The organism is Mesorhizobium sp. M1312 (assembly GCF_040318115.1).
In the GTDB taxonomy this organism is placed as follows: domain Bacteria; phylum Pseudomonadota; class Alphaproteobacteria; order Rhizobiales; family Rhizobiaceae; genus Mesorhizobium.
This window is the reverse complement of sequence record NZ_JAMYLQ010000007.1, coordinates 113,590-217,080: the sequence shown is the minus strand read 5'-3', so window position 1 is coordinate 217,080 and position 103,491 is coordinate 113,590. Positions and strand designations below refer to the sequence as shown.

General features: G+C 61.8%; 98 protein-coding genes and 2 pseudogenes (1 of these 100 only partly in view). 38 read left to right on the top strand and 62 right to left on the bottom strand.

The features are described 5' to 3' along the window. Positions 1 to 460: 460 nt before the first annotated feature. Together NKH36_RS11730 and NKH36_RS11725 are read right to left on the bottom strand one after the other, a co-directional pair. Positions 461 to 1,609, bottom strand: coding sequence for a hypothetical protein (locus NKH36_RS11730; protein ID WP_352962075.1), 1,149 nt, complete (start codon positions 1,607 to 1,609; stop codon positions 461 to 463). Positions 1,610 to 1,619: 10 nt separating this feature from the next. Further along, positions 1,620 to 4,967, bottom strand: coding sequence for an NERD domain-containing protein (locus NKH36_RS11725; protein ID WP_352962072.1), 3,348 nt, complete (start codon positions 4,965 to 4,967; stop codon positions 1,620 to 1,622). A gap of 277 nt (positions 4,968 to 5,244) precedes the next feature. Here NKH36_RS11725 and NKH36_RS11720 point away from each other — a divergent pair, with 277 nt between their 5' ends. The 5 genes from NKH36_RS11720 to NKH36_RS11700 all read left to right on the top strand — a co-directional run bounded on the left by NKH36_RS11720 (position 5,245) and on the right by NKH36_RS11700 (position 11,855). Continuing rightward, on the top strand, positions 5,245 to 6,063 hold the full coding sequence (locus NKH36_RS11720) for a Hachiman antiphage defense system protein HamA (RefSeq protein ID WP_352962069.1): 819 nt from the start codon (positions 5,245 to 5,247) through the stop codon (positions 6,061 to 6,063). 46 nt (positions 6,064 to 6,109) lie between these two features. Continuing rightward, positions 6,110 to 9,136: a DEAD/DEAH box helicase gene (locus NKH36_RS11715; RefSeq protein ID WP_352962066.1), complete on the top strand. Its 3,027-nt coding sequence runs from the start codon at positions 6,110 to 6,112 to the stop codon at positions 9,134 to 9,136. Positions 9,137 to 9,218: 82 nt separating this feature from the next. Continuing rightward, positions 9,219 to 10,355, top strand: a complete 1,137-nt coding sequence (locus NKH36_RS11710) for a DUF4238 domain-containing protein (protein WP_352962063.1) — start codon at positions 9,219 to 9,221, stop codon at positions 10,353 to 10,355. 619 nt (positions 10,356 to 10,974) lie between these two features. Next, on the top strand, positions 10,975 to 11,313 hold the full coding sequence (locus NKH36_RS11705; protein ID WP_352962060.1) for a 4a-hydroxytetrahydrobiopterin dehydratase: 339 nt from the start codon (positions 10,975 to 10,977) through the stop codon (positions 11,311 to 11,313). 170 nt (positions 11,314 to 11,483) lie between these two features. After that, positions 11,484 to 11,855, top strand: coding sequence for a hypothetical protein (locus NKH36_RS11700; RefSeq protein WP_352962058.1), 372 nt, complete (start codon positions 11,484 to 11,486; stop codon positions 11,853 to 11,855). Positions 11,856 to 12,627: 772 nt separating this feature from the next. Here the strand turns inward: NKH36_RS11700 and NKH36_RS11695 are convergent. The 3 genes and pseudogenes from NKH36_RS11695 to scpB form a co-directional block, all read right to left on the bottom strand. Next, a complete protein-coding gene (locus NKH36_RS11695; RefSeq protein WP_352962055.1) occupies positions 12,628 to 15,810 on the bottom strand; it encodes an efflux RND transporter permease subunit in 3,183 nt (1,060 codons plus the stop codon). Continuing rightward, a complete protein-coding gene (locus tag NKH36_RS11690; protein ID WP_352962053.1) occupies positions 15,807 to 17,018 on the bottom strand; it encodes an efflux RND transporter periplasmic adaptor subunit in 1,212 nt (403 codons plus the stop codon). The genes NKH36_RS11695 and NKH36_RS11690 overlap by 4 nt, the downstream gene beginning before the upstream one ends. A 365-nt stretch (positions 17,019 to 17,383) precedes the next feature. Continuing rightward, a pseudogene (scpB, locus tag NKH36_RS11685) lies at positions 17,384 to 17,722 on the bottom strand (SMC-Scp complex subunit ScpB); the annotation flags it as partial. Here scpB and NKH36_RS11680 point away from each other — a divergent pair. Beyond that, positions 17,700 to 18,002 carry a hypothetical protein gene (locus tag NKH36_RS11680; RefSeq protein WP_352962097.1) on the top strand — a complete coding sequence of 101 codons (303 nt, stop codon included), beginning with the start codon at positions 17,700 to 17,702 and terminating at the stop codon, positions 18,000 to 18,002. The pseudogene scpB and the gene NKH36_RS11680 sit on opposite strands and share 23 nt — an antisense overlap. A gap of 241 nt (positions 18,003 to 18,243) precedes the next feature. Next, positions 18,244 to 19,749: an Ig-like domain-containing protein gene (locus NKH36_RS11675; RefSeq protein WP_352962050.1), complete on the top strand. Its 1,506-nt coding sequence runs from the start codon at positions 18,244 to 18,246 to the stop codon at positions 19,747 to 19,749. 241 nt (positions 19,750 to 19,990) lie between these two features. Here NKH36_RS11675 and NKH36_RS11670 read toward each other — a convergent pair whose 3' ends face one another. Both NKH36_RS11670 and NKH36_RS11665 read right to left on the bottom strand, forming a co-directional pair. After that, on the bottom strand, positions 19,991 to 20,242 hold the full coding sequence (locus NKH36_RS11670; RefSeq protein WP_352962048.1) for a DUF6074 family protein: 252 nt from the start codon (positions 20,240 to 20,242) through the stop codon (positions 19,991 to 19,993). Between the two features lie 266 nt (positions 20,243 to 20,508). Beyond that, positions 20,509 to 21,378, bottom strand: coding sequence for a LysR family transcriptional regulator (locus NKH36_RS11665; RefSeq protein ID WP_352962045.1), 870 nt, complete (start codon positions 21,376 to 21,378; stop codon positions 20,509 to 20,511). A 221-nt stretch (positions 21,379 to 21,599) separates the two neighbouring features. On the opposite strand from NKH36_RS11665, the gene NKH36_RS11660 reads away from it, so the two are divergent. Together NKH36_RS11660 and NKH36_RS11655 are read left to right on the top strand one after the other, a co-directional pair. Beyond that, positions 21,600 to 21,755, top strand: coding sequence for a YjiS-like domain-containing protein (locus tag NKH36_RS11660; RefSeq protein WP_352962042.1), 156 nt, complete (start codon positions 21,600 to 21,602; stop codon positions 21,753 to 21,755). Positions 21,756 to 21,772: 17 nt separating this feature from the next. Next, positions 21,773 to 22,012 (top strand): hypothetical protein, encoded by a 240-nt coding sequence (locus tag NKH36_RS11655; protein WP_352962040.1) that lies wholly within the window; start codon positions 21,773 to 21,775, stop codon positions 22,010 to 22,012. A 2-nt stretch (positions 22,013 to 22,014) separates the two neighbouring features. Here NKH36_RS11655 and NKH36_RS11650 read toward each other — a convergent pair whose 3' ends face one another. The 7 genes from NKH36_RS11650 to NKH36_RS11620 all read right to left on the bottom strand — a co-directional run bounded on the left by NKH36_RS11650 (position 22,015) and on the right by NKH36_RS11620 (position 28,302). Further along, positions 22,015 to 23,064: a 3-carboxy-cis,cis-muconate cycloisomerase gene (locus NKH36_RS11650; protein ID WP_352962037.1), complete on the bottom strand. Its 1,050-nt coding sequence runs from the start codon at positions 23,062 to 23,064 to the stop codon at positions 22,015 to 22,017. Beyond that, a complete protein-coding gene (gene pcaG, locus NKH36_RS11645) occupies positions 23,061 to 23,675 on the bottom strand; it encodes a protocatechuate 3,4-dioxygenase subunit alpha (protein ID WP_352962034.1) in 615 nt (204 codons plus the stop codon). The genes NKH36_RS11650 and pcaG overlap by 4 nt, the downstream gene beginning before the upstream one ends. Further along, positions 23,675 to 24,433, bottom strand: a complete 759-nt coding sequence (gene pcaH / locus NKH36_RS11640) for a protocatechuate 3,4-dioxygenase subunit beta (protein ID WP_352962031.1) — start codon at positions 24,431 to 24,433, stop codon at positions 23,675 to 23,677. The genes pcaG and pcaH overlap by 1 nt, the downstream gene beginning before the upstream one ends. Then, positions 24,430 to 24,834: a 4-carboxymuconolactone decarboxylase gene (gene pcaC, locus NKH36_RS11635; RefSeq protein ID WP_352962029.1), complete on the bottom strand. Its 405-nt coding sequence runs from the start codon at positions 24,832 to 24,834 to the stop codon at positions 24,430 to 24,432. The genes pcaH and pcaC overlap by 4 nt, the downstream gene beginning before the upstream one ends. Continuing rightward, on the bottom strand, positions 24,831 to 25,631 hold the full coding sequence (gene pcaD / locus NKH36_RS11630; RefSeq protein ID WP_352962092.1) for a 3-oxoadipate enol-lactonase: 801 nt from the start codon (positions 25,629 to 25,631) through the stop codon (positions 24,831 to 24,833). The genes pcaC and pcaD overlap by 4 nt, the downstream gene beginning before the upstream one ends. 5 nt (positions 25,632 to 25,636) lie before the next feature. Beyond that, positions 25,637 to 27,529 (bottom strand): bifunctional sugar phosphate isomerase/epimerase/4-hydroxyphenylpyruvate dioxygenase family protein, encoded by a 1,893-nt coding sequence (locus NKH36_RS11625; RefSeq protein ID WP_352962026.1) that lies wholly within the window; start codon positions 27,527 to 27,529, stop codon positions 25,637 to 25,639. 86 nt (positions 27,530 to 27,615) lie between these two features. Next, the gene (locus NKH36_RS11620) at positions 27,616 to 28,302 is read right to left on the bottom strand and encodes a TetR/AcrR family transcriptional regulator (RefSeq protein WP_352962024.1); all 687 of its coding nucleotides are present in this window, start codon (positions 28,300 to 28,302) and stop codon (positions 27,616 to 27,618) included. A 102-nt stretch (positions 28,303 to 28,404) separates the two neighbouring features. Between NKH36_RS11620 and NKH36_RS11615 the strand changes: the two genes are divergently transcribed. The 7 genes from NKH36_RS11615 (at position 28,405) to NKH36_RS11585 (ending at position 35,904) form a co-directional block, all read left to right on the top strand. After that, a complete protein-coding gene (locus NKH36_RS11615; RefSeq protein ID WP_352962021.1) occupies positions 28,405 to 29,388 on the top strand; it encodes a shikimate dehydrogenase in 984 nt (327 codons plus the stop codon). A gap of 48 nt (positions 29,389 to 29,436) precedes the next feature. Then, positions 29,437 to 30,423 carry a TRAP transporter substrate-binding protein DctP gene (gene dctP, locus NKH36_RS11610; RefSeq protein WP_352962018.1) on the top strand — a complete coding sequence of 329 codons (987 nt, stop codon included), beginning with the start codon at positions 29,437 to 29,439 and terminating at the stop codon, positions 30,421 to 30,423. 72 nt (positions 30,424 to 30,495) lie between these two features. Further along, positions 30,496 to 31,014, top strand: a complete 519-nt coding sequence (locus tag NKH36_RS11605; RefSeq protein WP_352962016.1) for a TRAP transporter small permease — start codon at positions 30,496 to 30,498, stop codon at positions 31,012 to 31,014. After that, a complete protein-coding gene (locus NKH36_RS11600) occupies positions 31,011 to 32,312 on the top strand; it encodes a TRAP transporter large permease (protein WP_352962013.1) in 1,302 nt (433 codons plus the stop codon). The genes NKH36_RS11605 and NKH36_RS11600 overlap by 4 nt, the downstream gene beginning before the upstream one ends. Before the next feature lie 4 nt (positions 32,313 to 32,316). Then, the gene (locus NKH36_RS11595; RefSeq protein WP_352962011.1) at positions 32,317 to 32,751 is read left to right on the top strand and encodes a type II 3-dehydroquinate dehydratase; all 435 of its coding nucleotides are present in this window, start codon (positions 32,317 to 32,319) and stop codon (positions 32,749 to 32,751) included. A 9-nt stretch (positions 32,752 to 32,760) separates the two neighbouring features. After that, a complete protein-coding gene (locus NKH36_RS11590) occupies positions 32,761 to 33,597 on the top strand; it encodes a 3-oxoadipate:acetyl-CoA acetyltransferase (RefSeq protein ID WP_352962009.1) in 837 nt (278 codons plus the stop codon). A gap of 459 nt (positions 33,598 to 34,056) precedes the next feature. Then, positions 34,057 to 35,904, top strand: a complete 1,848-nt coding sequence (locus NKH36_RS11585) for an adenylate/guanylate cyclase domain-containing protein (RefSeq protein WP_352962006.1) — start codon at positions 34,057 to 34,059, stop codon at positions 35,902 to 35,904. A gap of 456 nt (positions 35,905 to 36,360) precedes the next feature. Here NKH36_RS11585 and soxR read toward each other — a convergent pair whose 3' ends face one another. Then, positions 36,361 to 36,795 carry a redox-sensitive transcriptional activator SoxR gene (gene soxR, locus NKH36_RS11580; protein ID WP_352962004.1) on the bottom strand — a complete coding sequence of 145 codons (435 nt, stop codon included), beginning with the start codon at positions 36,793 to 36,795 and terminating at the stop codon, positions 36,361 to 36,363. Positions 36,796 to 36,913: 118 nt separating this feature from the next. Between soxR and NKH36_RS11575 the strand changes: the two genes are divergently transcribed. Then, a complete protein-coding gene (locus tag NKH36_RS11575; protein ID WP_352962001.1) occupies positions 36,914 to 37,603 on the top strand; it encodes an SDR family NAD(P)-dependent oxidoreductase in 690 nt (229 codons plus the stop codon). Continuing rightward, positions 37,600 to 38,619, top strand: coding sequence for an S-adenosylmethionine:tRNA ribosyltransferase-isomerase (locus NKH36_RS11570; protein ID WP_352961998.1), 1,020 nt, complete (start codon positions 37,600 to 37,602; stop codon positions 38,617 to 38,619). The genes NKH36_RS11575 and NKH36_RS11570 overlap by 4 nt, the downstream gene beginning before the upstream one ends. Positions 38,620 to 38,864: 245 nt before the next feature. Here NKH36_RS11570 and NKH36_RS11565 read toward each other — a convergent pair whose 3' ends face one another. Both NKH36_RS11565 and NKH36_RS11560 read right to left on the bottom strand, forming a co-directional pair. Continuing rightward, positions 38,865 to 39,119: a nickel-binding protein gene (locus NKH36_RS11565; protein WP_352961995.1), complete on the bottom strand. Its 255-nt coding sequence runs from the start codon at positions 39,117 to 39,119 to the stop codon at positions 38,865 to 38,867. 25 nt (positions 39,120 to 39,144) lie between these two features. Next, positions 39,145 to 42,228 (bottom strand): ATP-binding protein, encoded by a 3,084-nt coding sequence (locus tag NKH36_RS11560; protein WP_352961993.1) that lies wholly within the window; start codon positions 42,226 to 42,228, stop codon positions 39,145 to 39,147. A 503-nt stretch (positions 42,229 to 42,731) separates the two neighbouring features. Here NKH36_RS11560 and NKH36_RS11555 point away from each other — a divergent pair. Further along, positions 42,732 to 43,670, top strand: a complete 939-nt coding sequence (locus tag NKH36_RS11555; protein WP_352961990.1) for a carbon-nitrogen hydrolase family protein — start codon at positions 42,732 to 42,734, stop codon at positions 43,668 to 43,670. A 60-nt stretch (positions 43,671 to 43,730) separates the two neighbouring features. Here the strand turns inward: NKH36_RS11555 and NKH36_RS11550 are convergent, their stop codons facing one another. Then, the gene (locus tag NKH36_RS11550; RefSeq protein ID WP_352961988.1) at positions 43,731 to 44,147 is read right to left on the bottom strand and encodes a GFA family protein; all 417 of its coding nucleotides are present in this window, start codon (positions 44,145 to 44,147) and stop codon (positions 43,731 to 43,733) included. 24 nt (positions 44,148 to 44,171) lie between these two features. After that, entirely contained in the window at positions 44,172 to 44,648 is a 477-nt protein-coding gene (locus tag NKH36_RS11545; protein ID WP_352961985.1) for an SRPBCC family protein, read from the bottom strand. Between the two features lie 210 nt (positions 44,649 to 44,858). Between NKH36_RS11545 and folP the strand changes: the two genes are divergently transcribed. Further along, entirely contained in the window at positions 44,859 to 45,692 is an 834-nt protein-coding gene (gene folP / locus NKH36_RS11540; protein ID WP_352961982.1) for a dihydropteroate synthase, read from the top strand. A 9-nt stretch (positions 45,693 to 45,701) separates the two neighbouring features. Here folP and pqqE read toward each other — a convergent pair whose 3' ends face one another. The 9 genes from pqqE to NKH36_RS11495 form a co-directional block, all read right to left on the bottom strand. Next, on the bottom strand, positions 45,702 to 46,823 hold the full coding sequence (pqqE, locus tag NKH36_RS11535) for a pyrroloquinoline quinone biosynthesis protein PqqE (RefSeq protein ID WP_352961979.1): 1,122 nt from the start codon (positions 46,821 to 46,823) through the stop codon (positions 45,702 to 45,704). After that, a complete protein-coding gene (gene pqqD / locus NKH36_RS11530; RefSeq protein ID WP_352961976.1) occupies positions 46,820 to 47,116 on the bottom strand; it encodes a pyrroloquinoline quinone biosynthesis peptide chaperone PqqD in 297 nt (98 codons plus the stop codon). The genes pqqE and pqqD overlap by 4 nt, the downstream gene beginning before the upstream one ends. After that, complete coding sequence (pqqC, locus tag NKH36_RS11525) at positions 47,113 to 47,871, bottom strand: pyrroloquinoline-quinone synthase PqqC (protein WP_352961973.1); 759 nt, start codon at positions 47,869 to 47,871, stop codon at positions 47,113 to 47,115. Before pqqC ends, pqqD begins: the two co-directional genes overlap by 4 nt. Next, a complete protein-coding gene (gene pqqB, locus NKH36_RS11520; RefSeq protein ID WP_352961970.1) occupies positions 47,868 to 48,806 on the bottom strand; it encodes a pyrroloquinoline quinone biosynthesis protein PqqB in 939 nt (312 codons plus the stop codon). Before pqqB ends, pqqC begins: the two co-directional genes overlap by 4 nt. 153 nt (positions 48,807 to 48,959) lie before the next feature. After that, entirely contained in the window at positions 48,960 to 49,055 is a 96-nt protein-coding gene (locus tag NKH36_RS11515; protein WP_101954564.1) for a pyrroloquinoline quinone precursor peptide PqqA, read from the bottom strand. A 167-nt stretch (positions 49,056 to 49,222) separates the two neighbouring features. Beyond that, entirely contained in the window at positions 49,223 to 49,780 is a 558-nt protein-coding gene (locus tag NKH36_RS11510; protein WP_352961966.1) for a PQQ-dependent catabolism-associated CXXCW motif protein, read from the bottom strand. A gap of 10 nt (positions 49,781 to 49,790) precedes the next feature. Continuing rightward, positions 49,791 to 50,654 carry a quinoprotein dehydrogenase-associated putative ABC transporter substrate-binding protein gene (locus NKH36_RS11505; protein WP_352961964.1) on the bottom strand — a complete coding sequence of 288 codons (864 nt, stop codon included), beginning with the start codon at positions 50,652 to 50,654 and terminating at the stop codon, positions 49,791 to 49,793. 1 nt (position 50,655) lies between these two features. After that, positions 50,656 to 51,180 carry a c-type cytochrome, methanol metabolism-related gene (locus NKH36_RS11500; protein ID WP_352961961.1) on the bottom strand — a complete coding sequence of 175 codons (525 nt, stop codon included), beginning with the start codon at positions 51,178 to 51,180 and terminating at the stop codon, positions 50,656 to 50,658. Between the two features lie 179 nt (positions 51,181 to 51,359). Then, on the bottom strand, positions 51,360 to 53,258 hold the full coding sequence (locus NKH36_RS11495) for a methanol/ethanol family PQQ-dependent dehydrogenase (protein ID WP_352961958.1): 1,899 nt from the start codon (positions 53,256 to 53,258) through the stop codon (positions 51,360 to 51,362). Between the two features lie 675 nt (positions 53,259 to 53,933). On the opposite strand from NKH36_RS11495, the gene NKH36_RS11490 reads away from it, so the two are divergent. Further along, positions 53,934 to 54,287, top strand: coding sequence for a hypothetical protein (locus NKH36_RS11490; RefSeq protein ID WP_352961955.1), 354 nt, complete (start codon positions 53,934 to 53,936; stop codon positions 54,285 to 54,287). Between the two features lie 61 nt (positions 54,288 to 54,348). Here NKH36_RS11490 and NKH36_RS11485 read toward each other — a convergent pair whose 3' ends face one another. The 6 genes from NKH36_RS11485 to NKH36_RS11460 all read right to left on the bottom strand — a co-directional run bounded on the left by NKH36_RS11485 (position 54,349) and on the right by NKH36_RS11460 (position 59,099). Then, a complete protein-coding gene (locus tag NKH36_RS11485) occupies positions 54,349 to 55,212 on the bottom strand; it encodes a quinoprotein dehydrogenase-associated SoxYZ-like carrier (RefSeq protein WP_352961952.1) in 864 nt (287 codons plus the stop codon). Positions 55,213 to 55,329: 117 nt separating this feature from the next. Further along, positions 55,330 to 56,301 (bottom strand): quinoprotein relay system zinc metallohydrolase 2, encoded by a 972-nt coding sequence (locus NKH36_RS11480; protein ID WP_352961949.1) that lies wholly within the window; start codon positions 56,299 to 56,301, stop codon positions 55,330 to 55,332. Between the two features lie 36 nt (positions 56,302 to 56,337). Continuing rightward, positions 56,338 to 57,078, bottom strand: a complete 741-nt coding sequence (locus NKH36_RS11475) for an ABC transporter ATP-binding protein (RefSeq protein WP_352962089.1) — start codon at positions 57,076 to 57,078, stop codon at positions 56,338 to 56,340. Next, positions 57,047 to 57,874 carry an ABC transporter permease gene (locus NKH36_RS11470; RefSeq protein WP_352961946.1) on the bottom strand — a complete coding sequence of 276 codons (828 nt, stop codon included), beginning with the start codon at positions 57,872 to 57,874 and terminating at the stop codon, positions 57,047 to 57,049. The genes NKH36_RS11475 and NKH36_RS11470 overlap by 32 nt, the downstream gene beginning before the upstream one ends. Next, positions 57,871 to 58,854, bottom strand: a complete 984-nt coding sequence (locus NKH36_RS11465) for an ABC transporter substrate-binding protein (protein WP_352961943.1) — start codon at positions 58,852 to 58,854, stop codon at positions 57,871 to 57,873. The genes NKH36_RS11470 and NKH36_RS11465 overlap by 4 nt, the downstream gene beginning before the upstream one ends. A 35-nt stretch (positions 58,855 to 58,889) precedes the next feature. Next, on the bottom strand, positions 58,890 to 59,099 hold the full coding sequence (locus tag NKH36_RS11460; protein WP_352961940.1) for a hypothetical protein: 210 nt from the start codon (positions 59,097 to 59,099) through the stop codon (positions 58,890 to 58,892). Between the two features lie 758 nt (positions 59,100 to 59,857). On the opposite strand from NKH36_RS11460, the gene NKH36_RS11455 reads away from it, so the two are divergent. Next, positions 59,858 to 60,238 carry a c-type cytochrome gene (locus NKH36_RS11455; RefSeq protein ID WP_352961937.1) on the top strand — a complete coding sequence of 127 codons (381 nt, stop codon included), beginning with the start codon at positions 59,858 to 59,860 and terminating at the stop codon, positions 60,236 to 60,238. An 84-nt stretch (positions 60,239 to 60,322) separates the two neighbouring features. Here NKH36_RS11455 and gph read toward each other — a convergent pair whose 3' ends face one another. The 10 genes from gph to NKH36_RS11405 all read right to left on the bottom strand — a co-directional run bounded on the left by gph (position 60,323) and on the right by NKH36_RS11405 (position 70,361). Continuing rightward, positions 60,323 to 61,024, bottom strand: coding sequence for a phosphoglycolate phosphatase (gene gph, locus NKH36_RS11450; RefSeq protein ID WP_352961935.1), 702 nt, complete (start codon positions 61,022 to 61,024; stop codon positions 60,323 to 60,325). Further along, the gene (locus NKH36_RS11445) at positions 61,021 to 61,578 is read right to left on the bottom strand and encodes a thioredoxin family protein (protein WP_352961931.1); all 558 of its coding nucleotides are present in this window, start codon (positions 61,576 to 61,578) and stop codon (positions 61,021 to 61,023) included. Before NKH36_RS11445 ends, gph begins: the two co-directional genes overlap by 4 nt. Before the next feature lie 40 nt (positions 61,579 to 61,618). Then, positions 61,619 to 62,305 (bottom strand): ribulose-phosphate 3-epimerase, encoded by a 687-nt coding sequence (gene rpe / locus NKH36_RS11440; protein WP_352961928.1) that lies wholly within the window; start codon positions 62,303 to 62,305, stop codon positions 61,619 to 61,621. A gap of 62 nt (positions 62,306 to 62,367) precedes the next feature. Further along, entirely contained in the window at positions 62,368 to 63,303 is a 936-nt protein-coding gene (gene cbbX, locus NKH36_RS11435) for a CbbX protein (RefSeq protein ID WP_352961926.1), read from the bottom strand. A gap of 7 nt (positions 63,304 to 63,310) precedes the next feature. Continuing rightward, a complete protein-coding gene (locus NKH36_RS11430; protein WP_065010919.1) occupies positions 63,311 to 63,745 on the bottom strand; it encodes a ribulose bisphosphate carboxylase small subunit in 435 nt (144 codons plus the stop codon). Between the two features lie 19 nt (positions 63,746 to 63,764). Continuing rightward, complete coding sequence (locus NKH36_RS11425; RefSeq protein WP_502912015.1) at positions 63,765 to 65,258, bottom strand: ribulose-bisphosphate carboxylase large subunit; 1,494 nt, start codon at positions 65,256 to 65,258, stop codon at positions 63,765 to 63,767. 21 nt (positions 65,259 to 65,279) lie between these two features. Continuing rightward, a complete protein-coding gene (fba, locus tag NKH36_RS11420) occupies positions 65,280 to 66,359 on the bottom strand; it encodes a class II fructose-bisphosphate aldolase (RefSeq protein WP_352961922.1) in 1,080 nt (359 codons plus the stop codon). A gap of 30 nt (positions 66,360 to 66,389) precedes the next feature. After that, the gene (gene tkt / locus NKH36_RS11415) at positions 66,390 to 68,426 is read right to left on the bottom strand and encodes a transketolase (protein WP_352961919.1); all 2,037 of its coding nucleotides are present in this window, start codon (positions 68,424 to 68,426) and stop codon (positions 66,390 to 66,392) included. 10 nt (positions 68,427 to 68,436) lie between these two features. Continuing rightward, positions 68,437 to 69,309 (bottom strand): phosphoribulokinase, encoded by an 873-nt coding sequence (locus tag NKH36_RS11410; RefSeq protein WP_352961916.1) that lies wholly within the window; start codon positions 69,307 to 69,309, stop codon positions 68,437 to 68,439. Positions 69,310 to 69,314: 5 nt separating this feature from the next. Next, positions 69,315 to 70,361 (bottom strand): class 1 fructose-bisphosphatase, encoded by a 1,047-nt coding sequence (locus NKH36_RS11405; protein WP_352961913.1) that lies wholly within the window; start codon positions 70,359 to 70,361, stop codon positions 69,315 to 69,317. Positions 70,362 to 70,484: 123 nt separating this feature from the next. Between NKH36_RS11405 and NKH36_RS11400 the strand changes: the two genes are divergently transcribed. After that, complete coding sequence (locus NKH36_RS11400) at positions 70,485 to 71,444, top strand: LysR family transcriptional regulator (RefSeq protein ID WP_352961910.1); 960 nt, start codon at positions 70,485 to 70,487, stop codon at positions 71,442 to 71,444. 71 nt (positions 71,445 to 71,515) lie between these two features. On the opposite strand, the gene NKH36_RS11395 is transcribed toward NKH36_RS11400, so the two are convergent. Beyond that, positions 71,516 to 71,935 (bottom strand): hypothetical protein, encoded by a 420-nt coding sequence (locus tag NKH36_RS11395; protein ID WP_352961908.1) that lies wholly within the window; start codon positions 71,933 to 71,935, stop codon positions 71,516 to 71,518. 89 nt (positions 71,936 to 72,024) lie between these two features. Here NKH36_RS11395 and NKH36_RS11390 point away from each other — a divergent pair. Further along, positions 72,025 to 72,170 (top strand): annotated as a pseudogene (locus NKH36_RS11390) (TetR/AcrR family transcriptional regulator); the annotation flags it as partial. A gap of 201 nt (positions 72,171 to 72,371) precedes the next feature. Here the strand turns inward: NKH36_RS11390 and NKH36_RS11385 are convergent. Then, positions 72,372 to 72,830 carry a nuclear transport factor 2 family protein gene (locus NKH36_RS11385; protein ID WP_352961905.1) on the bottom strand — a complete coding sequence of 153 codons (459 nt, stop codon included), beginning with the start codon at positions 72,828 to 72,830 and terminating at the stop codon, positions 72,372 to 72,374. Positions 72,831 to 72,951: 121 nt separating this feature from the next. On the opposite strand from NKH36_RS11385, the gene NKH36_RS11380 reads away from it, so the two are divergent. The 4 genes from NKH36_RS11380 to NKH36_RS11365 all read left to right on the top strand — a co-directional run bounded on the left by NKH36_RS11380 (position 72,952) and on the right by NKH36_RS11365 (position 75,566). After that, positions 72,952 to 73,530: a TetR/AcrR family transcriptional regulator gene (locus tag NKH36_RS11380; protein WP_352961902.1), complete on the top strand. Its 579-nt coding sequence runs from the start codon at positions 72,952 to 72,954 to the stop codon at positions 73,528 to 73,530. Between the two features lie 47 nt (positions 73,531 to 73,577). Continuing rightward, entirely contained in the window at positions 73,578 to 74,867 is a 1,290-nt protein-coding gene (gene fabF / locus NKH36_RS11375) for a beta-ketoacyl-ACP synthase II (protein ID WP_352961900.1), read from the top strand. Between the two features lie 107 nt (positions 74,868 to 74,974). After that, entirely contained in the window at positions 74,975 to 75,106 is a 132-nt protein-coding gene (locus tag NKH36_RS11370; RefSeq protein WP_352961897.1) for a hypothetical protein, read from the top strand. Positions 75,107 to 75,365: 259 nt separating this feature from the next. Beyond that, positions 75,366 to 75,566: a hypothetical protein gene (locus NKH36_RS11365; protein WP_077373897.1), complete on the top strand. Its 201-nt coding sequence runs from the start codon at positions 75,366 to 75,368 to the stop codon at positions 75,564 to 75,566. A gap of 27 nt (positions 75,567 to 75,593) precedes the next feature. Here the strand turns inward: NKH36_RS11365 and NKH36_RS11360 are convergent, their stop codons facing one another. The 6 genes from NKH36_RS11360 to NKH36_RS11335 all read right to left on the bottom strand — a co-directional run bounded on the left by NKH36_RS11360 (position 75,594) and on the right by NKH36_RS11335 (position 80,766). Next, positions 75,594 to 76,223, bottom strand: a complete 630-nt coding sequence (locus NKH36_RS11360; protein ID WP_352961894.1) for a hypothetical protein — start codon at positions 76,221 to 76,223, stop codon at positions 75,594 to 75,596. Then, positions 76,223 to 77,083: a lanthanide ABC transporter permease protein PedC gene (locus NKH36_RS11355; protein ID WP_352962084.1), complete on the bottom strand. Its 861-nt coding sequence runs from the start codon at positions 77,081 to 77,083 to the stop codon at positions 76,223 to 76,225. Before NKH36_RS11355 ends, NKH36_RS11360 begins: the two co-directional genes overlap by 1 nt. An 11-nt stretch (positions 77,084 to 77,094) precedes the next feature. Continuing rightward, positions 77,095 to 77,883, bottom strand: a complete 789-nt coding sequence (locus NKH36_RS11350; protein WP_502912013.1) for an ATP-binding cassette domain-containing protein — start codon at positions 77,881 to 77,883, stop codon at positions 77,095 to 77,097. A 100-nt stretch (positions 77,884 to 77,983) separates the two neighbouring features. Next, positions 77,984 to 78,484, bottom strand: coding sequence for a cupredoxin domain-containing protein (locus tag NKH36_RS11345; protein WP_352961889.1), 501 nt, complete (start codon positions 78,482 to 78,484; stop codon positions 77,984 to 77,986). Positions 78,485 to 78,522: 38 nt separating this feature from the next. Continuing rightward, entirely contained in the window at positions 78,523 to 79,449 is a 927-nt protein-coding gene (locus NKH36_RS11340) for a YVTN family beta-propeller repeat protein (RefSeq protein ID WP_352962081.1), read from the bottom strand. Positions 79,450 to 79,515: 66 nt separating this feature from the next. Continuing rightward, entirely contained in the window at positions 79,516 to 80,766 is a 1,251-nt protein-coding gene (locus NKH36_RS11335; protein WP_352961886.1) for a lanthanide ABC transporter ABC transporter substrate-binding protein PedA1, read from the bottom strand. A 222-nt stretch (positions 80,767 to 80,988) separates the two neighbouring features. On the opposite strand from NKH36_RS11335, the gene NKH36_RS11330 reads away from it, so the two are divergent. Genes NKH36_RS11330 through NKH36_RS11315 form a run of 4 tightly spaced genes read left to right on the top strand, consistent with a single transcriptional unit; the run spans position 80,989 to position 85,366 of the window. Next, entirely contained in the window at positions 80,989 to 82,830 is a 1,842-nt protein-coding gene (locus NKH36_RS11330; RefSeq protein ID WP_352961883.1) for a (5-formylfuran-3-yl)methyl phosphate synthase, read from the top strand. Between the two features lie 3 nt (positions 82,831 to 82,833). Further along, entirely contained in the window at positions 82,834 to 83,385 is a 552-nt protein-coding gene (locus tag NKH36_RS11325; RefSeq protein ID WP_077373918.1) for a flavoprotein, read from the top strand. Next, entirely contained in the window at positions 83,378 to 84,772 is a 1,395-nt protein-coding gene (locus tag NKH36_RS11320; RefSeq protein ID WP_352961879.1) for a DUF6513 domain-containing protein, read from the top strand. The genes NKH36_RS11325 and NKH36_RS11320 overlap by 8 nt, the downstream gene beginning before the upstream one ends. Positions 84,773 to 84,775: 3 nt before the next feature. Then, a complete protein-coding gene (locus NKH36_RS11315) occupies positions 84,776 to 85,366 on the top strand; it encodes a DUF447 domain-containing protein (protein ID WP_352961876.1) in 591 nt (196 codons plus the stop codon). A 237-nt stretch (positions 85,367 to 85,603) separates the two neighbouring features. On the opposite strand, the gene NKH36_RS11310 is transcribed toward NKH36_RS11315, so the two are convergent. The 3 genes from NKH36_RS11310 to NKH36_RS11300 form a co-directional block, all read right to left on the bottom strand. Further along, the gene (locus NKH36_RS11310; protein WP_352961873.1) at positions 85,604 to 87,754 is read right to left on the bottom strand and encodes a DUF8371 domain-containing protein; all 2,151 of its coding nucleotides are present in this window, start codon (positions 87,752 to 87,754) and stop codon (positions 85,604 to 85,606) included. Beyond that, positions 87,717 to 89,693: an NACHT domain-containing protein gene (locus NKH36_RS11305; protein ID WP_352961871.1), complete on the bottom strand. Its 1,977-nt coding sequence runs from the start codon at positions 89,691 to 89,693 to the stop codon at positions 87,717 to 87,719. Before NKH36_RS11305 ends, NKH36_RS11310 begins: the two co-directional genes overlap by 38 nt. Before the next feature lie 279 nt (positions 89,694 to 89,972). After that, a complete protein-coding gene (locus NKH36_RS11300) occupies positions 89,973 to 91,007 on the bottom strand; it encodes a hydantoinase/oxoprolinase family protein (protein WP_352961868.1) in 1,035 nt (344 codons plus the stop codon). A gap of 56 nt (positions 91,008 to 91,063) precedes the next feature. Here NKH36_RS11300 and NKH36_RS11295 point away from each other — a divergent pair, with 56 nt between their 5' ends. Further along, positions 91,064 to 91,759, top strand: coding sequence for a HisA/HisF-related TIM barrel protein (locus tag NKH36_RS11295; protein WP_352961866.1), 696 nt, complete (start codon positions 91,064 to 91,066; stop codon positions 91,757 to 91,759). Positions 91,760 to 92,005: 246 nt separating this feature from the next. On the opposite strand, the gene fae is transcribed toward NKH36_RS11295, so the two are convergent. From fae to NKH36_RS11260, 7 genes are all read right to left on the bottom strand, one after another. Continuing rightward, complete coding sequence (fae, locus tag NKH36_RS11290) at positions 92,006 to 92,512, bottom strand: formaldehyde-activating enzyme (RefSeq protein WP_077373969.1); 507 nt, start codon at positions 92,510 to 92,512, stop codon at positions 92,006 to 92,008. Positions 92,513 to 92,679: 167 nt separating this feature from the next. Continuing rightward, on the bottom strand, positions 92,680 to 93,522 hold the full coding sequence (locus NKH36_RS11285) for a triphosphoribosyl-dephospho-CoA synthase (protein WP_352961863.1): 843 nt from the start codon (positions 93,520 to 93,522) through the stop codon (positions 92,680 to 92,682). 12 nt (positions 93,523 to 93,534) lie between these two features. Beyond that, a complete protein-coding gene (locus NKH36_RS11280) occupies positions 93,535 to 94,482 on the bottom strand; it encodes an ATP-grasp domain-containing protein (protein ID WP_352961860.1) in 948 nt (315 codons plus the stop codon). Between the two features lie 85 nt (positions 94,483 to 94,567). Next, positions 94,568 to 95,524: a methenyltetrahydromethanopterin cyclohydrolase gene (mch, locus tag NKH36_RS11275; RefSeq protein ID WP_352961858.1), complete on the bottom strand. Its 957-nt coding sequence runs from the start codon at positions 95,522 to 95,524 to the stop codon at positions 94,568 to 94,570. Beyond that, positions 95,521 to 96,669, bottom strand: coding sequence for an ATP-grasp domain-containing protein (locus NKH36_RS11270; RefSeq protein ID WP_352961855.1), 1,149 nt, complete (start codon positions 96,667 to 96,669; stop codon positions 95,521 to 95,523). Before NKH36_RS11270 ends, mch begins: the two co-directional genes overlap by 4 nt. Beyond that, the gene (locus tag NKH36_RS11265) at positions 96,647 to 97,540 is read right to left on the bottom strand and encodes an NAD(P)-dependent methylenetetrahydromethanopterin dehydrogenase (RefSeq protein ID WP_352961852.1); all 894 of its coding nucleotides are present in this window, start codon (positions 97,538 to 97,540) and stop codon (positions 96,647 to 96,649) included. The genes NKH36_RS11270 and NKH36_RS11265 overlap by 23 nt, the downstream gene beginning before the upstream one ends. A 41-nt stretch (positions 97,541 to 97,581) precedes the next feature. Continuing rightward, positions 97,582 to 98,550 (bottom strand): beta-ribofuranosylaminobenzene 5'-phosphate synthase family protein, encoded by a 969-nt coding sequence (locus tag NKH36_RS11260; protein ID WP_352961849.1) that lies wholly within the window; start codon positions 98,548 to 98,550, stop codon positions 97,582 to 97,584. Positions 98,551 to 98,709: 159 nt separating this feature from the next. Between NKH36_RS11260 and NKH36_RS11255 the strand changes: the two genes are divergently transcribed. The 5 genes from NKH36_RS11255 to NKH36_RS11235 all read left to right on the top strand — a co-directional run. Next, on the top strand, positions 98,710 to 99,090 hold the full coding sequence (locus NKH36_RS11255) for a 4a-hydroxytetrahydrobiopterin dehydratase (protein WP_352961846.1): 381 nt from the start codon (positions 98,710 to 98,712) through the stop codon (positions 99,088 to 99,090). Positions 99,091 to 99,208: 118 nt separating this feature from the next. Next, positions 99,209 to 100,315, top strand: a complete 1,107-nt coding sequence (locus NKH36_RS11250) for a tungsten formylmethanofuran dehydrogenase (protein ID WP_352961843.1) — start codon at positions 99,209 to 99,211, stop codon at positions 100,313 to 100,315. Further along, positions 100,309 to 101,940, top strand: coding sequence for a formylmethanofuran dehydrogenase subunit A (locus NKH36_RS11245; RefSeq protein ID WP_352961840.1), 1,632 nt, complete (start codon positions 100,309 to 100,311; stop codon positions 101,938 to 101,940). The genes NKH36_RS11250 and NKH36_RS11245 overlap by 7 nt, the downstream gene beginning before the upstream one ends. Then, the gene (gene fhcD / locus NKH36_RS11240) at positions 101,928 to 102,836 is read left to right on the top strand and encodes a formylmethanofuran--tetrahydromethanopterin N-formyltransferase (protein WP_352961838.1); all 909 of its coding nucleotides are present in this window, start codon (positions 101,928 to 101,930) and stop codon (positions 102,834 to 102,836) included. The genes NKH36_RS11245 and fhcD overlap by 13 nt, the downstream gene beginning before the upstream one ends. Continuing rightward, positions 102,833 to 103,491 carry the 5' portion of a formylmethanofuran dehydrogenase subunit C gene (locus NKH36_RS11235; RefSeq protein WP_352958908.1) on the top strand. Its footprint extends 151 nt past the window's final position, so 659 of the gene's 810 nt are visible here — the first part of the coding sequence; its start codon is at positions 102,833 to 102,835; its stop codon lies off the right edge, out of view. The genes fhcD and NKH36_RS11235 overlap by 4 nt, the downstream gene beginning before the upstream one ends.

Below are 103,491 nucleotides of genomic sequence, written 5' to 3'. Positions count from 1 at the left end.
TACGCGACGTTGGCTTGACCACTCTGACCTAAACCATACTCCAGAGACGAAATAGCGTTATCCGCGTCCAACGCGCGACTACTTCGTTAGTTTCGCTGCAGGCCGTATTGAGCTTTTCGCGATCATTGCCGACCCGCTTGATTAGCGCCTCGGCCTGAGGGCCGTGCTCCTGCCTCCGGCCCTTCCATTTTCCCGATTTGCGCGCACAGCTAACTGGCAATAATCAAGAGCAGGAACGTGCCCTCAAATGCCGCCACAGCGTATCCGCTTTCTGCCATCGGCTTTAGAAGCCCGACATTCCGGTTCCGGTCCCCTAAACGGCCTGTCAGCTTTGCGCCCGATGTCGGTCATTCCAACCTCTCGTCTATCCCCAGAAGCTGACATCGCGACCTAGAGATCCCAACCTCACACCTGTTTCCGTCTCACCATTGGAGATCGCCAGTGTAAGCGTGCTCAAGGATCACTGCCCGAGTTGGTCTGCGATCTCGGCATAGGTCCGGGCTTTCTCAATATGCCGCGCGACAGAAGCGAAAGCCTGCGATTTTGACCGTGCCTGCCGCGACGCTTCATGCGTTCGCTTGTCGACGTAGGTAACATCAGCATAGGCGGAAAGACAGGCGAGATGACGGTCGGTCAATTCACTGCCATCCCATTCTCGCGTGTCGGGATGAAACCGTCGAATGGCATTGTAAATCACACCGGACGGCAACCGCTCTTCCTTTACCTTCGCAATCAGTTCCTGCCACGGCAACCTTAGCTTGCGGTTCAGCACTTCCAACTTTCTACGGAAAACAGCCAGGTCGCCCACATCGGCAAGCGTCGTGTCCGGGCCGATATCAGATAAGTCGAGCCCGCTTGCTTGCAGAATCCGCAGCCCGGGATTGTCGGGGTGTATCGCCTTTACGCCAAAGCGAAAGACCTCTTCGAAAAACTCCTTTGATGATTGTTCGGCGTCGGGAATACGTTTGTCGCCACGTTCCCGTATATCCGCCGCAAGGCGGTCATGCAGGCGCTGGAACTGCCGTTGCATATCTTGGGGTGTGCGAAGCTCGTCGTTGAGGAGATCGACCATCTTGGCATCGGAATTGTCCGCAAAATTGGATTTGGATATTGCAACCACTTCGCGGGTTCGTTCTTCGCTCTCGATAAAACCAGCGCGAAGTGCTGTCCAGCTTTCCAGGAACGGCCGAACGAGGTCAGCGCCGCTGGTGAGCCGGAACATGCTTTTTGCCGCTTCGTTGCGCACCGCCTCAACTTCCATTGCCGGATTCTGGAATGCAGCGGCAATCTCAAATGATTGCAGGTCGGTGACCGAGCCAATCAGGTCTTCCTTTCGGAACGACGCGATAGCAGCCACCATGGGCAGGGACCGAAGGTAAGCGACACGTTGCGCCGCTACATCCTCACCCTTGTGCGAAAAAAGCTCCTGGAGGTGGTCCCAACAGAGCAGCAGCACGCTGCCGCTTTCCGCGAAGGCTTGTTCAAATGCCTTGGCCCGCGCCTGCTGGGTATGGTCGGTCGATGTCTTGTCTGCTGCTACCGCGCCGAGATGCGAGGAGTCGAGCGCCACGAATTTGGGGCGGATAATTCGGAATATCTGGTCCGGCATAAATTACGTCCTAGCCAGGGACCTTAAGTCTTCTATCGTGCGGCGCTTCTTCAATCGCTTTGATGGCCCGCACCGCGGCATGGCCGAGGCTGGGATCGATCGACCAGGCCTGCAACAATTTGATGTCGCTCGCGTTGCCTAAGCGACCGAGATTTGCCAACGCTTTCTCAATTACAAACGCAATGCCGAAAAACTCGAAATACCCGGTTTGTTGTGCGGGTTGTTCAAGCGCGGCTCGATAGATGGCAGCCATTTCCTCCGGAAATTCTTGGGCGAATGAAGCGGTCGCCGGCTCCGATCCGGGAAGGCGCTGCGCGCTCTCAGAAAATGTGTGGTCAGTGCCATAGAACTCCCCGGCAACGGTCGCGGCCACGCCAAGTTCGTGGCGTGACAAGATCGCCAGAGACCCCGCGCAGTTAAGCCTTCGCTCCGCCAGCGAAAGGTCATCGCGGTTCAGCCAGTAGATAATTGCCCCACAGGCTAGGAGCGCTTGGTCGGCGGAGGAAAGGGCTTCGGTCGAAAAGTCGGGCAGCGGTGCATGCAGTCGTGCAAGTGCTGCGTAGGCCATTTCGAAAGTGCGAATGGCGTCCTGTATCATGACTTCTTTTTTCGGCGGCAGAGCCGCCCAGCGCGCGAGGATCGGCGCTGTCGCCGGGTCGGCATAGGATGCGACTTCCGCGATCAGGGCCGGCGTGAACATCCAGTGGCCTTCGGCACCCTTGGCCGCCATGATGGTCAGCGCTTTGCGATCCTCGCTCGGCAGGTCATTCCACCCCTCCCAATAGGCCGTATCATAGGGGTGGTCGAATTGCGCATTCCAAAGGCCGTCGGCAGCTTGCCACATCAAGGGATTGTCGCGATCCGCTAGCACCACTTCCATCTGTTCTTTGACGCTTGTGACATGTTCGGCTTGGGCGTCGTCCAAAGCACCGAGGAACTTCAACGCATCAATCATACCCGATGAGTCGAAACCGCCATTCGAGGGCATCAGGTCCTCGATGACAGCAATCAGGGCTCGGCGCTGGTCATCGTTGAGCGCATGGGCACTCATGCCCGCCGCATGCATAAGCGCTAACCGAAGATGATGACCCGCCTTTGGCCAGATGCGATACAGTATGTCCGGCAAGACGGTCCCTAGGGAAGGGTCGTTCCGGTCGGAATATCGGTCCAGCTCGACCAGCAACCCGACTTGACCTGGGCTGAGAGTTTCAGAACGCAATCGCTCGGCAAGATTTGCCGTGGGCGCGACTTTGGGCCCGTTGTAGAGGTGCCCACTATGAATAGGACTGCAAATCTGGCTGAGGCCGATCTCACGCCCGCCGAAACCCGTGTAGCTCACCGAATAAAGGCCGCTGCGCAAGCCCACCTTCTTCTCTTTCGCTTCGTCCCGCAGCCTGCGCTGTTCTTCATCAAGCCGCTGATCCATTTTACCGATCAGGCTCAGCACCTGATCGAGACGTCGCCCGGCTACAAGTTCGGATGGGATTGCCTCAAGCACGGCCCGGTCCTGCGGAGACCAGTCTTGAAGGGTCTCGGGCTGCGCCTGGACGCTCCAATGGAACTCTTCCGAAAGTTCAAACCGCACTGTTTCAGTTTCTTGCGCGATCCGCTCCAGCACGTCGTCACAGCGCTTGTTGGCCCAGAGTTGTGCGTCATTCCCGCATTGACCGCCAAAACATGCTTGCACGACCCATGCATCGGATATGGTGGACAGCACCTGGCGCCGAAAGCTGTCGTCATCGATGGCGCCCAGCACGAAAGGCTTCATTTCGAGATGCTGCGGCCACCGCAGGGCTGCAACCACCGCGTCGGCATCATTGCCGGAGCGCCGGATAATCGCTTCGGCGGCAAACACGTTAAGGAACATCTCGTGACTGAAGCTCACCCGGTCGCCGCGTTTGTTTAAGATGTTGGCCGCTTGAAGCGTTTGCAACAGGTCACCAGAGACCCCTTCGCGATCCGACAAACGGTCAAGCTCGCGAACCGATAGGCCGAAACTTATCCGCTCGGTCATCATCCCGGCAACGCGGGATAGAGCCCGAATGCCATCCGACGCCGAAGAGCCAAGCCGCTCGCGCACATAGGCATCAAAGAGGCCGTATTTGCTGGTGCCGGGCGGCAAGTGTTGACCGAGCTGCCCGACCATTCTGGCTTCAAGGCCGCTTCCGACGGTACCAAGCAATTCCGAAAACGCTTCCATCGAAACGCCGCTGGCGGCCTGCTGGGCAATGGCTTGCTTCATCCTTGTGTCTGGGGCGAGGATGGCATAGCTGCGCGCCGGCAGAAGATCGCCGCGCTCAAGACTTACTCTGCTCGAAACGACGGCGGTTGCGTCATACCGCTTCACAGCAGCAGCAATGCTTCGCGTAAGGCGCTGCCGCTCGGATGGCGTGCATTCGTTGTAGCCATCGACCACCAGCACCAGTCGTCGATCTAACATCCGCGCCGCCGAAATCACCGATGCGGCCGATTTTGCGTCGAGCAGTGCCGCTTCGCGGTTTGCCACCTCGCGCAGATTCCCCTCGAAATCCTTCGCGGGAATGACAATTGGCACCCGCCCAAGGCGCAGAGCCGTGAGGGCTATCTGGTACGACAGGAGGCTTTTGCCGCAGCCTGAATCCCCTGTGAGCAGCAGGTTTTCGTCTAGTGCCGCCTGTTCCAGAACTGTGTCCGAGGAAAGCGTCTCGCCATCACGAAGACATGAGGCCGCGACCATCTCGGAAGCGGGCGGGCCATAGATACGCGTAAACGCATTGCCGTAAGCAGCCAGCAGCCGTTCGGCATCAAGAACCTTTTGGCTTAAGGCTGCGTGAAGCGAGGGGACCGCTATCAGATGATGATGGACGGCGAAGGCGCGCCACCGATCCAACGACCAGCCACGACGATTCACTGACTTGATGAGTTCTGGCAACGCATCCAGGCCGCCTATCGAAACCTTGAAATCACCGGTCGGGATCGATGAACCGGTCGGGATGACAGGGGCGAATACCAGCGCCGCGTCGGGGTACGGAACGTCTGCTTGTGCGAATGCCGCCATCGAATCGCGGAGCGCCAGTTTTTCGTTGAGGGTCTGAACGTAGAGATTGGGAATTTCTCTCCATCGGCCCGACGCAAGTCTCACCTGCCAGTCGCCGTTTTCGCTGCCGCGCACGGGAGAGGTAAAACCTTTGGATTCTACCACAAGGGCAGCGTGGTCGAGGCCAATCACGAGGTCAATTTGCCGGCCACCGAAATTCAGATTGGCGAGGAGAACAGCTGGAACGCCATGGGCCGATAGAAACTCGACGGCATGCGCCAGGGTAGCCCGCTCCGATGCGTGCTTTATAAGATCGCCAATGAAAATCTCGATGGAAGCCATCGCGGCTCTTTTCTCTGTTGTTTCACTCAATTATGCACGAAAGGCGGGCACAAGACCCAGTCGAGATTTAGAGCGCCCATCTGTCCACCGAGCCTCAATGGCGGTTGAAAATTACAATGCCGAAAAGGGGTTTCGGGCTATTTGACCGACCGAATCCCAGGCTATATGCGACGACACGCATTTGATAGAAACTCTTCACTAGCTAGACTGTAAATGACCGATACAGAACTTTCATTTCCTGTAGTGCACATGTATTTTTCAAGGTTTATTTCCGACAATGCCCACGCCCTCCCATCTTGATTGGCTTGTCGATACCGGTGAGCGGCTAAAATCCGCTGACGGTGTTGAAATTGAAGTATGGGAGCTTCAGTTCGGTGACGATCCCGCCGTGCTGTCGGCCTGGGCGAAGCATTTTCGCGAGCATTATGCCGATGACGAGATGCTGAAGAAACTTGTCGACGGAACTGGCAAAAGCGCCAGCCAATATCTGCTTGAAATGAAGTTTCCTGACGAAAAGGCGGCGCCAGGGCCCAGCATCCGGTCGGGCGATTTTGCCGAAATTCTTGTCGCAGATTATATTGAATACAAGCTTGGCTATTGGTGCCCACGGCAACTTCGGTACGACCAGAAATGGAGCCGCAACGAGTCGACCAAGGGCTGCGACGTATTGGGTTTCCAGTTCGTCAATAATGGCGGCATTGATCCAAATGACGAACTTTTTGTTTTTGAGTCCAAGGCAGCGATGTCCGGTAACACGCCTGTTAACCGGCTGCAGGATGCCGTGAACGATTCTGCAAAGGACATATTGCGGGAAGCGACAACATTAAACGCGCTCAAGCAACGTTTTCTGGAGCGCGGCGAAGCGGCTCCGGCAATGAAAGTGCAGCGTTTCCAAGACATGGCCGATCGACCTTTTAAGCGGATAAGCGGCGCGGCCGCCGTGCTGAATTCTTCCTTGTATGATGGGACGCTGGTTTCTCAGACGACTACCGCGGGTCACTCCAACACAGCGAACCTAAAGCTCATTGTCATTCGTGGCGAAACGCTGATGAACCTTGTCAACGCACTGTATGCGAGGGCTGCGAATGAGGCCTGAAGCAAATGCGGAGCGCGTACTCGCCGTTACCCGGTCGAAAGCAAAAATGTACGAATTCGACGTACCGCTGGAGGCGCATATTGACCTGCCACAGCGGCCGGAACTGTTGTTCTCATTAGCCGTCGGCCTATTGGGAGATGCAGCCGCAGCCATTGCAGCCGGCGAAGCAGTCACCGGGCGCGAGCAGACGACACATCAGTCGGTCGTTTTCGTCGCAACTTATTTTGAGGCATTCAATGAAAGTCGTCTTAACGACGACGTGGAGGTCGACTTTTCCCTGCTGGGCGCAGCCGCGTATTACCTGGCGGATAACCCCGGAAGCGCGGTGGTTGTTGCGCGCGGCGCCCAGCCGCCGCCGGTTGCACACGGAGCAGGGTTGGCCTTGTTGTCATATCGCCTGCTGCGGTCCAACTACGAACCAATCGGGGACACTGCTTATGGTGATTATCCTGATCGGATTCTTTCGGCGCTAGCGTCCTATCTCGATGGTGTTGGGAGTGAGGAAGAGGCACTAGCGCTTGCATTGACCGTTCGCGACGAGGCCTATCGCTCCGGCGATGGCCGGGAACTGCTTTACGCAGATATTGCGACCGCCATTCTCCGAAAGAAGATTGGCAACTCTGCGCGGGCAATTTTGCCAACGGCTTCGGGCCTTGCCCTCGAAATCTGGCAACCCGCGCTCCAACGCGCTACGTTTCCGCGCGAATTGTGGCCTTCGCAACAGCGTATCTGTGTAGCGGGGGTGCTTCATGGCGCGTCGGCTATAATCCAGATGCCGACAAGCGCCGGAAAAACCCGGGCGACGGAGCTGATACTTCGTAGTGCCTTCCTCAGCGACCGCGCCTCACTGGCAGTCATCGTTTGCCCTTTCCGATCGCTTTGCCATGATATTCGGGGAGACATGGCGCGCGCCTTCTCGGGCGAAAATGTCGTTTTGAATGAGGCTACTGATAGCTTTCAAAAGGACCTTGCGGTTGAGGATTTCTGGGAACAGAGAACGATCCTGATTGTTACGCCAGAAAAGCTTCTCTACCTGCTGCGAAGAACGCCGGAATTAGCTCAGCATATCGGGCTCGTTATCTACGACGAAGGGCACCAGTTTGACAGCGGTGCGCGGGGCGTCACTTACGAGCTCCTGCTGACCTCGCTTAAATTGTCGTTGGCGGAAAACACCCAAATTGTGCTGATCTCGGCGGTGATCGCGAATGCCCGCAACATAGCCGGCTGGTTGATCGATGACGAAGACGCCGTTGTTGATGGCGCAGGGTTGTTGCCCACGGCAAGACGAGTTGCTTTTGCAAGCTGGCAGACACAGCTTGGCCGCCTTGAATATGTGAGCCCGCTCGACCCCGACGATGCCGAGTTCTTTGTGCCTCGCGTGATTGACCGGGTTTTGCTTCGGAAACTTAAGCCCAGGGACAACGACCAGTATTTTCCAAAAGCCGAGGATGGAGGCTCGATCGGCCTCTATCTTGGGCTGAAGCTTGTTTCCAAGGGAAGCGTTGCCGTGTTTTGCGGCCGTAAAGACAGCGCGGTAAAAATCTGTGCAAATGCCGTGGACCTGTTCGAGCGGAGCAATGCATTCAATCGGCCTGCTCAACAAGCCGATCCCGACGAGGTGCAAAAACTGACGTCGCTGTTCTCGCGCCACATCGGCGAAACGGCCTCAACGACGAAAGCCGCTGCGCTTGGCATCTTTCCGCATCATGCCAGCGTGCCGAACGGCCTCCGGCTTTCGGTTGAATTCGGGATGAAGACCGACCGGATAAAGTTTGTCGTTTGTACCTCGACCTTGGCGCAAGGCGTCAATCTGCCTATCCGATACCTGATTGTCACAGGTGTTTATCAGGGTGGCGAGCGGATGCTCGTTCGGGATTTTCACAATCTGATTGGGCGTGCTGGCCGCGCCGGCATGCATACCGAAGGCAGCATTATTTTCGCCGATACGAAGGTATTCGATAAAAAGCGTCAACTTCGCGATGGATGGCGGTGGCGGACGGCAAAAGAGTTGCTGGACCCAGCGAATTCAGAACCGTCCAGCAGCAGCATATCCGCAATTTTTCAGCCCTTCGAATTTGGGCGGCCTACCCAGAGAATAACGATAAACGTCGAACTTTTGCATAATCTATTGTTCGATGACGAAACCACCGTCGAGGCCACTGTTGCCGCATTGGTGAACCAAAATCCTGGCGTCGATGCCAAGGAGTTCCGGCGATATTTGCAAGAGCGCGTGCGGGTCGTTCATGGCATCGCCTCGTTCCTGCTGGCTCATTTGGATTTTGCCGTGGACGGGCTGGCAGAGCGTGCGTTCAACCTTGCCAAGAATACGCTTGCCCATTACCTCGCCAATGAAGGACAACAGGTACAGATCGAAACCGTCTTCCGAACGATTGCCGAGCGGATCCTTGCAGGGGCGGCGACGGAAGAGTTGCGCGCGACACTGCGACGGTCGCCGCTGACCCCAACCACGGTCAATAGTTTAAAGGCATGGCTTGCTGACAATCGAGCGTCTCTGATCCAAGCCCTTCAGGGGGGAACGCTTCTCGCGCCGATATCGGCCGTTGTCCTTCAATACAACCGCAGCAGCACAATCACATCGCTTTCCGATCAGACGATCATGCCGCTGATCATCGAAAGTTGGGTGGAAGGCGCACCCTTCGCTGCCATCTTCCAACTGATGGTAGAGAGGGGCATTCGCATTGGCGGCAACAACCGGCGCCCAACGGTCGAGGATGCCGTCGCTATCTGCGAGAGCGGATTAGGATACGAAGGAGCGATGATACTCGCCACCATTGCCGACCTTGCCGAAGGGGATGAGGGAGAATTGCCTGGTGCTCTTGCGTTTCTTCAACGGCAACTAAAATGCGGCCTGCCATCTCTTGCAGCCCTTGGGTTTTTCGAAGCAGGATTTGCCGACCGCGTTGTCGCGCAGACGCTTGCAGATGCTTTTCCAATCGTCGGTGATCGCGAAACCGCCCGGTTTGCCGCCCGCATTGCGGCACCTCGAATCCGCGAGATTCTCAACCCGTTCCCCACCTATTTCAGCTCCGTGCTGGACGAATTTGTAGCATGAGATAAGCCGAGCAGCGCAGCCATTCGTTCACGCTAAGCCTCAGGACGCCGTTGCAACACGACGTCGTGAGGCCATTCGCCAGTTGGCTTCGGTACGCGATCTTCTGGAGGCGGTGAGAAGGGTTGATTCGACGTCGATGCCTGAGCATAAGAGCCATCATTATGTGCCGCAGATGTATATGCGTCTGTTCGCGCGCGCCGGCGATAACCGGATTGGTGTCTATGTGATCGACCGTGCCAAGTTCATTCCCAACGCCCCAATACGCGGTCAGGCGTGCCGCAACTACTTCTACGGAAAGGATTCGCGCGCGGAGCGCGCCTTTGGTTATCTAGAGGGCCATGCGTCGAGAATTTTTGCCGAAGCTATCAATCACGACCGGCTACCGGTGCCTGCGAGCCAAGATCATGAATGGCTGATCTTTTATCTCGGCATGCAGCACGCCCGGACGGTAGGGGCAGCAGAGCAGCACAATGAGGGATCGGAGAAGATCTCCAAGGCGATACTCCGCCAGAAGGCTGAGTTCGAAGAAAATAGCGAAATGCTCGCCGCGCTCGACAAAGTTCGGATCAGGCGGACGAACGCGGTTTCCGAGCTAGTGAGCTACGCGACGATCGGCGCCAGCCTTCTATCCGATCTTACGTTCGTACTCATCCAGAACGGTAGTGATACAGCCTTCATCGCGTCCGATACTCCTGTCGTCTTCCATAACAGGTTGTATGAAGGTCAACACATCGGCGTTACCGGCTACGCAAACGTGGGGTTGCAGCTGTTCCTGCCATTGGGCCCACGGCTGGTCCTTTTCGGATTCGACAGCGGAGCGTACACCGTGCAGAAGAATGCGGGAGGTCTCGTCAGGGTCGACGACGACGCACAGGTTCGCCTAATTAACGACCTTCATTGGGAATCTGCTTATGCGGTATTGCTCGTGTCGCCGGATACGTCCGAGCACGCTTTGCAAGCATCGGCATTGGATTGGTCGTCATGCCGTCGCACCGAGCGAACGATATTCCGCGAAGAGATCGTATTTCAATCGGACAGCGAATTGCGAACGCGGCACGGATCGGGCGAGGCGCCTTCGACAGTGCCACTCGATCTTCCGTTCATCAACTGCAAATTGCTCAAACCGGCATTGCTTACGTCGTTGGAGGTACCGCCTTTTCGAGACCCTGACCGTGTCGCTCGTGTCGACCGGGCATTGGAACTGCAGCGGCGAACCTGACACTTCGGAATGAGACCGGCGGCTTTTCGATCTTCGCTCCCTAGAACAGTCGGACGGCTTACGGCCCCATAACAGGACGTTGATTGTCTTCGCGCTGAGCGTCAGCAGTTGGCGCGAGTTCGCCGTTTACTGACCCAATCCGGCGGCCAGGATCGGCGGCGGAAACCGCTTCTGTTCGGGCTTGAGCTTGCCGTTCACAATACCTGCACCATAACAGTTGTGTGGGAATGGATTTTCGCAACTCCGTTGATGAAGCAATCGATGGATACTTCAACGTCCGCTGGCCGGCGTGACCGGGCGATACAGACAATTCGCCGACGCTGGTGGTCAGAGAGCGTCCTCGGTTCGGGCTCGCGATCGGAACCCAGTCGAGATCGTCTCTTGAACGGAAGACGGCCCCGTTGCCGCTGGTGATCTGAGATGCACGAACACGCAAAACAGAGCCGGGGCACCGATCGACTGAGTCCACAAAAGCGCCGCGATCGGCCGAGGAAGACCCACAACAAGCGCCTTGCTGAGCAGATTCGCAAGTTTCTCCGCAAGCACTATGCGAGCAAATATCGGGTGCGGTAAACAGTGGTCGCTGCACCTGGAACCCCAATGTGCAAGGGAGATTGTCATGGCAGAGAACATTGCCCAGAAAACCTGTACGCCCTGCCGCGGCGGCATACCGCCGCTGACCGAGAAGGAAGCCGGCGGATATCTTTCTCAGACGCCCGGCTGGAATATTCTGGAGGCGGGACACCTGATACGCCGCAAATTTAAGTTTGCGGATTTTCGGGAAGCACTCACCTTCGTCGACAGGGTCGGCCGGTTGGCGGAAGAGGAAGGGCACCATCCGGACATCTGCTTCGGCTGGGGCTACGCGGAAATCTCGCTGCAGACCCATAAGATCAGGGGCCTGCACGAGAACGATTTCATCATGGCAGCGAAGATCAATCAGCTAGCTGGTCTGTAAGAGCGGCCCTTGCTCAGCGCAGGCCGAGCTGCGTGTCGCATTTTGCTAACGAAATCTGAAACCGCTGCCGATAGCCGGTTCCAGATTATCCCCATGACCCCCAGAAATCTCGTCGTCTGCTGAAACCCAGGCTCTCCCAAATCGTTGTGGTGTTAAATGGAGGACCGACTATGCGCAATTTCCTGATCAATTCCGCCCTTGCGTTGGCAATGGGCATTTCGGGCTTGCCGCTGAATACCGGCTCCAGCGCAGCACAAGAATTCGAGTTCAGCATCGGCCGCGATGGCCCGCAACTCCGCACGCGCGAACGTTGCGATCCTTACGAAGACGATGACTGCTACGAGGGTCGTTATGTCGAGCAGCGTGTCGTTCGTCGCGGCTGCACGGAAGACCGAGCGCTCGACAAGGCCGAGCGGATGGGCGTCCGGCCGGCCCGCATCGTCACGGCGGGTCGTCGCACTATCGAAGTGCGCGGTCGGTCGCGCGATGGTGAGCGCGTCTATCTGACGTTCGGCCGCGAGCGCGGCTGCCCCGTCTACTGACGCAAGTCAGTGCGAGCCGATGACCACGGCATAGGTGCCGAGTGTGCGGGCGGAGTAAAACCGTCCAGCGGCTAGGCTGTGGGACGAAAACCGCCAGAAGTTGGACTACCCCTTGGAGCGACTCCCGTTAGCGCGAACGGCCGCTTTGGAGAGGTGCCGGGAACGTCCGGTCATGGCGCTACCGCGACCTTTCTCAGGAAGGCTGCACACCGACGCGATCTTCCTTTCGCCTTGCGCAAACCTCCCTTCCGAGTGAGGCGTTCAGTGCGTCGGCTTGGTGGACTGAGGTACTTCTGAGTGGGACAACAACATCGAAAAACATTGGAAAAGATTTGAATACTCTGAAGTCCCACTGATCTCTAATCAATTGATTTTTATGGCTTTCTGAATACCCTCCGGGCCCACCATTGTCGCTCAATATCAATAATTTGTGGCCGACGTCTATCTAAAGTGGGTCACTTGAGCTCCGCTATACCCGCCGTATTCAGATTGAATGTTGTCGCCTGACCACGATCCAAGGGCAGGAGAAGCGATCTTGTGCCTGTTTCTATCTCCTGTTCGTCGGTCGGCCGACGACCCCAGCGGCGATCGGCTCGATGCGCTTTTCTGCGCGATCCAGACGGCCTGGGCGTGGACGAGGCGAAGCGAGCGATACGGCACGCCGGAACATCTCGATCCGCTCGAGGGATGGATCGCCGATCCATCCCTCCGCGAGATCCAGGAACCCGCCGGTCGGGCTCAGCCTGAACCCGGCACCTCATCGGCTCGGCGTCTACTCGGCTGCGTCGCTCTCGGAAGCCAGGGTCGGGCCGGCTTCAGGCCGCCTGCGCCGGAATGTCCTGCGCAGAGCAACGTAGAAGACCGGCGTCAGGAAGAGGCCGAACAACGTCACGCCCAGCATGCCGGAGAACACGGCCGTGCCGAGCGATTGGCGCATTTCCGCGCCAGGCCCGCTGGCGATCACTAGCGGCACCACGCCCAGGATGAAGGCGAATGCCGTCATCAGGATCGGCCGCAGCCGCAGCCGGCAGGCCTCGACAGCCGCCTCGACGGCGTCAAGGCCGCGCTCCTCACCTTGGCGCGCGAACTCGACGATCAGGATCGCGTTCTTCGCCGCCAGGCCGATGAGCACGATCAGCCCGATCTGCACGAGGATGTTGTTGTCGAGACCGCGGATGGCGACGCCCAAGAGGGCGGCCAGCACGCTGAGCGGGACGATAAGTACGATGGCGAAGGGCGTAATCCAGCTTTCGTATAGCGCGGCGAGCGCCAGAAAGACGAACAGAACCGACAGGCCGAAGATGAAGACCGCCGTGTTGCCGGTCTGCCGCTCCTGGAAGGCGAGTTCAGTCCATTCGAAGGAAGTGCCCTGCGGCAGCGATTCGGCTGCGATCCCCTCCATCAGGTCGAGCGCCGTGCCGGTGGCGACGCCCGGCGCTGCATTGCCCTGAAGCGGCACGGAGACATACATGTTGTAGCGTTGCACGAGCGAGGGACCGGTGACGTCGCGGATCTCGACCAGTGTGCCGAGCGGCACCAGGTCGCCGGCCGCCGAGCGCACCTTCAGCTTCAATATGTCGTCGCGATCGATGCGGAAAGCCTGGTCGGCTTGCGCCCGCACCTGGTAGACGCGACCGAAGGCATTGAAATCGTTGACATAGGCGGTGCCTAGATTGATTGACAGCGTCTCGAAGATGTTGGGGATCGGCACGTTCAGCATGCGCGCCTTGTCGCGGTCGATCGCCAGAAAGAATTGCGGGCTGGAGGCCGAGAAGGTGGTGAAGACGCCCATCAACCCGGGCGTCTGGTTGGCCTTGCCGGCGATTTCGTTGGCCAGCGCCAGAATCGGCCGCATGTCGGCACTGTTGCGCTCCTGGAGCATCATCTTGAAGCCGCCGGAGTTGCCGATGCCCCGCACTGGCGGCGGCGGCAGCGCGATGATGAAGGCCTCCTGGATGCTTTGCAGGCTGCCAAACAGCGTGCCGATGATCTTGTCGGAAGTATCGCCGCTCTCGAGCCGTTCCTCGAAGCTCTTGAATGGCGCGAAGATCACGCCGGAATTGCTGGCGTTGGTGAATGTCGCGCCGTTGAATCCTGCGAAGGCGACGGCGTTGGCGACACCCGGCGTCTCGCGGATGATATCCGACGCCTTCTGGATGATTGCGTCCGTTCGGGCGAGCGAAGAGCCCTCCGGCAATTGCACGACGACGATCGCATAACCCTGGTCCATGTTCGGGATGAAGCCGCGCGGCACCGTCTGCAGCATGTGATAGGTCGCGTAGAGCAGGCCTGCGAAGACGAGCAGCATGGCGGCAAGCGCCAGAGTCGTGCCGACCAGTCTGTGCACCAGCCACGCATAGCCGTCCGCCATCCTGTCGAACCCGTTGTTGAACCCGTTCGCCAGAGCGCGGCCGATCCTTGCCAGGAAGAAGTTCGAATGTCTCTCTATGTGGGGCTTGAAAAGCACGCCAGCGAGAGCCGGCGAAAGCGTCAGCGAGTTGAATGCGGAGATCGCGGTGGAGACCGCGATGGTGATGGCGAACTGCAGGTAGAACTGGCCGGAAATCCCGGGAATGAAAGCCGCCGGAACGAAGACGGAGATCAGCACCAGCGAGATCGCGAGGACCGCGTTTCCCACTTCATCCATGGTCTTGTGCGCAGCGGCGCGCGGAGCGAGCCCCAGCCGGATGTTCCGCTCGATATTTTCCACAACCACGATGGCGTCGTCGACAACGATGCCGACCGCCAGCACCAGCCCGAACAGAGTGAGCATGTTGAGCGAGAAGCCGAAGGCGAGCAGCACGGCAAGCGTGCCGATCAGCGAGACCGGTATCGCCACGATCGGCACGATCGCCATGCGCCACGACTGCAGGAACACGATGATGACGATCACCACCAGCAGGATCGCCTCGGCGATGGTGACATAGACCTCGTTGATAGATTCGGCGATGAACTCGGTCGGATTGTAGATGATCTCGTAGGCCAGCCCCTCCGGGAAATCCTCCGAAAGCTCCGCGATGGTCTCCTGGATTTCTTCCGCCGAGGCCAAGGCATTGGTGCCCGGCCGCTGGAAGATGCCGAGCGCCACCGCTGCCTTGTTGTTGAGATAGGAATTGGTGACGTAGTCCCTGGCGCCGAGCTCTATGCGCGCCACGTCCTGCAGGGAGATCAAGCGGCCGTCCTCAGTCGACTTGACTATGACGTAGCGGAAGTCGCGCGCTTCTTCGAAGCGCCCTTGCGTGGTGACCGTATACTGGAAGGCCGAGCCGTCGCCAATCGGCGGCGCGCCGATCGAGCCGCCCGACACCTGGACGTTCTGGTCGCGCAGCGCCTGGACTACGTCGCCTGCGGTCATGCCGTAGGCGGACAGCTTTTCCGGGTCGAGCCAGACGCGCAGCGAATATTCGCGCTCGCCGAAGATCTGCACGTCGCCGACGCCGTCCAGTCTCAGCAGGACGTCGCGCACGCGCGAACGCGCATAATTCGAGACGTAGAGCTGATCATATGTGTCGTCGGGCGACAGCATATGGATGACCATCATCAGGTCGGGCGAACTTTTCGCCGTGGTGATGCCGAGCCGGCGCACCTCTTCCGGCAGGCGCGCTTCGGCGATCGAGACGCGGTTCTGGACCAGCACCTGCGCCGCGTCGAGATCGGTGCCGGGGCGGAAGGTGATGGTGAGCGACATCGAGCCTTCGCCGGAGGAATAGGACGACATGTAGAGCATGTGCTCGACGCCGTTGATTTCCTGTTCGATCGGCGTCGCCACGGTCGCGGCGACCGTCTCGGCGTCGGCGCCCGGATAGGAGGCGCGCACCACGATGGTCGGTGGCGCGATTTCGGGATATTGGGCGACCGGAAGCTGCGTATAGGCGATGCCGCCGACGAGCACGAGCACGATCGACAGCACCACGGCGAAGATCGGGCGGCTGACGAAGAAATGGGCGAAGTTCATTGCGTCTGCCCTTCGGCTTCAACCTTGGGCGGCAACGTGGTCATCTCGGACTTGACGGTGACGCCCGGCCGCACTCGCACCAGCCCGTTGATTACCACGGTCTCTTCGCCGGTGAGGCCCTCGCGGATAACGCGATAGCCGTCGATGCGCGGGCCGGTGCGGACCGGCTTGGCCGAGATCAGGCCTGCCTCGTCGACAACGAAGACGATGCGGCGGTTCTGGTCGGCGCCGATCGCCTCGTCAGGCAGAAGCACGCCCGGATGCGGCAGCGAGCCGGGCACGTTGATGCGGCCGAACATGCCCGGCTGCAGCACGCCGTCCTTGTTGTCGAAGCGCGCCCTGGCCCGCATCGTGCCGGTAGCTTCGTCCAGACGGTTCTCGGCGAAGTCGAGCTTGCCCTTGAACGTCGCTTCATCACGGTCGGCGACACGGACGACAACATCGACGCCGCCGGCGCCCTCCTGCATGACGCCGCCGCGCTCGCGGGCGTCGCGCGCATAAGCGAAGTAGGTCCGCTCATCGATGTCGAAATAGAAGTCGATCGGGTCGATCGAGACGATGGTGGTCAGCACGGTCTGGTCGGCCTGCACCAGATTGCCCGGCGAGATGAGCCGGCGGTCGACCCGGCCGGAAAACGGCGCCTTGATCTCGGTGAATTCGAGATCGAGACTTGCGTTTTCAAGTGCCGCCTCCGCGCCGTCCAGTTGCGCTTGGGCGGCGAGATATTCGCGGCGGCGGTCGTCCAGTGTCGAAACCGGTATGTTGCCTTCGCGCGACAGGGTCTCGGCGCGCTCGAACTGCATCTTGCTGAATTCGACCAGGGTCTTGGCCGAGTCGACCTGCGCCTGCGCCTGGTTCAGCGCCGCCTTGAACGGCCGCTGGTCGATGGTGAACAGGAGGTCGCCCTGCTTGACCAGCGTACCGTCCTGGAAATGGACCTGGTCGAGATAGCCGCCGACGCGGGAGCGCAGCGAAACCTGGTCGACGGCTTCGAAACGGCCGACGAACTCATCGTCCTCGACGATATCGCGCACCAGCGGCTTGGCTACCGTGACGACGGGCGCGGGAGGCGCTTCCTGCGCCTGTGCGGCCGGGGCCGTGAGCAAGCCGATCGCCGCGAAGGCCGCGGCGGCGAGCCATTTTGCAGGGACGTTTCTGCTGGAGGGGGCGGTCAGAGAAACATGGCGGAGGCGTGCAGTGTGAACCATGGTTACCCCTCGTAATCGGCCCTTCATGCAAAGTCCGTAACATCTAGGCAGCGCGTGTGCCGCACAAATCAATTTTTTGAACTGACCACCACAACCGACAGCTTGCTATAGAACAAACATCGAACATCATCAACCTTGACAAGGAAGCGGCTAACCGGGGAGCGCGAACGCACATCTCGCGTTTATCCGCTGCGTAGGCATCGCCATGCGCTCGAGCTAAAGCGGATCTGACGAGCCATGGCGCATCCCGACGTGCGGCGGTTCTGTCGGGAGGAACAGAGCCGCTCTCGCATAGAGGTCTTCCGACCTGCTTCTCATTCTGACGAGCGGCGAGGTCGCCTGGGTTCTCCGGCCCTAAATGGGGATCATCTATTCGTCGAGCGCGATGCTCGCACCACTATCGTCGATATCTTCAATCCCGGCATGATGTCACCAGCCAGCAGCTTCTCCTTCGACAGCAGCCCGGCATCTTCAAGCGCCTCGAAATCCCGCAGCGTGTCGAGGCCGAACTCCAGCAGGAATTCTTTTGTCGTAACGTAGGTGTATGGCGCGCCTGGCGTCAGGCTGCGCGGGCCCGAAGCGATCAGCTTCGCCCCGCGCAGATGGCCGATCAGATCGCGAGAAATCTCCTTCCCGAAGAAGGACGACAGTTCGGCGCGCGTAATCGGCTGAAAGTAAGCGATGCACATCAGCACCAGCACGTCCCCACAAGCGGCGTGCTGCGAATTCAATGGCAAGACGTGTCATGGTGCCAAGGTCCCACCGGTGTACTATGTCGACCCCAGCTACTTTGCCGATGTCCGTGACCTGATGTACCAAGTCTTGAGGTCGGACTGGACCTCTGTTCTGGCCACAGAACTGCTGAAAACGTCACGCGTCAGGATCATAAAGCAGGCACGCATTCAACGTGGCCTGATGATGACGGTCGTGTCTTTCATCATGCTGGGAGGCGAGCAGTTTTTGCGCGTCGCCGTCGTTCAATGAGAAAGTGTAGCGGGACGAAGTCCCGGAGAATGGTGAAGGCCACCCGAGTTTTGTCGGCGGAAAGCCCCGCTCCTCCATCCAATCAGACAGTTGGGCATGATCACTCCGCGCCCGAGAAACAGAATTAACCACATTCGAAGAAGGCGAAGGCGGTTGGGTTTGTCACCGATCCGTCTTGGGTAACATGTTACTGTTGGAATTGGGGGCATCCGCAGCACGTCCAGGCGCAAAGGCAAGGAAGATGCCGACCTTAAGCAATGGCAGTGAACTCATCGTATGGAACGAACCCGAGAATCCCAATCCGACCCCTGACGCGGTCCTCTTCAGTATTACGGAAACAGACGGCGACGTAATCGGACCGATAGGCGCAAAGCCGGATTTCCCTTTCGGTGGGGTCGAACTGGCTTCGGTCGATGTCTTCGACGGCTTTTTCACCATCACCAGCTTCAGCCACGAGGGCAGGACCGAAACCTGGACGACAGTGGAAACGCAGGTCTTCGACAACGAAGGCAATTTTCTCCGCACCCTGTCCGACCAGGCGGCCTTCCAGTCGGTCCGGATCGTCTCGATCAGCGCCGACAGCCCCGACGACCTCACGGTGACATGGATCGGGGCGAACGAATATTTCGGCGGCGAAAACACCCAATACGGTCAGCACCAGATCATCTTGAAAGGGGGCGTGCTTCAGTCCGACACCTTCGTTAATCACGCGCCCATCGTTGCCGACCTGGACTTGTCGATTTCGCAGGCGCAATCTCTCGACGACGTCAAGTTCAGCGCGACAGATGCCGACTACGATCTCTTGAACTTTATCGTCTTGGACGGGCCGGACAGCGGCACCCTGGAGCAGGAGACGAGTTTCGACGGTAACCACTACCCGTTTCACCAGGGTCATTATGGGACAACCCTGCACTATCATGCGGATTTTCTGAGCGGAAACCTGTTCGACTACACACCGGAGGCCGGCTTCATCGGCACCGACAGCTTTACGGTTTACGCTACGGACGGCCAGGGTAACAGCAATGTGGCGACGATTACGATCACAGTCACTTCGCCGGCCGAATCCATTACCCTGACCGACGTCAAAAATATCGCGAGCTACGCAAGCCATGATCATGCCGTGCTCGTCGCCGCGCTGGGCGGGGGCGACCGCATCAGCGGCACCCCGTTCAACGATACGCTCGACGGTGGTGCCGGCCACGACCAGCTGTTCGGCGGCGCGGGCGCGGACGACATCATTGGAGGCGCGGGCACCGATTGGCTGAAGGGCGGCGCTGGCGATGACGAGATCAGCGGTGGTGAGGGCGCAGATGGCGTCCGCGGTGACACTGGCGACGACGTCCTCGACGGCGGCGCCGGCTCCGACGACATGCGAGGTGGTGCTGGCGACGACATTCTCAATGGCGGCGCCGGCCGCGACCGGCTGGCCGGCGAGGGGGGCAGGGATGTCTTCGTGTTCGACGCACTTGGGCCGGCGAACTACGACAGGATAGGAGACTTCAATGCCCTCGACGATGTGTTCTGGCTGGACAGCTCCGCATTCGTCGGGCTGTCGGCCGGCTCGCTTTCCGCTGCGGTTTTCGTCGTCGGCAAGCACGCCATCGATGACAACGACCACATCATTTACGACAAGGAGACCGGCGATCTGCTGTTCGATGTGGACGGGGCAGGAGGGGCGGCGACTGTTAAGTTTGCCGCCCTGGACCCGAGCACATTCCTCACAGTGGACGACTTCTTCGTGTTATAGGCGCGCATGATGGGGCGCAGCTAAATAGACCGGGCGTGATCGCGCCCATGCGCAGGATTTCCTCCCCGTTGCGCAGTAAAAGGCGTCAGGGCTCATCCGAGCCTTCATGACCCGACCGGCTGGTCTGCAACGGTGAGGATTTCGACGAACCGCGCCGATCTTTTCATCCGTATTGAGAAACCTTGCATTTGACGGATGCAGTGGTGCCACGCGGCAATCCATCGTCGTGAGCCAGCCGATGCTATTGTGCCAGTTTCGCCGCACTGCGGGTGGTTATATAATCCAAGACAGCATGAAGAAGCTTTCCGACTTCCTGTTCGGCCAGCCCGGGTGCAATTCCTGATTCGGATAGTTGAACGAGAATTGCCTTGGCGGTGTTGCGCCAGAAGGCGTTCGCGTCCTCCCCGTTCTTGGACTCCAGGACCAGGGCGATCCCTTCGACCAATTTCCGCCGCCGATGCAGCGGAAATGCGCTTATGTTTGAATCGCACATCGATCACCTCACTCCTTCAGTCTCGCGAATAAGCATTGGCGGGTTAGAAAATTTGGTTAACAGCGCTCTTTTTGATGGTGGTCAGCAATGGAACAAAGCGTCCGCTGGACTCGATGGTCGGTGCCGCGAATAGCGGCTGGACGCAGCGGCATGGCGAGTTCGAGTCCCTGTTGAGGTATTACGGCCTAGGCCTGACGGCGCGGGAGTTCGGCCAGTGCATGAGTGCCAGCATGCGGCTCAGCTGGCGGCCGATCGACGCCTGAGGCTTACCGGATCGGCGTCTCGCCGCGAAACAGCGGCTGGTGCGCCCGCATCAAGGCGGTAATCCGGTCGGCGACTTTTCGTACCGGCGGGGAGTGACGTTCCTCGTGATGGGTGACGATCCATTGTTCGGTTTCGAGTTCGGGGATAGGCAGAGCAACGCGAACCAGCCGCGGATCGCAGTCACCGACGAAGCACGGAAAGATCGAAAGGCCGGCGCCGGCGGCCACCAGTTCGCGCACCGAATGGGTGTTGTTGCCGCGCACGGCGATGCGGTCGCCGTGATGGGCACGCAGCCAGCGCGCCGAGGCAATGTTTGCCCCTTCGCCGGTGACGCCGACGAACAACCCGGCGGCGATGCCGTTGATCAGGTGGCGTCCGGAATAAATGGCGTAGGCGACCTTGCCGCTCTGACGGCCGGCCAGCCACTGCTCGGTCGGGCGCTCGCTGCGGATGCCGATGTCGGCGGCACGGCGGCCGATGTCGACGCGGTCGGTGGTGGTGACGAGCTCCACCCTTATGCCGTCATCGACCGTCCAGATCTCGCCGATATGGGCGGAAACGAAGGCTGAGGTCCATGGCCCGGCCGAGACGCGGACAATGCGGTCGGGCAGGTTCCCCTCGCGCCAGCGGGTCAGCGACTGCATTGCTGCCTCGACATCTTCGGCGCGCCGCAGCAGTTCTTCACCGACCGGGGTCAGCCGGTAGCCTGTCTGCTGACGCACGAACAGCGGTTCGCCGATCTGCTTTTCGAGCGCGGCGACGCGTCGTCCAAGGGTGGCTGCGCTGAGGCGCGTGGTTCCCGTCGCTGCGCTCAAGCCACCCAGCCGCGCAACGTCGAGAAACAACCTCAGATCGTCCCAGTCGATATCCATTTTGCAGAAATGAAAAACTCCTTGCGACCGTGGCAGTAGCGCGAAGCGGGCGTCACGCGCAAGTATGCAGTCATTGAAGGCGTTGGACATTCCTGCTTGGAGCGACGGTGACAGCGCCTCGGCTGGCCAAGAAGCCAGCGCAATCGTTTGGATCGCGCAGATGCTTTGCGCTTTCGACCAACCCAAGCGCGCGGGCATTCGGCGCGCCAAAGGAGACGATCATGTTCCATAAACTTCGACGCCGTTTCGCCCGCTGGCTTGCCTATCGCCAGACGCTTGCGAGCTTGAGGCAGGCCCCAGACAGCACACTGGCGGATGCTGGCATTTCTCGCGAAGAGATCCGCGAGGATGCCCGCCACGCCAGCCTGCGTCGTTGAGATAATGGAGGCGGGGCATGCAGATAATGGAGCTTTGGGATGGCCGCTCGGTACCGCGCATCGGGATCGGCACCTGGGCGGCGGGTGGCGCCGCGCGCTGGCGTGATACCGCGATCATCTATGGCGAGGTCGATAACATCCGGTCGCAAGCCGCTGGCGATGGCGCGCGGGTGTTCGACACGGCTGCCGCCTATGGTGCCGGCTTAGCGCAGCGTCAGGGCCTGAGACAGCGTGCGATCACCGCATTGACTCAGTAAACTTAGCCTCCGATTGCCGCTATGGTTCGGACCAGCCTGTCCGCGACACAGGTCGATGCTCCAGCCGCCATGAGCATCTGCGGCAAGATCAACCATTCCAGCGTCCAGGTTGCACCAGAGCGCTCTTGCTCATGGATCAGCGCATGATGCATTCCCGACAATTGGACTGCGTTGTAGCGGGCAAGCGTCACCAGCATCTCGGCGTCGACGGGATTGCGCTTGTGCGCCATGGCGGACGATGAACCGCCGCCCGCCAGTTGGAGCTCGTCGCCTGCCTGCGCCATCAGCGCAATGTCCTGCCCGAACTTGCCGAGGCCGCCCGTCACGAGCGACAGCCAGTTGGTCAGTTCAGCGATGCGGTCGCGCTGGCTGTGCCATTGCGGCGCGTCGCCGAGGCTCAGCCGCTCGGCCAGCGCGGCACGGACGGCGGCGCCCTTGTCTGCGAACTTCTCGAGTGTCCCGACGGCGCCGCCGAACTGGATGACGAGAACCGATCCTCGCACCGATTGAAGTCGCTCGTGGTGGCGCACCAGCGGTTCGCGCCAGCTTGCGACGCGGTCGGCGACGGAAATCGGGATCGCTGCCTGCATTCGGGTTCGGGCCATCAGCGGGCGATCGCCAAACCGGTGGCCGAGATCGGCGAAGGCGACCACCAGAGCCGAAAGCCGTTCTTCCAATAGGTCGATACAGGCGCGAATTCTCAGGATCATGGCCGTGTCGGTCACGTCCTGGCTGGTCGCACCGAAATGCACATGCTCCGAATGCGGCTCTCCCACAGCATGCCTGATCTGCCGCACGAGCTCCGGCACCATGACGCCGTCGCGCTCCGTTCCGTCCCTCAGGGCCTGGATTTCCGGCCGGAAGTTGTCGAGGACGCGCCCGATTGCCCTTGCTGCAGCCGCCGGGACGATGCCGAGTGCACCTTCTGCATCGGCGAGCGCTTTCTCGAATTGCAGCATCGTCGCAAGTTCGGCCTCGACGCCGAGCAGCGTCGCCATTTTCTCATCGCCGAGAAGCCCGGACAGGAGGGGATTGTCGAATGCTGCGATCATATGTCGAAGAAGACCGTCTCGTTGATGCCCTGGAGATGAATGTCGAACTTATAGATGTCGCCATCGCGCGGCGCGACCAGCGTCGACACGCGCTCCCTTTGCTCAATGCGCATCAGGACGGGATCCTCGGCGTTAGCCGTTTCCTCGTCGCTGAAATACATGCGGGTGTGAAGGCCAATGTTGATTCCACGCGCGACGATCCAGACCGTCAAATGCGGCGCCATCTTGCGGCCGTCAAAAAAGGGCGCTCGACCGGGTTTGATGGTCTCGAACATACATTCGCCCGTCGTCATGTCGGTGGGCAGCCGGCCCCAGCCGGTAAAATTCGGGTCAGCGGAGCCGCGCAGATCCGAGGGCGAATTGTAGATGCCGGCCGCGTCCGCCTGCCAGATCTCCACAAGCGCGTCTTTCAGCGGCGAGCCGGCGCCGTCGATCACCCGGATATTGACCCTGATGCGTTCGCCCCTGGTCTTGTCGTTGACCATCGCGGTGCCAAGGTCGCGTTCATAGACGCCCGAGATACCGGCAAAGTTGGGCGTCAGCCCTATATGGACGTAGGGTCCCGCGGTCTGCGAGGCGCTTTCCTTCAGGCGGCTGAGACCCTGGACCATCAGTTGCCCTCGATGCGGTTTTCGAACAGCGTCGGGCGGCGACCGCGCAGTACAATGTCGAATTTGTATGCCCGCGCATCCATCGGTATCGTTGCCTCCATGTCGAGCGCGGCGGTGAGGCCTTCAATAGCGCGGCGGTCGTTGATGGTCCGCACGATCGGGCACCTCCAGATCATCGGGTCGCCCTCGAAATACATCTGGGTGATCAAGCGCTGCGCGAAGCCGTGCCCGAAGATCGAGAAATGGATGTGAGCTGGACGCCAGTCGTTGGGTCCGTTGGGCCAGGGATATGGCCCCGGCTGGATCGTACGGAAACAATAGGAGCCATCCTCGCCAGTGATGGTGCGGCCGCAGCCGCCGAAGTTCGGATCGAGCGGCGCGAGATAGGTTTCCTTCTTGTGTCGGTAGCGTCCGCCCGCGTTGGCCTGCCACACCTCCAGCAGCGTGCCGGCGACGCCGATACCGCGCTCGTCGAGGACGCGGCCATAGACAAGGATGCGCGGCCCGATCGCGCTTTCGCCCGGCCCGGCAAAATTGTGTATGAGGTCATTGTCCAGTTCACCGAGAATATTGTGGCCGAAGACCGGCCCCGTAAGCTCCGACAGGGTGTTGTCGAGGGAAAGAAGCGCCCGTTGCGGCGAGCGCAGCACGGAAGTCTTGTAGGCTGGCGTGAAGGCCGGCGGATGCCAGTTGCGGTCGCGCTGAAAGAAGGCGCCGATTTCCGGCGTGCGGTTGGCGGGAACGCGCGAGCTGGTCATGATTTGCCGGCCTGAGCGTCCATTTCGTCGAACGTCTTCCTGGCGATCTTCATCGCGTGATTTGCCGCCGGTAAGCCGGCATAGATTGCCACATGCAGCAGCGCCTCGCGTATGTCGTCGCGCGTCGCCCCGGTGTTGACGCTGGCGCGGATATGCATCGCGACCTCTTCATCCTGCTTCAGCGCGGCGAGCAGCGCGATGGTGAGCATGGAACGCTCGCGCCTGGTGATGTTCGGCCGAGACCAGACGTGGCTCCATGCAGCCTCCGTGATCAGTTCCTGGAAAGGAATGTCGAATTCGGTCTTGGCCGCCTCTGCGCGGTCGACATGGGCATCACCCAGGACAGAACGCCGCGCCGCCATCCCTTCGACGTGTCGGGCGCCGTGTTGTTGCTTGCTCATTTGCGCTCTCTTCGCATGTCGGTCAGGAAGCCACGGATCAGCCCGGCGAGCCTTTCCGGCTGCTCGACGCATGGGATGTGGCCCGCACCGGCGATGACTTCGAAGCCTGCGGCGGGGATCGAGCGGGCCAGCGCTTCGACCAGTTCCGGCGGCGTCGATCCGTCCTGATCGCCGACAATGCAGAGTGTCGGCACTTTGATCGCGGCGGTCGTAGCGGTGAAATCGGCGTCGCGGATAGCCGCGCAGGCAGCAGCGTAGCCGGCCGGATCCTGGCGCGTCAGCATCGTTTTATACCCTGCCAGTTCCTCGCCGCGATTCTTATGGAAATTCGGCGTGAACCATTTTCGCATCACGTCGTCGGCAAAGCTCGCGATGCCCTCCGACAGGGCCGCGTTGATGCGCCCGTTCCACATCTCGGCAGTACCGATTTTCGCTGCCGTATCGCAAAGGATCAACCCCTCGATCAAATCTGGCCGAGTCTTGTAAAGGCATTGCGCAATGACGCCGCCGATCGAAAGGCCGCAGATCACCGCGCGCCTTACGCCAAGATGGTCGAGCAGCCCTGCAAGGTCCCTCGCATGAGTCTCGATTGTTTGCGGCGCGTCACCCAGTTCGCTCAGACCGTGTCCGCGCTTGTCAAACGCAACGAACGTACAATCGTCGGCGAGCCTTCGCTCGACCTCGTTCCAGATGCGCATATCCGTGCCGAGCGAGTTCGCGAAGACGACCGTCGGCCTGCCTGCTGTGGGACGATGCCGATAGTGGATCGTCGCGCCGTTGATGCAAGCAAAGTTCATAGCGGTCATATCTTTGGCATTCCTTTGGGCCGCATCAATCGTTTTTGCGCGGCGATGCGGAATGGTGCGTTCGGCGCACCATATCCTGCATACGCGCCGCGCCGTTCAACGAACTCGATAATGAACCCCTCTCCGAATGTCGGCGCATAGAGCTGGAAAAATTCGCCGTTGTCGTCGCGGTCATAAAGGATATTGGCTGAGCGTAACCGATCGGCGACCTCCGGATCCAAGCCGAAGCGCGCTTCTACGTCGTCGTAGTAGTTCATCGATATCTGAAGTGGTTCGAAGCCGTTGGCCTGCAGCTTCGCCGCCGTCGCAAAGATGTCATCCGTCGCGAGTGCCAGATGCTGGACGCCGGAACCAAAGGTTTCGGCGATGAAATGGCCGGCCAGCGTGCGGTGACTCTCGGCGCCATTCAGCGTGAGGCGGAACCGCTTGTCCAGACCTTCGATCACCTGGCTGCGCACGAGGCCGGCCGGGTCGACGATGTCGACCATGGGGGTCTTGGTCGTCCTGAAGATCGAGACATAGAACAGCAGCCAACTCGGCATCTCCTCCTGTGCCATGGTCTGCCCGACATGATCGATGTGGGTGAGGCCGACGCCATTGCCGGAACTTGCCGGCATGACCGGCGTGAACTCTATGTCCCAGACCTTCGCCAGGTCGGTCTTGGCGTCGAGGAAGTAGATCAGCCCGCCACCGACGCCGCGGATCGCCGGGATCGACAACTCGCCGGGCCCGACCCGCTGGTGAAAGATCTCCGCGCCCAGTGCCTCGGCGCGCGCGACCGTGGCGGCGGCGTCCTCGACCTTCAGGCCCATCGCGTATGCCGACGTGCCATGGACAACAAAGGAAGAATGGGCAAAGCCCTGCCGCTCGGTGTTGATGACAATATTGATCTCGCTCTGGCGGTAGAGCGTGACCTCCTTCGAGACGTGCCGACCGGCCTTGACAAAGCCGAGCATGCGCAACAGCGATCCAAGCTGTTCGGCGTCCTGGCGATCGGCCGCGAACTCGATGAACTCGACCCCTCCAACCCCGATGCGGTCGGGCATGGGCGGGATGGCCATGTCAAGTGCCGGTTCTTCACGCCGCACCTGATCCATCAACCATACGAGCGAACGCCGTCCGTCGACGGAGATCGCCTTTGCCGACCCGCCACGGAACTGGTCGTTGAAAATCTCGAGCGACAGATAGCCGTCATAGCCGGTTGCCGCGACCGCCTGCATGAACTGTCGCACCGGCAGATCACCTTCGCCTGGCATGTTGCGGAAGTGCCGGCTCCAATAGAGCAAGTCCATTTCGATCAGCGGCGCGTCGGCGAGTTGGACAATGAAGATCTTGTCCGCGGGTATCGAACGGATGGAGCCGAGTTCAATCCTGCGGGCCAGCGTGTGGAAGGACTCGAGAACCAGCCCGACGTTCGGATGGTCAGTCCTGCGCACGATTTCCCACGCATCGCGATGATCGTTGACGTGACGCCCCCAGGCCAATGCCTCGTAGCCGACGCGCAGACCGCGCTTGGCGGCGCGCTCGCCAAGCTCGTGAAAATCCTTGGCCGCCCGGTCGATCCCGCCAAGCGAGACCGGCGACACCGACGAGCATACCAGCATCAGGTCGGTGCCGAGTTCCTGCATGACGTCGAACTTGCGCTCGGCACGATCAAAGGCGCGGTTGCGCTGCGGCTCCGGCAAACCCTCGAAGTCCCTGAACGGCTGGAAGAGCGTTATGGTCAGACCTGTGTCACCAGCCATTCGGCCGACGTCGCGCGGTGAGCCGTCAAAGGCGAGGAAATCGTTCTCGAAGATTTCAGCGCCGTCGAAGCCGGCGGCGGAAATTGCCGCGAATTTCTCCGCCAGGTCACCGGCGATCGACACCGTCGCGATCGAAGTCTTCAAACGCGCCTCCTCCCTGGTTCGTTGTGAACGAACCAGTTCGTACATAGACTAAGGCAACGCTGGCAGCACCGCAAGTTTCGGCGCGCTCAGCATTCTGCGGGAGCTTCGTCCTTCGCGACAAAACGCAACAGCATCTCCACGCTGTTGCGTTTGAGCCGCTCGAGTTGTGCCGGCGCGCCGAAGTCGCGTCCGAAGATCATCGAAAAGGTGGTGCGATTGGAAACGTTGAAGAAGCACAGCGCGCTTACCTGCCAATGGAGTTCGACCGCGTCGAGTCCCGGCCGGAAGACCCCCTCTTCGACACCGCGTGAATAGATGCGAGAGATATGGTCGATCGCAGTCACGTTCAGTTCGCGGATCGCATCCGATTGTTCGAGGTATTGGCCGTGATGGATGTTCTCGATCATCACCATGCGGATGAATTCCTCGTGTCGGTGATGGTGGTCGAACGTGAACTCCACTAGGCGTGCCAGTGCCGCCACGGGGGGCAGACCTTCGATATCAAGTTGAGCCTCGCCCTCGCGCACTTGGCGATACGCGTTCTCGAGCGCGCGCAGGTAGAGGCCTTCCTTATCGCCGAAGTAGTAGTAGATCATGCGTTTGCTGAAGCGCGTGCGCGCTGCAATCTCGTCTATGCGCGCGCCCGACAAGCCGTTCAGTGCAAACTCCCTGGATGCGATCTCCAGGATGTTGCGGCGCGTGCCCTCAGGGTCCTGGATACGCGTCGTGCTCGCGTCCGGCTTCGGTTTTCGTTCTTTCTTGATAACGGCCATGCAGTTCGAGTTCCCGCCCCGGCGCAGCCGGCATTTGACTAAACTAACCAGTTAGTACATCATTCGCAAATCGCGACGGACTCATTTACCGGCGCGTTTGGCGTGAACACAAGGGCGATCCAGGAATTGCCGCATTTGGGCTGGGAGGCGGCGCGCGACAGGGAGGAATTTCGGGAGATGGGCGACAGCCTTGTCGACCTCCTTTGCCGTCTTGCGGACGAGCATAAGGGCGCCGCCAGCGGCGACAGCGAAAAGGTCGTGATTGGCCTCGTCGGACGCGGCATTCAGTCCTCGCGCACTCCCGGCATGCACGAGCGTGAAGCCCGGCGCCTCGGCATCGGCTATTCGTATCTTTTGCTCGATTTCGACAGGCTCGAATTTCCGGACGCGGCGATCGGCGACTTGATCGCGGCGGCGCAAATTGCCGGCTTTCAGGGCCTCAACGTCACTCATCCGTTTAAACAGGCTGTCATTCCCGTCCTGGATGCGTTGTCGCCGGAAGCGCGCGCGATAGGCGCGGTGAATACGGTCGTGTTCGCTGGCGGACGCAAGGAAGGCCACAACACCGACGGCTGGGGTTTCGCGCAGAGTTTTCGCGAGGCGATGACAGGCGCATCGATGGGCTGCGTCGCAATGTTCGGCGCCGGCGGAGCGGGCGCCGCAGTCGCAAACGCGCTGATGGAAATGGGCGTTGGCCGGCTGTTCGTCGTCGACAGCCAACCCGATCGCGCCTCGGACCTGGCGTCGCGCATGGGCGCCTTGTTCGGCGGCCGCGTCGAAGCATGGCCGGATCCGGCCGCAGCGGTGCGCATGGCAAACGGCATCGTCAACACGACCCCGGTGGGCATGGCGAAATACCCCGGCACACCATTCGACGCGGCCCTTCTGAGAGCCGAACAATGGGTCGCCGACATAATCTATTTCCCGACCGAAACAGAGCTGTTGCGCGCTGCCCGCACGATCGGCTGCAGAACGCTGCCTGGCATCGGCATGGCGATCTACCAGGCCGTCCGAGCTTTCGAACTCTTCACTGGACGCAAGGCCGACCGCCGCGCCATGGCGGATCACTTCGAGGCCGCGGCATGAAGGCAATGACGCCTATAATTGTATGAAGACCACAGGGAGGAAATCGACATGAAAGCTGAAATGAACCGACGCCTGTTTATGGTCGCCGCTGGCGCACTCGCCGCCGGGACCGCCGTTCCTGCATTCGCGCAGGACAAACCGAAGCTGCGTTTCTCGGCTGTTTTCTCGGAACAGGACATCCGGGCCGAGATGATGAAAATGTTCGCCGACGCCATCAAGGACGACTTTGCCTTCGAGGGTTACTACGGCGGCAACCTGTTCAAGCAGGGCACCGAACTTGTCGCCATCCAACGCGGCAACCTCGAAATGGGCAACGTTGCCCCGCAGGACATCTCCAAGCAGATTCCGGCATGGTCTATCGTCACCGCCGGCTACCTGTTCCGCGACGCCGCGCACCTGAAGGCGTTCTTTGCCAGCGATGCCGGTGCGGAGCTGAAGAAGATGACCGAGGACCAGCTCGGCGTGAGGGTGCTTGGTCCCACCTATTTCGGCCTGCGCCAGGTCGGCCTGAAGCCAGACAAGGAAATCAAGACTCCCGGCGACATGGCCGGCATCAAGCTGCGTATGCCGGGGGGCGACGCCTGGCAATTCCTCGGCCAGGCGCTCGGCGCGAACCCTACGCCCATGGCATACGCCGAGGTCTATACCGGCCTGCAGACAGGCGCGATCGACGGGCAGGACAACCCGTTGCCCAACGTGGAGAACATGAAGTTCTACGAGGTCATGTCGCAGATCGTCCTCACCTCGCACCTTGTCGGTTTCGACCTTCTCAGCATCTCGAAGAAGGTGTGGGAGGAGATGGGGGCCGAGAAGCAGGCAAAGGTCCAGGCCGCGGCGGACAAGGCGATCGACTTCTCGACAGAAAAACACCTGACGCGCGAGAAGGAACTCGTTGAAACATTCAAGGGCAAAGGCTTGAAGATCTACGAGCCCGATGTCGCTGCATTCCGCAAGCATGTGCAGGAGCAATATCTTGCCTCCGACCTGGCCAAGGAATGGCCGGCCGGGATGGTCGACAAGATCAACGCGCTTTGACGCGACAAAACTCGCCGGCAGGTCCGCTTGTGACCGGCCGGCCTCAACTTGTTTGGCCGCCAGGGAGGCATTATGAACCCGGGATTGAGAAAGGTCGGCGGCTGGCTCTACCGGCGCGCCGAGAACGCCATCGCCACCGCAATCGGCGCCATGTTCGCCGCGTTTCTGCTGCAGGTTGCTTTTCGCTACCTTCTCAACTGGCCGACCGGCTGGAGCAACGAGCTCACCGTCGTACTCTGGATCTGGGTTGTGCTGTTCGGCGCAGCGTTCGTCGTTCGTGAAGAAGAGGAAATCCGTTTTGATCTCCTCTACGCCGCAGTCGGTCCGGACATAAGGCGAGTAATGACGCTCGCCTTCGCGATCGCTCTCGTCGCGCTCTATGGCTGGTCCTTTCCGGCCGTCTTCGACTACGTGACGTTCATGAAGGTCGAGAGCACCGCCTACCTCAAGATACGCTTCGACTGGCTGTTCTCGATCTATCTCGTCTTCGTGGTCGCCGTAATCGCCCGCTACCTGTGGCTCGCGTGGCGTGCTCTGCGCGGCGAAGCACCGGCGGAATTTGACCCCACGAAAGCGAGCTCCGGCGTATGAACCTCGCGAGTCCCTTTTCGCTGTCAGTCGTTGCGATCACAGCGCTGGCCTTGCTTGGCCTGCCGATCGGTCACTCGATGATCGCCGGGTCGATCCTTTATCTCTGGCTTGCAGGGCTCGACATGGGCACCTCCGCCGAGCAGCTGCTCAACGGGCTCTACACAAGCTACATTCTGCTAGCCGTGCCGATGTTCATTCTCGCCGCGGAGTTAATGAACGCCGGAACAATGACCGACCGGCTGCTGCAATTCTGCAACGCTGTCGTCGGCCGTTTCCGCGGCGGCCTGGCGCAGGTCAACGTACTGCAGTCGATCATCTTCGCCGGCATGTCCGGCTCGGCCATCGCCGACGCCGCGGGCACCGGCAAGATGATGCAGCAACTCATGACCAAGGATGGCAAGTACCCGGCGAGCTATGCCGCTGCGCTGACAGCCGTCACCTCCGTCATCGGCCCGATCATTCCTCCGTCAATTCCGCTGGTCATCTACGCGCTAATCTCGGATGCATCCATCGGCTACCTCTTCATTGCGGGTATCGTGCCGGGCCTTCTTCTCGCCCTGTCGCAGATGATCATCGTCGCCATCGACGCGCGCCGGAAGAACTTTCCGGTCGAGAAGCCGGTGCCGCTCAGGGAATTTCCGGGGATCACCTTGCGCGCATTTCCGGCGCTGATGCTGCCGGTCGTTCTGCTGGTCGGCATAAGGGGCGGCGTGATGACCCCGACCGAGGCTGCGGCGGTCGCCGCCGGCTACGCGCTGCTCATCTCGGTCGCGATCTATCGCAGCGTGACGCCGGGTCAACTCTACCATGCGCTTCTCAACAGCGCCCGCACCACCGCCTCGATCGGCATGCTCATCGCCGGCGCCCTGGTGTTCAACTACGTTGTCACGGTTGAGAACATTCCGCAGTCCCTGTCGGTGATCCTGCAGTCCTGGGATCTTTCGCCGATGGGTTTCCTGATCCTCGTCAACATCCTGCTGCTGCTACTGGGCTGCGTGCTGGAGGGGACGACTATCCTGCTGGTAATCGTGCCGGTGCTGATTCCGACGGCGAAGGTGCTCGGCGTCGACATGGTGCATTTCGGCGTAATGGTCGTCGTCAACATCATGCTCGGGCTCGTCACCCCGCCCTACGGCTTGCTGCTGTTCATCATGACCCGTATCGCAGAGGTGCCGCTGCGCGACCTGGTGCACGACGTAATGCCGTTTCTCTACGCCATGATTGCCGCCCTGATGCTGATCACCTTCTTCCCATCGCTGGTGCTGTGGCTGCCGCGCCTGCTGGGCTATCAAGGATAGGACCATGACCAAGCCAATCTTCGTTCTCAACGGCCCAAATCTCAACCGGCTCGGCATGCGCGAGCCGGAGATCTATGGGAGGACGACACTCGCAGAAATCGAGGGGATGTGCCGTGACGCCGCCGGCGACCATCCGATCCGTTTTCACCAGTCGAACATTGAGGGCGAAATCGTCAACTGGGTCCATGAGGCGATCGACGAAGGCGCGGGCATTCTGATCAACCCCGCGGGTTTGAGCTTCATTTCGATTCCGGTGCTTGACGCGCTCAAAATGTTTCCGGGCCCGATCGTCGAACTGCATATCTCGAACATCCATCGCCGCGAGGAGATCTATCATCGGTCGCTGGTATCGAAGGTCGCCACCGGCGTGATCGCTGGGCTTGGCGCCAAGGGGTATCCGCTCGCGATCCGCTGGCTCATGGACCAGGGCGACCGATAGTGTATCGCCATGCCTGAACCCTGTATCATCGCCGTTGCGATTACCGGCTCGCTGCCGCGCAAGGAAGACAATCCTGCGGTGCCAATCAGCGTGGCCGAACAGATCGAGTCGACCCAGGAAGCCTTTGAAGCAGGTGCGTCGCTGGTGCACATCCACGTGCGCAATGACGATCAGAGTTCATCGTCTGAACCAACGCGCTTCGCTGCCGTTCAGGCGGGGGTGCGTAGGCACTGCCCCGGCATGATCGTCCAGTTCTCGACCGGCGGGCGCGGTCGTGATCCTGCCGCGCGTGGCTCGGCACTTTATCTGAAGCCGGACATGGCGTCGCTTTCGACCGGTTCGGTCAACTTCCCGTCCATAGTCTACGAGAACCATCCCGTCCTGATCGTTGATCTCGCAACCGCGATGAAGGCAAATGGCGTGCTGCCGGAGATCGAGATCTTCGACCTCTCGCACCTTCACACTGCCAGGCGGCTGGCCGACGGGGGACTTATGGGTGAACGCCCGCACATCCAGTTTGTCATGGGCGTGCAAAACGCACTGCCTGCGGAGGAGAGATTGCTCGATGTGCTCCTCAGGGAAGCGAAATTCCTGTTTCCGCAATCCACCTGGACGGCGGCCGGAATAGGCCGCAACCAGACGATCGTGATGCAATGGGCGTTGGCGCGCGGAGCAGACGCAGTGCGTACCGGATTTGAGGATAATATCAGGATCACTAGGGAACGCCTGGCGCGCAGCAACGCGGCGCTCGTCGAACTCGCGGCGGCCTCAGTCGAGAAGTTTGGTCGGCGTGTGGCCACCGTCAACGAGGCGCGCCAAACGCTTGGTCTGGCCTCAGGATCATAATTCCTGGCTGCAACTTCGCGCCGCGCTGTCGGACCTGTTGCGCCTTGGCAACGTCCTCGTTGATCCTTCAGACATCGCTATCCGCGACAAGGAGGAAGCTCGACGCCTGGCGCACCCGACATCAATAAGGCCGGCCTTTGCCACCGAGCACGACAAAAGTGCACTGTCACCGTAATTCGTAATTCAAATCGAGTCTAACGTGGAGACCGCCAGTTCGACGCATGGCGTTGTCAAAAACTACTCCTTCATCGTCGTCAGGGAGGGTGATGGCGAGCTTGTAAAGATCAACGACGCGATCACCACTAGGAATTCCTTTCTCCCGTTAAAGCGCTCGTACAGCGCTTGTCTCGACGCCCGATGAGGTAGCTGGATTCGCCCTGAGACCTTAGATTCGACCGCTACTGCCTCTCGTGCAGATTTGTGGTATTGTGTTGATGCTTGGTGCTGTGGGGTCCGCTTATGGACCGGAAGCTTGCCGCTATTCTTGCAGCCGATGTCGTTGGATACTCCAAAATGATGGAGACCGACGAGCAGGGGACCTTTGAACGCCTGCGCGCCGGCCGCAAGGAACTGTTCGAACCCGAAATAGCGAGACACCACGGCCGCATCTTCAAACTCATGGGCGACGGGCTGCTGGCAGAATTCGCAAGCGTAGTGGACGGCGTCGAATGCGCGGTCGCCCTGCAGCGTGGGCTTGCGGAACGGAATTCATCTGTTCCGGAGGACGACCGCATCAACGTGCGGATCGGCGTGAACCTTGGAGAAGTGATCATCGACGGCGAGGACTTCTACGGAGAAGGCGTCAACATCGCTGCGCGCCTAGAACAGATGGCCGAGCCGGGCGGCGTTTACGTTTCGGGCAAAGTCGCCAAGGAAGTGGAGAAGAAGCTGGCTTTCGGCTTCGAGCCGATGGGCAATCATCGGATGAAAAACATCGATGAGCCCGTGCCTGTCTTCCGCGTCAAGATCGAAGGCGCTCCAAAGATCAGGTCCCGTTCCCAGCGTCGAAATCCATACGCGCCGTGGGCAGCCGCGGCTTCTGTAGCCGTGCTTGCGGCGGCCGGTGGGGCGTGGCTCTATTTCGATCTTTTCGGCACTCCGGCATCCGCCGGTGCTCCCTCGATCGCCGTGCTCGCATTTGACAACATGAGCGGCGATCCGAACCTTGGCTATTTCAGCGATGGCGTCAGCGAGGACATTATCGCTGGCCTGGCAAGATCGACCGACCTGTCGGTCATAGCCCGAAACTCGTCGTTCACCTACAAGGGTAAGCCCACAGACGTCCGGCAGATCGGCAAGGACCTCAACGTGTCCTACGTTCTCGAAGGGAGCGTAAGGAAAGACGCGGATCAGGTCCGTATCGTCGCGCAGCTTGTCAATGCCAAGACAGGGGCTCACGTCTGGGCGGAGAAGTTTGATCAGTCGGGAGACAACCCGATGGCGCTGCAGGACGCGGTTACGGAGAAGATCGTCGGAGCGCTGGCCAGTGACACCGGACAGATAAAGCGTTCGCGTTACAGCGAGGCATGGAGCAAGGACGCCGCGAGCCTGGAAGAATACGACTACTATCTCCGAGGTCATGACAGGCTTCTTCAAAACACGCCGGAGGGGGCAGAGGAAGCTTATCAAATCTGGACGGAGGCGCTTGCCAAATACCCTGACTCTTCACTCCTGAAGTTCAAGATGGGTTTTCTGTATTACATCCGCGCCAGCAACGGATGGTCAAACCATCCCGAGGAAGACCTGCGCCTCGTGGGAAAGATGGCAAAGGAGGGCATGGCCAAGCCGAACCTGTCGCCTTTGGAGAAGAAGTTGGGAAACTGGCTTCTTGCATATGCAAGTCACGTCGAGCGTGACTTCAAGAAGGCCCTGGCTCAAGCAGAAGCGGCAATCGCCATGGCACCCGGTGACGCATACATGGCTGCTGTCTTGGCTGATGTAGCCACCGGAGCTGGCGATACGGAAAAGGCGGTTTCATGGTCCGACTTCGGCATCCGGAACGATCCGGCTTTGTCCTATCTGTATTTGTGGTTCAAGGGCTGGGCGCTGACGGCAGGCGACAAATACCAGGAGTCGGCCTCCGTCATGGAGGAGCAGGACGACTGGGTGGTCCACATTCCCGTGATCAAGGCCATCAACCACGTCAACATGGGGATGTTGGACGAAGCAAAAGCGAACATACAGAAGGCACTGGAGGTCGATCCGAGTTGGTCGGCTGAAAAATGGCGGGAAATCACTTTTGTCAGCAACGATGTGCTGGACCGACAGGTGACCGACTTGATCAAGGCGGGATTGCCGGCGAAGTAGTCTTCCTTAGCCGGGACGCGATCTGCGCAGCGCGATCCGTGTGTCCGTGTCAGTGCTTCGTAGTGAGGGCTTTTCTATTGCGGTGACAGGTGCGGCCGGGAGACCGGCAGGGAGTAGGTGGTGGAAGTCCACTGCGATGAAGGATTTGCAACCCGCCTTAATGGGCCCGTCCGGTTCTGTGCGGGGGCGCTCAGCAATGAGCGTCCCTACCGCAATTGCACCAATTTCTTTTCCCCGCCTGGCCGCGTTTTCCCGATTTCACGGCTTTTCCGGTTTACTCGGCGATCCGGTCCAGAAGTGGTTCGCTGCCCACCGGCCGTTCAGATGCCGACATCTGCAGCGCGGCGATGCAAGTCGAGCCGTGCGTTCAACTACACACAGCGACAGCCGAGCGAACATAGCAAAAAGTGCACTGTCACCGTAATGGCGTGATGACACTGTCACCGTAACGGCAACTCACCCCAGCCAATATCTCGGCCCCGGCCCCTTGCGCCCTGCCATATCGGCAGGGTTCGCAAGGCTACACCGGTCGATCGACAGGCAGCCGCAACCGATGCACTCGGTAAGCCCGGACCTCAGGCGCTGCAACTCGGCGATGCGCTGGTCGATGCGCTTGGTCCACTGACCCGACAACCGCGACCAATCCCGACGCGCCGGCACGCGATCGGCTGGCAACTTGGCGAGCTCGGCGCCGATCTCCTCAAGCGTCAGCCCAATTCGCTGCGCGAAGACGATGAAGGCGATCCGGCGCAGCACCGAGCGCGGATAGCGCCTATGCCCCGAGCCGGCCCGCTCGGAAGCGATCAGCCCGCGCTCCTCGTAGAAACGCAATGCCGAAGAGGCGACGCCGCTGCGCCGTGACACGTCGGTGATGGTCAGCATGGAATCCATGCAGGAACGAAAGCACGATTCCCGCTTGACTTCAAGTTAACTTGAACTTGTAGCAAGGGCAGACAGATCTGAAGGAGCACTGGCAATGCAGACGAATATTGATCTTCAGGGACTTCGCGTGGCGGTCACGGGCGGCACGGCCGGCCTCGGACTGGCGCTTGTGCGGCAGCTTGCCGAGCAGGGTGCGTCCGTCGCCTTCGTCGCACGCACCACTGCGAACGTCGAACGCATCGCTGACGAGACGGGCGCGCACGGCATTGTCGGCGACATCGGCAACAAGGAGGACATCTACCCGATCGCGTTGCAGGTCACTGCCAGCCTCGGCGGGCTCGACGTCCTGATCAACAATGCGTCGAGCCTCGGCCCTGTCCCGCTGGCGCTGCTTGCCGATACCGAGTGCGAGGAGCTGGAAAAAGCGCTCGCGGTCAATCTCGTCGGCGCGTTCCGGCTGACGAAAGCGCTGTTCGGTGCGCTTGCCGCGTCCGCACGCGGGGGCCGTGGCGCGCTGGTGATCAACATCTCCAGCGACGCGGCCGTGAACGCCTATCCCGGCTGGGGCGCGTATGGCGCGAGCAAGGCCGCTCTTGCCCATCTGACGGCGATTTGGGACGAGGAGGCAAAAGCCGACGGCATCCGGCTCCTCGCGCTCGACCCCGGCGATATGGACACACCGCTGCACGCGCTGGCGCTTCCTGACGCCGATCCGGCCACCTTGAAGCGCCCCGAAGTGGCTGCTGCCGAGATCATCGAAAAGATGCTCGACGCGTTGCCGGTCAGCACAACGATTCTCGCCGGGGCACGCGGATGATTGCCGCGGACCATCCCGATCGGCGCTCCGCAAGGCTGTTCGTCGTCGAGGCAGACGGCGCGATGCGCGACCTGCCGCGCGTTGTACTCGCGACGCTATTCGATCCCGGCGATCTGGTCGTCGCCAATGACGCCGCGACCTTGCCCGCCAGCTTGCGCGGCACGCATGTCCCCGGTGACGAAGCGATCGAGGTCCGCCTGGCAGGCTGGCTGTCACTTCCCAATCCAACCCGCTTCGTGGCAATTGCCTTCGGCGCGGGCGATCACCGCACGCGCACGGAAGACCGGCTGCCTCCGCCGCCGCTGTCGCCAGGCGATCGCCTCCGGCTCGGTTCGCTTGAAGCCGTCATAGAGCGCCTTCTCGACCATCCTCGCCTCCTCGAGCTGGGCTTCACAGGCAACCGCGCAGCGGTGCTTGCAGGCCTGGCGCGGCACGGCCGGCCGATCCAATACGCGCATGTTCCCGAACCGCTGGCCCTGTGGGATGTCTGGACGAAGATTGCCGCCGCGCCGGTCGCGTTCGAGGCGCCATCGGCAGGCTTTGCACTCGACTGGCGCACGCTCCAAGCCTGGCGTCGGCGCGGCGTCGGCTTCGCAACAGTCACGCATGCCGCGGGCGTTTCCTCCACCGGCGATCCCGCGCTCGACCTGCGCCTCCCTTTCGACGAGCCGTACCACATCCCTGAGCGCACCGCGGCGCAGGTTGCGCGGGCGAAGCTGCGCGGCGGCCGCATCATCGCGATCGGCACGAGCGTGGTGCGCGCGCTTGAGGCGGCCGCCAATCCCGGCGGGAATGTGCGTGCCGAAAATGCCATTGCGACAGGACGCATCGCGCGGGGCACGCGGCTTCACGTGGTCGATGCGATTCTCACAGGCGTCCACCAGCCCGGCGAAAGCCATTTCGAGCTCCTGCGTGCCTTTGCCGACGATGCTCTGCTCGCCAAGGCCTCCGCAGCCTTCACCACGTACCGATACCGCACGCATGAATTCGGCGATTCCATGCTGCTCAATCGCTAGCCGCTGCTTCTATCGCGCGAGCAGAACCGAGACGAAACGGCGCTGCGCGGCCCGGTGGATTTCGGGCCCATCGAACTGCCCTGATACGGAAGCACGAGCGAAGGTCTGAAGTCCTCTCGGTGTCGCACGCGGTCCGCTCCGGCACGCCGTGCGCGATGCGGCGGAGCGGATGGCGGAATTTGTCGGCGGTCGCGAGCATCCAACGGCTTGCAACTTTCACCCGTATCAGCCTGGCGGGTGGGATTTCACGGCTCGCCCAGCACATCGGCAGCCCAGGCCCGCTCAAACTTGGCTTCAGCCTCGTGCTGGACGTTCCGAACGCTGGCGATATCAGCGGCTTCGTATTCGCAGATCATTCGCAGCCGGTCGGATGACCAGTAACTACGGATCCAGCGGACATCGTAGAGGTCGAGGCACGGCGCCATCCGCGCCTCCACTGCGTCGAGTTCCTGCTGGGTGAACGGGGCTTCAAAAGTCCGCTCGACGATTATGTGAGGCATGATGTTCTCCTGTTCAATGGCTCGTTCAAGTCTGAAGGCCTGGCGTGGGTGCAGCCATTGGAACGCTGCGCGCCAGTTCGGCAGAATGGCGCAAAGCTGCTCGCGCCCTCGCGCTGAAATCCTCAAGCTCGATCGATGCCGGCCAATCGTCGTCGATTTCCGGTGTCGAAGAACTGTTCGCGGCCGCGCTGAGCAGGGCCCTCGCAATGGCGATCTCGCAGCGCCGGCGGATCTTGGAGGCGACTGTTAGTGCCTCACTGGCGTGGAGTCGGACCTGCTCCATTCGGCCGGCACAACAGTGGAAATTCGCCGCGCTGTTGAGGGCGTAAGCCAGGTAAGACTTATCGTCAGCAGCACGAAGCCGCGCCAAGGCGCTCTCCAGCGCCTCGTCGGCTGCATCATCCGCCGTCATGAGGGCGGTAAGCGCCTGCAGGGCATCGACGAAAGGCGTCTCCTCCCCAATCCGTGCGGCAACCGACCGTAGCTCCTCGCAGCGGGCGCGCATGTCGGCATATCGTCCCATTTCGAAATGAAGCGTCGCCAGCCAAGTCAGGCATTTGTACTCGCGCCAGCGGTCTTCGCTTCGGCGCGCCAGGGCAAGAGTGCGAGCAAGATAGACGGCCGCTTGATCCTGCCGACCGTCCCATCGTTCCAACAGCCCGCTGGCCCAATGCAGTTCGCACAACTCGATTCCAAGGGACTGCGCGATATCGCCGGCCTCCGCGACCAATTCGCGCGCGCGAGCAACCTCTGTCTCCAGTTCGAGAAGGCAGCGAGCCGTGTTGGCGAGCTGATGCGCCTGGATTTTACGGTCAGCGTTGCGCCCGATCTCGGCCGCACGAAGCGTGCTTGCCTCGGCCCGCTCTATTTGTCCGGCCTGCTGATGGAGAATGGAAAGCAGATAGTGCCCTGTCGCCGCGGCAGCCTGCAGCCCCTGTTCCTCCGCCGCGATGGTCGCGTCAGCGATCGCCTCTTCGATGGGAGGAAGTGACCGCAATCCGGGACCAGTCGCCGCAAGAACGCGGATCTTGAGCAGGGCAATCCGGGAAACCAGCTTCTCCGGCGCCTCCGGCAGCCGCTCGACATGCCGCAGCCCTCGCTCGGCCAAGCCGGCGGCCTCGGCATTGGCGAAGAGCCGAAGGGCCCGCTCGCCCGCCACGATGCAAGCTCGTGCGGCCATCTCGTCATCCTCAGCGAGCACAGCGTGATGAACGAGATCGGCCGCAGCGTCACCGCCGCGCTCCGCCGCCGGTCGAAGAGCGCGCGCGATATGTCGGTGCAACAGCTTGCGCCTGGGATGGGATAAGCTGCGGTAGGTGACTTGCCGGACGAGGTCGTGGGTGAAGTCATAAGCGTCGCCGCCTGCCGGCCGCACCAGCCCGCGCCGCTCAAGCTCCCCCAGTGCCATCAGAAGCCCGGCAGCATCAAATGGCGTCAAGCGCGCCAGATCCTCCGGCGTGAAGGTGCGGCCATGCGCTGCAGCCCACATGAGCGTTTCGCGCACCTGGTCGGTCAGCCCAGCCAGTTGTCCTTCTATCAGGGCTTTCACGGTACTGCCGGGGCCGGGATCTCCGCGCAGGTGAGCGCGGGCAAGTTCAAGCGCGAACAGCGGATTGCCATCACTCGCGGCGATGATTTGAGCTGCGTCCAGAGCCGGGTCGAGCCGCCGGACGAGCTCTGCCGTGTGCTCGGCGCTCAACGTATCGAGCTCGATCTCCGTCAATCGGCCATCGCGGGCGAGCGAGCGCAGCACCCGCGACACTGCGATATTGTCTGCGACTTCTCCAGAACGGGCTGCGCAGGCGATGAGAAGACCGGGGGCTGCCTCCGGACGGCGAGCAACGTAGTGAAGCAGCGACGCGGACGCGTCGTCGATCCATTGGACGTCGTCGAGGGCAATGCCCATCGGCGCCTCGGAGGCGAGCCCGTGAAGCACGTCGACAATGGTGTCGAACAGCTGAGTGCGATCCCCGAGCCCGCCTTCGCCGCCTCCAAGTTCGGGGAGCAGCGGGCCGAGAAGCGAAGGCAATCTGTTACCCGGTCGCTCCCGCTGGACCGAGCGCAGGAGATCGATCCAGATGCCATAGGATCGTGCCGTTTCGGCTTCGAATGCGCGCGCCCTGAAAGCGCGCCCGCCGGCAGCGACCATTCGTTCGCTGAAATAGCCTAGCATGTGGCTCTTGCCGATGCCTGGCTCCCCAGTCACGAGGATGACATCCGGGCGGGTGTCGGCTGCCATCCCTACGAGATGATCGATGGTTGTGCGCTCGGTGTCGCGCCCAACCATGGGCCCGGAAGCCGCAGGCCGCGGAGCGCCATCCAGGACTCCCCTGGCTGCACCAGAAGGTGCGGCTCGGGCACCTGCGATTGGGCTCGGTCGTAGCGCCTGCCTCGCCGCCTTCAGTTCCTCGCCTGGCGGCGCGCCGAGCTCGGCTTCGAATATGCGATGCGCCCGCTCGTAATGAACGAGTGCGTCGGCGGTCCGGCCCATCTTCCCAAGCATCCGGACCACCGCAGCATGACCGGCTTCGGATAGCGGGTCGGCCGCAACAAATGCGTAGGCATAGGGCAGGGCATCCGTCGGGACGTCTTCCAGTCGCTCAATAAGCGCGGCGAGAACCCTGAACCGGAGCTGGCTCATCGCCTCCCGCTCCGCTATGCACCATTCCTGGTAGCGGTAGCAGAGCGGCAGATCGAGCCCGTCGAGGAACTCGCCTCCAAACAGCGCCACAGTCTCAGTCAGCACCTCGGTGGTCGCGGCGGAGACGCTGCTTCGGGCAAGCGAGCGCACGACCGCATGGTCGACCAGGGCATCGCCAAGCTCGATGCCGACCCGCTCACGATCCGCCACGAGCCGAGCTCTGCTGCCGTCGCCGAGCACCGCGCGGATCTTGCTGAGGCTCCAGCGCAACTCGGCTCGCGGATCGTCCGGTCCGTCCCAGAACAGGTCGCAGAGCCGTTCACGTCGGTGCACCTGGCCGGTGGCAATAAGGTAGCCAAGAAGCGCGCGCGTCTTGCGGGAGGCGGGCAAAGCAAGAGCCTTCCCGTCGGCGCCGACAAGCTGGAGCTCGCCGAGCAGACGTACCCGGAGCGGGATAGGACGTTGCATTGCTGGCCTGCCTGCTGTTGCCTCGAGATGATCCCACGCCGGTTTCAACGGGCGCTTCCACGATTGTCGGCAAAGTTTAGCTGTGAACACGGTCTCGCGAAACAGTCTTGAGGAACCGGCCGATGACAACGACAACAGCGGCGAAACCATTCAATCGTGCCCAATACGGGAAGGCGACCCGCGATCAATGGCGATCCCTGCGAGATCATTGTCGCCGCGAAGCCACCATCAACAAAGCGATCGAAGCCGCGAATGTGGCGCCACACTGGTCGTCTTTCCCTAAGCATGGATACCGGGATGTCCGACTAGGGTGCCGAGGCTGGGGGGACTGGACATGAGATTATTCGCATCCGCCATCGCATTGGCGATTGCAGAAGCCGCTGCCGTCGCTGAAAGCCGGCGGCTATGTCTTCGTGTCACGGCACACCGACAGAAGTGCTCACAAGAAAACCATTGCACCTGAAGTGTAGTGGGAACATGCATCGGGAGTAGAGGAAACCGCCATGCCTGCGAAGATTGCCGTCGTTCAGAAGCCGCCGGTCTTTCTCGATCGCGAGGCGACCATCGCCAGAGCCGTCGAGGCGATCAACGAAGCCGCCGATGCCGGCGCCACCCTGGTGATCTTCCCTGAAGCCTGGATACCCGGATATCCGACGTGGGTCTGGCGGCTGAAGCCCGGCACGGATATGGCGTTGTCAAGCGAGCTTCACGCCAGGCTGAGCAGGAACGCCGTCGACATCGAGCGAGATGATCTTGAGCCTCTGCAGCAGGCCGCCAGCCAGCGTGCGGTGACGATTGTCGTCGGCCTGAACGAGATCGATAGCCGATTCTCGGGCACAACGCTGTTTAACACCGTGGTCGTGATTGGACCGGATGGCATGCTCCTGAACCGACATCGCAAGTTGATGCCGACCAACCCCGAGCGCATGGTCTGGGGGACGGGCGACGCGAGCGGCCTCAGAGTTGTCGACACGCCGGTCGGCCGTCTGGGGTGCCTGATCTGCTGGGAAAGCTATATGCCGCTTGCGCGGTACGCTCTCTACGCCCAGAACATCGACATTCTCGTCAATCCCACGTGGGATAATGGTGAACTCTGCCTCGCCACATTGCGTCACATCGCCCGCGAGGGCGGATGTTGGGTAATCGGAACCGCGACGGCAATGCAGGGCAGCGATCTGCCGGCCGACTTTCCCGATCGCGACCGACTGTTCAAGGCTGAAGAGTGGATCAACGACGGCGACGCTGTTGTCGTGAAGCCAGGCGGCGCAATCGCGGCCGGACCGCTAAACCGTGACAAGGGAATCCTTTTCGCGGACGTTGATCTGGAGGCGGTCGGCCGCGCCCGGCGGTCGCTCGACGTCTCGGGGCACTATTCTCGGCCGGATATTTTCTCCCTGTCGATCAGCCGCAAACCGCTTACACCCGTTGTGTTCACGGACTGAGCTGGGCGGAAGGCGGGAGCCGGAATGTCGTGGTGCGCGTCGGCTATGACGCCGGGCCGGTTAGCCTGGCGGCATCTTCTCGAATGTCTTCAGCGCGGGATCGATCTTGTCCCAAGGGAGGGCGCGGCTACCGTAGGTCACAACGGTCGGATTGAACAGGCGCGGATCGTCGAGACTTCCGGCATAGACCGCGATCGGGTCCGGCATGGCGGCGAACGTCAGGTAGACCGGCGTTCCGCAGACCGGGCAGAAGGAATGGATGTTATCGTTGCCGCTGTCACCTGCAATTCGCCAGTCCGTCGCCGTGCCGGTGATCTTCACGTCTGCCCGCGACGGAAATGTCAGATAGGATTCGTGACCGGTGCCGCTTCTTTTCTGGCAATCGCGGCATTGGCAGTGGTTCTCGAAGATGGGGGTTGCCTTTGCCTCGTACCGGACCGCGCCGCACGCGCATCCGCCGGTGTAGAGAGTGCTCATCTGCTCGGCTCCTAGTTCCCGGATTCAGGCCGCCAGTTCGGACGCGCGCGGCTTGGCGAAGACATCGATCGCCTGACCCGTTTCGAGGAAGGATTTCAGGCTGGAGAGGACGATCGGCCAACCGCGCTTGATGCCGTTCGCCATCCCGCTGCCGGCTTCGAGTTCGTCATGGGTGACGGTCAGCCGGACCATGGCCTCGTATTCCTCGAGCTCGAAGGTCACCCGGCTGTAGCTCGCCGGATCGGGCGCCTGCGAAGCGTTTGCCCAGGTGATGACGAGACGGGTCGGCGGCGAGACCTCGACGACCTTGCCGACGAGTTCGACGGTCCGTTCATCATTGGCGCGGATATGCTCCCAGCTCGAACCGGGCTTCCAGTCGGAGACGTTCTCGTGGCCCCAGTAGCGCCGTGCGAGGTCCGGCTTGGTTATGGCCTCGAACACCTTTCCCGGTGTCGAGACAATATAGGTGGTGTAGATAAAGCTGGTCGTTTCCTTGGTCATTGCAACGCTCCGTTTGTTTCACGAGGCATAGGTAGATGGGGAAACCGGACTCGTGTGAGTGACAATCGTGTCGCGAATGGCTTCTAAAGCGCGGCGCGTTTGACCAGCCTCATGCGACGCGCTTTAGGTTGTTGTTTTTACGCATGTCGTTATCGCAAAACCGCTGCACACTTTTGCGCGACATGCATTAACATGACGGGAGGTTGATGCATGACGCGCTGGCAGCTTGCTCATGGACGGCATCTCGATCTTGGCGCGAAATCGTTGCTGATGGGGATTTTGAACGTTATGCCGGACAGTTTTTCCGACGGGGGAGAATTCGCTCGGCCGGAGCGGGCGCTCCAGCAGGCGCGGCGCATGATCGGCGAGGGCGCGGCGATCATCGACGTCGGCGGCGAGTCCACCCGGCCCGGCGCCGGCGCCGTTTCGGCGCGCGAGGAACAATCGCGCATCCTGCCGCTGATCGAGGCGCTGTCGTCCGACGGCGACAGCCTGGTTTCGGTCGACACCTATCGGGCCGAGACGGCGCGCCTGGCGGTCGCGGCGGGCGCACATATCGTCAACGACGTGCATGGCCTGCAGCGCGAACCCGACATCGCCCATGTCGCGGCGGAAACCGGCGCCGGCCTCGTCATCATGCACACCGGGCGCGACCGTGAAAAACTGGCGGATGTGATCGCCGATCAGTTCCTGTTCCTGAACAGATCGCTGGAGATCGCGCGCGACGCCGGCATCCCGAACGACCGGATTGTGCTCGACCCGGGCTTCGCCTTCGCCAAGGAGGGAGAGGAAAACCTTGAGCTTATGGCTCGCTTCGGTGAATTGCGCGCTCTCGGTTTTCCATTGCTGGTCGGCACGTCACGCAAGCGCCTTGCCCGTCACCTGGTCGGCGGAACTGACGAGGCGCGAGACGTCGGCACGGCGGCGACCAGCGTCATCCTGCGGCTGAAGGGCGCTTCGATCTTTCGCGTGCACAACGTTGCCGTCAATCGCGACGCACTGGCATTCGCCGACGCGGTGCGCGAGTGCGAGACCGGGGAATAGAACAACGCGTCAGGCGGGCTCGGTGACGACGCCGATCCGCCGGAAGACGAATTGTTCGTCGCGCGAAGGAACTGCCGCAGCACGCTGGGCTTCGTCGATCAGCAAGGCCATGCGCGCATGGATCGGCGATTTCGCGCAAGCTGGGTCCGTCGCGGCGGCATCGCCGGCGATCGCCATCGCCTGGCAGCGGCAGCCGCCCCAGTCGATCTCACGCCGTTCGCAGCTGCGACAGGGCTGCTGCATCCAGTCGGTGCCGCGAAAGGCGTTGAATGCCGGCGAATCGGTCCAGATCTCGGCCAGGCTGCGCGGTCCGAAACGCTCAAAGCTGAGCGACGGGATGGTCTGTGCGGCATGGCACGGCAGCACGGTACCGTCCGGCGCCACCATGAACGCGTCGCGCGCCCAGCCGCCCATGCACGGCTTGGGATAGATGGCGAAATAATCCGGCGTGACGAAATCGATGTTCATGATGCCGATGAGCCGTTCGCGTGCCGCCGCGACGATCTCCGCCTGCCGGTCGACCGCAGCACGCTCGGGCATCAGTTGATCGCGATTGGTCAGCGCCCAGCCGGCATACTGCACGTTGGCGATCTCGAGCCGCTCCGCGCCCAGCGAAAGGGCCAGGTCGATGAATTCTGGCACTTCCTCGATATTGTGGCGATGGATCGGCGCGTTGATGGTCAGCGGCAGGCCGGCCGCGCGAGCGCGGCGTGCCGTCTCCAGCTTCTTTTCGTGGCCGCCTTTGTGGTTGCCGATGCGGTCGGTGGTCGCCGGCCGTGCGCCTTGAAAGCTCAGTTGCAGATGGTCGAGCCCGGCTTCGGCAAACGCCTCGATGCGGCCTTCGGCAATGCCGACGCCGGCGGTGATCAGGTTGGTGTAGACGCCGCGCGCCGAAAGCCCGGCTATCAATTGCTCGAGGTCGCGGCGCAGCGTCGGTTCACCACCGGACAGATGCACCTGGAGAACGCCGAGGTCGGCCGCCTGCGAGAACAGGTCGAGCCAGGTCTGTGTATCGAGTTCGCGATTGGCCTTCAGCAATTCAAGCGGATTGGAGCAATAAGGGCATTGCAGCGGGCAGCGATGCGTCAGTTCCGCCAGCATGCCGATCGGAGGGAGAAGGGGCTCGCTCATAGCTTCACCAGCAGCTTGTCCGACCATTCCTGCAGAAAAGCGACGACGTCGGCCGCCACGGCCTCCTGTTCGGCGTCATAATCCGCGGCAAGGCCGGCAATGATGTGGCCGACCGTGGACCGTCCATCGCAGCGGCGCAATATATCGAGGCTGATGTCGTTCGGCCAAAATACCTTTTCCGGCGAAAGCACGGCGAACGCCTGCCGCACGGGGTCGTACTGTATGCGCACGTGCTTCGGCAGCGACGGCACCGACCGCGGCGACACCAGGGCTCTCTCGCGCAGCGCCATCATCGGGCTGTCTCCGGACGGAAGGCACCGGGCGGTATGTTTCCCGGCTCGCCATAGGCGTGTTGAAGCGCGTCGAGCATGGCCCACAGTATATCGCATTTGAACACCAATGCATCGATCGCCTGCTGCTGGCGTTCCGCCGTGTCGGCATGGCCGAGCACGTAGGCGAGGGCGAAGTCGGCGTCGCGCGAGGCCTGTTCGGGCCGCCGGCTGAAATAGGCCAGCGTATCCTCGGTGATGTAATCGTATTTAGCCAGCATGGCCGGGACCCGCTCGCCGATAATGAGCGGCGAGAACATCTCGGTCAGCGACGAGGCAACCGCCTCGAACAGCGTCCGGTTCGTGCAAAAGGAGAGGTAGGCGCCGACCGCGAAACGTGTCGCCGGCAGTGCCAGCCTTTCGCTTTTCACGGCATCGGCATCGAGACCGAGCGAGGTTGCCAGATGCAGCCAGCGCGCAATACCGCCGCTCCAGCCGTCTTCGCCGTCATGGTCCTCGATGCGTTTGCGCCAGGCGGCGCGAAACGCCGGATCCTCGGCATGAGCGAGGATCATGGCATCCTTGCGCGGAATGACAGCCTGGTAGCAGTAGCGGTTCAGCGCCCAGGCCTGCATCTCGGTCCTCGACAGCGCACCGCTGGTCATCCTGTGATGGAAAGGATGGCGGTTATGATAGCGCTCGGCACCGACCTGACGCAGCACGGCTTCGAGCTCGCTGGAGGACAGGCCGTTCCTGGCTACGTCGTGGAAATCACTCAAAATTCCATCTCCATCCCGTCGCGGGCGACTTCCCAGCCAGCCGCTTTGACCGCTGCGTGTTCGCCGGAATTCTCGTCCAGAACAGGGTTGGTGTTGTTGATGTGGACGAAGACACGGCGGCCGATCCTCACATCGGCCAAGCCGGCGATCGAACCCGCGTCTCCCGACATTGCCAGATGCCCCATGCGCGCACCGGTTTTTTGGCCGACGCCGGCAGCAATCATCTCGTCGTCCGTGTAGACCGTGCCATCGAACAGGACACACGCGGCATCGGTTAGACGCGTGCGCAGGGTCGCATCGATGCGCGCGCAGCCCGGGATATAGAAGACGGAGCCGCGACTGCCGGCACCAGTGATGCGGACGCCGATCGTGTCGCCCGACTCGGAGCTGAAATTGGCATCCGGCTGGCTTCTTTCCTCGAGATAGAGGGCTATCTTTCCGGGCACGGGAAAGCTCTCCACAGTCACGCCGGTGTCGTGGCCGTCTGCATCGCAGATCGCCAGTTCTTCCGCCGGCGGCAAGCTGCGTCGCGGCACGAGGGCCGGATCGAGAACATTGAAAATCGAATTCGCCTCCAGCGTCGCCAGAACCTGTGTCGTCGCATAGAGAGCGAAGGGCTGCCGCTCACGCAGGCTGAGCAGGCCGGCGACATGATCGACATCGGCATTGGTCAGCACCACCGCACGGACAGGCGTCGAACGCAGCGGCGCATCAGGCGCGGGCTGCAATTCAGGCGTTTGCGCAATCTGCTGGCGAATATCGGGCGAGGCGTTGAAGAGCACCCAGCCGGCCCCATCCACTGACGCGGCGATGCTTGATTGGGTTCGCGAATGCACGCCAGCCATCCCGGTGCGAGCCGCGCGGCTCAGGCGATAGTTGCAATTCCATTGCGGAAAGCCACCGCCTGCCGCCGAGCCGATGATTTTCAAGCGCATTGCAATGCCCGCTCTGCGGCTTGTTCAACCAGCAGCAAGTTTTCGACCGCGAATGGCTTCGCGCCCGCATTGAACGCGCCAAAGCCTTTCCCGAAGACCTCGCGCGGCAAGGCAGTGCGTGCCCCCGTTGCCAGGGACACGCACCTCTGCGGCCTACTTCTTGGGAGGAATTTCAGCAGGCAGATACCGCGAAATTTCGAAGCCCGCAGCAACCTGGCACATGGTCGGTTTTGTCCAGCTCTTCTTCATGGCATTTCTCCTCTTATACCAGCCCGAAGGGGCCGATTCTTTTCTCAGTCAACCATTGCTGGGCACCATTGCAATGGCTCGTCCATCAGCTCTCAAAATGGACAAATGAAACGGTAGGTTCTGAAAAGTCAAAAAACAAGACGATCGAAAATAACAATGCTCATGCTTCAATTGCTGATCACGTAAGGCTCCTTCTCCTCCAGCGGAAGGTTCGCACCTCCCCATCCATCGGCGCCGGGCGGATACCAGATCACCGAGCTGTAGCCCCATTCGACGGCCCGTTTCGCGGCATTCCAGGACATCCAGCAATTCGTCATGCAATAGAACAGAATCGCACGCGACTTGTCGGGACCGGCTTCGGCCGCGAGGCCTTGGCGAAAATAACTAGCGGTCTCCTCGGAAATAGCGCCGTAACCGACATTGGCCAGCCAAGTGCTGCCTGGGATATCCTTTCTGATCGTCTCTCTCCAAATCGTTCCTGCCGGCAAATTGGCCGGCTTCGGCGTGTACGGCATGACGTCGAAGAACACCGCCTTCTTCCCCCGCCACAGCGCCTCCGCTTCTGCCGTCGTCACCACCTTCGCGCCCTGCAGCGTCTGCGGCACCGGCGCCCGATAGTCGTCCATCCGGTAGCCGCCGGGCTCGGCGACATCGCCAGCCCACATCGGTTCGGTCAGACCCAGAAAGCCCGCAGCGACCAACAAAATCGTCTCCTTTCCCTTCATACAGGTATCGTCATTGCGTGATCGGATTATCGTGTTCGTCGATCAGCGGCACATTGTAGTCCAGCAGGATCCTGTTGATCTCCGCCTGGTTTTCCCTGATCACCCGGTTGAGCGTCCGCTTCCATTCCTGGTCGGATGGACGCACGCCCATTGTGATGCGGTAGGACATGCGCGAGCCGGTTTTTTCCTTCACCAGCGGAACGATCGTGAGATCGGCGCCGAGTGCCTTGGCATAGTAGCCTGCCATCGGTCCCCACATGACAGCCGCGTCGATCTTGCCGGCGAGCATGTCCTTGATCATGACCTCGCCCATGGAAGGGGTGAGGCGCGTATCCACCGCCAGCGGATAGATCTTTGCCGTTCGCAGGAGCTTGTTGGCGGCCATGTTGGCAGTCGGCGGCGTGCTTTCGACGACACCGATCTTCTTGCCGGTGAGTTTCGGATCCTCGATCGTCTCGACGCCTTCCATGCCGTTGCCCTTCGGGTGCACCAGCACATAGGAGGAGCGATAGTAGGCGTTGGTGTTCTGCACCAGTTCATCGCCCTGAGCGTAACCCATGATGATGTCGCATCGGTTGGCCGCCAGCGTGTTGCGCACGAAGCCAGCGACAACAGGAAACCATGTATAGGCGACGGACTTCCGACCGGTTTTCGCGGCAACCAGTTCGGCCAGCCTGTTTTCGAAGCCTTCGCCGCTCTCGTCGGTGAAGGGCATGTTCGAAGGATCGGCGCAGACGCGCAGAATGTCTGGGTCGACCAGTTCTCCCGCGGCACCAAGCCCGGCGTCCTGCGCCTGAACGTTCGAAGGCAGCAAGGCGAGTGCGCCGAGCATCGGTAGGACAAAGCGCAGCTTCAACGCATCACGGCCAATCATATCATCCACCCATACAGGATGCTTCGGCATCCTTCGCTGCCTGTGGCTTGTCTGCTTTCTTCGGCGGCCTGCCGCGTGGCGCCGCACCGTCGGCGCGGGCACGCAGATAGACGTAGAGATCATCCATGTAGCAATAGACGTTCTTGTTGTCGCCAAAAGCGGGCATGACATTCTCCTTGCCGCCGCCGACATTCTTGCGGCCTTCGGCGACGATCGAGAGGAACGTGGCGTAATCCATGGTTTTCAGGCTGTTGACCAGGGCCGGCGCATAGCTCGAACCTGTGCCGTCCGGTCCGTGACAAACATGGCAATCGGAGTGATACCGGCGGTAACCGCTGAACGTATACCAATCGACGGTTCCGTTTTCGATCTTGTAGGTCGGATTTCCCTCCGCATCCAAATGCTTGCCGTCCTCTTCCGTCACTGCCTTGGCTTTTTCCGCGCTGTCCGAGGCCTGCGCGAAACTTGAGCCTGCCAGAGGCAGCAGAGCCAGAGCGAGAGCGGCAATTACAATGCGAACGGACATTCAGACTCTTCCTTCATTTGCCACGGACACGGGTTTGCTGTCGTGAAGCGGCATTGATCGATGTTTTCGGTGCGCGGCAAAATCGAGAGCCCGGTCCTGGCTTCCCGGTGATCCGGGCTCTCGCTTTTCAAGCCTTGGTCTTTTTACAAGACCCGAGGCGTGCCTAAGGTTCCCGCGTATCAGTCCGGGAGACCGAAGACGGTGAGCTGGCCGCCCAGCGTCGTGTAGTCGGCAAGTGCTGCGTAGCCACCGACCGCTCCCAGACCAGCAGTCCCAACGACCGCGGTCTCGTCGCCTTGCGCACGGCCCTGATCGACGGCGCCGTGCCAGGCAGCGGCGTTTTCGGGCGAAAGCAGTCCACCTGCCAGACCGATACCGGCCCATCCACCGACGCCGGACAGAACGGCGATGTACTGCTTGCCGCCATGCTCGTAGGCCGTGATGTTGCCGATGATGCCGGACGGGGTCTTGAACTTGTAGAGTTCATTACCGTCATGATCGACCGCCTTGATGTAGCCCTCGAGCGTGCCGTAGAAGACGACGTCGCCGTCGGTTGCCAGCGCGCCCGACCACACCGAGAACTTCTCGGGCTTCGACCAGACGATCTCGCCCTTGGCAGCATCCCAGGCAATGAAGTTGCCCATGTGATCGGCTCCAGGGGGAGGATACATCGACACGGTGGCGCCCACGTAAGGCTGACCGGCAGTGTAGCTCACCTTATAAGGCTCATAGTCCATGCAGACATGGTTTGTCGGCACGTAGAACAGGCCGGTCTTCGGCGAATAGGCGGCCGGTTGCTGGTCCTTGGTTCCAAGCGCCGCCGGGCAGATGCCCGTCGTGTTGGTGTCTTCGCCGTTCTGCTGGGTCGAATATTTGGCCACGACCTGCGGGCGGCCATACTGGTCGCTGCTGGGGTCCATGTTGACTTCCGTCGCCCAGTTCACTGCCGGATCGTATTTCTTGGCGACGAGAAGTTCGCCATTGGCGCGATCCATGGTGTAGGCAAAGCCATTGCGGTCGAAATGCACCAGCACGTCGCGCTTGGCGCCGTTGACCTCCATGCCATCGACGAGAATCATCTCGTTGATGCCGTCAAAGTCCCATTCGTCATGCGGGGTCATCTGGTAGAGCCATTTGGCAACACCAGTATCCGCATCGCGAGCCATGATCGTCATCGACCAGCGATTGTCGCCTGGGCGCTGGACCGGGTTCCATGTCGAGGGATTGCCGGTACCATAGTAAACCAGGTTCAGCTTGGGATCATAGGAATACCATCCCCATGTCGTGCCGCCGCCTGTCTTCCACTGTTCGCCTTCCCAGGTGTTCGTGCCGGAATCCTTTCCGACAGGTTTGCCGAGATGGGTAGTCTTTTCGGGATCGATCAGGGTGTCTGCGTCCGGACCTTCCGAATAGGCTTTCCAGGCGAGCTTGCCGTCTGCCAGATTGTAGGCGGCGAGCCAGCCGCGAACGCCGAATTCAGCGCCGGAGACGCCGACGAGCACCTTATCCTTGACGACCACGGGCGCTGACGTACCGGATTCGCCCTTTCCGCCGTCGGTCTGCTCGCCGTTTTTGACTGACCAGACGACCTTGCCGGTCTTGGCATCGAGCGCCACTACGGTGGTGTCGGCCTGGTTTAGAATGATCTTGCCGTCACCATAGGCGACGCCACGATTGACCGTGTCGCAGCACATGATTCCAATGACATTGGGGTCTTGCTTGGGCTCGTATTTCCAGAGGATCTTTCCGTCATTGTTGAGATCGAGAGCATAGACAGTGTTCGGGAACGGCGCGTGGACATACATCACGTCGCCGATGATCAGCGGGCCGCCTTCATGGCCGCGCAACACGCCAGTGGAGAAGCTCCACTTGACCTGCAGGTTCTTCACATTGTCCTTGGTGATCTGGTTAAGCTTGGAAAAGCGGGTGTTGGCGTAGTCACCCGTCTGCATCACCCAGTCCTTGGGGTTTTCGGCCATTTTCATCAGTTCTTCATTGGCCGACGTCATGTGGACCGCGCCGAACGACATGAGCGCCGCGGTCGTCAGTAGGTAGGCAGTTTTCGCAAGTACACGCATCAAAGTCCTCCCAGGGTTCACAATGAACGAATCGTCCGTTGAGCCCACGAGGGCTTGCCCAAGCGATTCATATGGGGGAAGTATTTCCGGCAGCGTGTCACGACCTAAGCCGAATGAGCAGAGGGCACCGTTACTGCCCATCCCACTTGGCCTACGAAAGACTGTCGCCGCTCCCTAATGACGGTGACGCCCTTGAAGCCGGAAACAGGATGAAGCTATGTCATCCCCAGGCGGATGGCAAGAAAAATCACTTCCGTCTATGTTGCACTGCAATATAGAGAAATAGATATGAAAAGACCCATACAGAAAGCTATTGATCGACTGTGAACGAGGCGGGATTTATATAAGTTCCCCAATTTTGCGTATTTTTTGGGCGGAATTTATTGATTTTTATTTAATAATATTCATTGGATCGAGTGACATTAAGTATGCGCGCGTCGCTCCGGGTGCCGATAGTGAAGGAGACATGAAATGAAGGTCAGCACCGGGATTCGGAAGGGATAATCGTGCTGTCGGGGAGGCTTTTTGCCGGCCGGTGCGGCCCTGCTCCTTTGGTACTATACGGTGAGCATGAGAACTTGACTGGCGTGGTGGTACGAGGCCAACTGGTGCGGTGATCCCGTCTCGACCCATCGGGCTCGATCTATCACGTCCGCGCCAATCGGAGGGTTCCCCATGCTCAGATATGTCGGCTTTTCGACCTTGCCGCTGTTGCTTGCATCGGCCCTGGCCTTCGCCAATCCGGCCGGCGCCACCGGAGATTATCCGACGGCGACGATTGTCGACTATGTGCTCGGCTGCATGCAGACGAATGGCCAGACACGTCAGGCGCTGGAGAACTGTTCCTGCTCGATCGACGTCATCGCCTCGATCCTTCCGTTCGAGGATTATGAAAGGGCCGAGACCTTCAAGAGCATGTCCCTGACGACAGGGGAGCGTTCGGGACTGTTTCGCGAAAGCGCGCCGGCAAAAGCCGCAGGCACGGAACTGAAACGCGCGCAGGCGGAAGCCGACGTGCGCTGCTTTTAGACCGTGCCCTGGTAAGAGCGCCGACGGCGGCGGGACAACGGCCGTATGCGGTTTCGAGGCTTCAGAGTCCGGTAGCCTCCAATGGCCATTGACTGCGAAATATCTTGCCATCCGTATCGATCGCTTCGACCTGGATGTCGCCAGTGCCGTGCGCGGTGAAATCGAACCGGAAATTGGGGTCTTCCGAAATCGATATTCCACCTTCCATCGAGAGGATCGGCCGGTCCGCTTGCGAGATCGACAGTTTCTGAACGAAATGCGCGGGGATAAAATACTGGGTCAGCGGGTTGCGCTGCAGGCCCGAATTGTTCGGGTGCCGGATCATCAGCTGCAATTCCTGCGCCTTTGTCATCGTCTCTTGCGGCGGGAATTGGCGCAGCTTCATCTGCCCCATCGTCGCCATCGCCTCGTCCTGGTTCTTGACTGCCGGGGCGGAGCATCCGCCTGACGCCTTGACGAAGGTCTGAGCCATGTGAAGTTCGCCGCCCTGCGTCTCTGCTATGGCGCGCAAATAGGAATAGTCGTTGACGCGCACGCGCGTCGACAGATGGGTCACGCCGGCGTCCTTGCCGATCTGGAACGTCGCCGCCACCGGTGCCGGATTGACGTCGATGATCAAGGTGACGGACTTGATGCCGTCGGGTGCCTTGGCGGGGTCGATATAGATGTCGACGGGTACGATGGCGGCGTCCTGCGCCCGCTTCGGCGCCTCGACCCGGACGACGCCGGTATCGACCAGAATTGCCCGATCGCCGAACACGTCGCCTTTCAAATCCTGCCAGATCCTGTCCGATGATGCGGTTGTCTGCTGCGCGTGGGCGGCTCCGGAGGAGCCAAAGAGCGTGCCGACGGCCAGGATGATCGCGGCGAAGATGGCTGCGAGCGGCAACGCGAGCTGCCGGCTCCGGTAAGCGTGGTTTTGCATTTCGATGCCTCCACCAATGTCAGAGAGGTGGTGCCCAGGCCGATGTCGAGGATAAGCCTTTGACGATGCCTTGGCAAATCGATCCACTTCATCCCGTCGAACGCTTGTCGGTGTGATCTATTCCCATTCGAGTTCGGCAAAGGCGGCCGTGGCATTGCGCTCGTTGTAGTCGTCGAACAGATGCCATTTGCCCCGTTCGCTTGCACCAGCGGTCCTGACTGCCTCGCTGAGCGGCGTCCCGTCGACGATCGCCTTGCGAATATCGCGCGCCAGAACCTCGAAATAGCGCCGCTCCGCGGTCAGCGCCTCCGGCCAGTCGGCCGGCACCGGGCCATGACCCGGAACGGCGCGCACGGCGCCGATCGCGGCGAGCGCATCCATCTGGCGAAGCCAGCCGAGCAGCGATCCGTCAAGCGTCGGCAAGGAACCTATGAAAACGAGATCGCCGGCAAACAGCGTGCCGCTCGCGCTGTCGAAGACGGTCAGGTCGTTGTCGGTGTGAGCCGCCTTCCATGCCTGCAATTCGAGCACGCGCCCGCCGAGGTCAAGCTGCAGGCGATCATCGACCAGCATCGTCGGCGGTATGATCTCGATCCGTTTCATGAGCGCGTCGCCGATCTGTTCGCGGAAGCTTTGCAGGTAGAACGCGCCGCGTGCCTCGAGCGCGCGCGGCAGATTGCGATGGCCGACAATGGTGGCGCCGATCTCCCGGAATGCCGCATTGCCGAAGATGTGGTCGGGGTGCATGTGGGTGTTGATCAGGTAGCGAACCGGCTTGGCGCTCATTTTGCCGATCGCGGCGATGAGGGCGTTCGCCTCGATCAGGCTGCCGCCGCTGTCGATGACGGCAACGGCGTCGGTGCCGACGACGACGCCCAGGTTCGAGATCGCGCCTTGGTTTGCCGCGCTCATCAATTCATCGACGCCCCGGAAAGCGAAGACGCCGTCGGCGATTTTCCTGAGCTTGAATTCAAGCCCGCCGGCAGCGGCGAGAGCGGCCCGCCCGAGGCAACAGGGCAGCATCGCGGCGCTGACCGCGGTGCAGGCGAAGCCGTTCACAAGGTTGCGTCTTGTCCTATCGATCGGCACGGCTTCCCCCGATATGCATTCCGAATTGCAAGGCGATCAGGCCACGCCCGGAAATTTTTGGTGGAACGACCGCAGAAGATCGCTCATCACCTGTGGATTGCGATAGTGCCGCGGCAGCCTTACGTCGAACATGCCGAGCACATGGGCTGGCCGCTGCGCGAGCACGATGATTCGGTCGGACAGCATCAGCGCCTCGCGCAGATTGTGCGTTACCATCAGGGCGGTCGTAGGCCGCGCCGACCACACGGTCAAAAGCAGGTGCCGAAGCCGCTCGGCGGTCCGTTCGTCGAGCGAGGCGAAGGGTTCGTCCAGGAAAAGCACCGCCGGTTCGGTGGCGAACGCCCTGGCAAGTGCTGCCCTGCGCGCAAGCCCGAGCGAGAGCTCCGCCGGATAGAGCGAGCGCATCCCGGTGAGGCCGAGAGTGTCGAACAGCCCGTCGAGGTTCTTCGTTCTCAGGCTTTTCGGCAGCGCCAGCCTGACATTCTGCTCCACCGTCCGCCACGGCAGCAAGATCGGCTCCTGGAATACGGCGGCGATCCGGTTGGAGCCGCCTTCAGGCAGTTGGAAGGAGCCGGAAAAGTAGTTGTCCAACCCAAGCAGGATGCGCAGCGTTGTGGTCTTGCCGCAGCCCGACGGCCCCAGCAAGCAGGCGAATTCGCCTTGCCGGACCTCGAAGGAAAGATCCTGGAGCGCCGTGATCGAGACGCCTTGCGCGGACCTGAAGGTCTTTTCGGCGATGTCGACCCTAAGCGGGACGACGGCGCCAACGGGTTGCATGTCGTTCAACGGGCTGCACCAGAAGGAGTTCGATGACAAGCATCACCGCCACGAAAGCCAGCGTATAGGCAAGAATGGCGGCGACGTCGAAAAGCTGGAAATAAAGATAGATCTGGAAGCCGACACCATTGGAGCGGCCGAGCAGTTCGACCACCAGGACGATCTTCCAGATGAGGGCGATACCGGATCGTGAGGCGGCGGCAAGATAGGGCTGCAATTGCGGCAGCAGGACGTGGCGAATGCGATCGAGGAGCCCGAAGCGGTAGACGGCGGCCATTTCGGCGTAACTCGGATCAAGCGCCCTGGCGCCTTCCCGCATTGTCACCACAACATTGGGGATCTTGTTGACGGCAACCGCGCCAATCGCCGCCGCCTCGTTGAGGCCGAACCAGATGTAGGCGAGGACGATGACGACCAGCGCGGGAATGTTGAGAAACAGGATCAGCCAGGGGCTGAAGAACCGGTCTGCGCTGCGGTGGCTGCCGAGGAGAACGCCGATGACCGAGCCAACAATCATCGCGATGACATATGCCGCTGCAACCCGGCCGAGTGTCGCGCCGAGATGGTAGAAAAGGTCGCCGTTCGCCGCCTCTGCGAGCAGCAACTGCCAGACCTGTCCCGGCCCTGGAAAGGCACGGCTCGGCCAGGCATTGGCCGCAAAGCCCCACAGCAGGCAAAGCCCGAGCAGAGAGACCGCGATCGTCAGCACTGGCGTCAGCGCCTCCGCAAGGCCGGATTGGCTGGAGATGTCGGCCGCAGCGTCAGGCGGGCGATCGCCGGTGTCAGGTGCGCTCATTTCGGCAGCTCCTGCCAGAACGTGCCGGGCGCCATCTCGGGCGCGCGGCCGACCAGCTTTTCACCGCCGATCTCGGCCAGCACGCGGTAGAGCTTGCCCGCGTCGGCCGCATCCTCGGCGACGGGGCGTCTGGGAATGCCCTCGCGATAGCGGTCGCGCAGTTTGGCCAATTCCTTGCCTTGAGCGCGGATAATCGGCGCAAGGCGCAGCCACTCATCGTCGGATCTGGCCAGCAAGTCCTTGGACTGCGCCGAAGCCTTGATAAAGCCCCTGATAGCGGCCGGATTTTCGTTCGCCCATTTGTCATGAAAGACATAGCCGAGCGCCGACACGGCGCCCGAGGCCCCGAGCGCTTTCGCCGCATCATCGGCGCCGATCAGCCGACGAAAACCGTTGGCCTCGAGGCGGGCGCAAAAATGCCAGAAATTGAGCACCGCATCGAGTTCGCCTTGCATCGCCTTTTCCGAAATCAGCGGCGGCGCGCCAAAGACGATGTCGCTGGTTGCCGGCAGGTCGAGGCCGTGATCGCGCCTGGCCAGCGCCTGGATCAGCAGCCAGCTTTTATCGAGAGGCCCGCCGGCGACGCCGATCTTGTTTCCCTTGAGATCGGCGATCGTCCGGATCGGCGGTTGCTCCTTCACCATGATCGCCCCGACGGCGGTCGAATAGGGGACCAATGTGAGGCCGACGCCTTCCGAGCGCTGGCGCGAGACCCACAGCCAGTCGGAGACGATCATGTCGATCGCGCCGGCCAGCATCGCGACGTTGGTTGCATCCTCGCCGGCGAAATCGATGACCTCCAGATCGATGCCATTGGCTGTGTCGAACTTGTGGTGCTTCATGGTGTCAAGCGCCCAACTTACGGTGCCGAACTTCAGCACGCCGATGCGAACCTTGCTCGTGGCGAAGGAGGGTTTTGAGACAAGCGCTGCGGCCGTTCCAAGAGCTGCCAGACGGAGCGTTCCTCGACGCGAAATCATGGTGATGTCTCCTCCCGGGGAGGCCGGGGCGCCGATCAGATCGCACGGTCCTTGTTCGGGAAAGCGCATTTCCAGCGCTTGACCTTGAGGGTCGGGTGTTCCTGCGACCATTTCGCGATTTCGCTGGGCGCCAAGACCATACATTGGACGAGAGAGCCGCGGCTCTCGAAATAGAGATGTTCGTCTCGGCAGTTGCCAGGATTGGCAATCAGGCAAACCGTCAATATGAGGTCGACCATATCCATTCAGCACCTCTTGCGCGCTTAAAGACGCCCGCTTTGACGAGATCCGGCCCGATCTGCGAGCCTGGACAAAAATCGCCAACTGCCGGAGTCCCGAGGTGCCCATGGAAAACCGGAATGGTTGAGGCTACGCGTTCGCCCGATGGCCGTCAACAAAGTCGAATGGATAGGGGCGCCGGAACCGAGCGCGCTCTGAACTTCGGGGGACGTCGCCGATACCTGAAACAAAAAACCCGCCTCGGGGGCGGGTCATTGGCGCAATCAGCACCATAGACATTCTGGTAGCATAGCTGCCGTCATCTGTCAAGTTGAAACTACCCCTGGTTGCAAGGGAATCGCTTCCGTTTGCGCTGCCCCTCATCGCCCTGCCGGGCACTTCTCCCCGTATAGTGACGGGGAGAAGGACGCCTTCGCAAAGGATTTCGCCAATCTCCAGCGTTGCAGAAAGGGCGCCGACGTTGCGGCCAGCCCCCTTCGCCCCGTCACTATACGGGGAGAAGGTGCCGGCAGGCGGATGAGGGGCAGCGCCGACGTCGACAATCGCCAATACGACTTGGACTCGCCCCCTTTTTCTGAAGCGATTGCCTGTGCGAACCGCTGCATGGTTGACATCCCTCATCTGCCGGGTAGCTTCCAAGATGCAGGCGTCGCAACTCCACAAGGGAGAAGTTTTCGCTCTGCCATAAACGACGCATGTCGATGATCAAACAAAGGCATGCGCAAATCGTCCAGGGCACCTTGACGATCAATGAGGAAATGCCATGCGTGCAATCGCGTTTTTCGCCGTCGTGTCCGTTGCGACGTCTATCACGAGCCAATCTCAGGCACAGGATGCCGCCGCGGGTGAGAAGGTCTTCGCCAAATGCAAGGCCTGCCACGTCGTCGACGAGGACAAGAACAAGATCGGTCCGTCGTTGAGCGGCGTTATCGGCCGGACGGCTGGCACGCATCCGGGGTTCAAATACTCCAAGCCCATGACCGAGGCGGGTAAATCCGGCGTCAAATGGGACGAGGCCACGCTGACAGCCTATCTTCGCGACCCGAAGGCCATGATCAAGGGTACGAAGATGGCGTTTCCCGGCCTCAAGAAGGACGAGGATCTCGCCAACGTCATCGCCTATCTGAAGCAATTCTCCAAATAACCCGGTTTTTCCCCGGAAGTAACCCGACTTCGCCGGCCGTTCGAAACTGCGTCGGCCGGCGCCCGCCCTGGTGGTTGGCGTCGGTCAGGCGGCGTCTTGCAGCCTCTGCATCGCGGAAGGCAGTTCGAACAGGTTGTCGCAAACGAGATCGGCGCCAAGCTCTTCAACCGGAATTTGGGTGTAGCCGCCACGCAGCAGAATGACGGGCATGCCGGCGGCGCGCGCGGCAGCCACGTCGGCGCTGCTGTCTCCGACCATCAGCGCGTCACGAGGTTCGACCTGAAGCTGGTTGAGCGCCAGCAGCAGAGCGTCGGGCGCCGGTTTCAGGTATGTCACCGCGTCTCCGCCAACGATCGCGCCAAGGTGTTCCGTCAGCCCAAAATGCAGCAGGATTTCGCGAGCCGCCAACTGCGGCTTGTTGGTCACCACGCCCATGGCTATTCCGCTCAAGTGGAAGTGAGTGAGAACCTCCCTGACGCCAGGCATCAGCGTCGTCAGGCCGGTGAGATGGCTGCGGTAGATCGGCGTCATGGCGCGGTTGGCCTCGTCAAGCGCGCTGCCGAGGAGCGGCGTACCGGAAGCCGCGAAGGCTCGCTCGACCAGTTTCCTGACGCCGCCGCCGATCATCGCCTTGACCTGATCCAGGCGCAGTGGCGGCAGATCGCGGCCGGCCAGCAATTCGTTGACTGCGGCCGTTATATCAGGCGCCGAATCGACCAGCGTGCCGTCGAGGTCGAACAGGATCGCCTTCGACGATCGAAACGGCCTACCCATGCCGACGTTCATGCGGCGTCCTTCCACTTGATCGAGCAGCCGATCGAAGCGACCTGGTCGAGCGGCCCGTCGCCGGTTCGGGCAATTTGCTTCATCGCCTCGAACAGGTCGCGCCTCAGCCCGGGCGGTCTGGCGTCGCGTCGAGCCGCGTCCAGCCGGCCGCGATATTGCAGCGTCAAGTCGCCGTTGAGCCCGAAGAAATCCGGAGTGCAAACGGCTCCATAAGCACGCGCCACCGTCTGGCGGTCGTCGTGGAGGTAGGGGAAAGTGAAGCCGTTCGCCTTGGCGAAGAGCTTCATGTTGTCGAAGGAGTCATCGGGATAGGCGTCGGCATCGTTGGAATTGATCGCGACAAAGCCGATGCCTTCGGGCTTGAGGTCGTTGGCATCGCGGACGATGCGTGAAATCACCGCCTTCACATAAGGGCAGTGGTTGCAGATGAAGGCCACCACCAGCCCGTTCAGGCCGGCGTGGCTGAAGATCGAATGCGATTTGCCGTCGACGCCGGGCAAAACGGCATCGATGGCTTGCCAGCCGAAATCGCAGATAGGTGGGATTGCCGCCAAGATTTCCTCCGCTGAAATGTTTGGCCTCCGATGAGACGGTTTACGCGGCTTTCCGGATCGCCCCGTCGGCTGCCTGTCTGATGGCGCCGATATTGGCGCGATAGGCAACCTCGGTGCCACCCTTGAAAATGGCCGAGCCGGCGACCAGCACATTGGCGCCGGCCGCGGTGACCAGGGGCGCGGTTTCGGGCGTGACGCCGCCGTCGATCTCGATGTCGATCGGGCGATGGCCGATCAGCGCCTTGACCCGCCTGACCTTGTCGACGACCGCCGAAATGAACGCCTGGCCGCCGAACCCGGGATTGACGGTCATCAGAAGCACCAGGTCGAGCCGGTCGAGCACATATTCGATGACGCTTTCCGGCGTCGACGGGTTCAGCGACACGCCGGCTTTCTTGCCGAGATTCCTGATCGCCTGCAGCGAACGATCAAGATGCGGCCCGGCCTCGGCATGCACCGTGATGATGTCGCAGCCGGCATCGGCGAAGGCGGCGAGATAGGCGTCGGCCGGTGCGATCATCAGGTGGCAGTCGAAGATCTTGTCCGTTCGGTCACGGATCGCCTTGATCACCGGCGGACCGAAGGTGATGTTGGGCACGAAATGGCCGTCCATCACGTCGAGATGGATCCAGTCGGCGCCCGCCCGGACGACTGCTTCGACCTCGTCGCCGAGCCGTGAGAAGTCCGCAGAAAGCACCGAGGGCGCGATGATTGTCTTAGTACCCATGGTCGTCGGCTCCCATTCTGTTTTCCGTTTCCGGTCGCTGCACACCAACCGGCGTGATCTTGTCAGCGCGCCTTCGTCTCCGGTTCGCCTTCGAGCTTGCCTTCCGCGAACACGCGGCTGCCGCGAATATCGGATTCCTCAATGGTGATAAGATCGGTTTTCGTCAACGCCCGGTCGCGCGACGCGAAAAGCCGGTTGGCCTGGCGAAGCCGCGCCCGGTCGAGCCCGTTGCGGACCGAGCGGGCGTTGGAGAAATGCGGCAGCCGCATACGGATCGGGAGATACTCTTCGAGCGCTTTGGCCGCCGCCTCGCTGAGACGGTAATTCTGTTCCGCCAGCATGATCTCGGCGATCGATTTGAGCTCGCCGACGCCGTAGTCGGGAAAATCGAGGTGATGGGCGATGCGCGAGCGCATGCCGGGATTGCTGTCGAAGAAGCGGTCCATCTTGTTCTTGTAGCCGGCAAGAATCACAACCAGATCGTCACGGTTGTTTTCCATGCATTGCAGCAGGATTTCGATCGATTCCTGGCCATAGTCGCGTTCGTTCTCGGGCTTGTAGAGATAGTAGGCCTCGTCGATGAAAAGCACCCCGCCCATGGCTCGCTTGATCACCTCGCGGGTTTTGGGCGCGGTGTGACCGACATACTGGCCGACGAGATCGTCTCGCGTCACCGCGACCATGTGGCCTTCGCGGACATAGCCGAGACGATGCAGGATTTCGGCCATCCTCAGCGCCACGGTGGTCTTTCCGGTACCGGGGTTTCCCGTAAAGTTCATGTGCAGCGTCGGCGCGCCCGAGATGAGGCCGAACTTGCGGCGAAGCCGGTCGACTAGGAGCAGCGCCGCGATCTCGCGGATGCGGGTCTTGACCGGCTTCAGGCCAACAAGCTCGCCGTCGAGCTTGTCCATCACCTCGTCGATGTTGGACGCCTCGAACTCGGCCTGCAGATCAACCGATTCGTCCTGCGCAGTGCCCTTTGCTATCGCGTCCAGCATGGTTTCGCTAGCTCCGCTCGCCTTCGGGCCTGTCGGTCGCATAAGGCACGATCGAATAGCCCTGGCTGCGGCCGTCGCGCTCCTGGCGCAGCAGCCGGAACCCGGGTTCGTTGGGCGGCCGGTTGACGATGAACGACATGCGCGGCGCTTCCCAGCCCTTGGTCGAATCGAAGGCGGTGACCCGGACATACATGTTGGGCATGGCTTTCCGGCAGCTGTTGACTTCAAGCAGGATGCCCGCTGGGTCCTTCAGGTCGAACATCGGGTTGCCGTACATTTCCCAATAGGTGTTTCGCGGATGCGGATCGTCCGTGTACTCGACGCTGACCGCCCAGTGGTTTTTCAGCGCATATTTGATCTGCGCCGAAATCTGCTCATCGGTCAGGTCGGGCAGGAACGAGAACTGTCCCTGCGTGACCTTGTTTCCCGGATTGGTCATCATGGCGACGGTTTCCTTTCGTCTAGAAGCTGGGCGTTGCGGTTGGCACGAAGTCGGCCGTGTCGGTCGATTCGTAGTTGAAGGTGACGTCCTTCCAGGTCTCCAGGGCCGCTTTCAGCGGCGTGCACCATCTGGCCGCCTGTTCGAGGATTTGGGTTCCTTCGCGCAGATAGTCGCGGCCCTCATTGCGGGCGAGGATCATCGCCTCCAACGCGACACGATTGGCCGTCGCGCCGGCCTGGATGCCGTCGGGGTGGCCGATCGTGCCGCCGCCGAACTGCAGGATGACGTCCTCGCCGAGATAATGGATCAACTGGTGCATCTGGCCGGCATGGATGCCGCCCGAGGCGACGGGCATCACCTTGTTGAGCGAGGCCCACTCCTGATCGAAGAATAGCCCGGTTTCGAGGTTCTGCGGCGTGCGCTCCTCGCGCAGCGTGTCATAAAAACCCTTGATCATCAGCGGGTCGCCTTCCAGCTTGCCGACCACCGTGCCGGCATGGATGTGATCGACGCCGGCCATCCGCATCCATTTGCAGATGACGCGAAAATTCATGCCGTGGTTCTTCTGGCGCGAATAGGTCGAGTTGCCGGCGCGGTGCAGGTGCAGGATCATGTCGTTGCGGCGTGCCCACTTGGCCATCGACTGGATCGCCGTGTAGCCAATGACGAGGTCGATCATGACGATGCAGGAGCCAAGCTGTTTTGCGAATTCGGCGCGCTCGTACATCTCCTCCATCGTGCCGGCGGTGACGTTGAGATAATGGCCCTTGACTTCGCCAGTGGCGGCCGACGCCTTGTTCACAGCCTCCATGCAGTAGAGGAAGCGGTCGCGCCAGTGCATGAAGGGCTGCGAGTTGATGTTCTCGTCGTCCTTGACGAAGTCGAGGCCACCCTTCAACGCCTCGTAGACGACGCGGCCGTAGTTGCGGCCTGACAGGCCAAGCTTCGGCTTCGTCGTCGCGCCGAGCAGCGGCCGGCCGAACTTGTCGAGCCGCTCGCGTTCCACCACGATGCCGGTCGCCGGGCCCTGGAAAGTTTTGAGGTAAGCCACCGGGATGCGCATGTCCTCGAGCCGCAAGGCCTTGACTGCCTTGAAGCCGAACACGTTGCCGATGATCGATGCAGTCAGGTTGGCGATTGAGCCCGGCTCGAACAGGTCGAGGTCGTAGGCGATGTAGGCGAAGTACTGCTGCTCGGTCTTGGTGCCGGGACCTGTGTTCGGCACGGGCTCGGATTTGAACGCCTTGGCGCGGTAGAGCTCGCAGGCGGTCAGTCTGTCCGTCCACACCACGGTCCATGTCGCTGTAGAGGATTCACCGGCGATGGCGGCGGCCGCCTCCTCGTGGTCGACGCCGGGCTGCGGCGTGATCCGAAACATGGCGATCAGGTCCGTCTCCTTGGGCCGGTAGTCCGGCTCCCAGTAGCCCATTTTCTTGTAGGGAATGACGCCCGACTTGTAGCGTTCGCTGCCTTCCTTGAGCGTGCCCGCTGACGGCATGTCGATCTTGTTCATGACAGGTCTCCTGTTTGCCGCTCAGGCGGCTTTCGCGGTTGCGATTTGCGGGTCGAATTTTCCCGCGGCGTAACGTTTCGCCATCTCGTCCATGGCGATAACCTTGATCTTCGAGGCGTTGCCCGCGGTGCCGAAGCGTTCGAAGCGATCGCGGCAAAGGTCGCGCAGGGCGTCCATGGCGGGTTTCAGGAATTTGCGCGGATCGAATTCGCGCGGGTCTTCCGTCGCGACGCGGCGGAACTGCCCGGCCATCGCCATGCGGCAATCGGTGTCGATGTTGACCTTACGCACGCCGTAGCGGATGCCGCGCTCGATCTCTTCGACCGGAACACCAAATGTCTGGGGCATCTCGCCGCCATATTTGTTGATGATGTCCTGCAGTTCCTGCGGCACCGAGGAAGAGCCATGCATGACCAGATGCGTGTTGGGCAGCTTTTCGTGGATCGCCTCGATCACCTGCATGGCCAAGATGCCGCCGTCCGGCTTGCGGCTGAATTTGTAGGCGCCGTGCGAGGTGCCGCAGGCGATCGCCAGCGCGTCGACCTGGGTGGCGGTGACGAAGTCGACGGCCTGGTCTGGATCGGTCAAAAGCTGGTCGTGGGAAAGCGCACCTTCGGCGCCATGCCCGTCCTCGGCCTCGCCCTGGCCGGTTTCCAGTGAGCCGAGTACGCCGAGCTCGCCTTCAACGGAAGCGCCGACCCAATGCGCCATGCGTGCGACACGTTCGGTGATGTCGACGTTGTAATCGTAGCTCGCCGGCGTCTTGGCGTCCGCCATCAATGAGCCGTCCATCATCACCGAGGTGAAGCCGTGGCGGATCGCCGAAAGGCAGGTGGCTTCGTTGTTGCCGTGATCCTGATGGATGCAGAGCGGAATGGCCGGATGCATTTCGGTCAACGCCTCCATCATCTTGGCCAGCATGATGTCGTTGGCATAGGAGCGGGCGCCGCGCGAAGCCTGGATGATGACCGGCGCTTCACAGGCCTTGGCCGCCTCCATGATGGCAAGGCCCTGTTCCATGTTGTTGATGTTGAATGCCGGCACGCCGTAACCATGCTCGGCGGCATGGTCGAGAAGCTGGCGAAGGGTGATGCGGGCCATTGTCGGGTCCTCTTAGCTGCAGAAGTTGGGCTAGATGATGAGCTTCAGCGCCGCTGCGGCGACGGCTTCGGGCGTGATGTCGAAGTGCCGGTAGAGATCCGGGGCAGGGGCGCTGGCCCCGAAACCGGCCATGCCAACGAAAGCGCCGGTATCGCCGATCCAGCGGTCCCAGCCGAGCCGTGCTGCGGCTTCGACCGCAATGCGCGGTGCCGAGCCGAGAACGGCCTTGCGGGTGCCGGCGTCCTGTTCCTCAAAAAGCTCCCAGCACGGCATCGAGACGACCGCGGCGGCGATGCCGTGCTCGGTTTCCAGCCGTTCGGCGGCGGCAACGGCAATCTCGACCTCCGAGCCGGTGGCGATCAGCGTCACGGCGCGGTGCTCGGCTGGCTCGCGCAGGACGTAGGCGCCCTGGCTCGACCGGTTCTCGTTGCTGTGTGGTTCGTCGCTGTGTGGCCCGTTGCCGTGTGCTTGGCGCAGCATCGGCAGGTTCTGGCGCGAGAGCACCAGCACGCTCGGCCGGTTCTTGCTCTTCAGCGCCAATTCCCAGCACTCCGCCGTTTCGATGATGTCGGCCGGACGGAAGACGTTGAGATTCGGCGTCGCCCGCAGCATCGCCAGGTGCTCGATCGGCTGGTGGGTCGGGCCGTCCTCGCCGAGACCGATGGAATCATGCGTCATCACATAGATGACACGCTGGCCCATGAGCGCCGAGAGCCGCATCGCGCCGCGCGCATAGTCGGCAAAGCACAGGAACGTGCCGCCATAAGGCACGAAGCCGCCATGCAGCGCTATGCCGTTCATGGCCGCGGCCATGCCGTGCTCGCGGATGCCGTAGTGAATGTAACGGCCGGCATAGTCATCCGGCGCTATGCGGTCCATGCCCTTGGTGATCGTCAGGTTCGAGTGCGTCAGATCTGCGGAGCCGCCGACGGTCAGCTCGGTTGCGGCGTTGATTGCACCCAGCGCCATTTCGGAGGCTTTTCGCGTTGCGACCTTGGTCGCCTTCTCGACATGCTCCTTGCCGAAAGCGTGGAGCGCTTCGAAGACCGCGGCGGGCAGGGTGCCGGCGACCGCGCTCTCGAAGGCCTGGCGCTGCGGCGAGGCGGCAAGCCGCTGCTCCCAGGCGTGCCGTGCTGCTTGCCCGCGCTCGGCAATTTCGCGCCAGGCGAAAAGGCTGTCGTCCGGCACCTCGAACGGCGCGTGGGCCCAGCCGATGTTTTCGCGCGTCGCGGCGATCTCTGCATCGCCCAGCGGCGCGCCATGCGTTTTCTCCGAACCGCCCAGATTGGGCGCGCCCTTGCCGATCACCGTGCGGCAGGCGATCAGCGACGGCCGATCTGACTGCTGTGCTGCTTCGATTGCCGCCGCGACGGCTTCAATATCGTGGCCGTCCACCGATTGGACGTGCCATCCAGCGGCTTTGAACCGGGCCGGCTGGTCCATCGACGTCGACAGCGACGTCGGTCCGTCGATCGAGATCGCATTGTCGTCCCAGAAGACGATCAGCCGGGAGAGCTTCAGGTGACCGGCAAGGTCGATCGCCTCGTGGCTGATGCCTTCCTGCAGGCAGCCGTCGCCGGCGATCACATAGGTGAAATGGTCGACGAGATCGGAGCCGTGGCGGGCGGCAAGCATCCGCTCGGCCAGCGCCATGCCGACGGCGGTCGAAATGCCTTGTCCAAGCGGGCCGGTGGTCGTCTCGATGCCAAGCGCATGGCCATATTCGGGATGTCCGGCGGTGCGGCTGCCCAGCTGGCGAAACCGCTGCAATTCCTCGATCGGCATGTCTTGGTAGCCGAGCAGGTAATGCAGCGCATATTGCAGCATCGAGCCGTGCCCGGCCGAAAGCACGAAGCGGTCGCGATCGGGCCAGTTAGGCGCCGATGGATCGATATTGATGAAGCGGCTGAACAGCACCGTCGCGACATCGGCCATGCCCATCGGCATGCCGGGATGACCGGAATTGGCCTTTTGGACGCTGTCCATCGCCAGTGCGCGAATGGCGTTCGCCATGTCGCGCTCCGAGACGGCGGCGACAGGTTTCAATACTGCTGCTTGGCTGTTCATGGCGTCCTCCTCACGACACACGGTTCTTGCGTTCGATCAATTGCAGGATGAGCGGCGTCAGGATCAGTTGCATGGCAAGATCGAGCTTGTTGCCTGGCACCACTATGGAATTCGGCCGCGACATGAACGAGTCGTGGATCATCGAAAGCAGGTAGGGGAAATCGATGCCGCGGGGATTGGCGAAGCGGATCACCAGCATCGATTCGTCGGGCGTAGGGATCCAGCGCGCGATGAACGGGTTGGACGTGTCGACGATCGGCACGCGCTGGAAGTTGATGGCGGTCTGCGAGAACTGCGGGACGATGTAGCGGACATAGTCCGGCATGCGCCGCAGGATCACGTCCATCACCGCCTCGGTGGAATAGCCGCGCGTTGCCCGGTCGCGATGGATCTTCTGGATCCATTCGAGATTTATGACCGGCACCACGCCGATCTTGAGGTCAGCGTGCCTGGCCAGGTTGATCTTGTCGGTGACGACGCAGCCATGCAGGCCCTCGTAGAAGAGCAGGTCGCTCGGCGGGAATTCGCGCCATTCGGTAAATTGTCCCGGCGGCGTGCCGTACTGCTTCTCCTCGTCCTCGTCATGGATGTAGGTGCGGGTCTTTCCGGTTCCGCGGCGGCCATATTCCTCAAACACCTCTTCGAGGATTGCGAGTTCGTTGGCCTCGGCATTGAAGTGGGTGAAGTTCGGATTGCCGGCCTTCTCCTGCTCGGCCACCTTCACCTTCATCGTGGCGCGGTCGTAGCGATGGAAAGCGTCGCCTTCGATGAAGGCGGCCTCGATATTCTCGCGCCGGAAGATCAGATCGAAGATGCGCTTGACCGAGGTGGTGCCCGCGCCCGACGACCCGGTGATGGTGATGATGGGGTGCTTTGCCGACATGGTGCTCAGGCCCTGAACAGGCCGCGGCGGCTGAACAGCGGCGCACGCTCGCCGATGGCGCTGGGCTCGGTGTGGTAGCGGGTGATGCGCGCGACTTCCCGCGCCGATCCGAACACCACGGGGACGCGCTGGTGCAGGCTCTCGGGTTCGATTTCGAGGATGCGGGTGATCGTATCGGTAGCGGCGCCGGCGGCCTGTTCGATGAGGTAGGCGATCGGGTTGGCCTCGTAGACGAGGCGCAGTCGTCCCTGGCGGTAACCCTTGCGCTTGTCGCCTGGATACAGGAATACGCCGCCGCGCATCAGTATGCGATAGCAGTCGGCGACCAGGGAAGCGATCCAGCGCATGTTGAACTCCTTCTCTCGTGGGCCCTCGGTGCCTTCGAGGCAGTCGTCGATGTAGAGCCGCACCGCCTCGTCCCAATGCCGGTAGTTGGCGGCGTTGATGGCGAACTCCTGGGTGCGCTGCGGGATGATCCGGCTCTCGTAGGCCTGGACGAAGGTGCCGAGCCTGGTCGAGAGAACGAAGACATGTGTACCGCTGCCGAGCGACAGAACCAGCGCCAGCTGCGGCCCGTAGATGAAGAAACCGGCACCCAGCTGGTTCACGCCTGCCTGCAAAAAAGAGGCGGCCGGATTTTCGTCCGGCGCGCCAGTTGCAGGGAGGAGCGAGAAAATCGTTCCAATCGACACGTTGGTGTCGATGTTGGAAGAACCATCGAGCGGGTCGATGGCGATGGCGAGAGGCGCCTGCCTGTCGAGCAGGACCGGCTGCTCCAGTTCCTCGGAGGCGTAGAGCGCGACCGGAGCGTGGCGCATGGCGTCGAGGAAGATGTCGTCGGCGAAGATGTCGAGATCCTTCTGGATGTCGCCATCGGCATTGGCGCCGCGGGACCCGGCAAAGGCGGTGCCGAGCACCCCCTGATTGATGGTGTTGCGGATCTTGGTGGCGGCCTGCGTCAGCTGGCGGACGGTCGCGACGACCGCAGAGCGCAGTTCGTCTGGCGGGCCGAGATAGGAATTCAGAAAAGCGTCGAGCGTTGCCGCTGGCATCGTAACCTCCCGATCCAGCCGCCTCTCCTCGGATCGGCCGGATAGGGGAATGAGAACAAACGGAACGGGATAAGTAAAATTCAATAACTTTACTTTCGCGCTAAAAAAAATTTAGTATGGCGCATGAGAAACCTCACGCTCAAGCAATTCAAGACCGTCCAGGCCATCATCAGCCATGGAAAAATTATTAGCGCGGCCAAGGCGTTAGGCTTGTCTCCTCCAGCGCTGACGATCCAGTTGCGGCAGGTCGAGGAGGAGTTCCAACTGGCCTTGTTCGACCGGACGTCGGACGGCATGCGTCCCACTGCCGCAGGTCTGGCCTTCGTCGAAACGGCGCAGGCCATCGAGGAGCGGCTTCGTCTGCTCGAAGACAAGATGGACGCGATCAAGGGCGTGCGCATCGGCAGCTTGCGGCTCGGCGTCGTTTCCACCGCCAAATATTTCGCGCCGCGGCTGATGGCCGGCTTCATGAAGGAACATCCCGACATCGACATGCGGCTTGCCATCGGCAACCGTGCCGAAACGATCGACAGTCTGAAGAACCACGACATCGATATCGCGCTGATGGGACGCCCGGCCAAGGAAGTCCCGGTGCGTGCCTCGGTCTTCGGCGATCACCCGCTGGTCATTATCGCGCCGCCCGACCACCCGTTGGCGTCGGCACGCGAGATATCCAAGGAGCGGATCGCCGAGGAACATTTCCTCATTCGCGAGCCCGGCTCCGGCACGCGCATCTCGCTGGAAATATTCCTGAGCGACGTGCCCGGCCGCATCGACGATCTCGGCGTCGAGATGGGCTCGAACGAGACGATCAAGCAGGCGGTGATGGCCGGGCTCGGCATCGCCTTCATCTCTGCCCACACCATTGCTGCGGAAACCGAAGCCGGGCGGCTGGTCATCCTCGACGTTGTCGGCATGCCGATCCGCCGGCAATGGTTTTCGGTGATGCGCAGCGATCACGCGATCTCGCCGGCCATGGCGACGTTCCACGACTTCCTGATGCGCAAGGGCGCGAAGTACCTGCCGCTGTTCGGCAAGCTCTATCCGCACGAAGAACCGAATACTAGAGGTCGCGCGAGTTAGGGCGCGCGGCCCACGGCAAACGCTTCAGACAAACGACAGCCGTCCGTCGCCTGTCAAAGTAGATTTGACCTCTACATCGGCCCCACGGACGCGAGCCCTCGGCCAGCAGCACGCAGGCTGCCGTCTGCAAAGCGGGTCAGTGCATTGGCATCGGCGCGCATGTCGGTCTCGGACGACACCGTCACCTCGTCGCCGGACCGCGAGAACGCGTAGAGCGGGCCGCGGTGGCCCGGCATCGAAAAGGCCACGGAGTCGCCGTCGGCGAGGCCCATGACGACGCGCTGCGGATCGCCGCCGATCTTCGGCGCGAAGGTGGCGGTAACCTCCACGAGGTCGCCTTCGGCCGGGACGTAATAGACGACCATGTCGAGGTGTCCCTCGTGCAGGCTGCCGGCTTCGATCGGGCGTCCTATGGTGGCTTCCTCGGCAAATGCCGGGGCGGCAAGAAACAGCGCGGCCAAAACCGAGGCGCTCAGGGTTTTGCGGATCATCTCGTATCTCCTTCTTTTTAGATTTCGTTCGAACTCTATACTGAGTTAGATTACGAATGCAATCTAAAAAATGAAAAAATTGATGATGCGTGGGAGGCGCTGCAGAAAACCGCGAAACGGCGATCAATGCGGCAGGCCGGCTTTTTCGGGAGCGCGGCTTTCACGGCATCGGCCTTAAGGATTTTGATGGAGGCCCGGGCTCACCCAGGGCGCGTTTTACAAGCAGTTCGCATCCTAGCACGACCTGGCGGCGCAGGCGTCCAGGCGGGCGATGGAAAGCGCCACCCGTGGTCTCGCGGACCGTCAATGACTGTCGAAGCGGTTCCTGCAAGCGGCCGCCGAGAGCGTGCTGATGGGGTCGTCTGCGGGCGATGGCCGGCATGGCCACGAGCTGGCGTACCCGCGGCTACGCTGCGGACCGCTGACTGCGCTTCTGCTAGCCTACAATTGGTTCGGCGACAGCTTCTTCGAGGCCAGTTGCCGCTTGGGCGGCAAGACCGCGGGCCGCTGCTTGTGAATCGTAAAATTCCTCAAGTGCATAGACTCTGCCCCACCGTAGGGTGAACACGTGGAGACCACGGTTGACGTACGACGCGTCGCCGTTGAGCAGCGTTGCGGTGCCGTCCCACTGGGCGAACACGGTGGTATGCCACGGCCAGCCCTTCACCCAGATGTGGTTGACCGTGAGATGGAGATTGGGCAGGACGCGGCCGAGGCGCTCAAACCAGCGGCGCACGGCTTCTTTGTCGTGGCGCTCACCACCAAGCGCGTGGGCGCCGGAAACGCGGTGATGGACATGCGGCACGAGTGCTTTCACCGCCTGATCCCAGCGATGTTTGTTGACGTGGTCGAAGCTCTCCCGGATCGATTTCTCGACAAAATAACTGTAAAGCATTTGACCTCTCCTCCAAATTTTCGATGGCGTGTCGTGGGCACCCGTGCGCAGCCGAATTGGATTGCGTTCGCACTCTATACCTGCTATAGATGTCGAACGCAAGCTAATTTAGGAGATGACGATGCGTGTGAGTCGCATTCAGGCGGCGGAAAACCGCGAAACCGTGATCAATGTGGCAAGCCGGCTTTTCCGGGAGCGCGGCTTTGACGGCATCGGCCTTAAGGACCTGATGCAGGCTGCCGGGCTGACCCAGGGCGCGTTTTACAAGCAGTTCGCATCCAAGGACGATCTGGCGGCGCAGGCGTCCAGGCGGGCGATGGAGAGCGCCACCCTCCGGTGGTCGGCCGCGACTGCGGCAAAATCCGAGGATCCGCTTGGCGCGGTGATCGCGTTCTACCTCAGTATGGACCATCGCGGAGAAAAGATGGACGGCTGCCCGATCGTGGCGCTCGGTTCGGATGCCGCCAGACAGGGCAGCGACGTGAAAGCGTCGTTCGAAGCCGGGATCAAGGAGCATCTCGAAATCCTCGGCCGTTTCATTGCCGAGGCCAATGATGAGGAGTCCCATGGAAAGGCTATGGCCATTCTCTCGACGATGGTCGGTGCGCTGACACTATCGCGCGTTGTCAACGACCCGGACCTCGCCCAGGCCTTTCTGGACGCGGCGACCGAACAGGTTCGCGAAGCAGCCGCCGCCTAGACGGCGTGCGCAACGCTGGCAGCGCACCCAAATTGATAGGAGAATAGATGCGACGGATTGTCGTTACAGGCATGGGAGCGGTCACGCCCCTTGCTGCCGATGTCGAAGCGTCCTGGTCGCGGCTCCTGGCCGGTCGCTCAGGTATCCGCAGGCTTCCGGACGGCATGGTGGGAGAGCTGCCAGCGAAGGTTGGCGGCGTGGTTCCCTCGCTGGCAGAAGATCCGGACGCTGGCTTCGATCCGGATGCCGTGCTGCCGCCGAAGGATCAGCGCAAGGTAGACCGGTTCATTCTCTTCGGGCTCGCCGCTGCACAAGAGGCGCTCGCCCAAGCAAGATGGGCACCCGTCTCGGAAGCGGATCGCTTGCGCACGGCCACGATCATCGCCTCGGGCATCGGCGGGTTCGCCGCCATAACCGAGGCGGTGCGCACGGTCGACCGACGCGGCGTCCGCCGCATATCGCCGTTTACGGTGCCGTCCTTTCTGGTGAACCTCGCAGCAGGCCACATCTCGATCCGCCATGGCTTCAAGGGCCCATTGGGCGCACCGGTGACGGCGTGCGCGGCCGGCATTCAGGCGATCGGCGACGCGGCTCGCCTTATCCGCGCCAATGAAGCCGATATCGCCGTGTGCGGTGGAACCGAAGCCTGCATGAATATCGTCAGTCTCGGTGGTTTTGCCGCGGCTCGCACTCTTTCTACCGGCTTCAATGAAACGCCGGCTCAAGCCTCGCGCCCCTTCGACATCTCGCGTGACGGCTTCGTCATGGGCGAAGGGGCCGGCATCCTGGTCATCGAGGAATTGAGCTACGCGCTTGCGCGCGGTGCGAAACCGCTCGCCGAGCTCGTCGGCTACGGCACGACGGCGGATGCTCATCACGTCACCTCCGGTCCCGAGGACGGCGACGGGGCGCGCCGGGCCATGGCGATTGCGACTGCCCAGGCCGGCATTTCGCCGCGTGAGGTTCGCCACCTCAATGCGCACGCGACCTCCACGCCGGTCGGTGATCTCGGGGAAATCGCGGCGATCAAAACACTCTTCGGTGCAGATTCCGCCATAGCTGTCAGCGCAACGAAATCCGCGACCGGACACCTGCTCGGAGCCGCCGGCGGGCTTGGAGCCATCTTCGCAATCCTGGCGCTTAGGGATCAGATGGCACCGCCAACCCTCAATTTGAGCGCACCGGATTCAGCTGGAGACGGGATCGACTTCGTCGCAAACCAAGCCCGCCCGATGGGAATGGACTACGCGATCTCCAACGGCTTCGGCTTCGGAGGAGTCAATGCCAGCGCGCTATTCCGGCGCTGGACGGACGAGCTCGCCGGGGCGGGCACCTGATGGGCCGGCGATTAATACCCTGCCTCTGGCCGCCTGGCAGCCCGGCGCTTGCGATCGCCCCGTCCGGATCCCATTTCTGACCACACCAACTCTGCCGAACGCCGGCAATGGTTTTCGGTGAGCGCAGCGATCACGCGATCTCGCCGGCCATGGCGACATTCCACGATTTCCTGATGCGCAAGGGCGCGATGTATCTGCCCCTATTCGGCAAGCTCTATCCGCAGACCAGAGTGGGATGATGTTGGGCAGGCGAAATTCGACCTGAACGACCGACATACCAAACCGCAACGATTGTGGTGATAGCTCCGAAAGGGGGGGTGGAAAACGCCCGGCGATCGTTGGCGTTAGATAAGCGGCATGTTATGTTGCAGTGCGAAAGAGCGGGGGCCACGTCCTTTCACACCCGTAAGCGATCTGTATGTGCGACCCCTGCAGACTGGTCGGTATCACTGAAACCTCCCGGGCATGGGGTTCGGGATTCGATGGGGACAAGGGGTAATGCTTTACACGCTGGTTATGATGGTCTGCCTGACGGATGTGCCGCAGACCTGTGAACAACGCGAACAGATGGTGGACGGCCTGGCGATGAATCCTGGGACCGCCTTCATGCAGGCGCAGCCGCTGGTCGCCCACTGGATCGAGACGCATCCCGGTTATTTCGTGCAGCGCTGGCGCGTGCTGCCCGGCCGGGGATCGTGAGATCCGCCGCGAAGAGCGAACGAGGTTCTACTTCTTCGCGGCGAGCGTTTCCGAAACGGCCTTGGACAATTGATAAAGCCGCTGCTCGATGATCGTCGGCACTTCACAGACGTAAGTCAGTGATTGGACGCGTTCATTGAAAATTCGCGTTGCGAATTTCAGCTGTTCGGTTCGCCGTTCGATCTCGTTTGGATCTGCATCAGGCTTTGCCCGCAACGCATCGACGTCGGACGCTTCCTTGCGCAACGCGGCGGCCATTTCGAGTTGCTTGTGGGCGTAACGGGAAATGCCTGAGATCACGTGCGAACGCTCGGCGTCCATGTGATCGAACATGCCTTGCACCAGCATCGCCATTTTCGGCGCAAGCTGCTCGGCCGGCAAGGAAGCGGCGAAATCCTTGATCTTCTTTTGGGCTTCGGCAATCGGTATCCGCCGGGCCGCCACCTCCTCGACCAGAGCGGAGACGGCGGGGTCCTTCGACAAGTCCTTCGCTGCTGGAGGCAGCTCCGGCCCGTTCCAGATCTGGCCGAGCGAGAGTTGCGGCACCTTGCGCTGTATGCAGGGCCAGTCCGGATCGGTGTTCGCCGCCATGGCGTTCACGCCCGGCGCGAGCACGGCAACCATAGCCAGGCTGCGAACAAGGCTCATTCGTGCCATCAGGCATTTCCTCCCGTGTCCTGTTTGCGGGTCATCAGGCCGCGCGAAGGGTCGTAAGCGATGATGGCGGCGGCAAGAAACAGCAGCGTGCAGCCGGCGACGACGCCCAGCGACAGCCAGTTAATCTGGCCGTAGAAGGCGAAGCGGATCAGTTCGACCGCATAGGTGAACGGGTTGGCGAGGCAGATTTTGTAAAGCAGCGGGCTCGCCTCCTGGATGCGCCACAAGGGATAGAGCGCCGGCGAGGCGAAATAGCCGGGAAAGATGACGAAGTTCATGATGCCGGCGAAATTTTCGAGCTGCTTGATCATCGACGACAAAAGCATGCCGAGCGCGCAAAGCATCATGCCCGACAGGAACAGCGCCGGCAGCACCATGAGATAGCCGATCGGCGGCGCCTTGACGCCCCAGAACCAGGCAACGATCAGGAACGCGTAGACTTGCGCGATCGATACGGAGACGCCGGCGAGCATCTTCGACACCAGCAGGAACCAGCGCGGGAAGGGGCTGACCAGCAGGGTGCGCATGTTGCCCATCTCGCGGTCATAGACCATCGACAGCGAAGACTGCATACCCGAGAACAGCAGGATCATGCCGCACAAACCCGGCGTGATGTAGACCTCGTAGAGCACGTAGGTCTTGTAGGGCGGGATGATCGACACGCCGAGCACCTGCCGGAATCCGGCGGCAAAAATGAACAGCCAGATGAGCGGCCGAACGAGCGAGGATATGAAGCGCTCGCGCTGGTGCAGGAAGCGCAGGCACTCCCGCAGGACGAGGCCTTTGAGGCAGATGAGATAGTGGCGGAGGCCGAATTTTTCGAACTTCACCGGGATGATGCCGGCGACTTTCTCGGGCATTGCGGGAGCGCTCATGGCGATATCTCCGCGATGCCGGCGGTTTCGATGCGGCTGAGCCTCGAAAAGGCGTCGCGGATCGAACCGGCGCCGCTCGTCCTGACGACATCGGCAACCTTGCCCTTGGCGACCAGTTCGCCCTGCCGCAGCACGACGACATGGTCGCCGTCTTCAACCTCGTCGATCAGATGCGTCGCCCACAGCACGCCAATGCCCTCGGTTTCGACGAGCTTGCGGATGGTGGCGAGAATGCCCGCACGCGACTGGATGTCGAGACCGACCGTCGCCTCGTCGAGCAGCAGCAGCGAAGGGCGGTGGAGCAGTGCCCTGGCGATCTCGATGCGCCGTATTTGGCCGCCGGAAAGACTGCGCGCCTTGTCATGCTGACGGCCCTGCATGTCGACAATATCAAGCAGCGCGGCAATGCGCTGCCGGGCCTCGCGTCCTCCGATGCCATGCAGCGCGGCGTGGTAGGAGAGGTTCTGGTGGACGCTGAGGTCGAGGTCGAGCGTGCGTGCCTGGAACACGATGCCGACACGCCTGAGCGCTTCGCCCGATGCGCGGCTGACGTCATGGCCGAAGATGCGGATCGACCCGCCGCGCGTGTCGTAAAGGTGGCTGATCAGCGAGAACAGGGTTGTCTTGCCGGCGCCGTTGAGGCCGAGAAGAACGGTGAAGGTCGCCGGCGCGATCGAGAATGAGACGTCGTTGAGCGCCCGCTTCGGACCATAGGAATGGCTGACGCCGGCGACATCGAGCGCCGCCACCTCATCTCCTGGTCCGCTTGTCCTCACATGCTGCACGCCGGCTGGCTCCTTGTCGTCGACGATAGTCTAGCGCACCTAGCGCACCAGGAGTCTAGCGCACCGGGCCCGATCGCGCAGGTCCCGCTTTCCGGTGATCCTACTTGATCGTGATCGTGCCTTTCATGCCCCTGTCGGCGAGGTCGGGCACCGACCATGTGTAGATGCCGGGCCTCACGGTGGTGAACTGTACCTGGATGGTGCCGTCGGCGTCGAATTCGAGCCATGCGGGTGCGCCGTTCATGTGCACCTCGAGGTCGTTGATGACGATCTGGTTGTTCCACACATTGCGGAACAGGTCGGTATGGAATTTGTATTCCAGCCCGCCCGCCGCGGTGATCTTCCAGCGATAGCCTTGGCCGGCGATCAGCTGAAAGTCCTTCTGATTGGCGGTGAACTGGTCTTCCTTGCTGCCGAGGATAAGTTCCGGCACGTCCTTGCTGGCCCGCGTTGCCTTCTCGGCTTCGGGACTGGCATCGGTTTTGGTGACCGCCCCGGCGGCTGCGCCGTCGTCATCGTCGTTGTCCTGCGCCCAGACCTGATCCTGCGTGAGTGCCATGCCCACCAGCGCAGCGAAAGCGACTGCCCGAAATTTCCGCATGATTTCCTGCCCTTCTGCTGTTTTTCTGCCTGTTTGATTCAATTGGGCGAGACGACGACACCCCACGGCAGCGCGCCGACGGTCACCGACTGCACCGGCTCGTCGGTCTCCACGTCGATGAAGGTGATGTCGTTCGACACGCCGTTGGTCGAGATGATGGTTTTCTGGTCCGGGGTGAAGGCGAGCTGCCAGACGCGCTGGCCGACCAGCACGTATTTCTCGACCTCGTATGTTTGCGTATTGATCACTGCGACGCGGTTGGCCGGTCCGAGCGCCACATAGGCTTTCTTGCCGTCGGCGGTGATGCGCACACCGACCGGCTGGATGGATTCGGCCCTCAGGCCTGATATCTCGAAGGTGATCTTTTGGACAACTTCGCGCGTTTGATTGTCGATCACCGAAACCGTGCCACCGATCTCGGCACTCACCCAAGCCTGCTTGCCGTCGGGCGTGAACTCGACGAAGCGGGGACGCGCGTCCACCAGCACGTTGTCGGTGATCTCGTGGGTTGTCGTATCGATGAAATGCGCCATGTTTGTCGTTTCCGACGTATTGACCATGGTCTTTCCGTCCGGGCTGACGCCCATGCCTTCCGGTTCGACGCCGACCGGGATCTCAGCCAGCATCTTCTTATTCTCGATGTCGATGACGGTGACGAGATTGTCGTCCTCATTGGCGACATAAAGCGTCTTGCCGTCAGGCGAGAGCACGAAGAGCTCCGGGTCAGGCCCGGAGGGCAAGGTATCGACGATCTCCAGGGACGCCGTATCGATCACCTCGATCGAATCGTCGTCACTTGCGCAGAGATAAATGTGCTTGCCGTCATGCGAGATGGTGATGCCGCGCGGACGCTGCCCGACATTGACTGTCTTCACCACCTGCATCGTTGCGGTGTCGACGACGGACATCGTGTTGTCTTTCTCGTTGGAAACATAGGCCATATAGGCCGACGCTGGGCCGGCCATGAAGCCGGTCGCCAGAATGGCGAGTGCGCAAGCTCGTCTCTGCACTGAAATTCCTCCCAATTGGTTCTACTTAAGCACGCATTTTGTTTCCGGTTCATCGACCCCGAGCGTATCGAGCTCCGACACCTGGTGCAAAAAACCCTCCTGCGGCGACGTCGAGACGACCGACCTGGTGTCGCCGAGGAAGATCGGCTGCCTCAACTGCTGGTTCCACTTGCGGAAAGTCAGTTTCTGCCCCTTGAAGGCGGCGATCGAAAAGTCGTCGGAGCGGATGAAGTCGGCCATCTTCCGCGGGTCGGCGCCCTGCGTGCGGGTCGCCGCCTCGCCGAGGATGCGCACCGCGGTCCACGCCGCCATGTCCTTCGACATCATGCGGCGGCCGTTTGCCTTGGCGAAGCGGTTCTGGATCTGGGTGCCGCCCCATTGCTCGCTGGCCGGATGCCAGGCCGACGGAGTGAGGCCGGCGGTGCCGGCGACCGGCCGCGGAGTCCAGGTACGGAACGGAACATAGGTGCCGAACACCTCGCTTTCGTCGGCGACCAGCAACACGTCGTGCTCCGGCAGGTCCTGGGTGAAGACCGGCATCTGCCGCTGGATCTGGACGACGCCGGAATCGGTCCGCCGTGCCGTACCGGTATCTTCGAACAGCTTTTCGCCGACGATCTCGCCGCCGAAGCGCGTCGCCGCCCGGCGCAGCGCCTCGGCAAAAAGCTGGTCGCGCTCGTGCGAGCCGTAGATCAGCACCCAGCGCCGCCATTGCTTCCAGATGAGATATTGCGCCAGCCCGTCGGCCAGCATGCTGCGCGTCGGGATGGTGTGGAAGACGTTGGCGCGGCATTGCTCCTCGCGAAGACTGTCGTCGGTGGCGCCGGCATTGAAGATCAAAACGCCGTTGTCGCGGGCAAGATCGGCGATCGACAGCAATTGCTTGGCCGAGACGTCCGCGACCACATAGCGGTCGCCTCTGGCGATCATGTCCTGGAAGGCTGCAACGACGTCCGCGTCCGGCTTTACCTCGGTCACGTCGAGGCTGAATTTCTGGCCGAGGAAGCTGCCGGTCGTGTTGTTGTCGGCAATCGCCACATTGCCGCCGGCGACGCCTTCATCGCGCGGCGGGACGTCGAGCACCGACAAGGCCAGCTGCGGCGCATAGGCGCGCAAATAGCCTATCTTGATTTCGGTTACCTTTTTTTCAGGCTTAGCCGTGACAGCCGGTTGCTTGCCCGTCGCCTCCTGGGCGAGCGCGCCCGGAACGTTGACGGTCAGGGAAAAAAAGCACAAAAAGGCCGCGAGAGTGCCCGGCACCGCGCTCGTCATCGATAAAATTACCCGTTCTTGCGCTAAAGTCCGATTGTTGTCGGACCGGCGCGAAGTCAAGGTGCCCGTGATGAGCTTAGCTGACCCGCAAATTTTATCAAACCCTGAAAGTGGACTTCTCGCGTCTGCTTTAGTGGCACGCCTGCCCGCCGGCACGGCAACTGAGCGGATTTCGGTATTCGGGCCCGAGAGCCTCCTGTCCCTCATGCCGGAGAAAGTCCAATGACCAGAATGCTAGCCAGTGTCACCGGCGTCGACGAGGCGGAGATCGCGCTTTCAGGCGGCGTCGACATCGTCGACCTGAAGGATCCGAAGGCGGGCGCGCTGGGCGCGGTATCCACGCAAATCATCCGCCGGACGATTTCATTCATCGCCGGCCGGGCGCCGGTCAGCGCGGTCTGCGGCGACCTGCCGATGGAACCCGAGACGATCCGCGCCAAGGCCGAAGAGATCGCTGCGACCGGCGTCGATTACGTCAAGATAGGCTTTTTTCCGTCGGCAAATGCCGCCGCCTGCGCGGCGGCGCTCGCGCCGCTCGCCGCGCGAACGAAACTGATCGCCGTGCTTTTCGCCGACCTGGCGCCGGATTTCGAGCTTCTGCCGCTGTTTGCCAAACATCGCTTCCGTGGCGCCATGGTCGACACTGCAAACAAGGCAAACGGGCGGCTGCTCGACCATCTGCCGCCCGAGCGTATCCCGGGTTTCATCGATCGGGCCAAATCGCTCGGTCTCATAGTTGGCCTGAGCGGATCGCTGGAAGCCCCGGACATTCCGCGCCTGCTGCCCTTCGCTCCCGATTTTCTCGGCTTTCGCGGGGCGCTGTGCGGCCACTCCGGCCGCGTGGGTTCGATCAGTGCCGAGGCGCTTTCGCAGATCCGCGAGTTGGTCCCGGAAGAATCCCGGGCCGGCGGCCCGTCGAGCGTCGACTACCGCCTGCTGGCGGCGAGGGGCTATTCGCCGGGCACCGACCCGACACTGGGCACCGACAAGATATTCGTGCGGGACTTTGTCCTGCCGGTCCAGATCGGCGCTTACAGTTTCGAGCACGGCCATACACAGAAGGTGCGTTTCGACGTGACCGCCGACGTGCTGCAAGTCACCGACCATCCCGAAGACATGCGCCATGTGTTCTCCTACGACATCATCATGGATGGTATTCGCACCATCGTCGCGCGAGGCCACATCCAGCTCAGCGAGGCCTTGGCCGAGCAGGTGGCGACCTACATTCTGGAGAACCCGCGTGTCGTGCGCGTCACGGTAAGGGTGGAAAAACTCGAACTCGGCCCAGGCGGCGTCGGCGTCGAGATCGAACGCAAGCGCCAAGCGGCAGGCCGCGGCGTTGCCTCCGGCCCTGCCGGCCGAAAAGAGCAAAGCGCTGCTTCCCAGCCGCGACAGGAAAGGCCTGAGGTCGTGAGGCGAGCCGCGGTCAAGCCAGCCGTCGTCAAGCTTGGCGGCAGCACGGTCCATGCGGCAGAAATGGAAAGCTGGATCGCGGCGCTGGCGGGTTCCAAGCTGCCGATCGTCATCGTGCCCGGCGGCGGGCTCTTCGCCGACCAGGTGCGTGAGACGCAGTTCCGCATGGATTTTTCCGATACCGCTGCCCACGCCATGGCGATCCTCGCCATGGAGCAGTTCGCCCAGGTCATCCTCGACCGTGACGAAAGGCTGGCGCCGGCACGGTCGCTGGAAGAAATGGTGCGGGCACTGGACGCGGGGAAGGTGCCGGTATGGCTGCCGTCGTCCTTGGCCCTGTCGGCGCCGGACATTCCGGCGTCCTGGGACGTTACCTCCGATTCCCTTGCCGCCTGGCTTGCCGGCAAGCTCGGCGCGAATGCGCTGCTGCTGATCAAGCAGACCGGCGCCTTCCTCGGCAGCGACACGATCGACAGCCTGGCAGTCAGAGGCATCGTCGACGCCGGCTTCGCCGCCATGCTGCCCGACGGTGTCGATTTCCATCTCGCCGGTCCGAAAGATGCAGCCGAAGCCGGGGTGCTACTCGCGTCGGGCAATCTGCCCGGCATCCGGATCGCGGCTCCGATCCGTCCGGCAAGAAAAGCAGGGTAGGCGATGGCGACGCTGCATACGCCGCGCTGGGCATGGGTTTTGACCGGTTCCGGTCATTTTTTTACGGAGAGCTTCGCACTCATTCACCAGCTAGAGCATTGCGATGTCTTCGTGTCGAAAGCCGCCAACGAAGTGCTGCGCATGTACAAGCTCAAGCTCGATTTCCCGGAGACGACGCGCGTGCTGCACGACAAGACGGCGAGCGCGATCCCGGTCGGCGAATTCTATCACGGTGTCTACCATACGGTCGTGGTGGCGCCAGCCAGTTCCAACACGGTCGCCAAATGCGTGCACGGCATTTCCGACACGCTCGCCACCAATGTCTTTGCCCAGGCCGGAAAATGCCGGGTGCCGGCTATCGTCTTTGCCTGCGACACCGCGCCGGAACTCGAAACCATGGCGCCGCATGGGCTGGTCAAGGTCTATCCGCGCAGGATCGACCTGGAGAATACCAACCAGCTGAAGAGTTTTGAGCGGACCCAGGTGGTCGAGTCGCTTGCCGATCTCGAAGCCTCGGTCAGACGGCGCCACGCCGAACTCGCAAGCCATGGCTGAGCGGCTGGTCTTTCTTACCGGCCATCTGGCCAAGGTCCGGCTGGAAAGACTGCTGGCCGGGTTGGGCGAAACCGAATTTGCCTGGGAGATCATCGACATCGGCGTCAAGGTTGCCGCGCTGATGAGCGAAGACATCATCAAGCGGCGGCTCAGCCTGACAGGCGGCGCCGACCGCGTCATCCTGCCCGGCCGCTATCGCGGCGACCTCGAGCATCTGTCGGATCATTTCGGCGTGCCCTTCATACGCGGCCCCGACGAGATCGCCGATCTGCCGGCCTTTCTCGGCCGTGCGGGCGAGCCGCCTGACCTTTCGCGTCATGACATGCGCATCTTCGCCGAAATCGTCGACGCGCCGATGCTGTCGGTCGAGGCGCTGGTGGCGAGGGCACGGACGCTGGCTTCGGCCGGCGCCGACGTCATCGATCTCGGCTGCCTGCCGGAAACGCCCTTTCCGTTGCTGGAAGAGGCCGTGCTCGAGCTGAAGGCACAGGGGTTTCTGATCAGCGTCGATTCCGCCAGCACGGACGAACTGTCGATCGGCGCACGCGCCGGTGCGGACTATCTTCTCAGCCTCGATGAGAACACGCTGCCGTTGGCTTTCAATTGCAAGGCCGTACCAGTGCTGATCCCGTCCACGCCCGGCGACTTGGATTCGCTCGGGCGGGCCATCGAAGCGGCGCAAAAGGCCGGTGTCGCCTTCATCGCGGATCCGGTGCTCGACCCGATCCATTTCGGCTTTGCCGCGTCACTTGGCCGCTTCATCGAGGCGCGCCGCCGCTGGCCCGAGGTGGAATTGCTGATGGGCACCGGCAATCTCACCGAATTGACCGACGCCGACAGTTCCGGCGTCACCGCCGTTCTGGCCGGGCTCTGTTCGGAACTTCAGATCAAAAACGTGCTTGCCGTGCATGTCAGCCCGCACACGCTGCGAACGATCGAGGAGCACGATATTGCCCGCCGCATCCTGTTCGCGGCGAAGAATGACGGTGCGCTGCCGCGGAGTTACCATCCAGGGCTGCTGCAGGTTCACGACCGCAAGCCGTTTACGGCCTCGACCGAGGATATCGCAGCACTCGCGGCCGAGGTGCGCGACACCAACTTCCGCATCATGACTGCCGAGGACGGCATCCATGTTTTCAACGGCAAGGGGCATGCGGTTGCCACGGATGCGTTTGAACTCTTTACCGGGCTTGGCGTTGAGGCGGATGGCGCACACGCGTTCTATCTCGGCGCGGAACTGATGAAAGCCGAGATCGCGTGGCGCCTCGGCAAGCGCTATGTGCAGGACGAGCCGCTCGCATGGGGCGTTGCTGCGCCGGCTCCCGAAACCGACCGCACCCGTCTCGCGGAAGCGGGCCACACGCTTCGCGCGAAGAAAGAGCGCTAAACCATGCCCTACATTCGCGAATCGATCATCACCACCGTCAACAAGACCGGCGATGTCCACCTCGCGCCGATCGGCATCATCGCCGAGAAGAACGGCTGGATCATCGCGCCGTTCCGGCCGTCGATCACGCTCGACAATCTCGCCGAAGTGCCGTTCGCCATCGCCAATTACACCGATGACGTGCGTGTCTTTGCCGGCTGCCTGACCGGCCGCAAGCATTGGCCAACCATTGCGGTCGACGGGTTTGCGGTGCCGCGGCTCGAAGCGGCGCTCGCGCATTCGGTCCTCGAAGTCGAGAATGTTGATGACGATGCTATGCGACCTCGCCATTTCTGCCGCGTGGTGCAGGAGGAAACGCATGCGCCGTTCACCGGCTTCAACCGCGCCAAGGCGGCGGTGCTGGAACTGGCCATCCTGGTCAGCCGGCTCGGCATGCTGCCGCGCGACAAGATCGAGGCGGAAATCGCGTACCTTTCGATTGCCATCGAAAAGACCGCGGGCGAGGGCGAAAAGGAAGCCTGGGACTGGCTGATGCAGCGCGTCGGCGATCACCTTGCGGCCGAGGATGCCAGCGGCGAGGATGCGCGGGGCTGAACGGGATACGCTGAACCAGGGTAGGCGTCCGGGCTGACGCGTTTTAGCATGGTACACGGTGGCGGTGATCTCAAACGGCGGTGTTCGACCCTTTGCGGTCATTGAGCCCGGTATGCACGATGACTGGAGTGGGGCCGGTTTCGGACAGGCAGCTATCTATAGGGTTGAGACCGCGTACAGCAGCAAGTCACAACGTGAGCCGTGCATATTCCGGAGAGAGAGCCCCAAAGCGCCACGTCAGGATTGTCCAGCGGTGAAGTCGAATACCACCACGTCGATTAGCGCGCGGCGTGCATCGGGAATCCGGGCGATCAGCATCTTACGCATCTCCTCTGCGCTCGCGGGCGAGGGAAGCCCGTCGGGGTGAACCTTCAGCCGCCGGTTGCTCGCCGACGGCATATCGCCAAACCACAACACACAATAAATGCCGCGCTGTTCGGAGCGCCAGTCGATGAGATATTGGGCATCGAGTTGGCCGGACGCCGCGTCCCAGACATCCGTGTGCCACTGGCCCTTCACCTCGACCGGTAATTGCATAGCCCCCCGCGAAAAGGCGAGGTCTGCCCGCTTGGTCTGAGGCATGTCTGCTTCGGTGATGCGCTGGATATCATAGCGAGCAAGTTCGGGGCTAATCATCGCCGCTAGCCGGTCGCGGCAGCGGTTCTCATCGCGTGGAATGCCGGCGTCGGACCAGAATTCGATCACCGAATCGAGGTCGTCGCCGATGAGCTTGCGCCGTGCGAGGTCCATCTCCTCGAGAACTAGCGCCTTCAGGTCCTCGATATTGCCCGGCGGTTCATCGTCGAGAAGCGCTGCGAGATCGCCCGGCGCCAGCGCCGAAAAAGCATCCTCGGCGCGCTTCTGCCGCTGCTCGGCTGACATGTGCCGAGTCCATTCTGCGTAGCTGTCAGTAGGCCCGGCTGCGAGCCGTGCCATAGCTTCGCTTGCTTCCACGCTCGTGTCGTCAGCGATCCGGCTGATTAGCGAGCGCAGGAAGTCGGTTGCGTCATAGTCGTTGGTGTTGCCCGAACCAGAGCCTTCCAGCATCGCATAAGGCCATTGCTGGCGGAACTCGGTGATGATCCACTCGGCCTGCGCGACCGTCAGCGGCAACATCCGGCCGCGCCGTTCAAACTGGAGCCGGTTGCGCAGGAACCAGATGAATTCGGGATGCTCTGCGCCGATTCCAACGAGATCGGGCCGCACCACGTCGAACCGCACCAGCACGTCGATCGCCAGCCATGACAGCATATGATCGAAATTGCGAAATACCGTTGCCGCGCGCGCTTCGGCTACTTCACGTAGCGCGTCGAGCGCGTCGCCAGAGGTCAGGCAATCGACCAACCCAACCTCGACAGACTCGGGAACATTAGGGAAGGCGGTCAGCCAACCAGCGCCAATCGCCGCCCCGGTTGACTGCCAGTCTGGATCATGGGCGAGCCTGTAGAGCCCCGCGATATGCTCATTGCCTGCCGCCAGAGCGGGTTCGATCCAGACCCGCGCGAACGCTCGCCGCGCTTCGGGAGTGGGGATAACCTCGGCCTCCAACGCCGCGCGTAGTGCCTCTTGCCGCTCCTTGAGGTTCCAGCCATGATCGTCATAGCTGAGCAGCAGCGCGGCGTGTTTGAGCGATTCGGACAGGTCGGCCACGCCCATTCCGTTGCGCGCTCGCTCATAAAGTCCGGCCATGATCGCGAAGCCATAATTATAGATCGTCCTCTGCGCGAAACCATCAGCGATTTCAGCGGCAGTAGGTAGATCGGCGCGATGCAACACGGCCTCGAATCCGACGAGCGCGTCATCACGTAGAGCCGGCCCGATCCATTCGGCCAAGCGCTCGTCGGGCGGCAGTTCGCTCGGCAAGCCCGGGACCCTGTTGAAATAGGCTTTCGCGGAAGGCACGATCGCCATCAGCTTGCCCGCGCGCAAATCGTCGCGGGCCTTTTCCAACTCGCGACGTGCCGTCTCGAAGTTCACCTTGCGCTTGCGCGCCTGCTTGGCCGCTTCCTTTTCCCGCCGAACTTCCCAGGCGGGCCGCTTGGGGGTTTCGAGCTTGCGCAAGAAATCTGCGAGTGGCTTGTCATCGCGCCGGAACGCCTCCGCCGCTTCCCGCACATCCGGATCGAGCCCGTCGGAACCCCAGCCGATGCACACCAAATCCTTCCAGTCCTGGCGCAGTTCGGACGCCTTGTTGTTACCTTGGGCGAGGCGATCGAGCGCGCAGACAATGTCACCGGGCCGCCCTGTTAACCCAACCAGCCGCCGCTGCAGATAGAACTCAGTGCCCCATAGGCTGTCCTTGTGACGGTCGTTCGCGAGCGCATGCCTCTGGGCCTCGCGGCGCAACGCGTCATGCGATGCCAACCGTCCGGCTAGCTTCTTTTGCACCCTCGCTCTGGTAGCGATGTGCCCGCTCAATGGTCTCCAGCCAGCGCCACAGCGAAGATGCCTGGGCCGGTCCGACCATATTCTCATCGATCGCACGGACGATGAGATGCGCCACGATGTCGGCGGCGTCGCTAATATTTTCCCAATTGCCGTCGCGCAGCAGTTCAGCATAATCGGCGATCAGGTCTAGCACCCCGACCAACCGCGCCGAGGGAATCGCGTCCAACAAACGATTATAGTTGTGCGCCGTATGGACACGCCGTCCTTTACGTCGTGGCAGCCGGCAACTGGTTACCCCCATTCCGGCGAACAAGGTCGCGACCAGCAGCTCATCCGACACGTCGGCATCGATGAGGGGAATCAGCTGACGCGCGAGGCGCGGCGCGTCGTCGCCGCCCTGATCAGTCAGGGCCGCGATCGTCGTTTGCCACCAAGCGCGGTCGCGATGCGGAAACAAGGCTTTCGCCGCGTCGTCGCGTTCCCGATAGAAGCGCTCCGGCGACAGCACGATCGCCTCAAGCGTATTGGCCAACTCGGCGGCAAGCGACGTGCCATCCAGCCCTTCAATCAGCAGGGAGCGGAGATGCCCACTACTAGCCGCCGAAGCGATGATCACGTCGATCTTGAGCTTGAGCGCTGGAATCATCAGTCCTGCGGCGGTCTTGCTGTCCCAATCCGCCGAGCGGAAATAGGGATCGTCCTCAGCGAGCAAACGGAGTGCCTCGAACAGGCAATCCCCGAGATGCGGAGTCAGCGCGGCAGTTTCGCCATAGCGCAGCACGCCATAGGGGTCTTTGCCGATGACCCGCTCGGCCATCGCTGGGCTGTGATAGGCGAGCCAGGCATGCAGGCCACGCAGGCTCGCTGGCACACCGCCGCTCCCGTGCAATTGCGCGAGAACGCGCCGCTGCGCTCGCGGGGTCGCGGCCTGTCTTGCGAGCCAACGCGCGCCGAGATATTCGGCGATAACCCGGTGAATCGGCTTGGCCCGCGACGGCCCAACGCTGTGGAATAGCTTGGAGGAAAAGATCGCCCGCGCGGCCTCTGCCGTGGGCAGTTTCTCCAAGTCGGCAAGCCGCAGATCGCCTTGCTGGACGAGTGTAGCGCCCGCCGCGCTGGCGGCTTCGGCACCCGCGAACAACAGACTGGCGGCGATCGCCCCGGCGGCATCGAGCGCTTCATCCTGGGTGAGTTGCGCTAATCCCTCATCCTGCCGATCGGGATCGTGCTCGGGCCAGACTAAGGTACAGACGCGCTCGAACAACGCCGCGCGCGTCCCCGGCAATTGCGTATCGGTCTCGGCGACCCGTCCCATCAGATCCAACGTCAACGGATTGCGATACAGCTCTTCAAGGCTGTGCGCCGTGAGGTGGTCGAGCACATGATCTGCGTCCACGCTCGAGTGCTGCGCGACGAGATAAGCGCGCGCCTCAAGCCGATCAAAAGGTTCGAGCGTCAGGATTCTGGGATCAGCGCCGTAGAGTTGGCGCAAGTTCGTCACGCTGCGCGCCTGCCACTCACGCGAACGACACGAGAGGATGAATGGCGGCGAATCCGCTTCTTCGAGCTGGGCGAGGATCGCATCGATCGCGTCGCCTTCGCGCCGCGACATCGCCTCGTCGAGGCCATCGATCAGGACCGGGGTGCCCGCCGACATCAACTTCTCCGGATTCTTGGCATTGATGAATCGGATCGCCGTGATCGGTTCGACGCCTAGCCGCCGGCCGAGTTCGCGCATCAACTTGCTCTTGCCCATGCCAGGCTCACCAAGGACAACTTTGTTGTCCACAAGCGCGAGAAGCCCGGCCTCATCAACTCGGTTGTCGAGGATTGAGGCATCGGTGAGCGTGAGCCGGCGGGGGAAATAAACCGCGGCAGGCGCCAAGCTTGTATCTTTTTTCTGCGTTTCAGTAGACGCTGGAGAAAGGCCGCTTGCCATGTGTGAAATGTATGTCTCCTCTCCGGTCACATATCCAATTTAGGCATATGATGGGGCGATGTCAGCTTTCAGGTCGCAGAGAGTCGAGCAGAATGACGTACTAGAGGCGCGAACCGGACATACGCCGGGCGGGTGCCGAACGTCGGGTTTCCACCCTTTTGCGTCCATGCGCGCGGTCCGATTTTGGATGCGCTGGTACGGGTGGAGATCTTTCAAGCCGGGCCAATTCCAGGGCAGTATCTCATCTCCCCGATTGATCGGATGGCCATGACATAGCGCCTACAATTGAGATCCCGCCAACAGCGCCACCGCTGACGCGGGTGCCACGCTGCTCGCTTCGCCGCGAACGGCGTCATCTGCGGGGATGATCTCGGCAAAATCGACGAAACGGCGTTCCATGCGTTCGGCCAGGCGCCTGATCTGCCAGCGGCCGGTTCCGGCGCCGACGATCGGCGCGTCCGGGGCAAGGGGGCCGGCAACCAGGGATGCTGCATCGTGGATCTTGCGCAACTGCTGCTCGCTGAACCAGCGCGCGACTTCACGCCATTCCGGCAGGGTCAGGTCGGCGGCGTCGCGGCCGATCATGCGCGCCAGCCGCGCGATCGAACCGGCGATCGTTTTTTCCTTGCCGTCGGCGGTAGAGTGCCTGTCGTCCTTCTCGTCGAGCACCCCCAGGATCCGGTGCGCGTCGGCGATCGAGGCGAAATACTCGTTCATCAGCGGTGTCAGCCTGCCGCGGACGGGGGCAGACGAGGCCACACCGAACAGGAACGTCCTGGTGAAGCCGGTATAGACCAGTTCGCCAGTCAGCAGCCGTCCGGCATCGGTGTAGCCGTCATTGGCGACGGCGCCTTTCTTGATGGCGATAATGTCGGTGGTGGTGGAGCCCATATCGACGAACAGGGCATCGCCGGCGAGTTTCGCCACCAACGACGCCGTCGCGTGCCAGTTGGCGGAGGCGACATCGGTGCTCAGCCGCGCTGCCTGCTCGACCCCGACAAAGCCGGATGGCCCGGCGTAGATCAGTTTTTCGCCTGGGAAACGGCTTGAAATCTCATCCAGCAGGGCCGTGACGCCGGCATCGCGGGACGGAAAGATGTCAGCCAGTTCGCCGGTCATGGTGAATGCGTTGAGATCGGCGCCCGCATAAATCGGAGCCGTTTCCTCGAATGCCAAGGTCAGATTGTCGAGCCCTAGCCAAAGCGGCGTGGCGATCGTTACTGCCTCGACGATGCGGCCGTCCTCCGCGCGCGTCGCCTTCAGATGCGCGCCGCCAATATCGAAGCCGGCAATGATGCTCTTTCTTTTTTCCACACTTCAAGCTTTCATCACAGGGGGACAGTTGGGACAGTTGGTCAGCGAGAAAAGCGTTGCGTATCATTCCGGTTCTCGACCTGAAAGGCGGCGAAGTGGTCCGCGCCCAGCAAGGAAAACGCGATCGCTACAGGCCGATCGTTACGCCGCTCAGCCAAAGTTCCGATGTCGTCGCAGTCACTGAGGGCCTGCGCGGGCTTTATCCTTTTCCGACCTTCTATATCGCCGATCTGGATGCCATCGAAGGCGGAACGCCAAACAGCGGCGCGCTTGCCCGGCTGAAGGCGATGGCGGAGCCGCCGGAGCTTTGGGTCGATGCCGGCATCGCCGACGAGAAAACCCTTTCGGCAGCACTTGCCGAACCCTGTCTTTACCCGGTCCTGGGTTCCGAATCGCAACGGGACGATGCGCTGTTCCGGCGTTTTTGCGATCATCCCGACCTTATCCTGTCGCTGGACTTCTTCGACGGGTTTCGCGGTCCGCCATCGTTTCTCGACGAGCCGGAGCTTTGGCCGCAAAAGGTGATCGTCATGACACTGGCCAAGGTCGGCACCGCCTCCGGTCCCGATTTCACGCGGCTCGAGGCGATCAAGGCGAAGGCTGGAAGTCGCTCCGTGATCGCGGCCGGCGGGGTGCGCAACGAGGCTGACATTCGCGCCCTTTCGTCACTCGGTATCGCCGCGGCGCTGGTTGCGACCTCGCTGCATGACGGCACGCTCACGCCGGGTCACCTCGCAACGCTTGGCACCTGACATCGCGTAGCCTCGAATTTCGGCCTCGGAAACTGTGCCTCAGATCTAGAGCGGCGAACTCTCAAGTCGATCGTCTCGCCGCTCTATCTCTTGCTGGAGCATCGGATTCCCAAACCAGTCCACCCTCGGGTCAGACCCGAGGGCAGTTTTCGGTCCGATGCTCTAAAAGCCCAGAAGTTTTTTCAGGCGGCGCAACAGACCATCCGGCTCAGCGGAGGGTTTTATCTGTGCGGGGCTGTCTCTTGTCTAAGCCGCGAACGGGTGCTTCACCTGGTCCCGCTTATCCGTGGCTTCGGCGGCCGTCGGCGTTCCTGCGACGGCGCGTTGGATGGCTTCCTTTGTCGCTTCGTAATTGTACTTCTGGATCTTGGCGTCGTCCGCCGCATCCCAGTGGATGAAAACGCCGACGCAGATGAACAGATCGTCCGCCTCATTGGCGGGAATGATCCCCTCGGCGACGCTGTCCTGCACGGCCTTTGCAACCGCATGCTGGGCCGGACCGAACATCTGCACGGCCTGCTTGGCGCCCTTGATCGTGACCTTGTTGAACATCACGGTGTTGGGCTTGCACTGAAGATTGGGCGCGATCACCGCCAAAAGGGAGGTAAAACCGTCCTTGTTGTTGGTAAGCGCGTTGCAAAATGCTGTTTCGACTGCGCTCCCCCGTGGGCCGATAAGCAGGTCGACATGCGCCACTTCGTTGCCGTCTCCTACCAGCGATTCACCGACCATTACTTTCGAGATTTTTGCCATGCCAATTTCCTCCAAGACACAGTTATGGTGTCCAAAGACGCCGCAAACCGAGCGAGCGCTCGATGGACAGCTATCCTTGTTGGCAGCGCCCGGACATCCGGACCGGTTGGCTGGATAGCCGCGGAAGCCCAGCTTCCGCTCCTGAAAGTCAACCACCAACGTTGCGATTATGCAAGCTGAACGCCGAGGAGGTGGACTAAAAGAGTAGCCACGGTCAGATCGGCCGAGGTGCCGGGGTTGACGTTGTCCGCCTTCAGCCGGCGGTCGAGCTCTATCAGCAGACGAATGCGTGACGTCTCGTCATCGTTGGCATGCAGCGCCGCCTCAACGGCAAGGGCTTCTTGCCGCGCCTGATTTGCGGCTTCAGCTCCATGTTTGCGCACCACATGACTGTCGGGGAACCCTGCGAGAAACGCCATGTAGGCGAATACCGTCGGCCACATGCCGCCTTCCCCGCGTGCCAACGCCGCTTCCAGAGCCGCAAGCCCGACGCCGAATACGTCGCCGAAACAGGTAACATACTGGCGGGCGATCATGTCGCGGTCGGCCGCCTCCCGCATTGCTTCGAGCAGATGAACCTTCGGCTCCTGCCGCACATCGTTCGCGGCCTCTCCGAGGCCGCCCGGCGCGGCCGCGACGATCGCCTCGAACACCGCCCTGGTATCATCCATGCTCATTTCGCGCAGCACCGCGTCGAGATTGTCGTGCAGTCTGCTGCCGGTCATTTCCGCGGCGCATAGCAGAGGTCCTGCCAGAAGAATGATACCGAGATTGGTATTAGTCGCGACCGCCAGACGTGTCGCGCGGACAGCTTCCATCATGCGCTGTCCGACCGGCAGGCGCGGATCGGTCAGCGGCCCGGACGAGACCTCTGCGCTCGTCATGAACTGGGCAGCGGACATGCCGTGCCCGTCGGCGAACAGATGGACATTGCCCGGTTTCAGCGCCTCGATTTCCATCCGGCAGGCATCCTTGTAGGCAGCCCGGAGGCGTTCTCGCGAAAGCGCCATGCTAGCGGCTCGTCACGAATTTGCCGGCGCGGTAAGGCGGTACGGGCGCGCTGCCGCCGCCCCCTCTGGGCGATCAGCCAGGAATTTCAGCAGGGCGTCGGCAATCGCGTCGGCGATGTTCACCGCGACGACCGATTGAAGCCCGGACCAGGCGGGCATGCTGTTGACCTCCAGCACGAACAGCTGGCCGTCGGCCGCCGGCACGATGTCGACGCCGGCGAAGTCCGCGCCGATAGCGGCGGCGGCGGCTCTTGCCAGCGCCGCTAATTCGGTTTCGCCGTGCCCCGCGACTTGCTCGGGCACTGCCCCCCGATTGACGTTGGTGATCCAGTCGTCGCCGCGGCGGCTCATCATCGCCAGGACCTCGCCGGCGCAGACGAAAACGCGAAAATCGCGGAAAGGAGGGCCGGGACGCGGCACGTAATGCTGGAGATAGTAGACGCTGTTCACTTCGTCCTCGGCGGGGAGATCGGACAGTGTTTCGATCAGCCGGATGCCGCGGCCTTGTGCGCCGAAAAGCGGCTTCAGCACCAGCGGCGTGAACGGCAGTTCGCGTTCGGCGATCGCTTCTGCCATGGCACGTCCCTCGACCGCGAATGTCGGCGGCGTCGGCAGGCCGGCATTCTTCAGGAGGAAGGTCGTCATCGACTTGTCGACGCAGCGTTCTATCGCCTGCGCAGAGTTCCACACCGGAATGGAAAGCTTGGCGAATGCGTGCAGCACACCGAGGCGCCGGGTGACCGCTTCGAACGATCCGGCGGCGATCGAACGTACAAGCACAGCATCGGGCAGCGCGCCGTCGAAGCCGGGTATCGAGAGTCCGCTCGGGCTGCCGGTGTCGAACGCGATCGCCGCCAGCGGTACGGTTGCGACCACGGCGCCCCGCCTGTCCAGCCTTGCCGCCAAGCCCTTGGAGCGGGTGTCCGAGACATCGCTGACGATCAGGATGGGGGGGATCATGTTAGGCCTCGGATACCGGTATACCGACAGCGCGAGCGAGCGGTCCGGCGGGTGGATGACAGACGAATCATTGCACCGCCATGGTCTAACCGAGGCTCCGTTCGAGCATCGTCAGATCACGCTCGCCGGCGCGAAACGTATCGCCGGTCTCGATCGCCGTGACGATCACTTCGGCCGGGCTGAACAGCAGCGGATCGATGGCATAGAAATCACCCTTGAACCGCTTGAAGACCTCGGCGAACGGGTGGCCGTGGTCCCGCGAGGCGCGGCTCGGCAGTTGCTCCGCGAGCTCACGGGCGTCTTTCGACGAGCCTTTTACGAAGAGCTGAACGCTGCCGCCATAGATGATGGCGTCGTTGGTTCTGCCCATTGCGGTCAGGAAATCCGGGTGAGGGGCAGGGATAGGCGCCGTGCCGATGCCGTCGACGATATTGTCCAGCGGAAACTTGAGATCGTTGCTCTTGTGCAAGGCGACTTCGAGCGCGCGCGCAACGATCTGCACGCTGCCCGCAAGGCTTTGTGTTGGCGCATAAAGGAAGGTGAGCTTTTCGGTTGGCAATCCGGTTGCCCTGCCGACCTTCTCGACAATTGCTTGGGGCGGCGGTTCGGCCGTCTCGAGGATCAGTACGGCGGATGACGCCGTGTCGCGATAGGAAAGTGCTTCGAACAGCGGTTCGACGCGGGCGAGTGCCCGCGCCGGTCCCGATCCCATGGCGAAATAGCCCTGGCTCGACAGGTTCCAGCCCGCATACTGGCTGCCCAGGCAGGCAAGCACCGGCTGCGAAGATCGCACTTCGACGGTGAGCGGCCATTTCTGCGACGCGCGGTCCATGCAGACCGAAATGCTGCCGAGACCGCCCATCGCGGCTTCCGCCATGCGCAGCCCGGCCTCGACGCCGCCGGCGGCCTTGGCGCCGGCATCGATCAGGCACTCGCCCAATAGCCCCCTGGAAACGGCGATACGCAGGCGTTCGGCGTTGCCGATCATGCCGTCGATGATGCGCTGCGCATTGTCGTTCAGGAATGCCGAACCGTCTTTCATGTCCGGTCTCCTTCCCATTGGTGTTGCAATCGGCTGGCTTGTCCCTTGATGAGCCGTCTGGTCAAATCGGCGCTCGGACCGCGCGCGAAGATGGTGCAGACAGGATCGCCGGCGATCAGACGGGTGCCGGGCGACTGATGGTCCGCAGTCCATTCAGGCCAGGCAATCGATGGAAACTGGGCGATCGGCGCCGCGGCGTAGGTCACCATCGACGCCATCGAATCGACGAAGCGCGGCAAGTGGTAGGCCCTGCCTACCGCTGCACGCAGATGCGCTTCGATCAGTGGCGCGTCGGCATCGTCGAAGATGTCGAGTGTGGCGCCGGGCCTCGGGTTGATCTCGATGAGCTTGTAGCCATCCGGTCCGCGAATGAGGTCGGCGCTGCACAATCCAACCAGCCCGGCGCGGTGCGCCAGACCTGAAAGCCAGCCGCGGATCATCGCCGCCTGCCTGCGATCGAAACGTCTCAACCGCACGGCGCCGCCATAGCGATAGGGTGCTGCCGGGGCGGGGGACGCCCATTGTTGGCTGAAGCCGACGATGTCAGCGCTATGGCCGTCGCCGACGAACAGGGCCGAGACACTGCGGCCGGCAATGAAACGCTGGAAATAGCGGCCGCCAGGAGCCTGACACTGTAATATCGGGGTTTCTCCGGCGGCCCGTCTGATATGCGTGCCGCCCGCGCCGCCCGCGGTCTTGACCACCCAGTTCTCCGGATCGGGCGGCTGGTCCCATCGGAATTCCGGATGCGGGATGCCGAGTTCGGCGCAATCGGCGGCCAGCAATTGCGGGTCCTTGATCCTGCGGATCGCCGCGCCGCTATTGCCGGCGAGCGGAAAATGGCGCGCGATCTCGTCGACGGTCTCGGTCATCCGCTCGAAGCCCGAGCCCAGGACAATCGCGACCGGCTGGTCGTCTCCTGCCAGTTGCTGAAGCGTTTCGATGATGCGCTCGCCGTCGATGCCGGCTTGCAGGTCGCCCGGAAGCATCGTCGCGCGCTCGGCGAGCGCGACCGTGTCGGTGTCGCAAAAGAAATCGGCGACCAGCGGACGATAGCCGGCGCGGCGCGCAGCGGCAGCCAGCGCCCGGCCTGAAATCGCCGCGATCAGGAGAGATCCGGCGTTATTTGGCGATCTCGCGTGCAAGGGAAAATGCTTCCTGGAAATCGAGCGTGATGGTTTTTTCGGATTCGATCATTCTTTTGAAGAGGCCGAATTCGACCTTGTATTTCACGTTGCCGATGGCGAGCGGACCAATGCCGACAGCTTTTGCCGCTTCGAGCGGATCGCCATTGGCATTGACGGCCACGCCTTCGATGCCGGCCGGCGGGACCGCATTGACATCGGCGGCAATGAGCAGGCCGTCGCCTTTCAACTGGGCTTTCGAGACCACCTGGACGCCGGCCTTGGCGCACGCCAGGATCACTTCGCTCGCCTCGACCAGCTTCGTCTTGCGGGCGTCGCTCGACCCGTCGGCGGCATCTACGGCGATCTTGAATCGGCTTTTGATCTCGGCCGCGATCTGCTTGACCCTTTCGATGCCGTCATGGCCGACAAGCGTGACCCGGGCGCCTTCTCTGGCGGCGAGGACGGCGGTGCAGAAGCCGACGACGCCGGTGGCGCCGAAAACAGCGATCCTTGTGTCCTCCAGCCCGCGCTCGAATTTCTTCTCCAGCGCTTTTTCGACCTTGGCCACCATCGCTGCGGCTGTGGTGAATGAGCCGGCCGGATCGGCGAATACCGAAACCTGGAAAGGCGGCACCATCGCCTTTCGCGCTGCGTCGAACATGTCGAGCGCCAGCGAGGCATCCTTGCCGGCGATGAAGATGCCGGTATCGACGCCCGCATCGGGCGGGCGCGAAAAGATCGCGTCCTGCACGAGGCCTGTCACCTCGCCGAGGCTTACATCGACATAGGGAACGACGGCGTCGAAGCCTGCATCGAGCGCCATGTTCACGTCGAAAGGGCTCATGTGCTTCAACGGCGTCAGCATGTGCAGGATATGTTTGCGGGCCATTTCTCGCCTTTCTTCTTGAACCTGATCGTGTTGCCGAGCCGTCAGCTGCCGACGAGATCAAGTTTGGTCGAACTGATCTTCGCGCCGGAATTCCGGCCCTTGATGATCCTGATCTCGATGCCGTGCTCAACTGTCTGCTGAACCGCGCCGACGAACCTGACTGCGGCGTCTTGCGATGGGGCGAAGGCAAACCCTGTTGGCCCCCACGAGCTCTGGCCGATGCCGACGGCGCCCGCTTCATCGAGATCGTGGGCCACCCTCTCGACCCGCTTCGAGGTGAACACGCCACCTTGCGCCGGGGCGAAATGGGTGCCGATCAGCATCTGGATCGCGGCGACGGCGGCGCCGAAGGCTGGAAGGTCGTGCTCGATCAAAGCCGGCATAATGCCCATCAGCACCCGACGGCAGATTTCTCCGCTCCCGGACGCCGGAAAGGGCGGCAGCGAACGAAACGCCGCGATTTCGGCATCGCCATGCAGTCCATGCCCGCCACGGTCGAGGATCAGGATGACGCGCCACTCTTCCGGAAACGGCAATCGCGCCAGGACCGGCGGCGGCCTGCCGCTGTCGTCCTTGCCGGCGTCGACAATGACGCCACCGCGTTCGAAACTGGCGATGCCGATGCCGGATCGGCCGCCGCGCTCGAGCAGGGTCGCGTCGCCCCCGATATCGAGAGGCAGGTTGTGGAGCGTGCGCAGCGCCGAGGCGACGGCAAGGGCGATCTGCGTGCCAGAACCCAGGCCGGCATGGCTCGGGATCGACTGTTCGACCACCAGACGGTGCTGGCCGCGAATGCCAAGATGGCTGCAGAGCGTCGACAAATGCTCGGCGGCGCGCCGGCTCTCCGGGCCTTCGACGACGGTTTCGCTGGATCGCGACAGGGTGACGACGGTTTCGGGTTCGCTCAGCGGCAGCCCGACGCTGCCGAAGCGACGTCCGGTATCGCCGCTGAGATCGAGGAAGCCAAGATGCAGGCGGGCGGGCACTCGTATGGTAACAGAATTCGACATCTACCCCCCGATGGGTGCATCATAGACGCATCATGGAAGTTTAGGTGCCCATCGCCATGATAGCTGTTTTCGTCGAAGGGGCAAGCCGGAGAGAATGCATTCGTTTTATCTGTTTTGGCCCGGGCGCGAAGACAGACCGGGTAATTCGCGGAGGTCGAGATGAACGAGACGCTTAAGGAAAAAGTCTATTCTGAAGCCGAGATTGCCGACCGGCTCGAGAAGGAGCTGCCGAAATGGCGCTACGAGAACGGCTGGATCCGGCGCAAATACAAGACCCACAGCTGGAAATCGACACTGATGGTCATCAACACGGTCGGCCATCTCGCCGAGGCGGCGTGGCACCATCCCGACATCACGGCGTCCTATGCCTGGGTCGAGGTGCGCCTGATGAACCACGCAGCGAAGGGCATCACCGACAAAGACTTCGAGCTGGCCAAAAAGATCGAGGATGTCGTCCAGTGGCAGCCGGCCAAGGAAGGCGGCGCGCTGGAGGGCACTCCGCCGACCGATCAGCGCTTCGCTTACATCAAATATGATTAAGCGCAGTCGGAATTTGTTGATGGCGTAAGAAAACATTCGCTAATCTGCTGACAGGCGGGGTTCACGGCCAATCCAGTTTCGTCTAGGATCAAGCCGGCACCAGAAAGTAGCGTAGTGAATGGCGGTTGCTTGGATCGGCAACCGGGAAACGCTGGTCGAGCGCGCGGCTGCACATGCCGCCGCGCTGTTGGGGTCGAGCCGGTGCCCGGTTTTCAGCTTGGATACGGATATACACGGCACCAGGGCGGCGATCGCGCTGGCTGAGCGGGTTGGCGCGGCATACGATCATGCCGATGGTGCTGCACTTTCCCGGGAGATCGCGCTTTTTACCGACAGAGGCGCGATGACCGTGGCGCCCGGCGAGACGCGCCGGCGCGCCGACGTCGTGGTGATTGTAGGCGAACTCCCGCAAATCCATCATCAATTTGTCGGCGAACTCGCTGAGACGGTTCCCGATCTCTCGGCCCCCGATCTCTCAGGCAAGAATCAGCGCGAAATCTTTCTGGTCGGGTCGAACGGGGCGTCTGCGCCGCCGTTGAGCAACGGGCGGACGGCGACGCTCCTGTCCTGCGGAGAGGCAAGCCTCGGCGCGACACTGGCGGCTCTGAGGGCGCAGTGGAGGGGGCGCCAGACATCGCAGCCGGTGTCCAATTTCGACGATTTCGCCAAAGCCCTGGAGGCTGCGCATTTTCCCGTCTTCCTGTTTTCAGGCGACGCAACCGAAGGGCTGGCGCTGGAGATGCTGCAAGGACTGATCACTGATCTCAACCGCAAATCACGCGCATCCGGCCTTCATCTGCCGGCAAGCGAAAACGGATGGGGTAGCGCGCTCGCCTCGACCTGGATGACAGGTTTTCCGCTGCGCACCGGCTTTGCGCGCGGCGTCCCGGAATTCGATCCCTGGCGTTACGATGTCGCGCGCACGATCGCTGCCGGCGAAGCCGACCTGCACCTGCGGATCTCTTCCTCTATTGTCCAGCCGCAGAAGAAAAAGAACCGTATGGCGCTGATCGCCCTGGCGAAAACGCAGAAGCCGGTCGCGGGCGCTGCGGTCACCATCGCCATCGGCGAAGCGGGCGTCGATCACGAGGCGGTGGTCTATTCCAGCCGCACCGGTTCGCTAAGGTCGATCGATGCGCGAGCGGCGTCCGAACTGCCCTCCGCTGCGACTGTCATCCGCCTGGTTGCCAGTCATGTCTCCGCCGAGGCCGCGTTGCCATGCTGACGAAAATTGCGGGCGGCGACGTCATCGATCCGGTCAATGGCCGTCTCGGCAAGGGCGACCTCTGGATCAGGGACGACAAGATCGTTGCGGCGCCGGTGGGGAGCGCTGCCGACCGGACCATCGACGCTGCCGGCTGCATCGTGATGGCGGGCGCCATCGACATCCATTCCCACATCGGTGGCGGCAATGTGAATACGGCACGGCTGCTCTTGCCCGAGCAGCATGCCGCGCATCAGGCGCGGCCAGCGACGACGCCGCTTTCCAATGCCGGCTGGTCGACCTTCCAGACCGGCTGCCTCTACGCCAAGATGGGTTTCACCACGGTCGTCGAACCGGCGATGTCGCCGGGAGCCGCACTTCACACCCATCTCGAACTGGCCGACATCCCAATCATCGATAAGGCGACGCTCGCCATTCTCGGCAACGACGATTTGCTGCTGTCGATGATCCGCGACGACGCTTCGTCTCAAATGATCGAGGACTATGTCGCCTGGACCGTAGCCTCGACACGGGCGCTTGGGGTCAAGGTGATCAACGCCGGTGCAGCGGCCGCCTTCAAGGAAAACGTCCGCACCTTCTCGCTGGACGATGTGGTGCCTTCCTATGGCGTCAGCTCGCGCAAGATCGTCAAGACGCTGCAGGCCGCCGTCGACAGCCTTGGCGTCCCGCATCCTCTGCATGTCCATTGCAACAATCTGGGCAGCCCCGGGTCGGCGGATACGGCGGCCGCGACGATCGCAGCGGCGGAAGGCTTGCCGCTGCACCTCGCGCATCTCCAGTTCTACGGCTATGGCACGGAAGGCAAGCGCAGGTTTTCCTCGGCCGCGGCGCGTCTTGCCGAAGTGGTCAACGCGACGCCGGAGGTCACCATCGACATCGGCCAGGTGATGTTCGGCCAGACGGTCACGGTCTCCTCTGACGTCATGCGGCAGTTTTCGGCGCGTGGCAGTGCGCACCCGAAGAAATCCGTCATTCATGACGGCGACGGCAATGGCGGCGGCATCGTGCCCTACAGATATGGCAAGGATTTCTATGGCAGCATGCAGTGGGCGATCGGGCTCGAGCTTTTTCTCCTGATCGACGATCCCTGGCGTGTCTTCTTCACCACCGATCATCCCAACGGAGCACCCTTTACCGCCTATCCGGCTCTGTTCGAGCTGCTGATGAGCCGGGAAGCGCGCGCCGAAATGATTGCCGGACTTCCAAAATCCGCCATTGCGCTCTCGACCCTGGCTGCAATCAACCGCGAATACACGTTCGAGGAAATTGCCATCATGACGCGCGCCGCCCCAGCCAAGCTGCTCGGGCTGACGGACCGGGGCCATCTCGGCGCCGGCGCCATAGCCGACATCGCTGTCTACCGCAGGGACGGGAGTATCGCGAAAATGCTGGGGCAGGCGGCGTATGTCTTCAAGGATGGCGATCTCGTCGTGCAAGACGGAGAGATCACCCATTACCGTTGGGGCAAGGCGCTCAGGCTCAATCCGTCGCCGGACAAGGCGATGGTGCGGCGTCTGGAGGACTATCACCAGCAGCGCTACGGCCTATCGCTGGACTGGTTCAATTTTCCAGATTCCGCGATTGCGCGCGAACAGCCATTCCGCGAGGTGGCATGCCGAATGTGAGCGTAAATGGCATAACGATCGACGATACCTTTGCCGAGGCCTTCGGCATGCGCGCGACCGCCATCATCATCACCGCGCCGAACCGGAAATGGGCGCGCCAGGCGGCGATCACGATGACCGGCTTTGCCACCTCGGTGATCGGCTGCGGCTGCGAAGCGGCAATCGATGTCGAACTGCCGCCATCGGCCACACCGGATGGCCGGCCCGGCTGCCGCGTGATGATTTTCGCGATGGGAACAGACGAGCTGCAGAAACAACTGCTCAATCGCGTCGGCCAGTGTGTCTTGACTTCGCCGGGTTCCGCCTGCTTCGCTGGACTGGAGGGCAGCGCCGAGTTGAAGCTCGGTTCGGCGCTGCGTTATTTCGGCGATGGCTGGCAGATATCCAAGAAAATCGGCGGCAGGCATTTTTGGCGCGTTCCAGTCATGGACGGCGAATTCCTGTGCGAAGCGACGACCGGGCTGACGAAGGGTGCCGTCGGCGGCGGAAATTTCTTCGTCATGGCTGAAAGCAGCGCCAAGGCCTTGGTTGCCGCAGAGGCCGCGGTTGCTGCGATAGGCCTGGTGCCCGGCGCGATCGTGCCGTTTCCGGGCGGCATCGCTCGTTCGGGTTCCAAGATCGGTGGTAAATACAAGGGCATGATCGCCTCGGCCAACGAAGCCTACGCGCCGACACTGCGCGGTGTTGTCAGGAGTGAGCTCGGTGCCGACATCAATGCCGTCCTGGAAGTCGTCATCGACGGCGAGACCAACGATGCCGTTGCCGCCGCGATGAAGGCCGGCATCAAGGCGGTCCTCGAGCTTGGGCCGCAGCGAGGCGCGGTTCGCATAAGCGCCGGCAATTACGGCGGCAAGCTCGGCAAGTTCATCTATTCGCTGAAGGATATGCTGCCGTGAAAGCGCTGACCTTCACCCTTGTCGCCGAGCCGCCCGAGCGCCTTGACCTGTCGCCGCTGACGCCGGAGCGGCTTGCCGGGATGGAAAGGCGCGATATCGAAAAAATCCAGATCGGCATGTCGAAGCACGGATCGAAGGTCGGCGATATCTTTCGCGTCGCCGGCAACGATCCGCTGGACATCGTGTTCGAAGGTGGAAGCACGCGCCTCGACCGCGTGGCGGAAGGCATGCGGGGCGGTTCGGTTCGTGTCGCCGGTAATGCCGGCGCCCAGGCCGGGCGCGCCATGCGTGGCGGCACGCTCACGATCGAAGGCAATGCAGGCCCGCACGCCGGCTCCGGCATGCGCGGCGGCAGGCTTGAAATAACAGGCAACGCCGGTGATCACCTTGGGGCGCCGCTCGCCGGGGAGCTGGCCGGCATGAATGGCGGCGTGCTGATCGTCAGGGGCAAAGCCGGCGCTTTTGCCGCCGACCGCATGCGGCGCGGCCTGATCGCCGTGCTGAAAGGCTCAGGCGACAATGCCGGCAGCCGCATGATCGCCGGCACGCTGGTGGTGGCCGGCGGCAGCGGCGAGATGCCCGGCTATTTGATGCGTCGCGGTTCGATCCTGCTCGATCGGGCGCCGAAAAGCCTGTCGCCGAGCTTCGTCGAATG

Coding starts and splice junctions, on each gene's coding strand:
- NKH36_RS11730 (WP_352962075.1), bottom strand. CDS start 1,609: ATGCCGGACCAGATATTCCGAATTATCCGCCCCAAATTCGTGGCGCTC.
- NKH36_RS11725 (WP_352962072.1), bottom strand. CDS start 4,967: ATGGCTTCCATCGAGATTTTCATTGGCGATCTTATAAAGCACGCATCG.
- NKH36_RS11720 (WP_352962069.1), top strand. CDS start 5,245: ATGCCCACGCCCTCCCATCTTGATTGGCTTGTCGATACCGGTGAGCGG.
- NKH36_RS11715 (WP_352962066.1), top strand. CDS start 6,110: ATGTACGAATTCGACGTACCGCTGGAGGCGCATATTGACCTGCCACAG.
- NKH36_RS11705 (WP_352962060.1), top strand. CDS start 10,975: ATGGCAGAGAACATTGCCCAGAAAACCTGTACGCCCTGCCGCGGCGGC.
- NKH36_RS11700 (WP_352962058.1), top strand. CDS start 11,484: ATGCGCAATTTCCTGATCAATTCCGCCCTTGCGTTGGCAATGGGCATT.
- NKH36_RS11695 (WP_352962055.1), bottom strand. CDS start 15,810: ATGAACTTCGCCCATTTCTTCGTCAGCCGCCCGATCTTCGCCGTGGTG.
- NKH36_RS11690 (WP_352962053.1), bottom strand. CDS start 17,018: ATGGTTCACACTGCACGCCTCCGCCATGTTTCTCTGACCGCCCCCTCC.
- NKH36_RS11680 (WP_352962097.1), top strand. CDS start 17,700: ATGCACATCAGCACCAGCACGTCCCCACAAGCGGCGTGCTGCGAATTC.
- NKH36_RS11675 (WP_352962050.1), top strand. CDS start 18,244: ATGCCGACCTTAAGCAATGGCAGTGAACTCATCGTATGGAACGAACCC.
- NKH36_RS11670 (WP_352962048.1), bottom strand. CDS start 20,242: ATGTGCGATTCAAACATAAGCGCATTTCCGCTGCATCGGCGGCGGAAA.
- NKH36_RS11665 (WP_352962045.1), bottom strand. CDS start 21,378: ATGGATATCGACTGGGACGATCTGAGGTTGTTTCTCGACGTTGCGCGG.
- NKH36_RS11660 (WP_352962042.1), top strand. CDS start 21,600: ATGTTCCATAAACTTCGACGCCGTTTCGCCCGCTGGCTTGCCTATCGC.
- NKH36_RS11655 (WP_352962040.1), top strand. CDS start 21,773: ATGCAGATAATGGAGCTTTGGGATGGCCGCTCGGTACCGCGCATCGGG.
- NKH36_RS11650 (WP_352962037.1), bottom strand. CDS start 23,064: ATGATCGCAGCATTCGACAATCCCCTCCTGTCCGGGCTTCTCGGCGAT.
- pcaG (WP_352962034.1), bottom strand. CDS start 23,675: ATGGTCCAGGGTCTCAGCCGCCTGAAGGAAAGCGCCTCGCAGACCGCG.
- pcaH (WP_352962031.1), bottom strand. CDS start 24,433: ATGACCAGCTCGCGCGTTCCCGCCAACCGCACGCCGGAAATCGGCGCC.
- pcaC (WP_352962029.1), bottom strand. CDS start 24,834: ATGAGCAAGCAACAACACGGCGCCCGACACGTCGAAGGGATGGCGGCG.
- pcaD (WP_352962092.1), bottom strand. CDS start 25,631: ATGAACTTTGCTTGCATCAACGGCGCGACGATCCACTATCGGCATCGT.
- NKH36_RS11620 (WP_352962024.1), bottom strand. CDS start 28,302: ATGGCCGTTATCAAGAAAGAACGAAAACCGAAGCCGGACGCGAGCACG.
- dctP (WP_352962018.1), top strand. CDS start 29,437: ATGAAAGCTGAAATGAACCGACGCCTGTTTATGGTCGCCGCTGGCGCA.
- NKH36_RS11605 (WP_352962016.1), top strand. CDS start 30,496: ATGAACCCGGGATTGAGAAAGGTCGGCGGCTGGCTCTACCGGCGCGCC.
- NKH36_RS11600 (WP_352962013.1), top strand. CDS start 31,011: ATGAACCTCGCGAGTCCCTTTTCGCTGTCAGTCGTTGCGATCACAGCG.
- NKH36_RS11595 (WP_352962011.1), top strand. CDS start 32,317: ATGACCAAGCCAATCTTCGTTCTCAACGGCCCAAATCTCAACCGGCTC.
- NKH36_RS11590 (WP_352962009.1), top strand. CDS start 32,761: ATGCCTGAACCCTGTATCATCGCCGTTGCGATTACCGGCTCGCTGCCG.
- NKH36_RS11585 (WP_352962006.1), top strand. CDS start 34,057: ATGGACCGGAAGCTTGCCGCTATTCTTGCAGCCGATGTCGTTGGATAC.
- soxR (WP_352962004.1), bottom strand. CDS start 36,795: ATGGATTCCATGCTGACCATCACCGACGTGTCACGGCGCAGCGGCGTC.
- NKH36_RS11570 (WP_352961998.1), top strand. CDS start 37,600: ATGATTGCCGCGGACCATCCCGATCGGCGCTCCGCAAGGCTGTTCGTC.
- NKH36_RS11565 (WP_352961995.1), bottom strand. CDS start 39,119: ATGCCTCACATAATCGTCGAGCGGACTTTTGAAGCCCCGTTCACCCAG.
- NKH36_RS11560 (WP_352961993.1), bottom strand. CDS start 42,228: ATGCAACGTCCTATCCCGCTCCGGGTACGTCTGCTCGGCGAGCTCCAG.
- NKH36_RS11555 (WP_352961990.1), top strand. CDS start 42,732: ATGCCTGCGAAGATTGCCGTCGTTCAGAAGCCGCCGGTCTTTCTCGAT.
- NKH36_RS11550 (WP_352961988.1), bottom strand. CDS start 44,147: ATGAGCACTCTCTACACCGGCGGATGCGCGTGCGGCGCGGTCCGGTAC.
- NKH36_RS11545 (WP_352961985.1), bottom strand. CDS start 44,648: ATGACCAAGGAAACGACCAGCTTTATCTACACCACCTATATTGTCTCG.
- folP (WP_352961982.1), top strand. CDS start 44,859: ATGACGCGCTGGCAGCTTGCTCATGGACGGCATCTCGATCTTGGCGCG.
- pqqE (WP_352961979.1), bottom strand. CDS start 46,823: ATGAGCGAGCCCCTTCTCCCTCCGATCGGCATGCTGGCGGAACTGACG.
- pqqD (WP_352961976.1), bottom strand. CDS start 47,116: ATGATGGCGCTGCGCGAGAGAGCCCTGGTGTCGCCGCGGTCGGTGCCG.
- pqqB (WP_352961970.1), bottom strand. CDS start 48,806: ATGCGCTTGAAAATCATCGGCTCGGCGGCAGGCGGTGGCTTTCCGCAA.
- NKH36_RS11515 (WP_101954564.1), bottom strand. CDS start 49,055: ATGAAGAAGAGCTGGACAAAACCGACCATGTGCCAGGTTGCTGCGGGC.
- NKH36_RS11510 (WP_352961966.1), bottom strand. CDS start 49,780: ATGAAGGGAAAGGAGACGATTTTGTTGGTCGCTGCGGGCTTTCTGGGT.
- NKH36_RS11505 (WP_352961964.1), bottom strand. CDS start 50,654: ATGATTGGCCGTGATGCGTTGAAGCTGCGCTTTGTCCTACCGATGCTC.
- NKH36_RS11500 (WP_352961961.1), bottom strand. CDS start 51,180: ATGTCCGTTCGCATTGTAATTGCCGCTCTCGCTCTGGCTCTGCTGCCT.
- NKH36_RS11495 (WP_352961958.1), bottom strand. CDS start 53,258: ATGCGTGTACTTGCGAAAACTGCCTACCTACTGACGACCGCGGCGCTC.
- NKH36_RS11490 (WP_352961955.1), top strand. CDS start 53,934: ATGCTCAGATATGTCGGCTTTTCGACCTTGCCGCTGTTGCTTGCATCG.
- NKH36_RS11485 (WP_352961952.1), bottom strand. CDS start 55,212: ATGCAAAACCACGCTTACCGGAGCCGGCAGCTCGCGTTGCCGCTCGCA.
- NKH36_RS11475 (WP_352962089.1), bottom strand. CDS start 57,078: ATGCAACCCGTTGGCGCCGTCGTCCCGCTTAGGGTCGACATCGCCGAA.
- NKH36_RS11470 (WP_352961946.1), bottom strand. CDS start 57,874: ATGAGCGCACCTGACACCGGCGATCGCCCGCCTGACGCTGCGGCCGAC.
- NKH36_RS11465 (WP_352961943.1), bottom strand. CDS start 58,854: ATGATTTCGCGTCGAGGAACGCTCCGTCTGGCAGCTCTTGGAACGGCC.
- NKH36_RS11460 (WP_352961940.1), bottom strand. CDS start 59,099: ATGGATATGGTCGACCTCATATTGACGGTTTGCCTGATTGCCAATCCT.
- NKH36_RS11455 (WP_352961937.1), top strand. CDS start 59,858: ATGCGTGCAATCGCGTTTTTCGCCGTCGTGTCCGTTGCGACGTCTATC.
- gph (WP_352961935.1), bottom strand. CDS start 61,024: ATGAACGTCGGCATGGGTAGGCCGTTTCGATCGTCGAAGGCGATCCTG.
- rpe (WP_352961928.1), bottom strand. CDS start 62,305: ATGGGTACTAAGACAATCATCGCGCCCTCGGTGCTTTCTGCGGACTTC.
- cbbX (WP_352961926.1), bottom strand. CDS start 63,303: ATGCTGGACGCGATAGCAAAGGGCACTGCGCAGGACGAATCGGTTGAT.
- NKH36_RS11430 (WP_065010919.1), bottom strand. CDS start 63,745: ATGATGACCAATCCGGGAAACAAGGTCACGCAGGGACAGTTCTCGTTC.
- NKH36_RS11425 (WP_502912015.1), bottom strand. CDS start 65,258: ATGAACAAGATCGACATGCCGTCAGCGGGCACGCTCAAGGAAGGCAGC.
- fba (WP_352961922.1), bottom strand. CDS start 66,359: ATGGCCCGCATCACCCTTCGCCAGCTTCTCGACCATGCCGCCGAGCAT.
- tkt (WP_352961919.1), bottom strand. CDS start 68,426: ATGAACAGCCAAGCAGCAGTATTGAAACCTGTCGCCGCCGTCTCGGAG.
- NKH36_RS11410 (WP_352961916.1), bottom strand. CDS start 69,309: ATGTCGGCAAAGCACCCCATCATCACCATCACCGGGTCGTCGGGCGCG.
- NKH36_RS11405 (WP_352961913.1), bottom strand. CDS start 70,361: ATGCCAGCGGCAACGCTCGACGCTTTTCTGAATTCCTATCTCGGCCCG.
- NKH36_RS11400 (WP_352961910.1), top strand. CDS start 70,485: ATGAGAAACCTCACGCTCAAGCAATTCAAGACCGTCCAGGCCATCATC.
- NKH36_RS11395 (WP_352961908.1), bottom strand. CDS start 71,935: ATGATCCGCAAAACCCTGAGCGCCTCGGTTTTGGCCGCGCTGTTTCTT.
- NKH36_RS11385 (WP_352961905.1), bottom strand. CDS start 72,830: ATGCTTTACAGTTATTTTGTCGAGAAATCGATCCGGGAGAGCTTCGAC.
- NKH36_RS11380 (WP_352961902.1), top strand. CDS start 72,952: ATGCGTGTGAGTCGCATTCAGGCGGCGGAAAACCGCGAAACCGTGATC.
- fabF (WP_352961900.1), top strand. CDS start 73,578: ATGCGACGGATTGTCGTTACAGGCATGGGAGCGGTCACGCCCCTTGCT.
- NKH36_RS11370 (WP_352961897.1), top strand. CDS start 74,975: ATGGTTTTCGGTGAGCGCAGCGATCACGCGATCTCGCCGGCCATGGCG.
- NKH36_RS11365 (WP_077373897.1), top strand. CDS start 75,366: ATGCTTTACACGCTGGTTATGATGGTCTGCCTGACGGATGTGCCGCAG.
- NKH36_RS11360 (WP_352961894.1), bottom strand. CDS start 76,223: ATGGCACGAATGAGCCTTGTTCGCAGCCTGGCTATGGTTGCCGTGCTC.
- NKH36_RS11355 (WP_352962084.1), bottom strand. CDS start 77,083: ATGCCCGAGAAAGTCGCCGGCATCATCCCGGTGAAGTTCGAAAAATTC.
- NKH36_RS11345 (WP_352961889.1), bottom strand. CDS start 78,484: ATGCGGAAATTTCGGGCAGTCGCTTTCGCTGCGCTGGTGGGCATGGCA.
- NKH36_RS11340 (WP_352962081.1), bottom strand. CDS start 79,449: ATGGCCGGCCCAGCGTCGGCCTATATGGCCTATGTTTCCAACGAGAAA.
- NKH36_RS11335 (WP_352961886.1), bottom strand. CDS start 80,766: ATGACGAGCGCGGTGCCGGGCACTCTCGCGGCCTTTTTGTGCTTTTTT.
- NKH36_RS11330 (WP_352961883.1), top strand. CDS start 80,989: ATGACCAGAATGCTAGCCAGTGTCACCGGCGTCGACGAGGCGGAGATC.
- NKH36_RS11325 (WP_077373918.1), top strand. CDS start 82,834: ATGGCGACGCTGCATACGCCGCGCTGGGCATGGGTTTTGACCGGTTCC.
- NKH36_RS11320 (WP_352961879.1), top strand. CDS start 83,378: ATGGCTGAGCGGCTGGTCTTTCTTACCGGCCATCTGGCCAAGGTCCGG.
- NKH36_RS11315 (WP_352961876.1), top strand. CDS start 84,776: ATGCCCTACATTCGCGAATCGATCATCACCACCGTCAACAAGACCGGC.
- NKH36_RS11305 (WP_352961871.1), bottom strand. CDS start 89,693: ATGGCAAGCGGCCTTTCTCCAGCGTCTACTGAAACGCAGAAAAAAGAT.
- fae (WP_077373969.1), bottom strand. CDS start 92,512: ATGGCAAAAATCTCGAAAGTAATGGTCGGTGAATCGCTGGTAGGAGAC.
- NKH36_RS11285 (WP_352961863.1), bottom strand. CDS start 93,522: ATGGCGCTTTCGCGAGAACGCCTCCGGGCTGCCTACAAGGATGCCTGC.
- NKH36_RS11280 (WP_352961860.1), bottom strand. CDS start 94,482: ATGATCCCCCCCATCCTGATCGTCAGCGATGTCTCGGACACCCGCTCC.
- mch (WP_352961858.1), bottom strand. CDS start 95,524: ATGAAAGACGGTTCGGCATTCCTGAACGACAATGCGCAGCGCATCATC.
- NKH36_RS11265 (WP_352961852.1), bottom strand. CDS start 97,540: ATGGCCCGCAAACATATCCTGCACATGCTGACGCCGTTGAAGCACATG.
- NKH36_RS11260 (WP_352961849.1), bottom strand. CDS start 98,550: ATGTCGAATTCTGTTACCATACGAGTGCCCGCCCGCCTGCATCTTGGC.
- NKH36_RS11255 (WP_352961846.1), top strand. CDS start 98,710: ATGAACGAGACGCTTAAGGAAAAAGTCTATTCTGAAGCCGAGATTGCC.
- NKH36_RS11250 (WP_352961843.1), top strand. CDS start 99,209: ATGGCGGTTGCTTGGATCGGCAACCGGGAAACGCTGGTCGAGCGCGCG.
- NKH36_RS11245 (WP_352961840.1), top strand. CDS start 100,309: ATGCTGACGAAAATTGCGGGCGGCGACGTCATCGATCCGGTCAATGGC.
- fhcD (WP_352961838.1), top strand. CDS start 101,928: ATGCCGAATGTGAGCGTAAATGGCATAACGATCGACGATACCTTTGCC.